This window comes from Streptomyces sp. NPDC051561 (assembly GCF_044454195.1).
Classification (GTDB): domain Bacteria; phylum Actinomycetota; class Actinomycetes; order Streptomycetales; family Streptomycetaceae; genus Streptomyces.
Genome location: NZ_JBITDM010000010.1, coordinates 1 through 115,343, shown reverse-complemented (window position 1 = coordinate 115,343; position 115,343 = coordinate 1). Strand labels below are relative to the sequence as shown.

General features: G+C 69.5%; 102 protein-coding genes, 1 tRNA gene and 1 riboswitch (1 of these 104 running past the window's edge). Of the genes, 69 read left to right on the top strand and 34 right to left on the bottom strand.

The annotated features are described in order from the left end of the window. The 18 genes from ACIA73_RS22800 to ACIA73_RS22715 all read left to right on the top strand — a co-directional run. On the top strand, positions 1-154 hold the 3' portion of the coding sequence (locus ACIA73_RS22800) for a DUF2637 domain-containing protein (protein ID WP_399440630.1). Its footprint begins 842 nt before the window's first position; the window shows 154 of its 996 coding nt (coding positions 843-996); its start codon lies beyond the left edge, outside the window; its stop codon occupies positions 152-154. After that, positions 154-534, top strand: a complete 381-nt coding sequence (locus ACIA73_RS22795; RefSeq protein WP_399440481.1) for an RRQRL motif-containing zinc-binding protein — start codon at positions 154-156, stop codon at positions 532-534. The genes ACIA73_RS22800 and ACIA73_RS22795 overlap by 1 nt, the downstream gene beginning before the upstream one ends. 23 nt (positions 535-557) lie before the next feature. Then, positions 558-878, top strand: a complete 321-nt coding sequence (locus ACIA73_RS22790) for a hypothetical protein (RefSeq protein WP_399440480.1) — start codon at positions 558-560, stop codon at positions 876-878. Positions 879-982: 104 nt separating this feature from the next. Next, entirely contained in the window at positions 983-1,606 is a 624-nt protein-coding gene (locus ACIA73_RS22785; RefSeq protein ID WP_399440479.1) for a hypothetical protein, read from the top strand. A gap of 1 nt (position 1,607) precedes the next feature. Next, entirely contained in the window at positions 1,608-1,823 is a 216-nt protein-coding gene (locus ACIA73_RS22780) for a hypothetical protein (protein WP_399440478.1), read from the top strand. Between the two features lie 137 nt (positions 1,824-1,960). Next, the gene (locus tag ACIA73_RS22775) at positions 1,961-2,986 is read left to right on the top strand and encodes a hypothetical protein (RefSeq protein ID WP_399440477.1); all 1,026 of its coding nucleotides are present in this window, start codon (positions 1,961-1,963) and stop codon (positions 2,984-2,986) included. Positions 2,987-2,998: 12 nt separating this feature from the next. Next, entirely contained in the window at positions 2,999-3,391 is a 393-nt protein-coding gene (locus tag ACIA73_RS22770) for a hypothetical protein (RefSeq protein ID WP_399440476.1), read from the top strand. A 10-nt stretch (positions 3,392-3,401) separates the two neighbouring features. Continuing rightward, a complete protein-coding gene (locus ACIA73_RS22765; protein ID WP_399440475.1) occupies positions 3,402-5,570 on the top strand; it encodes a hypothetical protein in 2,169 nt (722 codons plus the stop codon). Further along, positions 5,567-6,031 (top strand): hypothetical protein, encoded by a 465-nt coding sequence (locus tag ACIA73_RS22760; RefSeq protein ID WP_399440474.1) that lies wholly within the window; start codon positions 5,567-5,569, stop codon positions 6,029-6,031. The genes ACIA73_RS22765 and ACIA73_RS22760 overlap by 4 nt, the downstream gene beginning before the upstream one ends. A gap of 18 nt (positions 6,032-6,049) precedes the next feature. Beyond that, positions 6,050-6,211, top strand: a complete 162-nt coding sequence (locus ACIA73_RS22755) for a hypothetical protein (RefSeq protein WP_399440473.1) — start codon at positions 6,050-6,052, stop codon at positions 6,209-6,211. A gap of 105 nt (positions 6,212-6,316) precedes the next feature. Beyond that, the gene (locus tag ACIA73_RS22750; protein ID WP_399440472.1) at positions 6,317-6,652 is read left to right on the top strand and encodes a hypothetical protein; all 336 of its coding nucleotides are present in this window, start codon (positions 6,317-6,319) and stop codon (positions 6,650-6,652) included. Positions 6,653-6,723: 71 nt separating this feature from the next. Continuing rightward, positions 6,724-7,053 carry a MazG-like family protein gene (locus ACIA73_RS22745; protein ID WP_399440471.1) on the top strand — a complete coding sequence of 110 codons (330 nt, stop codon included), beginning with the start codon at positions 6,724-6,726 and terminating at the stop codon, positions 7,051-7,053. Next, on the top strand, positions 7,050-7,244 hold the full coding sequence (locus ACIA73_RS22740; RefSeq protein ID WP_399440470.1) for a hypothetical protein: 195 nt from the start codon (positions 7,050-7,052) through the stop codon (positions 7,242-7,244). Before ACIA73_RS22745 ends, ACIA73_RS22740 begins: the two co-directional genes overlap by 4 nt. Then, positions 7,241-7,633 carry an ASCH domain-containing protein gene (locus tag ACIA73_RS22735; protein WP_399440469.1) on the top strand — a complete coding sequence of 131 codons (393 nt, stop codon included), beginning with the start codon at positions 7,241-7,243 and terminating at the stop codon, positions 7,631-7,633. The genes ACIA73_RS22740 and ACIA73_RS22735 overlap by 4 nt, the downstream gene beginning before the upstream one ends. 2 nt (positions 7,634-7,635) lie before the next feature. Further along, a complete protein-coding gene (locus ACIA73_RS22730; protein ID WP_399440468.1) occupies positions 7,636-7,764 on the top strand; it encodes a hypothetical protein in 129 nt (42 codons plus the stop codon). A gap of 188 nt (positions 7,765-7,952) precedes the next feature. Continuing rightward, entirely contained in the window at positions 7,953-8,414 is a 462-nt protein-coding gene (gene ssb, locus ACIA73_RS22725) for a single-stranded DNA-binding protein (protein WP_399440467.1), read from the top strand. A 639-nt stretch (positions 8,415-9,053) separates the two neighbouring features. After that, entirely contained in the window at positions 9,054-10,502 is a 1,449-nt protein-coding gene (locus tag ACIA73_RS22720; RefSeq protein WP_399440466.1) for a DNA cytosine methyltransferase, read from the top strand. Between the two features lie 942 nt (positions 10,503-11,444). Beyond that, positions 11,445-12,314: a bifunctional DNA primase/polymerase gene (locus ACIA73_RS22715; RefSeq protein WP_399440629.1), complete on the top strand. Its 870-nt coding sequence runs from the start codon at positions 11,445-11,447 to the stop codon at positions 12,312-12,314. Between the two features lie 65 nt (positions 12,315-12,379). On the opposite strand, the gene ACIA73_RS22710 is transcribed toward ACIA73_RS22715, so the two are convergent. After that, positions 12,380-12,577 carry a hypothetical protein gene (locus tag ACIA73_RS22710; protein WP_399440465.1) on the bottom strand — a complete coding sequence of 66 codons (198 nt, stop codon included), beginning with the start codon at positions 12,575-12,577 and terminating at the stop codon, positions 12,380-12,382. Positions 12,578-12,711: 134 nt separating this feature from the next. Here ACIA73_RS22710 and ACIA73_RS22705 point away from each other — a divergent pair, with 134 nt between their 5' ends. From ACIA73_RS22705 to ACIA73_RS22695, 3 genes are all read left to right on the top strand, one after another. Then, a complete protein-coding gene (locus tag ACIA73_RS22705) occupies positions 12,712-14,427 on the top strand; it encodes a YfjI family protein (RefSeq protein ID WP_399440464.1) in 1,716 nt (571 codons plus the stop codon). A gap of 228 nt (positions 14,428-14,655) precedes the next feature. Further along, positions 14,656-14,844, top strand: coding sequence for a helix-turn-helix transcriptional regulator (locus tag ACIA73_RS22700; RefSeq protein ID WP_399440463.1), 189 nt, complete (start codon positions 14,656-14,658; stop codon positions 14,842-14,844). A 65-nt stretch (positions 14,845-14,909) separates the two neighbouring features. Beyond that, a complete protein-coding gene (locus ACIA73_RS22695) occupies positions 14,910-16,319 on the top strand; it encodes a tyrosine-type recombinase/integrase (protein WP_399440462.1) in 1,410 nt (469 codons plus the stop codon). Positions 16,320-16,450: 131 nt separating this feature from the next. Here ACIA73_RS22695 and ACIA73_RS22690 read toward each other — a convergent pair. Next, positions 16,451-16,540: transfer RNA gene (locus ACIA73_RS22690), tRNA-Ser, on the bottom strand. A gap of 111 nt (positions 16,541-16,651) precedes the next feature. Beyond that, complete coding sequence (locus ACIA73_RS22685) at positions 16,652-18,304, bottom strand: S1C family serine protease (RefSeq protein ID WP_399440461.1); 1,653 nt, start codon at positions 18,302-18,304, stop codon at positions 16,652-16,654. Positions 18,305-18,560: 256 nt separating this feature from the next. Between ACIA73_RS22685 and ACIA73_RS22680 the strand changes: the two genes are divergently transcribed. From ACIA73_RS22680 to ACIA73_RS22670, 3 genes are all read left to right on the top strand, one after another. Further along, positions 18,561-19,388, top strand: a complete 828-nt coding sequence (locus tag ACIA73_RS22680) for a glycerophosphodiester phosphodiesterase (protein WP_399440460.1) — start codon at positions 18,561-18,563, stop codon at positions 19,386-19,388. A gap of 53 nt (positions 19,389-19,441) precedes the next feature. Further along, the gene (locus tag ACIA73_RS22675; RefSeq protein WP_399440459.1) at positions 19,442-20,044 is read left to right on the top strand and encodes an ATP-binding protein; all 603 of its coding nucleotides are present in this window, start codon (positions 19,442-19,444) and stop codon (positions 20,042-20,044) included. 223 nt (positions 20,045-20,267) lie between these two features. Then, complete coding sequence (locus ACIA73_RS22670; protein WP_399440458.1) at positions 20,268-21,236, top strand: DUF5926 family protein; 969 nt, start codon at positions 20,268-20,270, stop codon at positions 21,234-21,236. 286 nt (positions 21,237-21,522) lie between these two features. Here the strand turns inward: ACIA73_RS22670 and ACIA73_RS22665 are convergent, their stop codons facing one another. Both ACIA73_RS22665 and ACIA73_RS22660 read right to left on the bottom strand, forming a co-directional pair. Further along, positions 21,523-22,113, bottom strand: a complete 591-nt coding sequence (locus ACIA73_RS22665; protein WP_399440457.1) for a hypothetical protein — start codon at positions 22,111-22,113, stop codon at positions 21,523-21,525. Positions 22,114-22,312: 199 nt separating this feature from the next. Continuing rightward, a complete protein-coding gene (locus ACIA73_RS22660) occupies positions 22,313-23,047 on the bottom strand; it encodes a bifunctional DNA primase/polymerase (RefSeq protein ID WP_399440456.1) in 735 nt (244 codons plus the stop codon). Between the two features lie 532 nt (positions 23,048-23,579). Between ACIA73_RS22660 and ACIA73_RS22655 the strand changes: the two genes are divergently transcribed. Continuing rightward, on the top strand, positions 23,580-25,040 hold the full coding sequence (locus ACIA73_RS22655) for a PP2C family protein-serine/threonine phosphatase (RefSeq protein ID WP_399440455.1): 1,461 nt from the start codon (positions 23,580-23,582) through the stop codon (positions 25,038-25,040). 154 nt (positions 25,041-25,194) lie between these two features. Continuing rightward, entirely contained in the window at positions 25,195-26,685 is a 1,491-nt protein-coding gene (locus tag ACIA73_RS22650; protein WP_399440454.1) for an aminopeptidase P family protein, read from the top strand. Positions 26,686-26,733: 48 nt separating this feature from the next. Here the strand turns inward: ACIA73_RS22650 and ACIA73_RS22645 are convergent, their stop codons facing one another. Beyond that, positions 26,734-27,186 carry an ATP-binding protein gene (locus tag ACIA73_RS22645; protein WP_399440453.1) on the bottom strand — a complete coding sequence of 151 codons (453 nt, stop codon included), beginning with the start codon at positions 27,184-27,186 and terminating at the stop codon, positions 26,734-26,736. Positions 27,187-27,467: 281 nt separating this feature from the next. On the opposite strand from ACIA73_RS22645, the gene ACIA73_RS22640 reads away from it, so the two are divergent. The 11 genes from ACIA73_RS22640 (at position 27,468) to ACIA73_RS22590 (ending at position 40,133) form a co-directional block, all read left to right on the top strand. Next, on the top strand, positions 27,468-28,361 hold the full coding sequence (locus tag ACIA73_RS22640; protein ID WP_399440452.1) for a hypothetical protein: 894 nt from the start codon (positions 27,468-27,470) through the stop codon (positions 28,359-28,361). Between the two features lie 122 nt (positions 28,362-28,483). Then, entirely contained in the window at positions 28,484-29,284 is an 801-nt protein-coding gene (locus ACIA73_RS22635; protein ID WP_399440451.1) for a YcnI family protein, read from the top strand. Between the two features lie 28 nt (positions 29,285-29,312). Next, positions 29,313-29,978, top strand: coding sequence for an SCO family protein (locus tag ACIA73_RS22630; RefSeq protein WP_399440450.1), 666 nt, complete (start codon positions 29,313-29,315; stop codon positions 29,976-29,978). Next, positions 29,975-30,496, top strand: a complete 522-nt coding sequence (locus tag ACIA73_RS22625) for a copper chaperone PCu(A)C (protein WP_399440449.1) — start codon at positions 29,975-29,977, stop codon at positions 30,494-30,496. The genes ACIA73_RS22630 and ACIA73_RS22625 overlap by 4 nt, the downstream gene beginning before the upstream one ends. 17 nt (positions 30,497-30,513) lie before the next feature. Beyond that, positions 30,514-32,556 carry a copper resistance CopC/CopD family protein gene (locus tag ACIA73_RS22620; protein ID WP_399440448.1) on the top strand — a complete coding sequence of 681 codons (2,043 nt, stop codon included), beginning with the start codon at positions 30,514-30,516 and terminating at the stop codon, positions 32,554-32,556. A 179-nt stretch (positions 32,557-32,735) separates the two neighbouring features. Then, positions 32,736-33,959 carry an iron uptake transporter deferrochelatase/peroxidase subunit gene (gene efeB / locus ACIA73_RS22615; RefSeq protein WP_399440628.1) on the top strand — a complete coding sequence of 408 codons (1,224 nt, stop codon included), beginning with the start codon at positions 32,736-32,738 and terminating at the stop codon, positions 33,957-33,959. 129 nt (positions 33,960-34,088) lie between these two features. Beyond that, on the top strand, positions 34,089-35,024 hold the full coding sequence (pheA, locus tag ACIA73_RS22610; protein ID WP_399440447.1) for a prephenate dehydratase: 936 nt from the start codon (positions 34,089-34,091) through the stop codon (positions 35,022-35,024). A gap of 594 nt (positions 35,025-35,618) precedes the next feature. Continuing rightward, complete coding sequence (gene serS / locus ACIA73_RS22605; protein WP_399440446.1) at positions 35,619-36,896, top strand: serine--tRNA ligase; 1,278 nt, start codon at positions 35,619-35,621, stop codon at positions 36,894-36,896. Then, positions 36,893-37,726, top strand: a complete 834-nt coding sequence (locus ACIA73_RS22600; protein ID WP_399440445.1) for an HAD family hydrolase — start codon at positions 36,893-36,895, stop codon at positions 37,724-37,726. Before serS ends, ACIA73_RS22600 begins: the two co-directional genes overlap by 4 nt. Before the next feature lie 332 nt (positions 37,727-38,058). Beyond that, entirely contained in the window at positions 38,059-38,733 is a 675-nt protein-coding gene (locus ACIA73_RS22595) for a FadR/GntR family transcriptional regulator (RefSeq protein WP_399440444.1), read from the top strand. A 119-nt stretch (positions 38,734-38,852) separates the two neighbouring features. Then, positions 38,853-40,133, top strand: coding sequence for a CynX/NimT family MFS transporter (locus tag ACIA73_RS22590; RefSeq protein WP_399440443.1), 1,281 nt, complete (start codon positions 38,853-38,855; stop codon positions 40,131-40,133). Positions 40,134-40,297: 164 nt separating this feature from the next. On the opposite strand, the gene ACIA73_RS22585 is transcribed toward ACIA73_RS22590, so the two are convergent. From ACIA73_RS22585 to ACIA73_RS22570, 4 genes are read right to left on the bottom strand one after another with little or no spacing between them, the layout of a single operon-like run. Next, positions 40,298-41,017 (bottom strand): ABC transporter permease, encoded by a 720-nt coding sequence (locus tag ACIA73_RS22585; protein WP_399440442.1) that lies wholly within the window; start codon positions 41,015-41,017, stop codon positions 40,298-40,300. Positions 41,018-41,032: 15 nt separating this feature from the next. Then, positions 41,033-41,944: an ABC transporter ATP-binding protein gene (locus tag ACIA73_RS22580; RefSeq protein ID WP_399440441.1), complete on the bottom strand. Its 912-nt coding sequence runs from the start codon at positions 41,942-41,944 to the stop codon at positions 41,033-41,035. After that, positions 41,941-42,843, bottom strand: coding sequence for an ABC transporter permease (locus ACIA73_RS22575; protein ID WP_399440440.1), 903 nt, complete (start codon positions 42,841-42,843; stop codon positions 41,941-41,943). Before ACIA73_RS22575 ends, ACIA73_RS22580 begins: the two co-directional genes overlap by 4 nt. Then, positions 42,833-43,924 (bottom strand): ABC transporter ATP-binding protein, encoded by a 1,092-nt coding sequence (locus ACIA73_RS22570; protein ID WP_399440627.1) that lies wholly within the window; start codon positions 43,922-43,924, stop codon positions 42,833-42,835. Before ACIA73_RS22570 ends, ACIA73_RS22575 begins: the two co-directional genes overlap by 11 nt. A gap of 316 nt (positions 43,925-44,240) precedes the next feature. On the opposite strand from ACIA73_RS22570, the gene ACIA73_RS22565 reads away from it, so the two are divergent. The 6 genes from ACIA73_RS22565 to ACIA73_RS22540 all read left to right on the top strand — a co-directional run bounded on the left by ACIA73_RS22565 (position 44,241) and on the right by ACIA73_RS22540 (position 50,569). Further along, entirely contained in the window at positions 44,241-45,077 is an 837-nt protein-coding gene (locus ACIA73_RS22565) for a M24 family metallopeptidase (RefSeq protein WP_399440626.1), read from the top strand. A 5-nt stretch (positions 45,078-45,082) separates the two neighbouring features. After that, positions 45,083-46,849 carry an SDR family oxidoreductase gene (locus ACIA73_RS22560; protein ID WP_399440625.1) on the top strand — a complete coding sequence of 589 codons (1,767 nt, stop codon included), beginning with the start codon at positions 45,083-45,085 and terminating at the stop codon, positions 46,847-46,849. Beyond that, positions 46,846-47,796, top strand: a complete 951-nt coding sequence (locus ACIA73_RS22555; protein ID WP_399440439.1) for a metal-dependent hydrolase — start codon at positions 46,846-46,848, stop codon at positions 47,794-47,796. Before ACIA73_RS22560 ends, ACIA73_RS22555 begins: the two co-directional genes overlap by 4 nt. Positions 47,797-47,816: 20 nt before the next feature. After that, positions 47,817-48,896 carry a MerR family transcriptional regulator gene (locus tag ACIA73_RS22550; RefSeq protein ID WP_399440438.1) on the top strand — a complete coding sequence of 360 codons (1,080 nt, stop codon included), beginning with the start codon at positions 47,817-47,819 and terminating at the stop codon, positions 48,894-48,896. 143 nt (positions 48,897-49,039) lie between these two features. Further along, positions 49,040-49,627: an RNA 2'-phosphotransferase gene (locus ACIA73_RS22545; RefSeq protein ID WP_399440437.1), complete on the top strand. Its 588-nt coding sequence runs from the start codon at positions 49,040-49,042 to the stop codon at positions 49,625-49,627. 36 nt (positions 49,628-49,663) lie between these two features. Then, positions 49,664-50,569: an LLM class flavin-dependent oxidoreductase gene (locus ACIA73_RS22540; RefSeq protein ID WP_399440436.1), complete on the top strand. Its 906-nt coding sequence runs from the start codon at positions 49,664-49,666 to the stop codon at positions 50,567-50,569. A 48-nt stretch (positions 50,570-50,617) separates the two neighbouring features. Here ACIA73_RS22540 and ACIA73_RS22535 read toward each other — a convergent pair whose 3' ends face one another. Then, on the bottom strand, positions 50,618-53,689 hold the full coding sequence (locus ACIA73_RS22535; RefSeq protein ID WP_399440435.1) for a tetratricopeptide repeat protein: 3,072 nt from the start codon (positions 53,687-53,689) through the stop codon (positions 50,618-50,620). Then, the gene (locus tag ACIA73_RS22530) at positions 53,686-55,575 is read right to left on the bottom strand and encodes an HSP90 family protein (protein WP_399440434.1); all 1,890 of its coding nucleotides are present in this window, start codon (positions 55,573-55,575) and stop codon (positions 53,686-53,688) included. Before ACIA73_RS22530 ends, ACIA73_RS22535 begins: the two co-directional genes overlap by 4 nt. A gap of 257 nt (positions 55,576-55,832) precedes the next feature. Between ACIA73_RS22530 and ACIA73_RS22525 the strand changes: the two genes are divergently transcribed. Beyond that, entirely contained in the window at positions 55,833-56,783 is a 951-nt protein-coding gene (locus ACIA73_RS22525) for an HAD family hydrolase (protein ID WP_399440433.1), read from the top strand. A 182-nt stretch (positions 56,784-56,965) separates the two neighbouring features. Here ACIA73_RS22525 and ACIA73_RS22520 read toward each other — a convergent pair whose 3' ends face one another. The 5 genes from ACIA73_RS22520 to hisC form a co-directional block, all read right to left on the bottom strand. Beyond that, on the bottom strand, positions 56,966-58,681 hold the full coding sequence (locus tag ACIA73_RS22520) for a GAF domain-containing protein (RefSeq protein ID WP_399440432.1): 1,716 nt from the start codon (positions 58,679-58,681) through the stop codon (positions 56,966-56,968). Positions 58,682-58,824: 143 nt separating this feature from the next. Further along, positions 58,825-62,343 carry a thiol reductant ABC exporter subunit CydD gene (gene cydD, locus ACIA73_RS22515; protein ID WP_399440431.1) on the bottom strand — a complete coding sequence of 1,173 codons (3,519 nt, stop codon included), beginning with the start codon at positions 62,341-62,343 and terminating at the stop codon, positions 58,825-58,827. A gap of 60 nt (positions 62,344-62,403) precedes the next feature. Further along, positions 62,404-63,408: a cytochrome d ubiquinol oxidase subunit II gene (gene cydB, locus ACIA73_RS22510; RefSeq protein WP_399440430.1), complete on the bottom strand. Its 1,005-nt coding sequence runs from the start codon at positions 63,406-63,408 to the stop codon at positions 62,404-62,406. Between the two features lie 16 nt (positions 63,409-63,424). Next, entirely contained in the window at positions 63,425-64,933 is a 1,509-nt protein-coding gene (locus tag ACIA73_RS22505) for a cytochrome ubiquinol oxidase subunit I (protein WP_399440429.1), read from the bottom strand. A gap of 282 nt (positions 64,934-65,215) precedes the next feature. Further along, positions 65,216-66,322: a histidinol-phosphate transaminase gene (hisC, locus tag ACIA73_RS22500; protein WP_399440428.1), complete on the bottom strand. Its 1,107-nt coding sequence runs from the start codon at positions 66,320-66,322 to the stop codon at positions 65,216-65,218. A 413-nt stretch (positions 66,323-66,735) separates the two neighbouring features. Between hisC and ACIA73_RS22495 the strand changes: the two genes are divergently transcribed. The 3 genes from ACIA73_RS22495 to ACIA73_RS22485 all read left to right on the top strand — a co-directional run bounded on the left by ACIA73_RS22495 (position 66,736) and on the right by ACIA73_RS22485 (position 70,475). Continuing rightward, positions 66,736-67,857 (top strand): LacI family DNA-binding transcriptional regulator, encoded by a 1,122-nt coding sequence (locus ACIA73_RS22495; protein ID WP_399440427.1) that lies wholly within the window; start codon positions 66,736-66,738, stop codon positions 67,855-67,857. Positions 67,858-68,073: 216 nt separating this feature from the next. Then, positions 68,074-69,471, top strand: coding sequence for a metallophosphoesterase (locus ACIA73_RS22490; RefSeq protein ID WP_399440624.1), 1,398 nt, complete (start codon positions 68,074-68,076; stop codon positions 69,469-69,471). A 176-nt stretch (positions 69,472-69,647) separates the two neighbouring features. Continuing rightward, positions 69,648-70,475 (top strand): hypothetical protein, encoded by an 828-nt coding sequence (locus ACIA73_RS22485; protein WP_399440426.1) that lies wholly within the window; start codon positions 69,648-69,650, stop codon positions 70,473-70,475. Positions 70,476-70,625: 150 nt separating this feature from the next. On the opposite strand, the gene thiC is transcribed toward ACIA73_RS22485, so the two are convergent. Beyond that, positions 70,626-72,416, bottom strand: coding sequence for a phosphomethylpyrimidine synthase ThiC (gene thiC / locus ACIA73_RS22480; protein ID WP_399440425.1), 1,791 nt, complete (start codon positions 72,414-72,416; stop codon positions 70,626-70,628). Further along, a riboswitch (TPP riboswitch) is annotated at positions 72,409-72,545 on the bottom strand. It overlaps the preceding gene by 8 nt. 73 nt (positions 72,546-72,618) lie before the next feature. Between thiC and ACIA73_RS22475 the strand changes: the two genes are divergently transcribed. Continuing rightward, positions 72,619-74,025, top strand: coding sequence for a YibE/F family protein (locus tag ACIA73_RS22475; RefSeq protein WP_399440424.1), 1,407 nt, complete (start codon positions 72,619-72,621; stop codon positions 74,023-74,025). 74 nt (positions 74,026-74,099) lie between these two features. Here the strand turns inward: ACIA73_RS22475 and ACIA73_RS22470 are convergent, their stop codons facing one another. The 4 genes from ACIA73_RS22470 to ACIA73_RS22455 all read right to left on the bottom strand — a co-directional run bounded on the left by ACIA73_RS22470 (position 74,100) and on the right by ACIA73_RS22455 (position 76,490). Further along, on the bottom strand, positions 74,100-74,534 hold the full coding sequence (locus ACIA73_RS22470; protein ID WP_399440423.1) for an SsgA family sporulation/cell division regulator: 435 nt from the start codon (positions 74,532-74,534) through the stop codon (positions 74,100-74,102). Between the two features lie 99 nt (positions 74,535-74,633). Then, a complete protein-coding gene (locus ACIA73_RS22465) occupies positions 74,634-75,506 on the bottom strand; it encodes an IclR family transcriptional regulator (RefSeq protein ID WP_399440422.1) in 873 nt (290 codons plus the stop codon). Between the two features lie 199 nt (positions 75,507-75,705). Beyond that, entirely contained in the window at positions 75,706-75,942 is a 237-nt protein-coding gene (locus tag ACIA73_RS22460) for a DUF5326 family protein (protein WP_399440421.1), read from the bottom strand. Between the two features lie 230 nt (positions 75,943-76,172). Next, complete coding sequence (locus ACIA73_RS22455; protein ID WP_399440420.1) at positions 76,173-76,490, bottom strand: cupin domain-containing protein; 318 nt, start codon at positions 76,488-76,490, stop codon at positions 76,173-76,175. Between the two features lie 70 nt (positions 76,491-76,560). On the opposite strand from ACIA73_RS22455, the gene ACIA73_RS22450 reads away from it, so the two are divergent. The 4 genes from ACIA73_RS22450 to ACIA73_RS22435 all read left to right on the top strand — a co-directional run bounded on the left by ACIA73_RS22450 (position 76,561) and on the right by ACIA73_RS22435 (position 79,859). Then, positions 76,561-76,941, top strand: coding sequence for a phage holin family protein (locus tag ACIA73_RS22450; protein ID WP_399440419.1), 381 nt, complete (start codon positions 76,561-76,563; stop codon positions 76,939-76,941). Positions 76,942-76,946: 5 nt separating this feature from the next. Further along, entirely contained in the window at positions 76,947-78,116 is a 1,170-nt protein-coding gene (locus ACIA73_RS22445) for a cystathionine gamma-lyase (protein ID WP_399440418.1), read from the top strand. A 284-nt stretch (positions 78,117-78,400) separates the two neighbouring features. Then, complete coding sequence (locus ACIA73_RS22440; protein ID WP_399440417.1) at positions 78,401-79,297, top strand: LysR family transcriptional regulator; 897 nt, start codon at positions 78,401-78,403, stop codon at positions 79,295-79,297. A gap of 70 nt (positions 79,298-79,367) precedes the next feature. After that, positions 79,368-79,859 carry an NUDIX domain-containing protein gene (locus ACIA73_RS22435; RefSeq protein ID WP_399440415.1) on the top strand — a complete coding sequence of 164 codons (492 nt, stop codon included), beginning with the start codon at positions 79,368-79,370 and terminating at the stop codon, positions 79,857-79,859. A 13-nt stretch (positions 79,860-79,872) separates the two neighbouring features. On the opposite strand, the gene ACIA73_RS22430 is transcribed toward ACIA73_RS22435, so the two are convergent. Continuing rightward, entirely contained in the window at positions 79,873-81,165 is a 1,293-nt protein-coding gene (locus tag ACIA73_RS22430; RefSeq protein ID WP_399440414.1) for a globin domain-containing protein, read from the bottom strand. 579 nt (positions 81,166-81,744) lie between these two features. Between ACIA73_RS22430 and ACIA73_RS22425 the strand changes: the two genes are divergently transcribed. Next, positions 81,745-82,626 carry a GNAT family N-acetyltransferase gene (locus ACIA73_RS22425; RefSeq protein WP_399440413.1) on the top strand — a complete coding sequence of 294 codons (882 nt, stop codon included), beginning with the start codon at positions 81,745-81,747 and terminating at the stop codon, positions 82,624-82,626. 55 nt (positions 82,627-82,681) lie between these two features. Here the strand turns inward: ACIA73_RS22425 and ACIA73_RS22420 are convergent, their stop codons facing one another. Continuing rightward, positions 82,682-83,890, bottom strand: coding sequence for an MFS transporter (locus ACIA73_RS22420; RefSeq protein WP_399440412.1), 1,209 nt, complete (start codon positions 83,888-83,890; stop codon positions 82,682-82,684). A gap of 202 nt (positions 83,891-84,092) precedes the next feature. Between ACIA73_RS22420 and ACIA73_RS22415 the strand changes: the two genes are divergently transcribed. Together ACIA73_RS22415 and ACIA73_RS22410 are read left to right on the top strand one after the other, a co-directional pair. Then, complete coding sequence (locus tag ACIA73_RS22415; protein WP_399440411.1) at positions 84,093-84,551, top strand: MarR family winged helix-turn-helix transcriptional regulator; 459 nt, start codon at positions 84,093-84,095, stop codon at positions 84,549-84,551. An 18-nt stretch (positions 84,552-84,569) separates the two neighbouring features. Then, positions 84,570-85,115 (top strand): GNAT family N-acetyltransferase, encoded by a 546-nt coding sequence (locus tag ACIA73_RS22410; RefSeq protein WP_399440410.1) that lies wholly within the window; start codon positions 84,570-84,572, stop codon positions 85,113-85,115. Between the two features lie 102 nt (positions 85,116-85,217). Here ACIA73_RS22410 and ACIA73_RS22405 read toward each other — a convergent pair whose 3' ends face one another. Together ACIA73_RS22405 and dnaB are read right to left on the bottom strand one after the other, a co-directional pair. Beyond that, complete coding sequence (locus ACIA73_RS22405) at positions 85,218-86,645, bottom strand: serine hydrolase domain-containing protein (RefSeq protein ID WP_399440409.1); 1,428 nt, start codon at positions 86,643-86,645, stop codon at positions 85,218-85,220. Between the two features lie 208 nt (positions 86,646-86,853). Continuing rightward, positions 86,854-88,332: a replicative DNA helicase gene (gene dnaB / locus ACIA73_RS22400; protein WP_399440408.1), complete on the bottom strand. Its 1,479-nt coding sequence runs from the start codon at positions 88,330-88,332 to the stop codon at positions 86,854-86,856. Positions 88,333-88,779: 447 nt separating this feature from the next. Here dnaB and ACIA73_RS22395 point away from each other — a divergent pair, with 447 nt between their 5' ends. Continuing rightward, positions 88,780-90,117 carry an MATE family efflux transporter gene (locus ACIA73_RS22395; protein ID WP_399440407.1) on the top strand — a complete coding sequence of 446 codons (1,338 nt, stop codon included), beginning with the start codon at positions 88,780-88,782 and terminating at the stop codon, positions 90,115-90,117. Between the two features lie 157 nt (positions 90,118-90,274). Here the strand turns inward: ACIA73_RS22395 and rplI are convergent, their stop codons facing one another. The 4 genes from rplI to rpsF all read right to left on the bottom strand — a co-directional run bounded on the left by rplI (position 90,275) and on the right by rpsF (position 91,990). After that, positions 90,275-90,721 (bottom strand): 50S ribosomal protein L9, encoded by a 447-nt coding sequence (rplI, locus tag ACIA73_RS22390; protein WP_399440406.1) that lies wholly within the window; start codon positions 90,719-90,721, stop codon positions 90,275-90,277. Between the two features lie 18 nt (positions 90,722-90,739). Further along, entirely contained in the window at positions 90,740-90,976 is a 237-nt protein-coding gene (gene rpsR, locus ACIA73_RS22385) for a 30S ribosomal protein S18 (protein ID WP_003967857.1), read from the bottom strand. Between the two features lie 43 nt (positions 90,977-91,019). Further along, positions 91,020-91,628 (bottom strand): single-stranded DNA-binding protein, encoded by a 609-nt coding sequence (locus ACIA73_RS22380; protein ID WP_399440405.1) that lies wholly within the window; start codon positions 91,626-91,628, stop codon positions 91,020-91,022. A gap of 71 nt (positions 91,629-91,699) precedes the next feature. Then, on the bottom strand, positions 91,700-91,990 hold the full coding sequence (rpsF, locus tag ACIA73_RS22375) for a 30S ribosomal protein S6 (protein ID WP_399440404.1): 291 nt from the start codon (positions 91,988-91,990) through the stop codon (positions 91,700-91,702). A 266-nt stretch (positions 91,991-92,256) separates the two neighbouring features. Between rpsF and ACIA73_RS22370 the strand changes: the two genes are divergently transcribed. The 3 genes from ACIA73_RS22370 to ACIA73_RS22360 all read left to right on the top strand — a co-directional run bounded on the left by ACIA73_RS22370 (position 92,257) and on the right by ACIA73_RS22360 (position 94,940). Further along, positions 92,257-92,571, top strand: a complete 315-nt coding sequence (locus tag ACIA73_RS22370) for a hypothetical protein (RefSeq protein ID WP_399440403.1) — start codon at positions 92,257-92,259, stop codon at positions 92,569-92,571. A 119-nt stretch (positions 92,572-92,690) separates the two neighbouring features. Further along, a complete protein-coding gene (locus ACIA73_RS22365) occupies positions 92,691-93,812 on the top strand; it encodes a lipid II:glycine glycyltransferase FemX (protein ID WP_399440402.1) in 1,122 nt (373 codons plus the stop codon). A gap of 96 nt (positions 93,813-93,908) precedes the next feature. Next, positions 93,909-94,940, top strand: coding sequence for an alanine racemase (locus ACIA73_RS22360; protein ID WP_399440401.1), 1,032 nt, complete (start codon positions 93,909-93,911; stop codon positions 94,938-94,940). A gap of 92 nt (positions 94,941-95,032) precedes the next feature. Here ACIA73_RS22360 and ACIA73_RS22355 read toward each other — a convergent pair whose 3' ends face one another. Together ACIA73_RS22355 and ACIA73_RS22350 are read right to left on the bottom strand one after the other, a co-directional pair. Further along, complete coding sequence (locus ACIA73_RS22355) at positions 95,033-96,520, bottom strand: glycosyltransferase family 87 protein (protein WP_399440400.1); 1,488 nt, start codon at positions 96,518-96,520, stop codon at positions 95,033-95,035. Between the two features lie 157 nt (positions 96,521-96,677). Continuing rightward, positions 96,678-99,392 carry a transglycosylase domain-containing protein gene (locus ACIA73_RS22350; RefSeq protein ID WP_399440399.1) on the bottom strand — a complete coding sequence of 905 codons (2,715 nt, stop codon included), beginning with the start codon at positions 99,390-99,392 and terminating at the stop codon, positions 96,678-96,680. A gap of 378 nt (positions 99,393-99,770) precedes the next feature. Here ACIA73_RS22350 and ACIA73_RS22345 point away from each other — a divergent pair, with 378 nt between their 5' ends. The 3 genes from ACIA73_RS22345 (at position 99,771) to ACIA73_RS22335 (ending at position 102,976) form a co-directional block, all read left to right on the top strand. Further along, positions 99,771-100,433 carry a helix-turn-helix transcriptional regulator gene (locus tag ACIA73_RS22345; RefSeq protein WP_399440398.1) on the top strand — a complete coding sequence of 221 codons (663 nt, stop codon included), beginning with the start codon at positions 99,771-99,773 and terminating at the stop codon, positions 100,431-100,433. A gap of 50 nt (positions 100,434-100,483) precedes the next feature. Further along, entirely contained in the window at positions 100,484-101,566 is a 1,083-nt protein-coding gene (locus tag ACIA73_RS22340; RefSeq protein ID WP_399440397.1) for an inositol-3-phosphate synthase, read from the top strand. 114 nt (positions 101,567-101,680) lie between these two features. After that, on the top strand, positions 101,681-102,976 hold the full coding sequence (locus ACIA73_RS22335) for an MFS transporter (protein ID WP_399440396.1): 1,296 nt from the start codon (positions 101,681-101,683) through the stop codon (positions 102,974-102,976). 77 nt (positions 102,977-103,053) lie between these two features. Here the strand turns inward: ACIA73_RS22335 and ACIA73_RS22330 are convergent, their stop codons facing one another. Further along, positions 103,054-104,520, bottom strand: coding sequence for a CCA tRNA nucleotidyltransferase (locus ACIA73_RS22330; protein ID WP_399440394.1), 1,467 nt, complete (start codon positions 104,518-104,520; stop codon positions 103,054-103,056). A gap of 182 nt (positions 104,521-104,702) precedes the next feature. On the opposite strand from ACIA73_RS22330, the gene ACIA73_RS22325 reads away from it, so the two are divergent. The 7 genes from ACIA73_RS22325 (at position 104,703) to trxA (ending at position 114,241) form a co-directional block, all read left to right on the top strand. Next, positions 104,703-107,021 carry a DUF6049 family protein gene (locus tag ACIA73_RS22325; RefSeq protein WP_399440623.1) on the top strand — a complete coding sequence of 773 codons (2,319 nt, stop codon included), beginning with the start codon at positions 104,703-104,705 and terminating at the stop codon, positions 107,019-107,021. A 72-nt stretch (positions 107,022-107,093) separates the two neighbouring features. Further along, positions 107,094-109,241, top strand: coding sequence for a murein biosynthesis integral membrane protein MurJ (gene murJ, locus ACIA73_RS22320; protein ID WP_399440393.1), 2,148 nt, complete (start codon positions 107,094-107,096; stop codon positions 109,239-109,241). Between the two features lie 120 nt (positions 109,242-109,361). Continuing rightward, positions 109,362-111,095, top strand: a complete 1,734-nt coding sequence (locus ACIA73_RS22315; protein WP_399440392.1) for a protein kinase family protein — start codon at positions 109,362-109,364, stop codon at positions 111,093-111,095. Positions 111,096-111,126: 31 nt separating this feature from the next. Next, a complete protein-coding gene (gene sigM, locus ACIA73_RS22310) occupies positions 111,127-111,831 on the top strand; it encodes an RNA polymerase sigma factor SigM (protein ID WP_399440391.1) in 705 nt (234 codons plus the stop codon). Continuing rightward, positions 111,828-112,760, top strand: coding sequence for a hypothetical protein (locus ACIA73_RS22305; protein WP_399440390.1), 933 nt, complete (start codon positions 111,828-111,830; stop codon positions 112,758-112,760). Before sigM ends, ACIA73_RS22305 begins: the two co-directional genes overlap by 4 nt. A 126-nt stretch (positions 112,761-112,886) precedes the next feature. Then, the gene (gene trxB / locus ACIA73_RS22300) at positions 112,887-113,861 is read left to right on the top strand and encodes a thioredoxin-disulfide reductase (RefSeq protein ID WP_399440389.1); all 975 of its coding nucleotides are present in this window, start codon (positions 112,887-112,889) and stop codon (positions 113,859-113,861) included. A 44-nt stretch (positions 113,862-113,905) separates the two neighbouring features. Further along, positions 113,906-114,241, top strand: coding sequence for a thioredoxin (gene trxA / locus ACIA73_RS22295; protein ID WP_399440388.1), 336 nt, complete (start codon positions 113,906-113,908; stop codon positions 114,239-114,241). A 137-nt stretch (positions 114,242-114,378) separates the two neighbouring features. Here trxA and ACIA73_RS22290 read toward each other — a convergent pair whose 3' ends face one another. Continuing rightward, positions 114,379-114,996 carry a GNAT family N-acetyltransferase gene (locus ACIA73_RS22290; RefSeq protein ID WP_399440387.1) on the bottom strand — a complete coding sequence of 206 codons (618 nt, stop codon included), beginning with the start codon at positions 114,994-114,996 and terminating at the stop codon, positions 114,379-114,381. Between the last annotated feature and the right edge of the window lie 347 nt (positions 114,997-115,343).

Here is a 115,343-nt window from a genome sequence, read left to right as displayed (position 1 = left end):
GGAGGACGAAGCCCGCGCCCTGGTGACCGAAGCGTTCGCCGCGAGTCTGCCGGTACGGGCGGCAGCGGAGCTGTGCGGCTGGTCGGTCGGCTGGGTCAGCTCCCGCTACTCCGAACAGCGCCCGAGTGCCTCGGGTGACTTGCGGAGCGCCTGATGGCCATCCGCTACGGCAAGTGCCTCGCCACCACCCCGCAGTCCGGGGCGATACCGCGGCTGCTGTGGAAGTGCGCTCCCGAGGGCTACGCCACCCTGCGCCAACTGGACGCTCAGGGCTTACGCCCCGGCGGGCAGGGCGTGCAGATCGAGGTTTTCCGGCCGCGCTACCGGCGCGGCCCGCTGGTCGCCTACCTCTACCGCATCGATCTCGCGAAGCCGAAGCGGCCGATGACGCCCGCGAAATGGGCCGCGCTCGCCAAGGCGAACGCGGCCCGCCGCATGTGCCCCTCCTGCCGACTGGACGCCGGGTACGTCATACCGGCCTCGCTCGGCATGTGCGTGCCCTGCGCCTACCCCGAAGAGCAGCGCGCCGCCTGAACCCCACTTTCCAGGGAGTGCACGTGAAGAAGTCCACGCTGTCCGCCTGCCTGCTGCCCGCCGCGACCTTCCTCCTCGCCGGAGCCGCCGCCTGGCGCACCGCGAGCACGCTGGCCGCCTACCAGGTGCCGTTGCCGATGACGCTGGTGTGCGCCTTCGGGGTCGCGGTCCTGTTCGCCTCCGTTGTCGTCGCCGTCAGCGAGGCGTCGCGGCCGGTGTTCCGCTGTCGGGCCGAGGGCTGCACCTACCGGGTGCGCGTCTCCCACGCGGATGCCGCAGAGGTCCGCCGCTGGCAGGAGTCCGCCGCCGCGCACCCCGACCACGAGGTCCCGGCCCGCTCCTGAGCGCCATCCCCGTTCGGGGCCCGCACCTGCCGTCGGCCGGCGGACGCGGGCCCCGCGCCATCTCTGCCGCACACCCGACACCTTCCGGAAGGAGGGCACCTGTCATGCCCGGTATCGACTGGGACGAGGAGTTCAGCCGCATGAACCCCAAGACCGAGACCCCCGAGAAGCCCAGCCCCTCGAAGTTCTCCGCCAAGCTCAGCGGCGTTCGCCGTAACACCGCTGCGCTGGCGGTGTGCGGCACGATCGCTGTTGTCGCGGTGTGCGGCACCGTCGTGACCGTCACCAGCATGCAGGGCCAGCAGGCTGCCCAGGACCGCGCCCGCGCCAAGGAAGACGCCGCGAACGCGCTCGTGGAAGTGGAGGCGGGCAAACGGCGGGCGCAGACCGAGGAAGCCGTGGCCAAGACGCTGTACGAGCGGGAGATGACCGTCTACCGCGAGTGCATGAAGGCACGGGCGGCGACGGTGGCCAAGGCCCCGCCCTGGGAGGTCTCCAAGATCCCCGCCTGTGACGCGCCGACGCTCGGTGGCACCCAGCAGCCCAAGGCCCAGGAGTCCGCCGCCGGCGGTGACTTCCTGTCCAGCCCCTGGCTGTGGGTCGCCCTGGTCGGCGGGGGCGGTCTGGTCGCCTACAAGAAGCTCTCCGCTCCTTCCGCTTCCGCCTCCGGGGCGGGTGCGCTCACGCACGCGAACAACAAGGGATTCACCTTCGAGAAGGGTGCATGACATGACGCTCCAGTTCTTCGCGCTGGCCCTGTTCGGCTGGGCCATGTTCTTCGTCTTCAAGAAGACGAAGGGGAAGCAGCTCGCGATCTGCGTCCTGCTGATCGTCTCGGGTGTCTTCCTCCCCTACACCCCGTTCGGCGACACGATCCGCAGCACCCTCGAATCGGTCTTCAACACCGCGAGTTCGACGGTCAACAACATCGGCTCCTCACGCTGAGTGCACGGTTACCGGTTACCGGTTACAGCCCAGGGGTACCGCCGGGCACTCCTGGGAGGGGTGAACCAGCTCTCCTGGGGGCTGTAACCGGTAACCGGTAACTCCCTTCAACTACACAGAGTGAAGGAAGGAGGGTGATGGAACTCCTCTTACTCCTCGCCATCAGTTACGTCTTCGGTGTCGAGAACACGCACACCAAGTACGGGCAGGCGGGAATCGAGAAGCCCCCGTCCCCACCGAAAGAGAAGTGGTCCCCGGGCAAAGCGCCGGAGACCTTCCGCACCGCCCCCTACAACGCTGCGGCGAAGGCCCATTACGGGCTTCTCGCGGGCGCCAACTGGGCCGGTGGCCTCCGCGACGGATGGCGCTCCGGCTACCTGAAGAAACCCGGCCCATCCGGTTCCGCTTCGGCGTCTGCCACACCCGGCGCGAAGCCGTCCGCGCACACGCCGGGGCCGACCGTACCGCCGAAACCCACCGGGTCCCCGACGCCGCCGCCCAAGGCGACGTCCGCTCCAACGCCGCCACCGAAGCCCGCCGACCCGCCGCCGATGCCGACCGATCCCCCGGACGCGCCTCCGCCTTCGGCCGACCCCACCGGGCCTGTGCCGGGCCCGGTCATTCCGCCGCCCGGCACGGTGCCCCCGCCGCCGCACGTCAGCCTGCCCGAGCAGCTCAGGAAGGACCCCGCGATGCAGCCCAACCCGCCCGTCCCGCATACCGCGTCTGTCGACGACAAGGGCGTCCACGTCACCACCGCCGCGGGGAAGTCCCGTACCTACAGCGGCGGTGAGGTCCTCACCCTGACTCAGGTCATCGACCTCGCCGAGGGCGCCGCCACCCTGTGCCAGACCAGCGCGGAGACCTGCCTGGAACTCGTGGACGAGTCCGCGCAGCTGGCCGCCGACTGCGATGCGCTGATCGCCGAGATCACGGAGAAGGACGTCGGTCTGAACCTCATCGGCAAGGGCGAGTTCCTCAAGGAGCAGCTCGATCTGCAGGCCGCCGCCGCCAGGAAGCTGCACGACCAGATCCAGGGCGGCGAGGAAGCGTGCCGCACCGCGTCGGCGAACGCCGAGGTCCGCCACGGCCAGATCTTCCGGGCGGTCGCCGACTCTCCGCTGACCAAGCCCGCCGAACGCGACTTCTACAACGCCCGATAAGGGGAGGCCCACATGAGTGTCAGTGAAACCCTCAAGGACGCCGTGACGTACGCGGCCCTGCGGGCCAAGCTCGCCTGGCTCACCCACCAGGTCCACGCCCACGCCGAGACCGTCACCACGCTCGCTGCGACTGTCGACGACACCGCGGAGCAGATGCAGGACGCCTCCGAGACGATGAAGGCGCTGGCCGTCGACGCCGCCACCACCGCTGAGTTCGCGGACGCGGCTTTGACCATGACTGGCGCCAAGGAAGCCGCCAGCGGCTACACCGCAGCGGCGGACAGTGCCTCGGCTGCCGCCGACGACGCGCGGACGACCGTCGAGAGCGACCACGGGGGCATCGCCGATGCCGTGGACACCTCGCCTGTCGAGATGGCGGAAGCCGCCTTCTACGCCCAGAGTTAAGGAGACGGCGATGGGGCCGACCCGTACACAGTTCATCCAGTGCGCGCCCGCCGCGCTCGCGGTGGCACCACTGATCACCGGCCCCTGGTCCGCTCTCGTTGCCGCGGCGGCCGGAGCGGGGGCGTGGGCGCTCAATACCTCCGCCCCCGTTCTGCGCTCGCTCATCGCCTGCGGGAGCACGGCCACCGGCTGCGGCATCGCCGCCCACGAGGTCCTCGCCAGCGGGATGGACCCGCTGTTCGCCCTCGGGCTCGCGGTCCCCGCCGGGGCCGCCGCCCTCGCCCACCACCGCAACACGGCCGGCGGGCCCCCTGCTCTGCCTGCCACGGTCACCCCCGCACCGGGCGGCCAGAGTTCACAGGAGCAGGTCATCACCGCCTGGTGGGCGGAGTTCATCTGCGGGCCCACCCAGACCGAGGGCCGCAAGCTCATCCAGGCCGGTGCCGTCCTCGCGCACCTCGCCCTCGACGTCGGGGACGACCACCTGTCGTTCACCGGGGTCATCACCGTGCCCCAGGGCCAGCAGGTGCGGGTGAAGGCCGCCGACATCGCCTCCGTCTACAACGTCCCCGTCTCCCAGGTCGAGATGGGAGACCCCAAGCACTACGCACCCAACGCCCTGCCCGTCACCGTCCACCTCAAGAAGGCCGCATCACAGCCGCAGATCGCGGTCGGCGCACCCACGACTCCCGAGGAAGTGTGGGCGGCGCACGTCGCCGTCCCGGAAGGCGCGATGCCCGGCACCACCCTGGCTCTCACCCGCTACGACGGGCCCCTGGACTGGGAGGGGATCGCCACTCGCGACCGCAAGGCAATCGGAACGGTCAACGTCCAGGACCTGGCGGGCAACCTCGACCTGGAGACGATCCAGATCGCTCTCGCCCCCACCGACAAGCCCTCGCAGATGGGGGTGCGCGTGATGGAGGAGCACGCGCTGATGCACGGCACGATGCTCTCCTCGGTCGTGGACGAGCTGACCATGGACTCGCGCGGATACGTCCGCCTAGGCACCTACACCGACGCACTCGCGGCCCTGGTTCCCCTGGCCCAGCCCGGTTCCGGCGCCCGCCACCTGTACCTCGTGGGCGGATCCCGCTCGGGGAAGTCCGGAATTCTGGAACAGATCCTGCTCTCCGCCCACCGCTCCCGCATCGCTGCGATCCTGGCCTCCCCGCAGGCCGGGACCATCGCCGGAGCCCACCTGTCCGCGCACTGCGGGGACGGCCTGGACGAAGCGATGGGCGCCCTTCGGCTGGCCTACGCGATGATGCTCGACCGCGAAGCCCGCTACCGCTCCCCGTCGTTCCCCTTCACCGACCCGCTGATCCTGACCGTCATCGACGAAGCGCACATGCTGCTGTCGGTCTCCTCGCCGTATCACGCGGAGGCCAAGACGATCGTGGAGCAGCTCACCCGCCGGTCCCTCAAACGCGGCATCGGCGTAGTCCTGGCCACCCAGACGCCGCTGGCCGAAGACCTCGGCAACTCCACGATCATCCGCTCCCAGCTCCTGATCGGCGGCGGCGCCGTGTTCCTGCGCTGCGCCAAAGGACAGGGCTCCCTGGTCGGAGTGAACGCGGTCGAGGGCGCGGAGGGCATCGACCTGTCGAGGATCCCGTCCTCGTGGCCCGGCCAGTACGCCAAGGTCGCCGACCGCGACATGAGCGGCCTCGACACCGAAGCCGCCGCCGGACCCGAGGACGCCACCTTCGGCCTCGGCTACCTCCTCACCCCCGGATCGCAGGCCGTCCAGTTCCGCTCCCTGCACCTGGACGTACCCCCCGCCTCCCTCGCCGGACACCTGCCGCCTGTCGCCGTCGAGGACTGCGACGCCTGGCAGCACCGGGAGGCCATCACCCGCACGCCGATGGTCGACCAGCGCGGCAAGAACCTCATCGGCAGCCTCGCCGACCTTCTCGCCGCAGCGCAGAAGCGACCGGCCACGCCCTCCCCCCAGCAGGCTCCGGCGGACCCCGCCGGTCCCGCCGCCCCGACCGACGGACAGGAGCTGATCAAGCCGCGCATCCTCGAACTCCTGAGGGAGCAGTCCATCCCCATGACCGCAGAAACCCTCGCCCGGAAGCTCGGCACCTCGGTGCAGAAGGTCAAACCACGCCTGTCCGAGCTGAAGAAGCGGGACGAGGTCACCAACGAGAACGGCCTGTGGAGGGCAGCATGACCACACAAACTCACACCCAGACCCAGTTCGCCGCCGTCGAACAGGACCTGTACGCCAAGGCGTTCCAGCTCCTGGACCCCACCCCGGAACCCGACACCGCCGCAGTTCCGGCCGCTCCGGCACCGGTCACCTTCGTCCCCGCCGCCCCGCCCGTGCACCAGCCGGGGCCGGTCGAGACGACCCTCACCGACGCCCTGAACATCCTCGACACCCACGGCTGGGCCAAGCACCACCTGGTCCACCCCGAGGGCGCCCGCTGCTCCATCGGCGCCCTGCGGGCCGCTGCAGGAGCCCGCAACGGCGCCTACTGCGACGCCGGGAACCTCCTCCTGGACGAGGCCCGCCGCCAGCACGGCAAGCAGTGGACCGCGATCCCCGCCTGGAACGACTCCCACACCGGATCCCAGATCCGCAGCGTGTGGGAGGCCGCCATCCAGCGCGCACACCACGCCAACATCTGACCCCTGCTGGAGACCCACGTGTCGTTCAAGTTCACCGACCGCAGACCCCGAGACGAGCGGTCGTTCACCTTCACCGCAACCAACCGCGAGGAACTCGAAGAGCAGCTCCAGACCATCGCCGACATGGCGACGGAGATCCTCCGTCTCGTCTCGGACGTCCGCAGACAGCTCAACCACTGAACACCCCGCCACACACCAGCGAGGGCGGCCCGACTCCACCGGAGTCCGGGCCGCCCTCGCTGGTTTCCCGGCCCCACATCCCCTGCCTTCAGGAGACACCGCCCCGTGCGCCGTTACGTCTACCGCTGCAGCGTCTGCCGCACCACCAGCCCGGTCCTCTTCGACCTGCCCGACCTGGCCGACGAGGGCCAGGCGCACCGCCTGGCCCTGCACGGCGGGCACATACCCGACGAGGAGATCGCCGGGCAGATCGACCGCCTCGGCCGCTGGTACGCCGCCCTGTCCCCGCTGGTCGCGCTCCACGCGCGCATCGCGGACGGGCTCAGCGACCTCCACAACGAGAAGACGATGGGCCACTACTGGTGGGCCAGCATCGGCGCGGTCCTCATCCTCGCCGCCTCCGCCGCCCTCGTCGTGGCCGTCTTCGCCCTCGCCCTCTGACCCCAGCGCCCTGCGCTGGAGTCGGGGTGGCTTGCCCCGCCCTCCACGCGACACCCACCTGAGGAGACCCTGTGAGCGCTGTTCTGTGGCCGCTGACCGGCCGCATCGCCGCCGTCCTCGACACCGCCAACGGCACCGACGGCACCGAGACCGCCCTGCGGCTGCTGAAAGTCGTCGAGGAGGCCGGGGAGGCGTCCGCCGCGTACATCGGCGTGACCGGCCAGAACCCCCGCAAGGGCGTCACCCACAACCGCCACGACGTCGCCCAGGAGCTGTGCGACGTCATCATCGCCGCCGCCGTGGCCCTGCACTCCTTCACCACCGCGCCGGCCGCCGTCCTCGACGCCAAGCTCTACGCCGCCGCCCGCCGCCTCAACGCCCAGGAAGGAAACCCCCAATGACCTGCAAGCCCTGCACCGGAAAACACACCGTCCGCCTGCGGTCCTTCCCTGCCGGAGACACCCGCGCCTCCCTCAAGGCCGCCCACGCCGCGACCGAGGCCCGCGCCGCCGACCCCCACCCCGTGCACGTCCACTACGACGCCGTCGACGACACCTTCGTCGTCCTGCGTACGGCAGGAGAGGACCAGTGAAGACCCTCACCCTCAAGCAGCCGTGGGCGGACGCCGTCGCCCACGGCACCAAGCGCACCGAGAACCGGACCTGGACCACGGCCTACCGCGGGCGCCTCGCGATCCACTCCGGAGCCGGATACGACCCGATGGGCCGCTTCCTCATCACCGACCGGGACGCCCTGAACTCCTGGCCGGACACCCGCGGCGCGGTCGTCGCCGTCGCCGACCTGGTCGACGTCCACTTCGCGACGGACGGCTGCTGCTCCCCGTGGGGCGAGCTGCACACCTACCACTGGGTCCTCGACCGCGTGACCGCACTCGCCACCCCGCTCCCCGTCAAGGGCCGCCAGCGGCTGTGGAACCTGCCCGACCTGCTCAACGACCCGCTGCTCACCGAGGGGAACTGACCTTGAACGACGACGACATCGACTGCGACCTGTGCCACCCCATCGACGGGGACGAGCCGTACGACTACCCGCACTGCTGCGGGTGCGGGGCCGACGGCTCCAGCGAGCGCCCCGACTGCAACTGCCAGTAGCCCCGGACGAGAAGAGCGATCCGTGTACCTGGATGACGACGAGATGCGGTGCGGTGAGGGCATGTGCCGGTGCTCCTGCACCGGCCCCGCCGGTCACCCGTGCGGCTGTGACTGCCCGCACGACGACGACTGCGATTGCGACTTCTGCACCGCCCACGAGCTGTACTGACCACACCGAGGAGATCAGCATGTCGTTCGGAGAGACCCCGATCACGATCGTCGGCAACCTGACCGGCGACCCCGAGCTGAAGTTCACCGAGGGCGGCGCCGCCCTCGCGAAGTTCACGATCGCTTCCACCCCGCGCTCCTTCGACAAGGACTCCGGGCAGTGGAAGGACGGGACCACCACGTTCTTCCGCTGCGCGGCCTGGCGCACCCTCGCTGAGCACGTCGCCGACTCCCTGGCCAAGGGCACACGGGTCGTGGCGACGGGTCGCATCCGCCAGCACGACTGGCAGACCCCCGAGGGCGAGAACCGATCCATGCTCGCCGTCGAGGTCGACGAGATCGGCGCGTCCCTGCGCTTCGTGAACCTCACCATCCGCAAGGACGACGGCAACCGCAGCACCTCCGCCCCCGGCCCGGACGCATGGGCGTCCGCCGGCCCCGCCTCCCAGGGCAGCCCGGAGGCCCCTGAAGCGCCGTTCTAGCTGCGCCCGGGGTCGGCGCCCTCTCGCCAAAAGATCGCGCCCACCCCGGCTCTCCCGAGTCCCTTCGGGCAGGGGGCACGGACCATACGGTCCGCCCCCTGTCTCGTCCCCGGCCGCCCTCGGCCGGGGACCCCACGAAGAGTGACTTCGCGGATAACTTGCTCGGCTTCGGCCGGGCGCCGCGAAGAGTAGCTTCGCCGATAACTTGCTCGCCACCAGGTCGACTTCGGTCCGCCCCACGGTCCGGTCCGTCCGACGGTCCGGTCCGTCGGCAACTTCGGTCCGTCCAACGGTCCGCAGACCGGACCGGTCTGCGGACCATCACCGGACCGGTCCGTCGGTCCGGCCAGGCGGGCCGCGCGCGGGAGCGTCAGCGGCGCGCGTTCACTCACTGAACGGCTTCGACCGGTCCGCCCGGACCCCAAGGGGCGGGCACAGTACACCCGGTTTCCTGACTTCGGAAGTCAGGGATTCTCCGGATCCTTGTTCACAGACCTCGCCGACGAAACGCCTGGTGGCAGACCGTCGCCGGGCTCTGTGGTGCCCGCAGTCGTGGGCACCAGGGGTGGACGCCCTCTCGCCAAATGATCGCGTCCGCTCCGGCTCTGCCCGTCCCTTCGAGAACACACGGGAGTTGCTGTGCTGACACTGACCGACCTGTTTTGCGGTGCCGGTGGCTCGTCCACCGGGGCCATCAACGTGCCCGGTGTGCGGGTGCGGATGGCCGCCAACCACACCCGGCACGCCATCGACACCCACCAGGCCAACCACCCCGACACCGACCACGACTGCGCCGATCTCTCCCAGGTCGAGCCCCGCCGCTATCCGACCACGGACATCCTGTGGGCCTCCCCGGAGTGCACCAACCACTCCAACGCCAAGGGCGTTGCGAGGGACCACGGTGAGTGGGACAACGGGCTGTTCGCCGCCGACGGCACCAACGAGACCGCCATCCGCTCACGGGCAACAATGTGGGACGTACCCCGGTTCGCGGAAGTCCACCAGTACCGGGCGATCATCGTGGAGAACGTCGTGGAGTCCCGCTGGTGGGGACCGAAGTCCAACCGCGGGGCGGTCCATGACGCGTGGCTGGCCACCATGAAGGCGTGGAACTACGCCCACCAGTCGGTCTACCTCAACTCCATGCACGCCGCCGCCTACGGGCAAGGCGCGGCACAGAGCAGGGACCGCAAGTACGACATCTTCTGGCGTCCCGGCGACCAGGCCCCCGACTTCGATAAGTGGCTGCGCCCCGTCGCCGACTGCCCGACCCATGGCAGGGTGCGGGCGATCCAGGGGTGGAAGACCACCAAGCTCTGCAACCCGCTCAAGCCGTGGGGGAAGTTCGGGGCCCGTAACCAGTACGTATGGCGCTGCCCGCAGACCTCGTGCCGCAACCAGGTTGTCGAGCCGGCCGTACGCGCGGCAGCGGAGATCGTGGACTGGTCCCTGCCCGCCACGGTCATCAGCGAGCGGGCGGAGCGCCGTATGAAGGCGCTGGAGCCTGCGACGATGCGGCGCATCAGGGCCGGGTTCGAGCAGTTCCACCGCCCCTACCTGGTCCCCGTCGAGGGCCGTGACGGCAAGCAGCCCTTCCCCGTCGACCACCCAATGCGGACCTGCTCGACCCGCAACGAGACCGGTCTCGCGCTGCCCCCGTACATGGTCGAACTTCGGGGCGGATCGTCCTCGCACCGGGCGGTCACCGAGCCGCTGGCGACCGTCTGCGCGGGCGGCAACCACCACGGCGTCGTCACGGCCCCGGACATGATCCTGCCGTACTACTCGTCCACAACCGCCGCGCAGGAAGCCCACCACCCGCTGCCCACCGTCACCACCGTGGAGCGGTGCGCCGCCCTGTACGGCGGGAGCGTCACCAGGGCGGAGGACATGCGGTTCAGGATGCTCGAACCGGAGGAGTACCAGGCGGCCATGGAGTTCCCGGCCGACTACATCCTCACGCCGAACGACAAGCGCACGAAGGTCGAGATGCTCGGCAACGCGGTCACCCCGAACGCTGCCCGGGACCTGGTCGCCATGGTCACCGAAGCCCTCACCGGACAAGACCTCGAACCCGCCGCACGCTGACACGGGGTGCTCGCCGGTCCCCTTCCGCCACCCGGTCCCCGCAGTGCCGATCCGCACGGTCCCCGAGCGTCTGAGGACTGGAGAGGTGCCCGATGGGGACCGGTCCCCGCGGTCGTCGGGTCTTGCCTTCGCCACCCCTGGGGCGAAGGCGTTCGGACACTCCCTCGGCGGGGGAGTGTCCGAACCTCCATCTTGCTCGCTCAGGGACGAGTCCCGACTCGGGACACGAGCCCTGTCCCGACTCGGGACAGGCGACTTGTCCCGAGTCGGGACAAGCGCGGTCCCCACCAGGCGGTTCCGGGGACCGGTCCCCGATCGATGCGGGGACCGGTCCCCAGGAAATCGGGGACCGGTCCCCGTGACAGTCCGTCAGGGGGACCGGTCCCCGATTACACGGTCCCCGTGAAGTTACTGGTCCCCGACGGGGGCCGATCCCCTGGGACGCGTACTGCCCGCCTTAGCCACCCCCAGGGCGAAGGCCACGACGCGGACGCCCGCCCCACCGGGGTGGAGTGTCCAAGCCGATAACTTGCTCCGCCAGCGGCAGCCCGCTCTCTGGCGGGGAGCCGACCATGGTCGGCGCAAACGGTGCTGTTCCCCGGGGGAACAGGGCCCGCGTCCCCTCGGGGAACAGTCTCTGCGTTCCTCCGGGGAACAGCCCATTACGAACGATCCGGACGTAAGGGCGGGGCAATGTACACCCGGATCGCCGGTTTGCCGAACCGGTGATTCTCCGGAACCTCATGAACACACCGCAGCGACGGGACGCCTCACGGCGTGCTGTCGCCGTACCCCGTCATGCCCGCAACCAGGTGGGCATGCCCGAGGCGGACGCCCTCTCGCCAAAGATCGCGCCCGCCTCGGTTCTCCCCGTCCCTTCGAGAACACAGGAGAACTTCCAGAATGCCTCAACTCACCAGCTCTGCCCAGCTTCGCGCTGCGCTGGCCGCTGCCGACCGCGGCTGGCACGTCTTCCCGCTCCGCCCGGACGCCAAGGTCCCTGCCCTGCACGGCGAAGCCCGCTGCCCCGGCACCGGGGACTGTACGGCCGGCCACCTGAAGTGGGAGCAGCGCGCCACCACCGACCCCGACCGCATCCGCGCGGCATGGGCCAGGGCCCCGTTCAACGTCGCGATCGCCACCGGGCCCTCCGGCCTGGTCGTCGTCGACCTGGACGTGTCCAAGGAGGAAGGACTGGAAGGAGCGCCTGACGGCGCCACTTCGTTGGCGGCGCTCTGCGAGCGCGCCGGAGAGCCGTACCCGGTGACGTACACGGTGCGGACTGCCAGCGGTGGCCACCACCTGTACTTCACCGCCCCCGACGGCGTACGGCTCACCAACTCCGCGGGCAAGCTCGGCAAGTCGGTCGACACCCGCGCGTACGGCGGGTACGTGGTCGGCGCCGACAGCATCGTCGACGGACGCCCCTACGAGGTCGAGCACCCCCTCCCGCCGGTCCTGCTGCCCGGCTGGCTGCAGGACCTGTGCAGCACCGGGCCGCTTCCCGCGCAGCGCCCGGCACGCGTCCGGCTGCACACCGGTACCCGGATGAGCCGCTACCTGGCCGCCGCGGTCAAGGGCGAGCTGGACCGGGTGGCCCGCTCTGCCCCAGGCGGTCGCAACATCGCGCTGTACCGGGCGGCTGTCGCACTGGGGCAGCTCGTAGCGGGCGGGCAGCTCAGCGAGGACGACGTCACGCGCTGGCTCACCGAGGAGGGCGCGCACGTGGGGCAGGGGCCGCGCGAAACCCTGGCCACCGTCTCCAGCGGCATGCGCGCCGGAGCAGCCCGCCCGCGCACGCTGGCCCGGTGACTGGGTTGGCTTCGCCAACCGGCTGCAACATTTCAGGAGCGGGTGGGACCGCATCCCCCAATGTTTCAGCCGTCTTTGCGCCCGGCAGCCCCGCACAAAAGCAGCCTTCCGGTCTCCGCCCCGGCATCCACGTCCGGGACCTCGACCGTGATGAACGGCCCGTCGCCGACTGGCTGTGCGTCTGCGGACACCACGAGCGCGCCACGGGCCGCCGCGAGGTGACCGTGCTCCTGCAGCGCGTCCAGGTCGGCCACTGCCCGCACGCCGCCGACGCGACTGCAGAACCCACCGGCGAAGGCGCTGAAGACGTCGCCCGTCAGGGCGTCCTTTCAGTCCTTCCCCTCACACCGTCCTCGGAGCAGCCCACCGGCCGGGCCCCGGAAAGGAGGAACGCCTCATGACACCCCCCGAAGAGTTCGACCCGTGGGCCGGACTGACCGACCCCGCCGACACCGTGGCCGTGGAGCCGGTGTGGGAGACCCCCATCCCGCTCACCGCCCAGCGGGCCCTCCCCGACTTCCCCGACGACGTCTTCCCTGCCTGGCTGGGCAAGTTCGTCGCTGCGGTCGCCGAGGAGACCCAGACCCCGGCCGACCTTCCCGGCACCCTCGCCCTGTCCGTCCTCGCGGCAGCGGCCGGCGGGCGCGCGGTCGTCCACGTGCGGGGCAACTGGCGCGAGCCCACCAACCTCTACGTGGTGTGCGCCCTGCCCCCCGCCAACCGCAAGTCCGCCGTCTTCGCCCTGCTCACCGACCCGCTGTACGAGGCGGAGAAGCAGCTCAAAGCGAAGGTGGCCCCCGCCATCGTCGAGGCCAACCTGACCGCACGCCTCGCCAAGGAAGCCGCCGACAACGCAGCGTCCAAGGCAGCGAAGGCGGAAGGCGGCGAGCGGGAGGAACTCGTCTCGCAGGCCGTCGGGCTGGCGCAGACCGCCGAATCGGTGGCCGTGCCGGTCGAACCGCTCCTGCTGGCCGACGACTCCACCTCGGAGACGGTCACCTCCCTGATCGCGGAGCAGGGCGGACGGCTCGCGGTGATGTCGGCCGAGGGCGGCATCTTCGACATCATCGCCGGACGCTACTCCGGCGCCCCGAACATGGAGGTCTTCCTCAAAGGGCATGCCGGGGACCGGCTGCGGGTCAACCGGCAGACCCGCCGCGAGTACGTCGACCACCCCGCCCTCACCATCGGCCTGGCCGTCCAGCCCGCCGTGCTGCAGGACATCGCCAAGGTCAAGGGATTCGACGGACGCGGCCTCCTGGCCCGCTTCCTGTACTCCCTGCCCATCTCCAAGGTCGGCGAGCGCGCGGTCATCACCGACCCCATCCCCGAAGAGACCACCGCCCTCTACGCCTCCAACGTCGTCGCGCTCACCCTCGCCCTGGCGGAGTGGACCGACCCGGCGGTCATCCAGCTCAGCCCCGAAGCGGACCAGGCCCTGATCGCCTACCAGCAGCGCGTCGAACCCAAGCTCGCCGCCCGCGGCGGCTCCCTGGGACACATCGCGAACTGGGCAGGCAAGCTCGCCGGAGCCGTCGCCCGCATGGCCGCCCTGCTGCACCTGGCGGAACACCTCGACACCGGCCACACCAAGCCCGTCACCGAGCACACCATGCAGGCCGCGATCCGCCTCGGGGACTACTTCACCGCGCACGCCCTGTCGGTCTTCGACGTCATGGGCGCCGACCCCACCCTCTCCCGGGCCCGCGCCGTCCTCGACACCCTGCAGTCCAACGGATGGGTCGACGTCAGCCGCAGAGACCTCTTCAGCAAGCTCTCCCGCAGCGAATTCCCCAACGTCGCCGACCTCGAACCGGCCGCCACCCTCCTGGAAGAGCACGGCTACCTCCGCACCTACCAGCCCGAGCGCACCGGAGGACGCGGCCGGCCACCCGCACCCCGCTACCGGGCCCACCCATCCCTCAGAGCCCCGACCCCCGCCGCACAAACCGCACAAACGCAAAAACAACTCGCCACCGTGTCTGACCTGAGGAAACACCCCACCACCGCACCCGGCACGGTCCCGCCGCACAAACACCCGGTAATTCCGCAAAAACCGATCACCCCTTACACCCCCGGCGGTCCCAGCGGGCCCGCCCGGCGCGGCCACTGATTTTTGCGGAATTTCCGAACTTTCTGCGGGAGCCCCCGCCGCAAAAACACCCCGCACAAACCCGCAGGTCAGACCACCCCAACCGGCTTTCTGCGGATTCTGCGATTTGTGCGGCGGTCTCCACCCCTGAGGCGTACCTGGGAGCTCTCGGCCACCTGCCCAGGACCCGACGAATCCACTGCCCCACCCCCGCCACTCAAGACAGCTACTCGCCCAAGGAGTTGCTCCATGCCTCGTCCCAAGATGCTCAGGCTCTCCGAAGTGCTCGCCGAGATCGACATGAGCCGCGCCGCCTTCTATCGGATGCGAGCACGCGGGCAGGCGCCCCGCCTCCGCAAGCTCCCCAACGGCCAACTGCGCGTAAGCCGGGCCGACCTCGACGCCTGGTGGGAGCGCTGCGAGGAATCCGCCGCCTGACACAGCCTCGCTCTTGAGTCCGCCCCCGCTACGGCGGGGGCGGACTCCCCCTGCCCTGGAGAGACATGCTCACGTACGAAGTCATCATCTGGTCCATCCGTCGTCGCCCCGGACGCCCGAAGCCGTGGGAGCTGCGGTGGAAGGTCGGTTCGCAGCCGCATTCCAAGAGCTACCAGGTGAAGCCGCAGGCCGACGGGCGACGGTCCCAGCTCATGGCCGCACAGCGGGACGGTCAGCAGTTCGATGAGGAGACTGGCCTCCCCGCAAAGGAGTTGGCCGCGCTCGCTATGCCGACCTGGTTCGAGCACGCCAAGGCATACGCCCTGATGAAGTGGCCGGGTGCCGCCGCGAAGCACCGCGCGAGCATCGCCGAATCCCTCGCCGTCGTCACCCCGATCTTCGCAACCAGCCCCGAAGGGGGGCCAGAACCCGAAGTTCTGCGTGCCGCGCTCTACCAGTGGGCCTTCCGGGCAGTGGAACCCAAACCTGGTGAGCTCGTGCCGCGTTGCGACGCGGAGGACGCTCCCGACGAGATCCGGGAGGCGCTCGACTGGATTGCGGCCCATTCTCTGAAGGTCGACGACGCCGCGAAGCCGGAGCGCGTCCGCGCGGCATTCACCGCCTTGTCCAAGCTCCTGGACGGGAAGCCCGCCGCGAAGAACACCGCCAACCGCAAGCGGATGGTCCTCAGCAACGCGTTCCGCTACGCAGTCGAGGAGCGCGCTCTGCTATCCCGTCACCCGTTCCTCGCGGTCGACTGGGCCGCACCCACCACGTCGGACGAAGTCGACTTCCGCTACGTCCCCGGCCCTCGCCTCGCCCGCGACCTGCTTGCCACCATGGCCAAACAGGGAAGCCGGGGTGAGCACCTGGAAGCGTTCTACGGCGCGATCTACTACGTCGCGACACGCCCCGCCGAAGCGGCGGCCCTGCGTGAGGAGGACTTCGTCCTCCCGCCCGAGAATCAGCCCGACGCATGGGGAGAGGCGCTGATCTCGGAGAGCCATCCGGAGGTTGGAGCGGGCTGGACGGACAGCGGCAAGTCGCACGACGCCCGCGGGCTGAAGCACCGCGCGAGCAACGCCGTGCGCTCTGTGCCGATTCCACCGGTGTACGTACGGATGGTGCGCTCCCACATCGCGCGCTTCGGCACGGCTCCCGACGGCCGGCTGTTCCGGGCAAAGAACGGCGGGCGCGTCAGGTCGACGGAGTACTGCGAGGTCTGGGGCAAGGTCCGCGAGGCGGTCCTCACTCCGCAGGAAGCCAAGTCCAAGCTGGCTGACGTGCCGTACTGCCTCCGCCACGCGGCAATCTCGCTGTGGATCAAACAGGGCGTCGACCCGGTCGAGGTCGCGTACCGGGCGGGCCACAGCGTCGCCGTGCTCTTCCGCTTCTACGCCAAGATCCTCAAAGGCACGTCGACGCATGCCAACCAGCTCATTCAGGCGGGGCTGGATGCCGAGGACGGAGGCTGATCCTGGCCCACGTATGGCCCACACGCACTGGTCAGAGGCGGTACACCCCCGAAACGGGGTGAGACAGGGTCAGTAGAAAGGGCGCGATCCCGAACCGGGATCGCGCCCTCTGACCTGCATGTTCTCTGACCTGGCGGTGGGTGTGGGATTTGAACCCACGGTGACATCGCTGCCACGACGGTTTTCAAGACCGTTCCCTTAGGCCGCTCGGGCAACCCACCTCAGCCCCGCCGACCTGCGACGGAGCGGCTACAGCCTAGCGGTTGCGGCGGTGGGGGCGGGCCGTTGGGCCAACCCGGGGCCTCAAGCGGGGAAAATCGTGGGCCGCGGACCTACTCGCCGTCGCCCTCACGCGCCTGCAAGGTGACGTCCGCGGTGGCTTCCTTGCCGCCGCGGGTGTAGGTCAGCTTGACCTTGTCGCCGGGCTTGTGGGTCCAGATTTCACTGATCAGGGTGGGGCCGCTGTCGATGACACGGTCGTCGAGCTTGGTGATGACGTCGCCGGGCTTGAGGCCCGCGGTGGCCGCGGGGCCGCCGGGGGAGACGGCGGCGGAGTTGCCCGCGCCGCTTTCGGCGATCTTTGCGCCGTCGCCCTTCTGCTCCATGGAGACGGTGGCACCGATCATCGGGTAGACCGGCTTGCCGGTCTTGATGAGTTGCTGGGCGACGGTCTTGGCCTGGTTGATGGGGATGGCGAAGCCGAGGCCGATGGAACCGGACTGGCCGCCTCCGCCGCCGCCGAGGCCGCCGCTGGGGACGGACTGGATCGCGGAGTTGATGCCGATGACCGCGCCTCGGGAGTCGAGCAGCGGGCCGCCGGAGTTGCCGGGGTTGATCGAGGCGTCGGTCTGCAGGGCGCTCATGTACGAGGCCTTGCTGCCCTGGCCGTCGCCCGAGGCGACCGGGCGGTCCTTGGCGCTGATGATGCCGGTGGTGACGGTGTTGGAGAGGCCGAAGGGGGCGCCGATGGCGATCGTGGCGTCGCCGACGACGACCTTGTCGGAGTCGCCGAGAGGGAGCGGGTTGAGGTCGCCGGCGTTCTTCAGCTTGATGACCGCGACGTCGTAGCCCTGGGCGCGGCCGACGACCTCGGCGGCGTACTTCTTGCCGTTGGAGAAGGTGACCGAGAGGTCGCCGCCGCTCGCCGCCGAGGCGACCACGTGGTTGTTGGTGAGGATGTGCCCCTGCTTGTCGTAGACGAAGCCGGTGCCGGTGCCGCCCTCGCCGTTGCCGCCCTGGGCGTCGATGGTGACGACGGAGGGCAGTGCCTTGCCCGCCACGCCCGCGACGCTGCCGGGCTCACGCTTGAAGTCCTGCGGGTTGCCCGCTGCCGAGATGGTGGTGGAACCGCCGGGTCCGTTGTCGCTGCGGTTCGCCGCCCAGTAGCCGACGCCGCTGCCGACACCGCCCGCGACCAGGGCCGCGACCAGCACGGCGGCGATCAGTCCGCCGCGTCCCTTGCGCTTGCGCGAGGACGGCTCGGGGGATTCGGCGGTCAGGGGTACGCCCCAGGGGTCGCCGCCGTTGCCGCCATGCCCGCCCTGCCCGCCGCCGGTGCTGCCGCCGTGGTCACTGCCGCCCGGGTGGCCGCCGGTGGCGTGCGCGCCGGTGGCGTACGAGGGGTACGCCGGCGGAGGCGGAGGCGGCCAGGCCGCACCGTGGGCGGTGGGGGGCGGCGGCGTGGTGTGGGTCGGCGGGGTGGCGGGCGCGGGGCCGCCGTAGGCGGGTGCGTCGTGGGACGCGGGCGGCAGCGGTCCCGGGGTGGGCGCCGGCGGGGTGACCGGAAGCTCGGCCGTGGGGGCCGCAGGGGTGACGGGAAGCTCGGCCGTGGGGGCTGCGGGCTCCGTGGAGTGGATGGCTCCGGAACCCGTCTGCGGGACACCCGTCTCCGGAGCATCCTGATTCCCCGACGCGGCCGGGGCAGGAGGCGGCGGCGGTGTCGACGGGGCGGCCGGTACCGCAGTGCCCTCGTTCTCGGTGCTCACAGCTCTCTCCTCGGTTCCACGTCGGCCTGGTCTGTCTGTTCCCACTGTGCAAGTCTGTGCCGTCAGCTTTTCCCACAGCACGTCAGAGCACTGTAAGCGGGAGCTGTGCGTCCGCTGGTCATCCTTTACAACGGACGAACAGGACGCATCCGCTGACCCTCGCGAGGCCACCGAACGGACCCGGAACGACCTCCTCCAAGGTCCTTCCCACCGCACTTCGCGTACACCTGCCCCGCGTCGGTGACACCATGTCGCGGTGACCCACGCACGACAGCAGCGCATCCAGGTAGTCGCCCACCGAGGAGCCTCCGAGGACGCTCCCGAGCACACCCTCGCCGCGTATCAAAAGGCGATCGAGGACGGGGCTGACGCCCTGGAGTGCGATGTACGGCTGACCGCAGACGGCCACCTCGTCTGTGTGCATGACCGTCGGGTGAACCGTACGTCCAACGGCCGCGGAGCCGTCTCGGCCCTCGAACTGGCCGATCTCGCCGCCCTCGACTTCGGTTCCTGGAAGGGCCGCGAGGAGAGCAGCGAGAGCCCCGACTGGGACCCCGACAAGGCGCCCGGCGAGCTCACCTCCGTACTGACGCTTGAGCGGCTCCTGGGACTGGTCGCGGATGCGGGCCGTCCGCTTCAGCTGGCGATCGAGACCAAGCACCCCACCCGGTGGGCCGGACAGGTCGAGGAGAAGCTCCTCGACATGCTGCGGCGGTTCGGGCTCGACGGGCCGCCGAGGGATGCGGACGCGCCCCCGCCGGTGCGGATCATGAGCTTCTCGGCCCGCTCGCTGCACCGTGTCAGCCTCGCCGCGCCCACCATTCCGACGGTCTATCTGATGCAGTTCGTGACGCCTCGGCTGCGCGACGGACGGCTCCCGGCTGGCGCCCGGATCGCGGGTCCCGGCATGCGCATCGTGCGCAACCACCCCGGTTACATCGCCCGGCTGCACCGCGCGGGCCATCGCGTCCACGTCTGGACGGTGAACGAACCGGAGGACGTGGAGATGTGCGTACGCCTCGGAGTGGAGGCAATCATCACCAACCGCCCCAAACGGGTACTCGCTCAACTCGGGCGCAGCTAAAGTCCGTTACAGGGAGTGCACCGGCGCATCCGTACCGTATTCGATCGTTACGAGTGCACCACTGGCCCTGGCTTGGCCGGTTTCCGGTCCAGGCCATTGGGGAATTCACACCTCGCGTGGGGGCGAAGGAGGTCTCGGGGGTGGCGTTGATGGAGGCACAGGAGGTGCCCACGTCGTCGTGCATGGCCATTCCACATGGCCCTGCAGGCGTGCGGGCGGCCAGACACCAAATGCGTGCGGAGTTGTGCACAAAAGGGGTGTCCGAATCGGTCGTTGATGATGCGGTTCTGATCCTTTCCGAACTACTCAGCAATGCCTGCCGTCATGGCAGGCCACTGGGCACCGCAGAGGTCGGCGACGGGAACATCCGCGCCGCATGGGGGGTCGGTCCGGCAGGACGGCTGATCGTGGAAGTGACGGACGGTGGCGGTCCGACCCGCCCGGTTCCGGCCACTCCCTCGGTCACCGCACGGGGCGGTCGCGGGCTGAACATCATCAGCGCGCTCGCCAAGAACTGGGGCGTACGGGACGACAGGACCACGGGCGAGGTGACGGTGTGGGTGGTGCTCGAAGGCAGCCACAGGCACAGCGACTTCGCTACGCGCGTCGCCCCACCGGCGCTGGACTTCGCGGTCCCGTTCGACGAACTGGGCTGAGGGCCGCCGGGCCGCCAGGGGCCACGGCTGGGACGTACGAGCCAAGGGCCACGACAGGAACGTCAGAGAGGTACAAGCCCGTAGCGGCCGGGGCTGTTTCACGTGAAACATCTCCGGCCAGCACCCCACCCAGGCTCCCGACGCGACCGTGCCCGGAAAGCCCCGGCCCCCATTGCGACTAGGCTCGCGCCGACACCGCACTGCCGCAATGGGAGAAGCACGCATGGCCAAGAAGCGCCCGCAGACCAAGTCCGCCAAGCCGCAGACCGCCAGCAACGAACCCGTGCCGGTGGTCGGGGCGCGCGAGCCCTGCCCGTGCGGTTCCGGCCGCCGCTACAAGGCCTGCCACGGCCGTGCCGCCTCGCACGCCGTGACCGAGCTGGTCCAGCGCCCCTTCGAGGGCCTGGCCGGCGAGTGCGACTGGGTCGCCCTGCGCGAGCTCGTCCCCGCCGCGACCGTCCAGCTCACCCTCAAGGACGGACTGCCCGAGGGGGTTCCCTCGGTGACCCTCGCCACCGTGCTGCCGATGGCCTGGCCCGCGCTGCGCCGCGAGGACGGCTCCGTACTCCTGGGCCTGCAGAACGACACCCCGTCCGGCGACCTGAGCCGCGACATGGCCGACACCCTCCAGCGCGCGCTGGTCGCCGAGCCCGGCAACCCGGTCCCGGCCGCCAAGGTCGCCGCCGAAGGCCCGCGCCTCCAGGACCTGCTGGACGCGGACGCGCCCTTCGCCCCCGAGGTGCACACCGGCTTCGAGTTCTGGGTACCGGACAGCGAGAACGCCAACGCCGAGGTCACTGCCTCGCTGGAGCGCGCCAACGCCGCCGCCATCCCGACCGTGCGCCTGACCGGCGTGGACGCCGCCTACTGGTGCGAGACGCCGGAGAAGAACCACCTGCGCTGGGCCATGCCGCACCCCGAGGAGAAGCTCCTCGACGCGCTCGCCCGGCTGCACGCGGCCGGCGAGGCCTCGCTCGGCGAGAGCACCCGCCTGGTCGGCTCGTTCCGCGCCCACGGAATCGTCGTCCCGGTCTGGGACCTGCCGACCTCGATGACGGCCGAGCAGTGCGAGAAGCCCGCCGCCGAGTTCGCCGAGCGGCTCGCCGGGGCACTCGCCTCGGACGCCCCGCTGACCGCGGAGGAGCGTCGCTCGCGCGGTGGTCTCACCAACCGCCAGGTGACCCTCAGCTGATCGCGGCCCACCCCGGGCCGGCCTTCGGCCCGCCGCCACGGACGGCCGCCCGAGCCCCCTTCGGGCGGCCCCCGTTGCACGGTGCACAACGGGACGGACGGGACATGGTGACTCCGGTCACAACTCCCCGTACTGGCTGGTAAATCGCTGTCTGAATAGCCGAGATCGAATTTGCGAACAGCAGATCTCTTGTTACCGTTCTAGGAGCCCGGTCGCTGGTGCATCCCCCGTCGCCAGCGATCGGGTCTTTCATTTTTCCCGCCCCGTACGGCTGAGAACACGCCGCTCAACGGGCAGCAGGGTCAACCGAGTTACTGCCGGACCGCAACAGCAGCGGCCCCTCCGCCGCACCCGCGAATTCCGTGATCGCCGTGTACCCCTCCGGCAGCCCGCCCGCACTCTGCCGCGCCACGACCGCCTTCTCGTGCGGGGTCTCGCACGCCCCCGGCTCGTCGTCCGCGCGCACCGCACAGTGCATCCGCACCGTGCGGCCGGCCGGGCCCATGAGGGTCAGCACGGCATGCAGTTCCGCGCCCGTCACGTTCCGGTAGTACGTGCGCGCCCAGGTCTCGCGCCGCTCGGTGAGTACACAGGTCTGGGCCTCCACGCCCTCGGGGGAGACCACTTCGGGCCCGCACCGCGCATGTGCGCGCTCCGCACCGCGTACCTTCGCATCCACCTCGGCGGCCCCGGCCCTCGCGTCGGCCGCCCCACCGGGCGTCACCTCGTCCGCGGCGTCCTTCGGTACGTCGGCGACGGAGACGGGCAGACCCTCCGCCGGGCCGCCGGCCGAGTCCTCCGAATCGGCGGGTCCTGCCGATGCTCCCGCGAACGGCAGCAGAACGGTGAACACCACGACGGCGGAAAGCCCGATCATGCGGATATTCAAGGGTGAGTCCCCCTGTCAACTGCCCGGAAATTAGTGACGGTGGGCCGAAGATATCGACGGATGGCGCGCGCCTTGTCGGCCGCGCGCCCAATTCCGCTGAACCAGCGCCGTCTCACACCCTTACGAGTGAGACTCGCACGCGCGCACTCACCGCCCCGGGAGTCCCGCACCCGGGGCGCACGCACCCTCAGTACGCCAGCCTGCTCCCGCCGCCCGGCGCACCACTGCTCGCCACCACCAGCGCGTCCAGCACCGTCTCCACGTCCGGCAGCCACGGCCGCCCGGCCGCACCGGCACCCGGACCCGAGGCCAGGCCCGCACCGGGACCCCCGCCCGGTGCCACCACCGGCTCCCGCTCCCAACGCACCTTCCCCGCACCCGTCGTCGAGGTCGGCAGCACCAGATAGCCGCCCTCCCCGTGGAACCGCAGCGAGGAGGGCACCCGGTCCTGGGCGTACAGCAGCTCACCCAGCCGCTCCAGGGAATAGGGGGCCACCAGCAGCGACCAGCGGGTGGGCGTCGCCACGACCGGGCCGAGCCGCACCCCCATCCGGTCGAGGGCGATCAGGGCGCGCGCGCCCGCCAGCGCGGGGAGGCTGAGCGCGCAGGGGGCGCGTCCGCCGGTGGCAAGCAGTACCGGAGCCGCCGGGCGCGTCTCCCACCACCAGCGCACCATGCGCGGGTCGGTGGAGGCCGCGAGCAGCCCGGGATCGAAGGGGTGCGCGCCGGGCACCGCGCACTCGGGGTCTGGGCAGGCGCAGCCCGGGCCGGGGCCCACGCTGCCGTTGGCCGTTGCCAGGCCCACACCGGGAAGCACCGGCCACTGCCACGCGGTGGCGCAGTTCAGCGCCGTACCGGGTGGGGCGGGCCGTTCACTTCGCCGGAATCGGAGCCTGCGTCGCCTTCCGAGGATCTCGCGCATGAGCGCTCGTTCCTTTCCGTTGAACGCCGAGGTCCACATCGCACCATGTGCATCACTTCACTACGCGTACAAAAGCCGTACCGGGCCGAACACCGAGCAGGACGAACCGAACAAGAGGAACCGTGCAGGACGGACACTGAACAGACTGCGGTACGGCAGCCCCTCAGGGCCGGGCGTGGAACGTGGCGGGGGGTGGCGCGCACGGGGCGCTTTGCCCTTCCCGCAGGATGTCGCCGGAGCTCTGGGTGGTGCTTGGACTTGTGCCGTGCACTTCCCTGGTGCTTCCCCGCCGAATCGGGGAACGTGCCGGGCCCACAGCGGATAGGACGCCTGCGCCCGCCGCCGGGTTCCGAGGTGACGGCAGTACGGCCGCAGTCCCCGGACATCACCTGAGTCAGATACCCAGCACGGCTTGATATGACGCGCTGTCGATCCCCCTCAGTCGACCGCAAAAGCCTGTCGGCGACTGCATTTTTACGCCAAGTTGGTATTCCTCGGTTTCCCCAAGGACACCATGAATCCCTCTAGGGCAATGCTGGACATCCACTTACATGTGCGTGTAGATGTGGATCCATTGAGAGCGGCGCAGAATCACATGGGGGTTTGCGATGCTATCGAGCGAATCGCACCAGGCGGAAAGCCGGCTGACATGAGCGCCCCGAACGTGCCGAAAGTGGCTGGAATCGATCCACTGGTTCCGCCCCCCGCGCAGACTCCCGCGCCTGCGGGAGCAGTGATCCAGGACCGGTTGGCCGGCTGGGTCTCCGACCTCACCACCCTTCACGAGCTCACCGAACGCCTGGTGGGCACAAGTGCACTCGACGAGGCGCTGGACGCCGTGGTACGCGCCGGGGCCACCCTGGTCGGTGCCCGCCGCGGCCTCGTCGCACTGGAGCCCGCCGACGGCCTCGGCCCCACCGGCACCGTCGGGCTGGGTCTGGCACACGCCGAACTCGGCCACATGGAGACGGTGCCGCGCAGACCCGCCGAGGGCGCGCCGGAGGCCGGCGATCCGGGTCCCGGTCTGTTCGGTTCCAGTCCCGACCTGTTCCACGAGGAGGGGCTGGACCCGCTGCACCGCGAGGTCGCCGCCCGCCTCGGGTACGCCGCCAGCTACGCCCTCCCGCTGAACGGCCCCTCGGGCCTGCTCGGTTCGGTCGTCTGGCTGTACGACGAACCCGCCGAGCCTGTCGAACGTCAGCGCCATCTGGTCGGTCTCTACGTCCGGTACGCCGCCGAGCACCTGGCCCGCCTGGTCGAGCTGGAACGGGCGCGCGCCCGGGTGGCGCAGCTGACCGAGGAGCTGCTGCCGAGCCGGCTGCCCCGGGTCTCCGGTGTGCAGATGGCGGTACGCCACCGGACCGGACCCCGTGGTGGCGGCGACTGGTACGACGCGCTGCCGCTGCCCGAGGGGGCGCTCGGCCTGGCCGTCGGCTCGGTGACCGGGACCGGTCCCGGCGCGACAGCCGCGATGGGACGGCTACGGGCGAGCCTTCGGGCGTACGCCGTCATAGAGGGCGAGGACCCGGTCGCCGTACTGTCCGATCTGGAACTGCTGATGCGGCTGACCGAGCCCGCACGGTCGGCGACGGCACTGCTGGCCTACTGCGAACCGGGCAAGCGGAAGATCGTCCTCGCCGGTGCGGGGCACAGCCCGCCGCTGATCGTCGGGGAGCGCAGGACCGAGTACGCGGAGACCTCGCTGTCGGCGCCGCTGGGGATGCTGTCGTGCTGGGAGGCGCCCAGCGTGGAGATCAGCCCGAATCCGGGCGAGACCGTGCTGCTGTACACGGAAGGGCTGCTGCGACGCACCGGGGATGCGATGGACCGGGCCTTCGCGCGGCTGCACGCGGCGGCGGCGAGTGTGCCCAGGGCGATCCGGGACGACCCCGGGGCGATCGCCGATCATGTGCTGCGGACACTGCTGCCGGAGGGGCTCGACGAGGTGGACTCGGCTTCGGACATCGTGCTGCTCGCGGCACGTTTCGACTGATCAGAGGGCTCGTGGGGGGTGCGGGACGGTCGCCTGGTTGCGACTGATTCCTCACAGTTATCCACAGGCTGGGGAGCCTTTGTCCGCACGGACATACGATGGAGGACCAGGAGGCGGGAAACCCCTGGCCCTGTGTCGTATGAGGAGACGTGTCGTGTCTGAGGAGCTCAAGCCGGAGAACCCGGAAGCCGTGGATGCCGAGTCCGCAGAGGGTGCTGAGGAGGAGGCTCCGAAGCAGCGCAAGAACGGTCTGTACGGCGGTGTGTCCGACGAGCTCGCCGAGAACATGAAGTCCGGCTGGGCCGACACCGAGCTGCGCGACCTGAAGCCGATCGCCCAGGCGTCCTACGCCGCGGCCCGCCGTGCCGCGCTCTCCGCGCGCTTCCCCGGCGAGCGACTGGTGATCCCGGCGGGCAACCTCAAGACCCGCTCCAACGACACCGAGTACTCCTTCCGCGCCTCCACCGAGTACGCGTACCTGACCGGCAACCAGACCGAGGACGGCGTCCTGGTCCTGGAGCCGACCGAGACCGGCCACGACGCGACGGTCTACCTGCTGCCGCGCTCCAATCGGGAGAACGGCGAGTTCTGGCTGAGCGGCCAGGGCGAGCTGTGGGTCGGCCGCCGCAACTCCCTCACCGAGGCCGAGCAGCTGCTCGGGATGCCCGCCAAGGACGTCCGCGAGCTGCCCGAGGCGCTCCGCGGGGCCACCGGCCGGGTGCGCAATGTGCGCGGTCACGACGCCGGTATCGAGGCGGCCCTGGCCGACAAGGCGACCGCCGAGACCGACGAGGAGCTGCGCGTCTACCTCTCCGAGGCGCGCGCGGTGAAGGACGAGTTCGAGATCGGTGAGCTGCAGAAGGCCGTCGACTCGACGGTGCGCGGCTTCGAGGACGTCGTGAAGATCCTCGACAAGGCCGAGGCCACCAGCGAGCGCTACATCGAGGGCACCTTCTTCCTGCGCGCCCGTGTCGAGGGCAACGACCTGGGCTACGGCTCGATCTGCGCCGCCGGCCCGCACGCCACCACCCTGCACTGGGTGCGCAACGACGGCGACGTGAAGTCCGGCGACCTGCTGCTGCTCGACGCCGGCGTGGAGACCCACACCCTCTACACCGCCGACGTCACCCGCACGCTGCCGATCAACGGCACCTTCTCGCCGCTCCAGAAGAAGATCTACGACGCGGTGTACGAGGCCCAGGAGGCCGGCATCGCCGCGGTCAAGCCGGGCGCCGCGTACCGCGACTTCCACGACGCCTCGCAGCGGGTGCTCGCCGAGAAGCTGGTCGAATGGGGCCTCGTCGAGGGCCCGGTCGACCGCGTCCTGGAGCTGGGCCTCCAGCGCCGCTGGACCCTGCACGGCACCGGCCACATGCTCGGCCTGGACGTCCACGACTGCGCCGCCGCCCGCACCGAGGCGTACGTCAACGGCACGCTGGAGCCGGGCGTCTGCCTGACCGTCGAGCCGGGTCTGTACTTCCAGGCCGACGACCTCACCGTGCCGGAGGAGTACCGGGGCATCGGCGTCCGGATCGAGGACGACATCCTGGTCACCGCCGACGGCAACCTCAACATGTCGGCCGCGCTGCCGCGCCGCTCCGACGAGGTCGAGGCATGGATGGCGGCGACGAAGGCCGCCAAGTAGGGGTTTTCAGCTGATTGTCGCGTCGAGGGTGCGTTGCCCCGGGTTCCGTCAGGATGCCTGGAGCAGCGCGCCCTCGCGCCATTTCAGGATCTTGTCGAAGGTCACCACGGCGCCCCGGCCCGGCCGGTTGCGGAACTGGACATGGTCGGCGAGCTGCTCGATCAAGCCCAGCCCCCGGCCGTTCTCCCGGGTGTGCGCCACTGGCTGCGGCACACCCCGGTCGCGTACCGAAGGAAAGCCAGGACCGGAGTCGGTGACCTCTATGCGGCACTTCTCGCCGTCCAGGTACGCGGTCACCTTGTACTCCTCGGAGTGCGGCCCCTCGGCCTCGCTCCCGCCGTGCTCGACCGCGTTCGCGCAGGCCTCGCTGAGCGCGACCGACAGGTCGTAACAGATGTCCGGATCGACCCCTGCCGTCTGCATGGCGCCGAGCAGCAGGCGGCGGGCGAGCGGAACGCTCGCGGCTTCCCGCCGCAAGTGGAGAGACCACCAGATGCTCATGCTCCAGCCTCCAGGCTGCGGCTCGACATACGTCTACGTATTGCCGCTCGGGGTGGTCGGTAAGCCAACAATCGGTGTGCGAGCGCTCGTTCAGCGGCTGTGCATGCCCAGTACGCCGGTGTACGCGGCGGGGGTTTCGGTCTCGCCGGCGGGGTGTTCCGGTCGGTACGGCGGTTGCCGCATGTGGCGGTTACGGCCCGGTTTCGTGACGTACCGGACGATCGGGAGCTTGCGGACCTGCCGGGTCCGGATGGGGGTCGCAGTGCGATGATGTCTCCGCCATGTCCCAGTCAGCCCTGCCGCTCGCCGCGCGCGACGCACGCACCGGAGTCGCTTCGCGACTTCTGAGGGCCGCGGTTTTCGCCGCGGTCTGCGTGGTGCTGTCCGCGTCCGGGCATGTGCTGGGCTCGACCGCGACGGTGCCGCTGTGGACCCTCGCGGTGGCCTTCGCCGCAGTGTTCGCGCTGGCCGCACCGCTGGCCGGGCGCACCCGTTCACTGCCCGGGATCACCTTCGCGCTGACCGCGGGACAGCTCGGACTGCACGCCCTGTTCGGCCTCGGCCAGCAGCACGCGGGTGCCGGGTCCGGGTCCGGTTCCGCGAACAGCCCCCTGGGCCCGCTCGCCGCCCAGTTGATGTGCGGCGGCGGTGCGGGGATGGACGCGGCCGAGGCCCGGGACGTACTGGCCACGGCGGGACTCGGTCCGGCAGCCGGCGGCCATGCCGGGCACCTGCCCTCGGAAACCTCCTCCGCCGGGACTTCGTCGTACGGCGCCTACGGCGGATTCGGTACGGGCGGTGGACAGGACGGGGCCTCCTCGGCGGCCGACTGTCTGCACTCACTGGTGCCCAGCCTCCCCATGCTGCTCGGTCACCTGCTGGCGGCGCTCGCCACCGGATGGCTGCTGCGGCGCGGCGATCTGGCGCTGCGCCGGCTCGTGGTGCTCTCGGCGTACCGCGCGGAGCAGGTTGCGGCGGGGGCGCTCGTACGCTCCCTGCGCGCCGCATTCGCGCTGGTGTGCGCCCTGCTGGCGGGGCTGCCCGGGGCTCCGGAGTGCGGCCCCCGGACGGTGCCCGCGCCCTTCCTCGTGCCGGGGCGCACCGGCGGGGAGGCACTCCAGCACTCGGTGACCAGGCGCGGGCCGCCCTCGTCGGCGTACTCCCTCATCGCCTGACGCGGCCCCACCACCCACGTACCCCTGTACGTGGCCGGAGCGGGCCGTGGATCCGGTGCGCCTCGTCCTGCGCGGGCGCGCCCCTCACCCGATTCGCTTCTGCCTCTGTGGGGTTCACTGTCATGAACGCTTCTTCCCGTACGTCGCTGTCTTCCCGTACGTCGCTGTCTTCCCGTACGTCGCTGTCTTCCCGTACGTCCCGTCTGGCCGCCGTCGGTGTGGCCTCGGCCGCCTCCGTACTGCTGCTCGCCGGACCGGCTTTCGCGCACGTCAGCGTGCAGCCCGTCGGCCAGGCCGCCAAGGGCGGCTACGCCACCGTCAACATCAAGGTCCCCAACGAGCGCGACAACGCCTCTACGGTGAAGCTCGAAGTGAACTTCCCGGTCGACAAGCACCCGCTCACCTCCGTGATGCCCGAGGCCGTGCCCGGCTGGACCGTGAAGGTCGAGAAGGCCGATCTGGACAAGCCGCTGAAGGTGCACGGCAAGGAGATCAAGCAGGCCGTCTCCAAGATCACCTGGACCGGCGGGAAGATCGAGTCCGGCCAGTTCCAGCAGTTCCCGCTCTCGCTCGGCCAGCTTCCCGAGGACGCCGACCAGCTCGTGCTGAAGGCCATCCAGACGTACGACAACAACGAGGTCGTGCGCTGGATCGAGGAGCCCAAGGAGGGCGCGCCCGAGCCGCAGTCCCCGGCTCCCGTCCTCAAGCTCACCGCCCCGGCGGGCGACGACCACGGTGCGGCCAAGAGCACCCCGGCCGGTGACAAGAACGCCACGGCCGACGACAAGTCCGCGTCCGGAAAGACGACCGCGGCGGCCGACAGCAGCGACACCACTGCCCGGGTGCTCGGCGTCGTAGGCATCATCGTTGGTGTCGCGGGTGTGGCGTTCGGCGTTCTCGCCGGCCGCCGCCGCGCCGCCTGACCCACCCCCTCAAAGCATCAGGATTTCCATGCGTAAGAAGAACGTGCTGGTCGCGGCGGCCCTCGTCGCCGCGGCCACGCTCACCCTGTCCGCGTGCGGCGGCGGCGACACCGCCAAGGAGGGCGGCCAGTCGGTCGCCGAGGTCTCCCAGCCCACCAAGGCCAAGGCCGCGACCGTCCTCGACCGGCCGTACAAGAAGCCGGACTTCGTCCTCACCGACACCCAAGGCAAGAAGTTCGACTTCCGTGAGGCCACCAAGGGCAAGGCGACGCTGATCTATTTCGGCTACACCCACTGCCCCGACGTGTGCCCGCTGACCATGAGCAATCTGGCGCAGGCGTACAAGAAGCTGCCGAAGGCCGACCAGGAGAACCTCCGGATCGTCTTCATCACCACCGACCCGGAGCGGGACACTCCGAAGGAACTCGGCAAGTGGCTCAAGGGCGCGGGCAACCCGGACTTCGTCGGGCTGACCGGCGACTTCGCGACCATCCAGGCCGGCGCACGCCAGATCGGCGTCAGCATCGAGCCGTCCACCAAGGACAAGAACGGCAACGTCACGTCCATGCACACCAAGCAGGTCATCGCGTTCTCGCCGAAGACGGACGCGGGCTATCTGCTGTACACCGACGAAGCCACCCCCGAGGACTACACGGCCGATCTCCCGAAGATCGTCAAGGGAGAAAACCCGTGAACCGCCGCACGACCCGCACGAGCCGCACGACCCGCACCGCCGGCCTGGCCGCCATAGCCCTCGCGGGGGCGCTCGCCCTCACCGGCTGCGACGGCGACAAGCCCGCCGCCTCGGACGCGGGAGCCAAGACGGCCGACGGCAAGCCGCAGCTCGCGGTCACCGGCGCCTTCATGCCGGAGCCCGCGATGGCGGACATGGCCGGTGGCTTCCTCACCGTGAAGAACAGCGGTTCCGTCGCCGACAGGCTGACCTCCGTCACCGCCGCCGGCTTCGCCGGCAAGGCGGAGATCCACGAGACGAAGGACGGGAAGATGCAGCAGGTGAAGTCCTTCGACGTCCCTGCGAACGGCGATCTCGATCTTGAGCGCGGCGGCAACCACATCATGTTCCTCGACGTGAAGGAGAAGCCGAAGAAGGGCGACAAGGTCGCTATCGAGCTGCACTTCGAGAAGTCCGGCACGGTCAAGGTCGAGATGCCGGTCGAGGCCGCCACCCACAACCCGCAGTCGCACCACTGAGGGGCTGACAGCACACCATGACGGACACCGCCCCGCGCCTTCGGACACCGGCCTCACGGCCATTCGCGCGCACCTCGGCCGTACCGGTTTCGGCCGTACGCGGCCCGGTCGCGCGCACCCTGGTCGCCGCCGCCGCGCTGCTCGGCGCATTGCTCGCCCTGCTCGCGGGGGCCACCCCCGCGAGCGCGCACGCCGCGCTCACCGACAGCAACCCGAAGGACGGGGCGGTGGTCGCCACCGCCCCCAAGCAGATCACCCTCAACTTCTCCGAGCAGATCACGCTCGGCGACGACGCCATCCGGGTCCTGGACCCCACCGGTAAGCGCGCCGACACCGGCGAGACCCTCGACCTGTGCAGTGGCAGCGTCGTCCAGTACGGCATCGCACTGCACGGCGGACTGCCCGACGGCACCTACACCGTCGCCTACCAGGCCGTCTCCGCCGACAGCCACCCCATCTCCGGGGCCCTCACCTTCTCCATCGGCGCACCCTCGAAGAGCAGCGTGGCGCTGCCCTCCCAGGAGGCGGGCGGCGGTGCGGTCGGCGTGCTCTACGGCATCTCGCGGTACGCCGCGTACGCCGGGTTCGTCGTGCTGGTCGGCGGCGCCGCCTTCGTGCTGGCGTGCTGGCGGCGGGGCGCGGCCGAGCGTCCGCTGCAGCGACTGGTGGTGCGCGGCTGGCTGGTGCTGGCCGGGGCCACCCTGCTGATGCTGCTGCTCAGGGCGCCGTACACCGGCTCCGGAGAGCTGTCGGACATCTTCGATCTGGCCGCGCTCAAGGCCGTACTGACCACCAAGACCGGCGCGGCGCTGGTGTCCCGGTTGCTGCTGCTCGGTGCGGCGGCGCTCTTCGTGGCAGTGCTCTTCGGGGCGTACGCGAGGAAGAGCGCGGAAGCTTCGGAGGCCACGGAAGCCACCTCGGGGGACGCCGAACCCCGGGACGACACCGACGACGAGGACTCCTCGCACAAGGACCTCACTTTCGGGCTCGTCCTCGGTGGCGGCGTCGTCGCGGCGGGCATCGCCGCCACCTGGGCCATGTCCGAGCACGCGTCGACCGGGTTGCAGCCGGGGATCGCGATGCCCGTCGACGTGCTCCACATGCTGGCGGCGGCCGGCTGGCTGGGCGGTCTCGCCGCACTGCTGGTCGCGCTCCACCGCTCGCCCTCGCTGGAACGGACAGCGGTACGCAACTTCTCCCGCTTCGCCTTCGTCTGCGTCGCCGTGCTCGCCGCGACCGGGATCTACCAGTCCTGGCGGCAGGTCGGCTCCTGGAACGCGCTCTTCGGCACGACGTACGGACAACTGCTGCTGGCGAAGATCGCGCTGGTCGCCATGATGGTCGGCGGTGCCTGGTACTCGCGCAGGTGGACCGGGCGGATGGCCGAGGGCGCATCCCCCGAGGCCGAAGCCACCGCCTCCGTCGAGGCGCGGTCCGCCTCAAAGGCGGAGACCGAGCCGGAGCCGGTGACCGTGCCGGACGACCCGAAGCGGGCAGCGCAGCTCGCCCGGCAGCAGAGCGCCAAGGAAACCGCGCGCGCCAAGCGGGTCCGAGACGCCGACCCCGAGCGGTCGGGGCTCCGCCGCTCCGTCCTCGTGGAAGCTGCGGTCGCCGTCGTCCTGCTGGCCGTTACCACCGTCCTGACCAGCACCGAACCGGGCCGTACCGAACTCAAGGAGGCGGGCCGCACCACCTCGACCGCACCCGCGGTCCCCGACCGGCCCGTCGATCTCAGCATCCCCTTCGACACCGGCGGTCAGGGCGGACAGGGCACCCTCCGGGTGCAGGTCACACCCGGACGCACCGGCAGCAACGCCCTCCATGTGTGGGCGGAGTCGACCGCGCGCAAGCCGGTGGACGCGCCCGAGCTGAAGGTCGCGCTCACCAACGAGGAGAAGCAGATCGGTCCGCTGCCGGTCGTGCCGGACAAGCTGGCTCCAGGACACTGGAGTGCGAGCGGAGTGCAGATCCCGATCCCCGGGACCTGGAAGCTCGAAGTGACGATCCGTACCTCCGACATCGACCAAGTGACCGTCAACAAGAACGTGAAGATCGGCTGACCCGCGTGTCCGAGACCCCTTCCTCCCCGCCTTCCGCCGAGTCCTCCGCCAAGGCCAAGCCGTCCGCCGAAGCCGACTCCGCTTCCCGGGCCAAGCCGTCCGCCAAGGGCAAGGCCGACGCCCAGGCGGGGCAGCCACAGCCTGCCGACGAGTCGTCCGGTGCCGCCCGGCCCGCCGAGATCTCGCGACGGCGGCTGCTCGGGACGGCGGGTGGGGCCGGAGCCGCCGGGCTGGTCCTCGGTGCGGCGGGTGGCGCGGGCGTCTCGGCCGCGGTCCGCTCGGGCGACGACGCGCCCGCCCTGCTGACCTCGCTGGGATCGACCGCGGCACCGTTTCACGTGAAACATCAGGCCGGAATCACCACCCCCCTCCAGGCGCGCGGCCACCTCGTCGCCTTCGACCTGGCACCCGGCTCCGGCCGCAAGGAGGCCATGGCCCTGCTCCGCCGCTGGTCGAAGCTGGCCGAGGAGCTGATGGCGGGCAGGCCGACGGCCGGGGCGGACACCGGGGTCGCCTACGACGCCGGCCCCTCCTCCCTCACCCTCACCTTTGGTTTCGGCCGGACCTTCTTCGACCGGACAGGCCTGGTCTCCAAGCGCCCCGAAGCACTCGAACCGCTGCCGGACTTCTCCTCCGACCAGCTCGACGCCCGCCGCAGCAACGGTGATCTCTGGGTGCAGATCGGCGCCGACGACGCACTGGTCGCCTTCCACGCGCTGCGCGCCGTACAGAAGGAGGCCGGCGAAGCTGCCCGAGTGCGCTGGCAGATGAACGGCTTCAACCGCTCGCCCGGCGCCACCGCCTCCCCCATGACCACCCGCAACCTGATGGGCCAGGTCGACGGCACGGGCAACCCCAAGCCCTCGGAACCCGACTTCGACCAGCGGATCTTCGTGCCGGAGAGCGGCGCCCCGGCGTGGATGGCGGGCGGTTCCTACGCGGTCGTACGTCGCATCCGGATGCTCCTCGACGACTGGGAACGACTCCCCAGGGACGCCCAGGAGCAGGTCATCGGCCGCCACAAGAAGGACGGCTCCCCACTCACCGGTGGCGACGAGAACACCGAGCCGGATCTCGACAAGCTCGGCCCCAACGGGAAGACGGTCATCGCCTCCGACGCCCACTCCCGGATCTCGGCACCCGAGCAGAACAACGGGGCGGCGATGCTGCGCCGCCCGTTCTCGTACCACGACGGCATGTCGGCGGACGGGGTCCCGGACGCCGGGCTCCTCTTCATCTGCTGGCAGGCGGACCCCCTGCGCGGCTTCGTCCCCGTCCAGCGCAAGCTCGACCGCGGAGATGCCCTGTCGAAGTTCATCCGGCACGAGTCGAGCGGCCTGTTCGCGGTCCCGGGCGGGCCGGAAGAGGGCGAGTACGTGGGCCAGCGGTTGCTGGAGGCGTAGGCCGGACCCCGGAGACGGACGGATGCAGGATGCCGCTCGTGCCCTCCGGGACGACCGGGGCACGTGGGGCTGGTGACGGCTTCTGAGACGGTCGGGCGAGCCGCTCGTACGGGCTACTAGGGTGACCGTATGTCAGCGACGCGCTACGCCTATCTCGGCCCCGAGGGCACCTTCACCGAGGTCGCCCTCCGCACCCTCCCCGAAGCCGCCACCCGCGAACTCGCCCCGATGGTCTCGGTGCCGGCCGCGCTGGACGCCGTGCGCAGCGGGGAAGCAGCCGCCGCCCTCGTCCCGATCGAGAACTCCGTCGAGGGCGGCATCACCGCCACGCTCGACGCGCTGACCTCGGGCGAGCCGCTGATGATCTACCGCGAGGTGCTGCTGTCGATCCGCTTCGCCCTCCTGGTGCGACCCGGCACCAAGCTCACCGACATCAAGACGGTGACCGCCCACCCGGCCGCCCAGCCGCAGGTCCGCAACTGGATCAAGACGAACCTGCCGGACGTGGTGTGGGAGTCCTCCGCATCGAACGCGGACGGGGCACGGCTGGTGCAGGAGGGCCGGTACGACGCGGCCTTCGCGGGCGAGTTCGCAGCAGCGACCTACGGCCTGGAGCCGCTGGTCACCGACATCCACGACGCGGTGAACGCCCAGACCCGTTTCGTGCTGGTCGGCCGCCCGGCCCGGCCGGCGGCGCCGACGGGTGCGGACAAGACCTCGGTGGTGATCTGGCTGGGCCCCGACCGCCCCGGAGCGCTGCTCGAACTGCTCCAGGAGTTCGCGGTGCGCGGGGTGAACCTGATGCTCATCCAGTCCCGGCCGACCGGCGCGGGCATCGGCAACTACTGCTTCGCGGTGGACGCGGAGGGACACATCGCGGACCGGCGGGTGGGCGAGGCCCTGATGGGACTGAAGCGGATCGCGCCGAAGGTGCGGTTCCTCGGGTCGTACCCGAGGGCCGGGGTGACGGTCGAGGACGTGGCAGACCTGCGTCACGGGACATCGGACCGGGAGTTCACCGAGGCCTCGGACTGGCTGACCCGGTGCCAGGACGGGCGGAGCTGAGGGGGCTCGCGACGGGCGAGCGAAGGGCCGGACAGAGGGGCCTGGTCCCCCTGCGGAAGTTCCCCACAGAGTTATCCACAGGGGAGAGCTTCAAGCTGGGGACAAGTCGACAACGTAACGCGACATGGTCGACAAATCGGCCTAGTGACCCCTCATCCCTCCACAGGCCGACAGGTCCTGTCGTGTCACCCCAATCACCCTGATCAACTCTTTGGGGTGAGCAATTCCCACTCGAACGAGCGCGTGGAGCGAGTTTGGCATGAGAATCCTTCGCCCTACATGCACCTTTCGGAATGATCCATTCCGGCATCCACAGTTCTTTCGCACACCCTGTGGATAACTTTCCCGAACCCCCGAACCCTGTGGAAAAGGAGACCCAACTCCCGCCTCACGCAAGGGAGAAGAGTCAAGGCGCCGCCACCGCACTGCCCCGTTCCGGGGTATTAAGCCCGTTTCCTTGACGACGCGAAGGGCTCCGCCGAACCCCTCGGCCCACCCTTCGCCCCGTATTCCCAATTCCGGCAATAGGCCCAAAATGGAGTGGCCAGCAATATCAGGTCGAACGCTGGAAGCGCCGCCCGGTAGCCTGGTGGGGTGATTGACCTTCGCCTGCTCCGTGAGGACCCCGACCGTGTTCGCGCCTCCCAGCGCGCCCGTGGAGAGGACGTCGCCCTCGTCGACGCCCTGCTCTCCGCCGACGAGCGGCGCAGGTCGTCCGCCGTCAGCTTCGACGAGCTCCGCAACGAGCAGAAGACGCTCGGCAAGCTCATCCCCAAGGCCTCCGGTGACGAGAAGGCCGAGCTGCTGAAGCGCACCGGCGAGCTCTCCGCCGCCGTGAAGGCCGCGGACGCCCAGCAGAACGAGGCGGCCGAAGAGGCCCAGCGCCTGCTCCTCCAGATCGGCAACATCGTCCATGCGGACGTGCCGGTCGGTGGCGAGGAGGACTTCGTCGTCCGCGAGACGCTCGGCACCATCCGCGACTTCGCCGCCGAGGGCTTCGAGCCCAAGGACCACCTGGAGCTCGGCGAGGCGCTCGGCGCCATCGACGTCGAACGCGGCGCCAAGGTCTCGGGCTCGCGCTTCTACTACCTGACCGGCATCGGCGCGCTCCTGGAGCTGGCCCTGGTCAACGCGGCGATCGCCCAGGCCACCGAGGCCGGCTTCATCCCGATGCTCACCCCCGCGCTGGTCCGCCCGCGCGCGATGGAGGGCACCGGCTTCCTCGGCCAGGCCGCGGAGAACGTGTACCACCTGGAGAAGGACGACTACTACCTGGTCGGCACCTCCGAGGTCCCGCTCGCCGCGTACCACATGGACGAGATCATCGACGCGGACAAGCTGCCGCTGCGGTACGCCGGCTTCTCGCCGTGCTTCCGCCGCGAGGCCGGGACGTACGGCAAGGACACCCGCGGCATCTTCCGGGTGCACCAGTTCGACAAGGTCGAGATGTTCTCCTACGTGAACCCGGAGGACACCGAGGCCGAGCTGCTGCGCCTGCTGGAGTGGGAGAAGCAGTGGCTGACCGCGCTGGAGCTGCCGTTCCAGGTGATCGACGTGGCGACCGGTGACCTCGGGGCCTCTGCCACCCGGAAGTTCGACTGCGAGGCGTGGATCCCCACCCAGGGCAAGTACCGCGAGCTGACCTCGGCGTCCAACTGCGAGGGCTTCCAGGCCCGGCGGCTGTCGATCCGGATGCGCGACGGCAAGAAGGTCCAGCCGCTCGCCACCCTGAACGGCACGCTGTGCGCGGTGCCGCGCACCATCGTGGCGATCCTGGAGAACCACCAGCTGCCCGACGGTTCGGTGCGGGTGCCCGAGATGCTCCGTCCGTACCTGGGCGGTCGCGAGGTCCTGGAGCCGATCGCCAAGTGAGCACGCTCCTCCCGGACGGCGCCCCGGCTCCGTTCCCGTACAAGCTGGTCGCGACCGATCTCGACGGCACGCTGCTGCGCGCCGACGAGACGGTCTCGCAGCGCACCCGCGACGCGCTCGTCGCGGCCACCGAGGCGGGCGCGGCCCACATCGTGGTGACCGGCCGGTCCGTGGCCTGGACGAAGCACATCTTCGAGGACCTCGGGTACGAGGGCCTCGCGGTGTGCGGACAGGGCGCGCAGGTCTACCACGCGGGCGAACAGCGACTGCTGACCTCGGTCACGCTGGACCGGCAGCTCGCCGGGCTCGCACTGGCCAAGATCGAGGCGGAGATCGGCCCGCTGGCGCTGGCCGCCAGCCGCGACGGGATAGACGGTGCGGTGCTGATCGGGCCCGGCTACCGGGTGCAGGAAGGCCCGCTGCCGTACGTCCCGTTCACCGACCCCGCCGAGGTGTGGGCGGAGCCGCTGACCAAGATGTACATCCAGCACCCGGGGCTCTCCGACGACGACCTCGCCAAGGTCGCCCGGCAGACGGTCGGGAACCTGGTGGACGTGGTGATGGCCGGCGAGGGCGTGGTGGAACTCCTTCCGCTGGGCCTGAGCAAGGCCACCGGCCTGTCGCTCGCGGCCCGGCGGCTGAAGGTGAAGGCCGCGGAGACGATCGCCTTCGGTGACATGCCGAACGACATCCCGATGTTCGGCTGGGCCGGCCACGGCGTCGCGATGGCCAACGCGCACGACGCCCTGAAGGCCGTCGCGAACGAGATCACCGCCTCCAACGAGGACGACGGCATCGCCGTGGTCCTGGAGAACCTGCTCAAGCGCTGAGGCCCCGCACCGTGGGCCAGCTCAGGCCCCGGACCGTGGGCCAGGTGGGGGGGGGGGGGGGGGGGGGGGGGGGGGGGGGGGGGGGGGCGGCGCGCGGCGGGGGGGGGGGCCGGGGCGGGGGGACCACGACCCCACCGCCCACCCCCCCCCCCCCCCCCCCACACCCCAACCCCCACACCGCGGGCGCCCCCGCGCGGGGGCCGCCCGCCGCCCCCCCCCCCCCCCCCCCCCCCCCCCCCCCACCTCTCATTTAGGGGGCGGTTACATTCATCTTCATTTCAGTTGTAGGATGACTGGGCAACCGGGCGAATAAGGAAACGGGGCCGACGGAGATGGCACTTCAGGCAGCAGGGCGGAAGTCCCTCGTGGACACCGTCGTGGAGCAACTCCGCGACCAGCTCACCGGCGGCGAGTGGTCCGTGGGCGACCGCATCCCCACCGAGCACGTCCTGGCCGAACAGCTCGGCGTCGGCCGCAACACCGTGCGCGAGGCGGTACGGGTTTTGGTGCACGCCGGGCTCCTGGAGTCCCGCCAGGGGAACGGCACCTTCGTCCGCTCGACCGCCGACCCCTCCGCCGTACTGCGCGGCATGCAGCACGCCGACACCCTGGACGTACTGGAGCTGCGAGTGGCCCTGGAGGCGGAGGCCGCCCGGCTGGCCGCCGTACGCCGGGACGAGGACGATCTGCGGGCGCTGCGGGCGGCGCTCGACGCACTGCACGAGCAGGGCGACCGGGCTGCCGACGCCGACATCGTCTTCCACCGCGGCATCGTGGAGGCCACCCACAACACGGCGTACACCGAGGTCTACCGGTTCTTCTCCGCCCAGGTGCACGAGTCCCTGGTGACCTCGCTCGGCGACCACGAGATGCCGCCCATCGACCTGGTCGCGCACTGCGCCCTGGTCGACGCCGTCGAGAGCGGCGATCCGGATGCGGCGGAACAGGCCGCCCGGGCTCTCCTCCAGGTTCCGATCGACGTGATCCGCGCCCTCGTCGGCCGCTGATCCCGGCGCCCCCTCGGCCGCCCCCTCAACTTCCCACCCGTACGACCCGGTTCACACCCCACTCACCACCCGGTTTACATCCCCTGCACTCTCCCCCCTCACTTCGAAAGGTGCCTGCCTTGTCACGCCCGGAAGCCGACCAACTCCTGCTGGACGCCGAAGCCGACGTCCGCCCCACCCCCCAAGGGGTCGCCGCCCGGCGGGCGTTGTTGGCGCATCCGGTGCTGCTGATGGTCGGCATCGTGCTGGCCTCCCTCAACATGCGGGCCGCACTGGCCAGCGTGTCCCCGCTGGTCGGTGAGATCAGCGACAGCTTCGGCCTGTCGTCGACGGCGACCAGCCTGGTGACGTCCGTGCCGGTGCTCTTCCTCGGTGTCGGCGCGATGGTCGCCCCGTGGCTCGGCCGCCGCTTCGGTACCGAACGGGTTTTGTTCGCCGCCCTGTTGCTGCTCGGGGCGGGCATCCTGGTGCGGGTCGCGCCCGCCACCCTCGCGCTGTACGGCGGCGGTGTGCTGATCGGTGTCGCGATATCCCTCCTCAATGTGCTGATGCCGGGTCTGATCAAGCGGGACTTCCCTGACCGGGCCGCGTCGATGACCTCGGTCTACACCGGCTCGATGATCGCGGGAGCCACCATCGTGGCCGCCACCTCCGTGCCGTTGGAGAAGGCGTTCGGCGACAGCTGGGAAGCGTCGATGGCGTTCTGGTCGCTGCTGGCGGCCGTGGCGGCGCTGGCCTGGCTGCCGCAGGTGCTGATCGCCCGTGGGCGTACCGGACACGAGCACCGCATCGTGCCGGCCGCGACCGCCCAGGCCGCCCAGGCCGCCCCCAAGAGCGTTTGGCGCTCCAAGCTGGCCTGGCAGGTCACCCTCTTCATGGGCCTGCAATCGCTGTGGTCGTACGTCCTGATCGCCTGGATGCCGACGATCTTCACGGATCACGGGATGAGCCGCTCCACGGCCGGCGTGATCTTCGCCTTCAACAACCTGATCCAGGTCGCGGGCGCGTTCGCGGTGCCGCTGCTGGCAGGGCGGATGCGCAGTCAGCGTCCGCTGATCGTTCTGGTCACCTCTCTGGTCGCGGCCGGCTATGTCGGCCTGATGGTCGCCCCGGCGTCCGGAGCCTGGCTGTGGTCGGGGATTCTCGGCATCGGACAGGGCGGTGCCGTGGGCCTTGCGCTGACACTGATCGTGCTGCGATCCGGCGATGCGGTGACGGCAGCCCGGCTCTCCGGGATGGCGCAGACGATCGGCTATCTGCTGGCCGCGGTGGGCCCGTTGGCAGCGGGGGCCGTGTACCAGACGACCGGCAGCTGGACGGTGCCGATCGCCCTGATGCTGGGCGTGTGCGCGGCAGCGCTGGTGGTGGGCCTCTTCGCGGCCCGGGACCGGAAGGTCTGACGGAGAAACTGCTGCTCCAAGTGGCCGACCTGGGCGGTCTGTTCCACTGTGCAGGTGTCAAGGTCCGTGGACTCGGAGTCCGTTGGTCGAACCGAGGGCGCCCCCGGTTCGTACAGGAAATACGAACCGGGGGCGCCCCTTGTTCCCGCGAAAGCCGCGAACGGCTATTCATCACCCGCAAGAGTGAGCGATCGCAGCTTCTGCCCCGCATACCAGGTCGCCAGACCCGTCACCGCGACCAGCAGGATCGCCGCCATCGGCAGCCCCACCTCCGCGTTGATGGCCCCCGGCGCCCCGATCTTCTCGGCCAGCGCGAGCGACCACTGCTGGACGCTCAGGTTCCGCGCTCCCGGCACCAGGCTGCCGAAGAGGGTCTCCCACACCAGCGCGTACACCAGCCCGAAGACCACCGCGTGCCGGGAGATCGTGCCGAGGAGCAGGAACAGTGCGCTGTACGCGATCGAGGCGACCAGCGCCGCGACCGTGTACGCCACGGCGATCTGGCCGCCGTTGCCGTTCAGGATGAGTCCCGCGATCAGCGTCGGAATCGCGGAGAAGGCCATGGTCACGCCGATGGCGACGATCAGCTTGGTGAAGATGATCGTGGGCCGCTTCACCGGCTTGGCCAGCAGATAGACGATCGAGCCGTCGTCGATCTCCGGTCCGATCGCGCCCGTACCGGCGATGACGCCGATCAGCGGCACCATTGTGGCCAGCGCGAATCCGCCGAGCACACCGTTGGCGACGCTGTCGTCGACTCCCGCCAGCAGCCGTACCGCGATCGCGATGACGATGAGCAGGGCGGGCAGTACGAAGAGGATGGCGGCGCGGCGGCGGCCGAGGAGGGCCCGGTAGGTGAGCCGGGCGACTGTGGGTTCGTACATCGCAGCAAGCTCCTTTCAGGCCGTGACGAGGTAGGAGAAGACCGATTCGAGGGACTCGTCGGAGGGCTGCACCGTGAGCAGGCGGATGCCGTGCTCGCGGGCGACCTTCGGGAGCAGCTCGGTGAAGCGGCCGAAGTCGATGGCCTGGATCCGCAACGCGCGCTCCGTGTAGTCCAGTTCGATACCGGCGGTGGAGGCGTCGGCGATCAGCGCGGCGGCCAGCGCCCGGTCGTCGCTGGAGCGTACGAGATAGCGGTGCGGGCGGTCCGTCATCAGCCGGCGGATCTTGCGGAAGTCGCCGGAGGCCGCGTGCCTGCCCGCGACGATCACCTCGATGTGCGAGGCGAGCTGCTCGACCTCCTCCAGGATGTGCGAGGAGAAGAGCACAGTGCGTCCCTCTGATCCCATCCGTCGCAGCAGGTCCATCAGTTGCATGCGCTGGCGCGGGTCCATGCCGTTGAACGGCTCGTCGAGCAGCAGTACCGACGGGTTGTGGACCAGCGCGGAGGCCATCTTCACGCGCTGGCGCATGCCCTTGCTGTACGTCGCGATCTTGCGGTCCTGTGCGTACTCCATCTCGACCGTGGCCAGCGCGACCTGCGCCGACTTGGCGTCGAGTCCGTGCAACTCGGCGTTGGCGACGACGAACTCGCGGCCGGTGAGGAAGTCGTACATCGCCTCCCGCTCGGGGACGACGCCGACCTCCTTGTAGATGCTCTCGTTGCGCCAGATCGGCTTGCCGTCGAGGGTGACGGTGCCGTTGGAAGGGGCGAGGAAGCCGCCCATCATGTTGATCAGGGTGGACTTTCCGGCGCCGTTGGGGCCGAGCAGGCCGGTCACGCCGGGGCCGATGGACATGGTGACGTCGTTGACGGCGACCACGTTCCCGAACCAGCGGGAGGCCTTGGTGATGTCGATCGTGGTCACAGCCCGACCTTCCGGTAGCGGCGCATCAGTACGGCGTACGAACCGGCGATCAGCGCGAGGACGACCAGCAGATAGACCACTCCCGCGCCGGCGGAAGGACCGAACTCGCCCGGGAAGGCGGAGGTCGCGCCGAGGAACGCGGTCTGTACGCCGTCGATGAGGGTGATCGGCGAGAAGAGGCCCAGCCAGGAGATCACGCCGGTGGAGCCCTGGTCCCAGGCGATCGCCTGGACGGTGGAGACCGCACCGTAGGAAATGGTCAGTACGGCGATTACGGCGGCGACTCCGAAGCCGCGGCGGGGTGTCAGTGCGGCCATCACCAGGCCGATGCCGGCGAACAGGACGGAAAGCAGCGCCACGGACACCATCCCCTGCGCGAAGCCCTTGGTCTGGGTCGCGAAGTCGAGTTCCGCAAGCAGCGAACCGACGTACAGGATCACCACCGGTACGGCGGTCAGGATGAAGAGCGCGGAAGCCATGGCGGCGTACTTCGCGAGCACGTAGTCGGCGCGCTCGATGGGGCGCGAGAAGTACAGCGGAACGGTCTTGAAGCGCAGGTCGCGGGAGACGGACTGAGGGGCCTGCGCGGCGAGGAACAGCCCGATGATCGCCTGGGTGACGATCGCGTACCGGGTGTATTCGAGCGGGAGGTCCTTCATCTTGGTAGCGACGGCGACCGCGACGATGATGCCCGCGGGCAGGCACATCACCGCGAAGAGGATCATCGGCAGGACCTTGGACTTGGCGCTGCGGCCGAGGCCGAACGCGCCGCGCAGGGACTGCGAGAAGAGGGAGCGGCGGGCGTAGGACCGACCGAGCCGGGGGCCGTCGTATCCGCGGTACCCGATGTTGTGAATGCGGGTCGGGTCGGCGCCCGGCGGGGTGAGATCAGTTGCCATCGTGGCCGCCTCCCTTCTGCTGCGCCAATTCGGTCGGCTGGGGCTGCTGTCGCTTCTCGGACTGCTGTTGCATCTCAGACTGCTGTTGCTTCTCGGACGACTGGTGCGGCTGCGTTTCCTGGTGCGTCTGCTGCTCCCGTTGCGCCTGCTGGTCCGTGTGGAAGACCTCGGCGATGTGGTGGCGCCGCTGTTCCATCCGGACGAGGCCGAGACCCAGGTCCGCGACGGTGTCCCTGACCAGGTCGTACGTCGCTTCACCCTCGCCCTCGACGAGCAGCACGTGGCCCGCGCCGGGCAGACCCTGCTCCTCCGCCGCGTGCAGTTTCACTCCGGCCGTGGTGAGCGCCTCGCGCAGCGCCTGCGTGCCGTCGGGGTAGGTGTCGGTGTCGGTGACCTCGACCGCGAGGGTCGTGGTGGTCTGGGTGAAGTCACTGGTCGAACTGGACCGCAGCAGCGCGCCACCGTCGATGACGACGACGTGGTCGCAGGTGCGCTCCAGCTCGCCCAGGAGGTGCGAGGTGACCAGGACGGAGATCCCGAAGTCGGTGTAGACGCGGCGGATCAGGCTCAGCATCTCGTCGCGGCCGACCGGGTCGAGGCCGTTGGTCGGCTCGTCGAGGAGGACCAGCTTCGGGTCGTGGACCAGCGCCTGGGCCAGCTTCACGCGCTGCTTCATACCGGTCGAGTAGCCGCCGATGGGGCGGTAGCGCTCCTCGTACAGGCCCACGTGGCGCAGCGTGTCGGCGGTCCGCTCGCGGGCGGCCGTGGCGGGAAGTCCGGACATCCGCGCCATGTGGACGACGAACTCGGTGGCCGAGACGTCCGGCGGCAGGCAGTCGTGCTCGGGCATGTATCCGACGCGCTCACGGATCTCGCCGCCGCTGGTGGCGACGTCGAGGCCGAGCACCGCGGCCCTGCCTTCCGTGGCGGGGGACAGACCGAGCAGGATTTTGATCAAGGTGGACTTGCCGGCTCCGTTGGCACCCACCAGGCCGGTTACGCCGGGCCCGATGTCCAGGGAGAGCCGGTCAAGCGCGGTCACCCGGGGGAACCGCTTGCTGAGGCTTTCGGTAGCGATCACAGTCACACCTCGACGGTAGTGGCGCAGCCCACATTTGACCTCAACCCAGACGGTGGTTCCGGCCTCCCCCTCTGGTTGTACGAGCCCGTAGGGGAGAGCCGTACTTGGGGTTGACCAACGATCTTCTTCTGGACCCGTGGGCGGAGACTCGGGTGGATTAAGCGGGGTTATCCACAGGGTCTTATGCACACCCCTTGACGCAGCCGCCGAGCATTGTCACATTCATCAGTGTCAAGTTACGGACGCGTACCGCTACACGGGACGGACGGGTGGCATGGCCTCAGCAGTGATGGGCTCAGCAGCGTCGGCCTCAGCAATGAGGCCCGAACTCTCCGCGGAACTGCGGGGGTTCAGAGAGGTGCAGCGACTGGCGTACGAGTGCGCCGAGGCGGTCGCCGCCCAGCTCAAGCCGGGGGTGACCGAGCGCGAGGCGGCCCGGATGCAGCGGGTGTGGCTGCGGGAGCGCGGGGTGCGCGACTGGTTCCATCTGCCCTTCGCGTGGTTCGGGGACCGTACGGCCTTCACCAACTTCCGGATACCTCTGCAGTTCTTCCCGACGAACCGGCGGCTTGAGGCGGGGATGCCGTTCGTCCTCGACATGGCACCCGTCTACAAGGGCTTCACGGCGGACATCGGCTACTCGGGCTGCCTGGGGCTCAACCCGGTGCACGACAGGCTGCTGGCCGATCTGGAGGCGCACCGCTCGCTGATCCTCACCGAGGTACGCGAGCGGCGGGCGCTCAGGGACATCTACGAGAGCGTGGAGCGGCTCATGGCGCGCCAGGGGTACGCCAACCGGCACCGCGCCTATCCCTTCGGCGTGATCGCCCACAAGATCGACAGGGTGAAGGAACGGGCCTGGTCACCGCAGGTGTTCGGGTTCGGGACGCAGTCCTTGAAAGGGCTGGCCTCGGATGCCCTGCACGGCCACCGGGACGGGTGGTCGCCACTGTGGAGCCCGTACCGGTTCTCCGACCATCCGCCGCAGCCGGGCCTGTGGGCGGTGGAACCGCACCTCGGATTCAGGGGTACGGGCGCGAAGTTCGAGGAGATCCTGGTGGTCACCGACTCCAAGGACCCCGAGCAGAGCGCGTTCTGGCTGGACGACGACCTGCCGCACGTGCGGCGCTGGGCCGAGGAGAAGGCGGCATGAGGGTGATGATCGAGGGCGCGCGCGAGCGCAGGGTGCGGACCGGCGGGATCGAGCTGTGTATCGCCGAGCTGGGTGATGCTGAGCAGCCGACCGTACTGCTGGTGCACGGCTATCCGGACAGCAAGGAGGTCTGGTCCGAGGTCGCGGCACGGCTGGCCGAGCGCTTCCACGTCGTGCTGTACGACGTCCGCGGGCACGGCAGGTCGTCCGCGCCCAAACCGTTGCGCGGCGGGTTCACGCTGGAGAAGCTGACCGACGACTTCCTGGCGGTGGCGGACGCGGTCAGTCCGGACCGGCCGGTGCACCTGGTGGGGCACGACTGGGGTTCGGTGCAGGGCTGGGAGTTCGCCACGGTGGAGCGCACCGAGGGGCGGATCGCCTCGTTCACCTCGATGTCGGGGCCCTCCCTCGACCACTTCGGCCACTGGATCAAGAAGCGGATGTCCCGGCCGACCCCGCGGCGTACGGCCCAACTGCTCGGTCAGGGCGCCAAGTCCTGGTACGTGTACATGCTGCACACCCCCGTGCTGCCGGAGCTGGCCTGGCGCGGACCGCTCGGCAAGCGGTGGCCCAAGGTCCTGGAGCGGATGGAGAAGATCCCGGCCGGCGGCTACCCGACCGCTTCCCTTCCGCAGGACGCCGCACGCGGTGCCTGGCTCTACCGCGACAACGTCCGGGCCAGGCTGCGCAGGCCGCGCGCCGACGCCTATGCCCACGTGCCCGTGCAGCTGATCACTCCGACCGGGGACATCTTCCTTTCGGAGCGGCTGTACGACGATCTGGAGCACTGGGCTCCCCAGTTGGTACGTCGCTCCCTCCCCGCAAAGCACTGGGTGCCCCGCACCCGGCCGGACCAACTGGCCGCCTGGATCACCGAGTTCGTGAGGGCGAACGAGGACAGCGCTGCCGGGGTGGCGCCGCGCGCCTCGGCGGCCAAGGGCAAGTACGCGGACCGGTTCGGTGGGCAGCTGGTACTGGTGACCGGGGCGGCCAGTGGGATCGGGCGGGCCACCGCCTTCGCGTTCGCCGAGGCGGGGGCGCGGGTCGTGGCCGTGGACCGGGACGCGGAGGGGGCCTCGCGGACCGCCGAACTGGCGCGGTTGATCGGGGCGCCGGACGCCTGGGCCGAGGTCGTCGACGTCAGTGACGCGCAGGCGATGGAGAAGCTGGCGGAGAAGGTCGCCGCCGACTACGGCATCGTGGATGTGCTGGTCAACAACGCCGGGATAGGCATGGCCGGTTCCTTCATGAACACCTCGGTGGAGGACTGGAAGAAGGTCCTCGACGTCAATCTGTGGGGCGTCGTCCACGGCTGTCGCACCTTCGGCAGGCAAATGGCCGAGCGTGGGCAGGGCGGGCACATCGTCAACACCGCTTCGGCCGCCGCGTTCCAGCCGTCGCGGGCTCTGTCGGCATACAGCACCACCAAGGCCGCGGTGCTGATGCTCAGTGAGTGCCTGCGCGCCGAACTGGCCGGTCAAGGCATTGGTGTCAGCGCCATCTGCCCCGGTCTGGTCAACACCAACATCACCGCCACCTCGCGCTTCACCGGGGTGACCGAGGAGGAGGAGAAGCGGCGGCAGAAGCGGTCCTCGCGGCTGTACGGGCTGCGAAACTACCCGCCGGAGAAGGTCGCCGACGCGATCCTGCGCGCCGTGGTGAAGAACCAGGCGGTGGTGCCGGTGACGCCGGAGGCACGCGGCGCCCACCTGATGTCCCGGTTCACGCCGAAGGCGCTGCGGGCGCTCGCACGGATGGAGCCGCCGTTGTGAGCGGGACGGAGGACGAGGTGAGCGAAGCGGGCGGGGCGGAGTACGAGCAGGGGTACGTCATCGCGCCCCGTCGGGTCTCCTTCGACTGGCACGAAACGCCGCTGCACTGGATACCCGGCGAGCCGACCGCGACCCATGTGATCAATGTGCTGCACCTGCTGCTGCCGGCCGGTGAGCGGTGGTTCGTACGGGTCTTCAAGGAGGCCCTGCCGCTGGTCGATGACCCAGAACTGCTCAAGCAGGTGAAGGGGTTCATGGGGCAGGAGGCCACACACAGCGTCCAGCACAGCTACGTCCTGGACCACCTGTCGGACCAGGACCTGGACACCGCGGCGTACACCCGCCACGTCGACTTCCTCTTCGAGAAGCTCCTCGGTGAGGTCCCGCCGTTCGGTTTGCCGCTGCCGGACCAGGAGTGGCTGCGTTTCCGGCTGGCCGTGGTCGCCGCGATCGAGCAGTTCACGGCGGTGCTGGGCGACTGGGTACTGCGCGCGGAGGGGTTGGACCGGGCGGACCCGGATGCGGTGATGCTGGATCTGCTGCGCTGGCACGGGGCGGAGGAGGTCGAACACCGGGCGGTTGCCTTCGACATGTACCAGCACTGCGGCGGCGAGGGTCTGCCCCGGTACGCCCGCAGGGTCGAGGGCATGGTCGTCGTCGCGCCGGTGATGCTCTGGCTGTGGGGCTGGGGCGCCTCGTACCTGATACGGCACGATCCACAGCTCGCGGGCCGGCTCCGCTACTCACTTCGCGAGCACAACAAGGCGGTCACGAAGGGGCTGTTGCCCACCTGGCGCGAGCTGGGTGCGGCGATACCCCGCTACTTCAAGCGGTCGTACCATCCCTCGCAGGAAGGCTCGCTGCGCAGGGCGGTGGAGTACCTGGCGACCTCGCCCGCGGCGCGTACCGCGGCGGGGGCGGTGGGGCGGGCGGCGCTACGGCCCTGAGCCGGTGAGAGGGAGTGGTCATGTCCGGTGGACACGGGGACGCCCGGCAGGTGGTCTCGCGGCAGAGGGACACACAGCCGTCGGATTCACGGCCGTTGGACTCGCGGCAAGCGGTCTCGCGGCAAGCGGATCCGGAGTACCGGATCGAGGATCTGGCGCATCTCAGTGGAGCCACGGTCCGTACGATCCGCGCTTACCAGGACCGCGGGCTGCTCCCCAAGCCGGAGCGACGCGGCCGGGCCAACGTGTACGGCGATGCGCACCTGGCCCGGCTGCGCCAGATCGCCGACCTGCTGGAACGCGGCTACACACTGGCCAGCATCAAGGAGTTGCTGGAGGCGTGGGACGCCGGCCGGGGGCTCGGCGGGGTGCTCGGCCTGGTGGCCGAAGTGGGCGGGCCGTGGACGGACGAGGAGGCCGGACGGATCTCGCGGGCCGAGCTGGACGAGCGCTTCGGGGGGCGGCCGGACGACTCGGCGGTGGCGGACGCCGTCGAACTTGGCGTACTGGAAAGAGTTCCGGGCCGGGACGACGAGTTCCTGGTGCCGTCGCCGCAGGAGCTGGCGGTGGCCGCCGAACTGTATGCGGCCGGGGTGCCGCTGAGGGCGATCTCTGGACATCTGTGGGAACTGCGGGGCCAGGTCGAGCACATCGCGGCCAGATTTCTGGAGTTCACCACCGAGCATGTCTTCGCCCGCTATCTGGAGCACCGGCCACCGACGGACGCGGACGCGGCAGAGGCGGCTGCGCTGGTACGGCGACTGCGGCCGCTTGCCCAGCAGAGTGTGGACGCGGAATTGGCGCGAGCCATGCGACTGTTCGCAACCCGGCACCTACAGGAGCATCTGGGGGCAGTCGGTGGACAAGGCCCCGTGAAGGCTGTCCCCCCGGAGCCGCAGGAGCGGACACGGACTTCGGCAGCTTCGGCGTCCGACGTTGAGTTGCTCGCGTTGCCACAAGGAACGATCGCCGCCGTTCAGGCGCTGGTTGGGGCAGAGAACGTGTCGGCGTTCGTAACGGCGGCCACCGAACGAGAGGTGCAGGCACGTGCCTTGGATGCCCTGACCCCAACACAACCTAATCGTAATAAAGTTGACTAACTAGCCTAAATCAGGCGCGAGTTATCCACAGATCCTTCATTTACGCTGTGGAAAAGGGTCCTTGGCTGTGGATGACGGTGAACTGCCTTGCCGTGCAGAAGAATTCGGATGCGCGCAACGTCCGATTTCGGGACCCTGCGGAGATGAATGAACACCGCGTAGTGAAGGTGTCGAAATACCTCTCGAAGCACCTGCGACATCAACCCGAGCGCATTGGCCTCACCCTCGACGAGAACGGCTGGGTGGCTGTCGACGCCCTGATCCGGGCCGCCGGGGAGCACGGCTTCCGCTTCACCCGTGAGGAGCTCGACCACGTCGTCGCCACCAACGACAAGAAACGCTTCGCGATACGGGACGACGGCCCCCGACAGAGCGCCCTGATCCGCGCCAGTCAGGGTCACTCGGTCGACGTCGACCTCGCGCTGCCGCCGGCCGAGCCACCGGCGTACCTCTTCCACGGAACCCACCCCCGCGCCATGACCGCGATCCGCGCCGAGGGGCTGCGCCCGATGAACCGGCACGACGTCCACCTGTCGCCCGACCGTGAGACCGCCACCCGGGTCGGGGCCAGGCGGGGCCGCCCGGTGATCCTCTCCGTGGACTCCGGGGCGATGCACCGCGCCGGGCACGTCTTCCGGGTCAGCGCCAACGGGGTCTGGCTCACGGCACATGTGCCGGTGGCGTTCCTGCGCTTCCCGAACGGGTCCGGAGAGGGCATGACCGGCGGGTGAGCACGTCCGTTAGACCGGCCCCGTAGAGTCGGCCCCATGCGTCTGAGCACTGTGATTCTGCCGATCCGCCGTTGGCACGAGGGCGGCAAGGAGGTGTGGCAGCGCGCCGAGGAGCTGGGCTTCCACACCGCGTACACCTACGACCACCTGTCCTGGCGGGTGCCGTTCCGCGAGGGTCCCTGGTTCGGGGCGCTCCCGACCCTGACGGCCGCCGCGTCCGCCACCGAGAGCCTCCGGCTGGGCACCCTGGTCACCTCACCGAACTTCCGCCACCCGGTGACCCTCGCCAAGGAACTGATCTCGCTCGACGACATCAGCGGCGGGCGCGTCACGCTGGGCATCGGTGCCGGTAGCGCGGGCGGTTTCGACGCCACGGCCCTGGTGCCGGAGGGCTCGGAGCCGTGGACACCGCGCGAGCGGGCGGACCGGTTCGCCGAGTTCCTGCCCCTCCTCGACCGGCTGCTGAGCGAGGACGCCGTGTCGTACGAGGGCTCGTTCTGGTCGGCGGGCGATGTGCGGAACATTCCCGGGTGCGTGCAGCGACCGCGCCTGCCCTTCGCGGTGGCGGCGACCGGCCCGCGCGGTCTGAAGCTGGCCGCGCGACACGGGCAGGCCTGGGTCACCACCGGCGACCCCAAGCTGTTCGCCGACGGCACCCCCGACCAGTCCCTGGAAGCGATCCGGGGGCAGATCGGCAAGCTCGGTACGGCCTGCGAGGCGATCGGCCGGGACCCCCAGGAACTGGGCAAGACCCTGCTGACGGGCTTCACCCCGGACCGCCCGCTGGAGTCCCTCGACGCGTTCGTGGACTTCGCGGGCCGCCATGCGGAGCTGGGCGTCGACGAACTCGTCCTGCACTGGCCCATCGCGGACACTCAGTTCGCGGCGGACGAGAAGGTCTTCGAGGCGATCGCCCGGGAAGGGCTCGCGCAGCTGAAGTGAGCGCCGGCGGGGGGACTGCCGTGTCCCCCCGCCCTCGTTCCCACCCCCTCAGCTGAACTGCTCCAGCCGCTCCTCCATCTGGACCAGCACCCCCGCAGCCTCCTCCGACTCCGCCGCCAAGCCCTTCAGCTCCACCACGAAGCCGGCGAGCACCGCCCGCCCCTCGTCCGACCGGCCCAGACCCTGCTCGGTCCAAGCGGCCCGCAGCACACAGCCCGCCCGCTCGTTCAGTTCCGCGATGCCGAACTCGCGCAGTGCCTCGGACGCTCGCAGGTTCAGGGCGACCGCCTCCGCCGCATGTGTGTCCTCGTCCGAGGAAGCGTTGTAGAAGATCTGCGCCTGCTGCGACCAGGTGCGGGCCCGCTCCAGTCGGTGCTCGGGGCCGTCCCCGTCGAGTACGGCAAGGGCCTGCTGCATCAACTCACGCGCCCGGTCGATGTCCTGGCCGCTCGGCTCGCCCTCGTCGTCGTACTCCTCCTCGGCCGCCAGCCAGGCCAGCGCCCGCAACGCGCGCACCCTCCCGAAGGCGTCGCCCGCCTGCTGCCACAACTCGGCCGCCCGTGCGTACGCCTGCTCGGCCTGGGCCGCCAGGCTCTCCTGCTCGGCCAGGCACTCGCCCGCCAACATCGCCAGCCGCGCCTGCGCCGAGGGGTTCGGCCACTCCTTGGTCAGCTCGGCGGCCAGCAGATACTGCTCCGCCGCCGCGCGGCCGTCGCCGACCTGCCGCAGCAGATGCCCGAGTACGTCGCGGGCCCGGACCGCGTGCTCCTCGCCGTGCTCCAGCAGGTCGGGCAGCGCCGACTCCAGGATCTCGGCCGCCTCCGCCTCGCGGCCGCTCTCGCCGTACGCCTGCGCCAGGATCAGCCGCGCATAGGCACCAGCCCCCGCGCCCTCGCCCGCCGCATCGAACCAGTGCGCCGCCTCCAGCGCATACGTCGCCGCCTCGGGCTCCTTGCCGTCCTGCCGGTAGAGCGCCTCCGCCAATGTCAGCCGTACTCCGCCCAGCTCATCGGCATCGGTGACCTCCGCCGCGCAGTCGAGCGCGGTACGAGCCGTCTCCTCCGCCTCGGGCAGCCGGCCGAGCATCATGCGCAGCCTGGCCAGCCGGTTCAGGGTCTCCACCGCGTTCCACGGCCGGCCCGCGTCCTGATTCCGCCGAGCGGCCGAGTCCAGCAGGGCCTCGGCCCGGTCCCAGTCCTGAGCCTGCAACGCCGCCTGCGCGAGCGCCTCCTCGGCCTCGGCGAGCAGGTCGGACACCGCGCCGGCCAGGGCACCTGCCGCACCCGCCCCGGCCAGGGCAACCTCTCCACCCTCCCCGGCCAGGGCATCTCCACCCGCCCCGTATCGCGAGACAAAGTCCGCCATCGCGGCCAGGAAGCCCGCCTCGGCCTCCACGTCATGACCGGGCCCGTGCTCCGTCCCGTCGCCGGACCCGTCCCTCGGTCCATGCGCGTAGGCCCGCTGCGCAGCGAACGCCTCCAGCTTGATCCGGGTCAGCTCCAGCGTCGCCACCCGCCGCCCCTTCAGCGGGTCGCCATCGGGTATCTCTTCCGCCAGCACCGCCGCCGCGTCGAGCGCCGCCCGTATCTCCTCGTCCGGCGCCCCCTCCTGCGCGGCGGCGACGGCGACCCGGGTCCCGTTCAACGCGGCTCTGCCCCGCTCACCCGCACCACCGAACGCGGCCACCACCGCCCCGAACAGCTCCCGTGCGGTCCCGTTCGCCACCAGCTCCCCGCCGGCCCGCCCGATCCCGATCGCCCGGTGCTCCAACAGCTCGGCACTCAGCAGCGGATCCGTCTCCTCTCCGCCCTCCGCGACCAGCACCTCGATCCGGTCCCACAGCGCATCGCCCGCCGGATGCCCGACCGACCTCAATTCCCGTGCCTTATCCACCAGTTCCGCCACCCCACCTGACTCCGCAACCACCGGGTCCGAAGCCGGAACAGAGGTCGAACCAGCACCCGCCACCCGGACCGAGGTTTCACGTGAAACATCGCCCAGTACCGCCGCCCGAACCCCCAGCGGCAGCCCTTCCACCAGCGGACGCTGCCCGAGCCTGGTGGCCAGCCGCTCCGAGCAGACCCCGCTCCCGTTACGCACATCGAAGCGGGCGGTCAGTGCCATCGCCTCGGCCAGCAGCATCCCGTGCAGCTCGCCGACCGTACGCGAGACCCCCTGGTACGGGGCCGCAGGAAGCCCTCCGTGCCCCAGTTCCATGAGCCGCCCCAGCAGCACCAGAGCGCCACCACCGAAACCGAGCTGCGCATCCGAGTCATTCAGCGGCCCGAGGTGCCCCGCGTGCTCGGCCAGAACCTCCAGCCCCCGCGCCTCGTTCCCGGTCAGCGCGCAGAACTCCATGTGATGGCCGACGCTGCGCAGCAGGCTCTCGTTCCCCTTGGCCATCCGGTATCCGCGCAGGTGATAAGTCCGCGCCTCGTCGTACCGTCCCAGCCGAACCAGCGGTACCAGCGCCTCCGCGAGCACCCGGTGCGGCTCCTCCGCGCAGGTGTGCTCGCCCTCAAGCACCGGTGCCCAGGCCGCCAAGGCCTTCTCGTCCGCACCTTGCCGGGCCCAGTAACCGCCCTGCTCGTTCAGCTCACAGGCATGGCAGTCACTCATCTGGTCGCGCTCGGCCGAGGTCCAGGCCGCCAGCGCACGGTCGGCCGCCGCCTCGTCGCCGATCTCGTACGCCAGGTAGTACTCGGACTGGCGCACCGCCCGCACGCTGTACCCGGCGACGGCGTACCGGCGCCCCATCTCCTCCAGCCACTGCCGGATCGACGCCAGGGGTATGTCCGGCAGATCGAGCATCCCGGTGCTGACCCACTTGAACCGCCAGTGCAGGCTCTGCACGTCCCACTGCTCGAAGCCGGACGGGTCGCGGTCCCACTCCTGGAGCAGCCGGGCGAAGGGCACGATCAGCTTGCCGCGCTCGGTGCTGAACTCGTATGCGTCGATGAGGTTGAACAGCGAGAGCCGTACCAGGTCGGCCTCCCCCAACTGCTCGGCGGCGGCGAGCAGTTCCTCGGCGCGGGCGTTACGGGCGAGTCCGTTGGGGGACTGGCGGTTCTCCCAGAGCGCCTGCCGGATCTCCTGGGACGTGGTCGCGGGGGTGCTCACTTGCCGTCCTCCTTGGTGTCCTTCTTCTGCTGGCCGGTGCTGACCGGGTGCGTCGCCCACTCCAGGAGCCCGAGGAAGGCCCGGTTGAGCAGCGAGGTGTCCACCGGCCGCAGCGGGCGCTGCGACATCAGCAGCGCCTGCCCGTACAGCGACTCGACCGCTGTGCCCGCCAGTTCGGCGTCAGGTATCGCCGAGATCTTCCTGACCAGGGGGTTGTTGTGGTTGAGCACCAGCCGGGCACGCGGCACGGAGCCGCGCAGCGCTCCGAGGATGCCTGCCCACAGGTCGTCCGCGCCCGCCTCCGCGTCCGCCCGGTCGCGCTCGTGCCGGGCCTGCCGGTCGTCGAGGAAGAGCCCGGGCAGGGTCACCGGCTGGAATCCGCGCAGTACGACGTCGCAGCCGAGCGGGTCGAGCCGGGCCCTGGCGGTGGCCAGGAAGGAGGCGAGCGCCAGCTCCTGCTGGGGTGCGACCGGGTCGAGGTGCGCGGTGACCGCCCCGGCGTCCAGCTCGCTGACCTGCACCCCTTCCCGTATTCGCGGCAGCATCTCGACCAGTTCCGCGTCGTAGGTATAGCCGCCGTTGACCACTCCGAGCCCGTGCGCGGCAGCGATCGGCGCGACCTGTCTGAACTCCTCGACGGTGCGTGTGAGGTGCACCTCCCGGTGGCTGCGGACGAACTCGTCCAGCGTGAGCCGCCCGTCGCTGGTCTCGAACGGAAGCCAGGGCAGCATCAGTTCCAGCAGTTCGGCGTCGTGCCGGGCCAGGGACTTCACACCCAGGTGGTGCACCGCGAGGAACCCGGCGAGCCGCTCCGGGTCCCCCGCCGCCAGCTCCGCCAGCCACTCCCGTACCCGCACACCCAGGGCCTCCCGTACGGCGGCGAGCGTCTCGTCGTCGTAGAGGTTCTCCCGGGACGCGGTCGGCCGCAGGGTGTCGGTGTCGAGGACGGCACGAACGAAGAACGCCCAGTCGGGGAGGAGGTTGTCCGCCTTGCCGGTGAGCAGCATGCCCTTGAGGTAGACCCGGTGGGCGGCGTGGTGGGCCGGGCTGGTGGCGGTCGGCAGGACATACGCCACCCCTCGTACCCCGGCCACCGGCAGGTCCAGGTCGATGCTGTCGAGCGGGGTGAAGCCGAAGGTCTGGGCGCAGTGCCCGGCCAGCGCGACCCGACGGGCGGTCGGCGTCGGGTAGTCGCGGTCCCAGACTGCCGGCCGGTCGGTGACCGGACGCTCGGCGCCGTCCGGGCCGACGAAGGTGACGTCGTACGGCAGCAACGAGCCGAAGTCCCGTGCCAGCTCCTCGACGCGGCCGGCCTCCGTCCATTCCTCGGCGCCGGGGCGCGGCTCCAGGTGGACGGTGGTACCGGGCTCGCGGCGGGCGTCGTCGGGCAGCGTACGTACGGTGTACGACCCGTCGTCGGTGGCCAGCCACTCCACGGGCGGCGCGTCCGGGGTGCGCGCCGAGCGGGATATGACGCGGATCTGCCTGGCCACCACGAAGCAGGCGAGCAGCCCGATGCCGAACTGGCCCAGGAACTCGCGGCGGGCGCCCTCCAGGCCGTCCCGCTTGGAGCTGCGGCCGATGGTGGCGAGCAGGGTGTGCACCTCGTCGGAGGTGAGGCCGATGCCGCTGTCCTCGATGGTGACGGCGCCTTCGGAGGTGGCGGTCAGCCGGATGCGGACGGGAGCTTCGGGGGTGATGCCGCGCCGGGCGGTGGAAGCGTCCACCGCATTCTGGAGGAGCTCTCGGACGTACACCCGAGGGCTGGAGTAGAGGTGGTGGGAGAGCAGGTCGACGAGGCCCCGGAGGTCGACCTGGAAGGTGTTGACCGTGGGGTCGGGGCCTTCGGTTTCCGGCTGGGTACGGGACTGCGAATTCGGGTTCACCAAGAATCACCTCGCGTGGGAGTGGCTGCGTGGGCTCGGACGAATCGCTGGGTCCCCCCTGACGAATCGCGACGGCCGTCCGGCCCATGCCGCCGGCCGCAACACGCGGGGCAGGACCCGGAATTGGTTCACATCGTAGGTGGGGGTACTGACAATGCCCCAGGTAATTCCGTCCGCCCCGGCCTGCCACGGGGACTCCCGGTACCCGGAACACCCCGCTCCACAGATGTGCACCCTTTCGCACGTCCGTGCGTTTGATGCGGGAAGATGAGGCAGTGACCTCAGCTACCGCCCCTCGCCCCCGCCCGGCCGCAACATCCGGCACCGTCCCCGCCGAGGCCCCCGGCGCGGTCCCCGGTGCAGCCGTCGCGCCCCGTCTGATCGCCACCGACCTGGACGGCACCCTGCTCCGCGACGACAAATCCGTCTCCGATCGGACCGTCGCCGCCCTGGCCGCCGCCGAGGATGCCGGGATCGAGGTCTTCTTCGTGACCGGCCGCCCGGCCCGCTGGATGGACGTGGTCAGCGCCCATGTGCACGGCCACGGCCTCGCCATCTGCGCGAACGGCGCCGCTGTCGTCGACCTGCACGCGAACGGCAAGCTGATCGGGGTGCACGCCCTGGAGCGCGCCGACGCCCTCTCCGTGGTGTCCGCACTGCGCGCCGCCGCCCCCGGCACCTCCTTCGCCGTGGAACTCACCTCGGGCATCCACTACGAGCCGGCGTACCCGCCCTTCCAGTTCGATCCGGCCGCGAGCATCGGAACCGCCGAGGACCTGCTGCACGAGGAGACCCCGGGCAGCGCCGATCCGGTGATCAAGCTGCTCGCCCACCACACCACGCTCACCCCGGACGACTTCCTGGACCTGGCGCGGGCCACCGTCGGCGACTTCGGTTCGGTCACCCGCTCCAGCCCGACCGCCCTCCTGGAGATCAGTGCGCTGGGCGTCTCCAAGGCGAGCACCCTGGCCCGCTGCTGCGCCGAGCGCGGCATCGCCCCCGAAGAGGTCGTGGCCTTCGGGGACATGCCCAACGACATCGAGATGCTGGCCTGGGCAGGCCGCTCGTTCGCCATGGGCAACGCCCACCCGGCGGTGGTGGCCGCGGCTTCCGGCCGTACCGTCGCGAACAACGAGGACGGCGTGGCGGTCGTCATCGAGCGCATCCTGGCGGGGGAGTACGGGGGAGCAGGGGACGTACGGGAGTAGCCGGGTCGTGGGGACGTAAACAGGGCCCGTGGTGACGTCACCACGGGTCGTGGGAACGTGAACATGCGCCGTGGGAGCGCAAACACGAACCATGGGAACGCAAACACGCAAGAAGCGGCACCCCTTGGACCCCGCCCAGCCCCCGTGGACCCAGCCCAGCCCAGCCCAGCCCAGCCCAGCCCCTAAAGCGGCGCCTCCCACACCACCGTCGTCCCCCCACCGCCCTCGCCCAGCCCCGCCCCGTACGAACTGGATCCACCCAGCGCCTCCGCCCTGCGCCCCAGATTCCGCAGGCCACTGCGTCTGCCGCCCTCCGGGATGCCCACCCCGTCGTCCGCGACGGTGAGCCGGACCGCGCGCTGCCCGTCCGCCAGGGTCACCGTGGCGTCCACCACGACCTCGATCCGTGAGGCACAAGCGTGCCGGAAGGCGTTCGACAGCGCCTCCCGCAGCGCCGCGATCAGGTTCTTGCCGGTCAGCTCGCCGACCAGCGCGTCCACCGGGCCCAGGAAGTGGTGCGCGGGCTTGAAGCCCAGCGGTACCGCCGCCATGTTGATCTCCCGCAGCACCCGGGTACGCAGCCCGGACGGTGCCTCCGCGGGCCCCTGCTGAAGCGCGAAGATCGCCGTGCGGATTTCCTGAATGGTGACGTCCAGCTCGTCGACCGCCTTGCCGACGCCCGATTGCACCTCCGGCACCACCGACCGGCGCTGCGCGCTCTCCAGCATCATCCCGGTCGCGAACAGCCGCTGAATGACGAGATCGTGCAGGTCACGGGCGATCCGGTCACGGTCTTCGTAGACCGCGAGACGCTCCCGGTCGCGCTGCGACTCGGCCATCATCAGCGCCAGCGCCGCCTGCGAGGCGAACTGGGTGGCCAGCGTCCGTTCGGCCTCGGTGAACGGTTTGCCGCCCCGCGCCCGGGGGGTGGCCAGCGCACCCATCACCCGGCCGCCGCTGTGCAGCGGCAGCAGCATGCTCGGCCCGTACTGCTGGGACATGTTAGTGATCATGCGCGGGTCGGTGGCGGAGTCGTTCACGAACACCGATTCACCGCTCAGCAACAGCCCCACGATCGGACTCTCCGCCGGTACGACCTTGCCCAGCGACTCGCCGGAGTGGTCCGCGGAGACCGCCGCGATCTCCAGACCACCCTCCTCGGCGGGCAGCAGCACCATCCCCGCCACCGCGTCCGCGAGCCTCCTGGCTTGCTCGGCGACCACCGAGAGCGCGTCGTCCACATCGCCGCCGGACAGCAGTGCGGTGGTCACCGCCACCGACCCGTCGATCCACCGCTCCCGCTGGCGGGCGGCCTCGTACAGCCGGGCGTTGCCGATGGCGATACCGGCCTCGGTGGCCAGCACCCGCAGCATGTGCAGGTCGTAGTCGTTGAACTCGCCGCCACCCCGCTTCTCCGCGAGATAGAGATTGCCGAAGATCTCACCCTGCACCCTTATCGGTACGCCCAGGAAGGTCCGCATCGGGGGATGGTTCGGCGGAAAGCCCACAAAGCGGGAGTCCGCCGTGAGATCCGCGAGCCGCACCGGCTCCGGGTTCTCGATCAGCGCCCCGAGCAGCCCCTTGTGCCCGGCCGGCAGCCGCCCGATGGCTGCCGCCTCCTCCACGGTCACGCCGTACGTCACGAAGTCGGAGAGCCCGTCGCCCTCCTCGTCGACCACACCGATCGCCGCGTACCGGGCACCGGCCAGCTCGGCGGCGGTCTCGCAGATCCGGTCCAGGGTGGTGTGCAGTTCGAGGCCGGTGCCCACGGACCGCATGGCTTCGAGGAGCTGCGGGACGCGCGCGGTGAGCTCGGTCGAGAGGCCCTGAAGGCTACGGGTGGCCTCGGTAGCGGCATCGAGGGAGTCGTGGGGAGCCGGGTCCTGCTGCGCTGACATGCCCTTGAGACTAGTAAGTCCTATTTAAAGGGGAAAGTCGACCAGCGGGCGTTTGCCCCATTTACGAGGTCGGTTCGGCCCTCGTTCACCATCTCCCGCCACGGGGCTACGGCACCGGCTCCGCCCTCACCTTTTGTCCGGGCTCACGCCACCGGCTCCGCCGCCCTCTCCCGCTCCAGCATCCGCCGCAGCGCCCCGTCCTCACTGGCCAGCACCGCGAACCCCCCGCGCTGGACGATGCGCCCCTCGTCCAGCACGACCACCTCGTCAACCGCCTCCAGCCCCTGCAGCCGGTGCGTGATCATCACCGTCGTCCGGCCCTCGGTGGCGGCGAGGAGATCGGCCGTCAGAGCGTCTGCCGTCGCCAGGTCAAGGTGCTCGGCCGGTTCGTCCAGTACGAGTACGGGGAAGTCGGCCAGCAGCGCCCTGGCCAGCGCGAGCCGCTGCCGCTGCCCGCCGGAGAGTCGCGCCCCGTGCTCACCGACCAGGGTGTCCAGCCCCTCCGACAGCGCCTCGACCCACTCCCGCAGCCGCGCCCGGCCCAGCGCCTCCAGCAGCGCCGCATCGTCCGCACCGGTCCTGGCCAGCTTGAGGTTCTCCCGTACGGAGCTGTCGAAGAGGTGCGCGTCCTGCGCACACAGGCCCACGACCCGCCGCACATCGTCCCCGTCGAGCGACTCGGCGGGGATCCCGCCGAGGGTGTACGTCCCGTCCCTGGCATCCAGGAATCGCAGCAGCACCTGCGCGAGGGTGGTCTTACCCGCTCCGCTCGCCCCCACAACGGCGATCCGCTTCCCGGCCTCCAGGGTCAGATCCACCCCAGCCAGCGCGTCCCGCTCCTGCCCGGCGTAGCGCGCCCAGAGCCCGCGTACCTCCACCGGGAACACCACCTCGGGCAGCCGCCCGGGCGTCTCCGGTTCCTGAACGGGAACGGGCGCGTCCAGCACCTCGTACACCCGCTCCGCACTCCGCCGCACCCGCTGCCGGTACTGCACCGCCAGCGGCAGACCGGTCACCGCCTCGAACGCGGCCAGCGGTGTCAGCACCACCACCGCCAGCTGCACCCCGGCCAGCCGCCCGTCCGCCACCGCCTGCACCCCGACCCACGCGGCCCCGACCACCGTCAGCCCGCACACCAGCGCCGAGAGTCCGCCCCCGAGCGCGGTCGCCGAAGCACCCCGCGAAGCGATCCCGGTAAGCACCGCATCCGCCTCCCGCACGGCAGCGATACGCCGCCGAAGCGCCCCGGCCACCGTCAACTCACCCACTCCACCGAGCAGATCGGCCACCCGAACCGCCAGCTCGCCCCGCGCCGGAGCCAACTGCCGCTCCGCACGCCGAGCGGCCGCACCACTCACCAGCGGCACCCCCACCCCGGCCAGCAGCAGCCCCACAGCCAGCACCGCCCCGGCCTCCGGCAGCATCCAACCGGTGAACCCAACGGCACCCACACCCACCACCACAGCCGCCCCCACCGGAAGCGCCCACCGCAGCCAGTAGTCCTGCAAGGCATCCACATCGGCCACCAGCCGGGACAACAGATCCCCCCGCCGGGTCCTCCGCAGCCCGGCAGGTGCGATCCGCTCCAGCCGGCGGTAGACGGCCACCCGCATATCGGCGAGCATCCGCAGCACCGCATCGTGCGAGACCAGCCGCTCCGCGTACCGGAACACCGCCCGCCCGATACCGAAGGCCCTGGTCGCGGTGACCGCCATCATCAGATAGAGCACCGGCGGCTGCTCGGAGGCCCGGGAGATCAGCCACCCGGACACCGCCATCAGCCCCACGGCCGACCCCAGCGCCAGACTCCCGAGCAGCAGCGCCAGAGCGAGCCGCCCACGCTGCTCACCCGCGTCCCGCCGCACGCGGCGCAGCACCCCGTCGGATGTTTCACGTGAAACAGGGGCCGGCGTTTCACCTGAAACAGGCGCCGGTGTTTCACGTGAAACATCGGCCTCGCGCGCAGCGGACTGCGCCGCGCCCTCAACTCGGGGCGCAGGCATGGAAGTTCCCGAACCCGTCCCCGGCGCGACCTCCCCCAACCGCACCACGCGGTCCGCCACCGCCAGCAACGCCGGCCTGTGCACCACCAGCACCACGGTCCGGCCCACCGCGAGCCGCCGTACCGCCTCGACGATTCCCGCCTCGGTCTCCCCGTCCAGCGAGGCCGTCGGCTCATCGAGCAACAGCACCGGGCGGTCAGCGAGGAACGCCCTTGCCAGCGCCAGCCGCTGACGTTGCCCGGCAGAGATCCCGGCCCCGTCCTCCCCGAGCGCCGTCTCGACGCCCTGCGGCAGCGCGGCCACGAAGTCGTATGCTCCGGCGTCCCCAAGCGCCTCCAGCACCGCCGCGTCGTCAGCGTCCGGCCGCGCCAGCCGTACGTTCTCCGCGACCGACCCGGCGAACAGATGCGGTCGCTGCGGCACCCAGGCCACCTGCTCCCGCCACTTCTCCATCGAGACGCCCGCCAGATCGACCCCACCGACCAGCACCCGCCCCTCGGCCAGCGGCACGAAGCCAAGCAGTGCGTTCAGCAGCGTCGACTTCCCGACCCCGCTCGGCCCGACGACCGCAACCGTCTCGCTCTCCGCGACCTCCAGCGACGCCGACTGCAACGAGGCCGCCGTACGCCCCTGGTGCCGTACGGTCACGCCCTCCATCCGCAGCCCACCGGCTGCCGGTACCTCTCCGGAACCGCCCTCCGGCAGTCCGGTCTCCAGAACCTGGAAGATCTCCTCGGCGGCCGAAAGCCCCTCGGCCGCCGCGTGATACTGCGCCCCCACCTGCCGCAGCGGCAGATACGCCTCCGGAGCCAGGATCAGAATCACCAGCCCGGTGTACAGATCGAGGTCACCGTGCACGAGCCGCATACCGATGGTGACCGCGACCAGCGCCACCGAGAGCGTTGCCAGCAGTTCCAGCGCGAACGAGGACAGGAAGGCGATCCGCAGCGTCTTCATGGTGGCCTGCCGGTACTCGCCGGTGATGGCCCGGATCGACTCGGCCTGCGCCTTGGCCCGGCCGAACACCTTCAGCGTCGGCAGCCCGGCGACCACATCCAGGAAGTGCCCGGAGAGCCGCGACAGCAGCTTCCACTGTTTGTCCATCCTGGTCTGGGTGGCCCACCCGATCAGAATCATGAAGAGCGGGATCAGCGGCAGCGTCACCACGATGATCGCCGCGGACACCCAGTCCTCGGTGACGATCCGCGCCAGTACCGCCACGGGGACGACGATCGCGAGCCCCAACTGCGGGAGATAGCGCGAGAAGTAGTCGTCCAGGGCGTCGACTCCCCGGGTGGCCAGCGCGATCAGCGAACCGGTCCGCTGCCCGTCGAGCCATCCGGGCCCCAGATCGGCCGCCCGCTCAAGCAGCCGGCCCCGCAGCTCCGACTTGACCGCCGCACTCGCCCGGTGGGCGGCGAGCTCGGTCAGCCAGGCCACCAGCGCCCGGCCGACCGAGACCGCCACCAGCAGGAGCAACGGCGTGCGCAGCTCTCCGGAGTCCAGCCCGTCCTTGAAGGCCCCGACCACCACCTCGGCGATGAACATCGCCTGGGCGACGACCAGACCCGCGCCTGCGAGTCCGAGCACCACCACCGCTCCGAGGAAGAAGCGGGTGGCCCGGGCGTACCGGAGCAGACGCGGGTCGATCGGTTTCACGTGAAACATCCCCCACTACAGGACGGTCGGGACCTCGGCGCACCGCTTCAGCGGGCGGGTTCAGTGTGCGTCGGCGGCGATGTGCTGCGTACCGATGCGCTTCCTGAATACCCAGTACGTCCACCCCTGGTAGAGCAGCACCACGGGAGTCGCGATCCCCGCGCACCAGGTCATGATCTTCAGTGTGTACGGGCTGGACGAGGCGTTGGTGACCGTGAGGTTCCAGGCCTCGTTCAGCGAGGACGGCATGACGTTCGGGAAGAGCGTCAGGAAGAGCATGGCGACCGCGGCCGCGATGGTCACGCCCGACAGGGCGAACGACCAGCCTTCGCGTCCGGCCGCGATCAGGGCGATGGCCGCGACCAGCGCGAGCGCCGCCACGATCATCGCGACCAGGCTCGTACCGTCGCCGCTTTCGATCTGGGTCCAGATCAGGAAGACCAGCGCCAGTACGGCGGTCACGGCGCCCAGCACCAGGGCCAGCTTCCGTGCCCGTACCCGGATGTCGCCGACCGTCTTGAGCGCGGTGAAGACCGTGCCGTGGAAAGTGAACAGAGTGAGGGTGACCAGGCCGCCGAGCAGGGCGTACGGGTTGAGCAGGTCGAAGAAGTTCCCGACGTACTCCATGTCCGCATCGATCTTCACGCCGCGCACGATGTTGGCGAAGGCCACACCCCACAGGAAGGCCGGCAGCAGGGAGCTCCAGAAGAGGACGTGCTCCCAGTTGGTCTGCCAGCGTTCACCGGAGCGCTTGTGCCGGTACTCGAAGGCGACCACCCGCACGATCAGGCAGAGCAGGATGATCAGCAGCGGCAGGTAGAAGCCGCTGAACAGGGTGGCGTACCAGTCGGGGAAGGCGGCGAAGGTCGCACCGCCGGCCGTGAGCAGCCAGACCTCGTTGCCGTCCCAGACCGGGCCGATGGTGTTGATGAGGACCCGGCGCTCCTTGCGGTCGCGCGCGAGCAGCTTGGTGAGAACGCCGACCCCGAAGTCGAAGCCTTCGAGGAAGAAGTAGCCGATCCACAGAACGGCGATCAGTACGAACCAGACGTCGTGGAGTTGCATGGTGATGTCTCCTCCCTCAGTACGAGAAGGCCATGGGGCGGTCGGCGTCCTTGCCGTCCCCGCCGATCTTGGTGGGCGGGTTGAGGTCGTTCTCGTCGAGATCCGGCGGACCGGCCTTGACGTACTTCACGAGCAGCCTGACCTCGACCACGGCGAGGATCGCGTACAGCGAGGTGAAGGCGATCATCGAGGTGAGGACCTCGCCCTGCGAGACGCCGGGGGAGACGGCGGCGGAGGTCTTGAGAACGCCGTAGACGACCCAGGGCTGTCGGCCCATCTCGGTGAAGATCCAGCCCCACGAGTTGGCGATCAGCGGGAAGAGCATGGTCCACAGCGCGACGATCCAGTACAGGGACGCGAGACGTGGGCTCAGTGCCTTCTTGCGGAACAGCACCAGGTTCGGCACTTCGTCCTCACCGGTCCTGAGGCCCGGCGGCAGCAGGAACTTCTTCCTGGTCAGCCAGAGCCCGAGGATGCCGAGTGCGAAGGACGCCATCCCGAAGCCGATCATCCACCGGAAGCTCCAGTAGGCGACGGGGATGTTGGGCCGGTAGTCGCCGGGCCCGAACTTCTCCTGCTCGGCCTTGTTGATCTCGTTGATGCCGGGGACGTACTCGGTGAAGTTGTTGTGGGCGAGGAAGGACAGTATTCCGGGGATCTCGATGGCGACCTTGTTGTGCCCCTTGTCGACGTCGCCGATCGCGAACACCGAGAACGGTGCGGGCGCCTCGCCCTCCCAGAGGGCTTCGGCCGCCGACATCTTCATCGGCTGCTGCTTGTACATCACCTTGCCGAGGGTGTCGCCGCTGATCGCGGTCATCAGACCGGCGATCACCACGGTGACCAGGCCCAACCGCAGCGAGGTGCGCATCACCGGGATGTGCTTCTTGCGGGCCAGGTGGAAGGCGGCGATCCCGACCAGGAAAGCGCCGCCCACCAGGAAGGCGGCGGTGATGGTGTGGAAGAACTGGGTGAGCGCGGTGTCCTGGGTGAGCACCTTCCAGAAGTCGGTGAGCTCCGCCCGGCCGCGCTCCTGGTTGATCCGGTAGCCGGTCGGGTGCTGCATCCAGGAGTTGGCCGCCAGGATGAAGTACGCGGAGAGGATCGTGCCGATCGACACCAACCACATGCAGGCGCAGTGGATCTTCTTGGGCAGCTTGTCCCAGCCGAAGATCCACAGCCCGATGAAGGTGGACTCGAAGAAGAACGCGATCAGGGCCTCGAAGGCCAGCGGGGCGCCGAAGATGTCGCCGACGAAGCGCGAGTAGTCGGACCAGTTCATGCCGAACTGGAACTCCTGCACGATGCCCGTCGCGACGCCCATCGCGATGTTGATCAGGAAGAGCTTGCCCCAGAACTTGGTCGCCTTGAGGTACTTCTCCTTGCCCGTCCGCACCCACGCGGTCTCCAGCCCGGCCACCAGGGCCGCGAGCGAGATCGTCAGGGGCACGAAGAGGAAGTGATAGACGGTGGTGATACCGAACTGCCACCGCGCCAGGGTTTCCGGCGCCAGAGCCAGGTCCACGTCGTCCTCTCCTTACGTCGCCGTTGTCACCGGCAGTTTGCCCCTTTAATCCCACAGCTCCTGGGACGAAAGGGGACACGCTTGTGAACGCGTTCACATTCACAAGCATTATGTCGCACGTCCATTCGGAACCTCCAGGGGGGTGCCCCCTAAAAACGCGCGGTGCCCCCGCAAGCCGTCACACGACTCACAGGGGCACCGTCCACCACACAGGCACCGCCGGCCAGGTACACCGACGTACAAAAAAGCCTTACAGCCCTTCGATCTTGCGGGCCTCCAGCCCTACAGCTCCTTGCGGAAGGCCTCCGCCGCGTTCAGGAACAGGTCGTTCGCCTCGACCTCGCCGATGGTGACGCGGACACCCTCACCGGCGAACGGCCGCACCACCACACCGGCCCTGTCGCAGGCAGCGGCGAAGTCCATGGTCCGCTCCCCCAGCCGCAGCCACACGAAGTTCGCCTGTGTCCCGGGCACCGTCCAGCCCTGGGCGCGCAACCCCTCGAAGACCCGCGTGCGCTCGACGATCAGCGCGTCCACCCGCTCCAGCAGCGCGTCCTCGGCACGCAGCGAGGCGACCGCCGCCTCCTGCGCGATCTGGCTCACACCGAAGGGGACGGCGGTCTTGCGCAGCGCGGCCGCCACCGGCTCGTGCGCCACCGCGAAGCCGACCCGCAGACCGGCCAGCCCGTACGCCTTGGAGAAGGTCCGCAGTACGGCCACGTTCGGCCGGTCCCGGTAGAGCTCGATGCCGTCCGGGACCTCTTCGTCGCGGATGAACTCGCGGTACGCCTCGTCCAGTACGACCAGGACGTCAGCCGGCACCCGGTCCAGGAAGCGCTCCAGCTCGGCCTTGCGCACCACGGTGCCCGTGGGGTTGTTGGGGTTGCAGACGAAAATCAGCCTGGTCCGCTCGGTGATCGCGTCCGCCATCGCGTCGAGGTCGTGCACCTCATCGCCGGTCAGCGGCACCGGCACCGCCGTCGCACCGCTGATCTGCGTGATGATCGGGTACGCCTCGAACGACCGCCAGGCGTAGATGACTTCGTCGCCGGGACCCGAGGTGGCGTGCAGCAGCGACTGCGCGACGCCGACCGAGCCGGTGCCGGTCGCCAGGTGCGAGACCGGCACGCCGAAACGCTTCGCCAGCTCCTCCATCAGCCCGGTGCAGGCCATGTCGGGGTAGCGGTTGAAGCTGCCGACCGCCTCGATCGCGCGCTCCATGACGCCCGGCAGCGGGGGGTAGGGGTTCTCGTTGGAGGACAGCTTGAACGCCGCCGGGCCATCGGCGTCCGCGGTCGCGGCCGGCTTCCCGGGCTTGTACGCGGGGATGCCGTCCAGCCCCGCGCGCAGCTTGGGGCTCGTCGCGCTCGTACCGCTCGTCTCGCTCACTTAAGGTCCTCCTCGACCGTACGTACCACCAATACTCCTCACCCTATGAGGATTGGGCGGCGCTGCGAAGGGGCTGCCGAGCTCCCGCGAAGAGACCGTCGCGCCCGTACGAAGCGTCCGCCGACCCTCCTCGGAGAGGGCGCGACCGGCAGGGGGCGCGCCCCCACCGCCCGTGTGCGCCGGTGGCCCACGCCGTGGCGCGCGTCCCCCGAAGTGGTGAGTTGAGACCTCTTCGAAACTTCGGGCAGGTGCCGGACGCACACCGCCAGCTGCGCACCTCGACAGCGCCACAACCCCCAACCCCCTTGCGTTCCATGGTCATTGGGCGTGTAGACCCATGCAGAAACGTGCCTGTCAATCGGCGCATATGCGCGGAGCCTCATCGGTCCCCGGCGCCCTACTATCGGCTCGCCATGACAGCAGCAGGGAAGCATCAGGTGAGCCGGACCGAGACACCCCGGCGAGGCAGTCGGCCAGGACGGGCGGGCATCCGGGATGTCGCCGCCGCGGCCGGGGTCTCCATCACGACTGTCTCCGACGCCCTCAACGGCAAGGGCCGGCTCCCGGACGCCACCCGCCGCCACGTCCGCGAGGTCGCCGACCGACTGGGTTACCGCCCGTCGGCCGCGGCCCGAACCCTCCGTACCGGAAAGTCCGGCCTCATCGGCCTGACCGTCACCACGTACGGGGATGAACCTTTCACCTTCACCGAATTCGCGTACTTCGCGGAAATGGCCAGAGCCGCCACCTCGGCGGCGCTCGCCCGCGGCTACGCCCTGGTCATCCTCCCGGCGTCGTCCCGGCACAGCCCCTTCGACGTGTGGCAGAACGTCGCACTCGACGGGACCGTCGTCATCGACCCCTCGGACGACGACCAGGTCGTCACCGAGCTCATGCGTCAGGGCTTACCCGTCGTCTCCGACGGCCGTCCGTCCGGGGCCCTCCCGGTCACCGCCTGGGTCGACAACGACCACGAGGCCGCCGTACTCGAACTCCTCGACCATCTCGCCGACGCCGGCGCGCGCCGCATCGGCCTCCTCACCGGCACCACCACCGACACCTACACCCGGCTCTCCACCACCGCGTATCTGCGCTGGTGCGAGCGTGTGGGACAGGATCCGGTCTACGAGTCCTACCCGGCGCACGACCCCTGCGCAGGCGCCGTCGCAGCCGACCGGCTGCTCGCCCGCCCGGACCGTCCGGACGCCGTCTACGGACTCTTCGACCCCAACGGCACCGATCTGCTGGCCGCCGCCCGGCGCTACGGACTGCGGGTCCCCGAGGACCTGCTGCTCGTCTGCTGCTCCGAGTCGACGGTGTACGCGACCACCGAGCCACCCATCACCACGCTCTCGCTCAAGCCGCGACGGATCGGCACCGCCGTCGTCCAACTCCTCATCGATGCCATCGAAGGACTCGATACCGGGCACCCCATCGAGCAGGTGATACCGACCGAACTCATCATCCGTACGTCCTCCCAGCGACGCCCGCCGCGCACCACGGTGAGCGCTCCGCGCTCACCCTCGGGGGACTGATCCGGCAGGTTCCGGGGGCGGTGGCGGAGGCCGCCCTCGGACCGGCACCGGTACCGATCTCCGCAATCCGGACGAAACAACCGGTGAACTGGGGGTGTACCCGGATTCACCACCCCTGGTGCCTCACACAGCGCGGGCCACATTCCTATGATGGGCGCACGACACGACGGACCACCCGAGACCAGGTGGGTTTCCAAGGTGTACGGCGGCGCGACGGTGGTGGAGGGGTCAATGACTCAGGGGGCCGGTCAGGGACCCGCAGTGCGAACGGCGACGTTGCGGGATTTCCGGGTGCCTCCTTACGCCCAGGCTCCCGTCGCGACGTACGACAGCACGCAGGTGTACGACCAGGAGCAGGTGTACGACCAGGAGCAGGCGTACGGGAAGCCGGCTCAGTCGTACGGCACGGCGCAGGGGCTGGTGCCCGAGCAGGGGCGCGGGGCCGGGCAGGAGAACGGGCCGGATGCGGAGCACCCGGTTTCCGAGGTCGCCCTTCCCGGGGCTCCGGAGCACGCGGCACCGGAATTCGGGGACTCCGAACACCAGGCCTCGCAGCAGGTTCCGGATCACGCAGCTGCGGACCACGCAGCTCCGGATCACGCAGCTGCGGACCACGCCGATCCGGATCACGCAGCTCCGGATTTCGACGAGGAGCCCGAGGGCTACACCCCCACCCAGCGCGACCTCCCGGTGATCAGCCGCGAGGACCGAGTCGGTGGTCCCGGTGACACCCAGCGCATCCCACAGCCCGACTTCGCCGCCGAGCAGGACGGAGAGGGCCTCGGCCCGCTGTTCGTGGTCGGCGATGTGCACGGCTATCTCGTGGAGCTGCTCGACGCCCTGCACGAGCAGGGCCTCATCGACGACGAGGGCCACTGGGCCGCGGGCAACGCCCGGCTCTGGTTCCTCGGCGACTTCACCGACCGTGGCCCGGACGGCATCGGTGTCATCGATCTGGTGATGCGGCTCTCCGCGGAAGCTGCGGCGGCCGGCGGTTACTGCAAGGCGCTGATGGGCAACCACGAACTGCTGCTGCTCGGCGCCCGCCGGTTCGGCGACACCCCGGTCAACTCCGGCGCGGGCACCGCCACCTTCCAGGCCGCCTGGCTGCTCAACGGCGGCCAGAAGCACGACATGGAGCGCCTCCAGGACGTACACCTCCAGTGGATGGCACGGCTGGACGCGGTGGCCCTGGAGGACGGGCATCTCCTGACCCACTCGGACACCACCGCCTACCTGGACTACGGCGACACCATCGAAGACGTCAACGACATGGTGCACGAAATCCTCACGCGCAACGATCCGGACGAGTGCTGGGACGTTTTCCGCAAATTCACCAAGCGTTTCGCTTTCCGTGACGAAGGCGGGTCCGACGCCGTACGGGAACTGCTCGGCGCATATGGCGGCGAGCGCATCGTCCACGGTCACAGCCCGATTCCGTACCTCCTCGGGGAGGTCGGCGGTGAGGACTCCGGCGACGGAGAGGGCAGCTCGGGGCCGGTGGTCGAGGGTCCGCACGTGTACGCCGACGGCCTGGCGATCGCGATGGACGGCGGAGTGACCATGGCCGGAAAGCTGCTGGTCGTCCAACTCCCCCTGAATGACGGAGCGTGACGGGGGAAGAGGTACAGCCTACGAACACGCTCCCAGCGCCGGACCAATTTCCGGAAACCCCCTGTCACCCCGTGCCGTAGGCGCTCTACCATCGGGTTATCCGTAGCAGGCTCTCCTCCGTTTCCGCCCAACTGCCCCACCGAAGCGGGCAACCCGGCCCTACGGAGCATCGGGGGATGCACATGAACAGCGCTCCGCACCTGCTGGCCGAGGACCGCCCGGAGTTCGAGCGGACCCTCAACGCCGCACTGCGCACCGCGCACGAACGCCCGGATCTCGCCGACCTGGAACAGCGCCTGACCACCGAGCAGTTGCGCACCGCAGCGCTCAACGCGCGGGAGATCATCGCCGGTCACGCCTCGGCCGAGTACGACCACTACGTGAAGGTGCGCGGCGAGCTGCGCGGCCCCGCACTGCCCATACCGGGCGCACTGCTCCCGCCCGGCATGGGCGAGAACGCGGAGGCGACCGGGGCGGGAGCGGTGGCCGTGGTCGCCGTCATGACACCGGTGCTGGCCGGTATCGCCGCGGTGACGCTGCTCCTCGTCGGCTACCTCCTGAGGATGATCAAGCCCGGAAACGCCGTCGCCGAGGCGTTGTTGACGGCTGGCTGGGTCTTCGGCGCGCTCACCGCGGCGGGTCTGTTCGCCGCGGCGATCGGCCTGCTCTTCACCGCACTGCGCAACGGCTCGACCGCTCTCGCCGTCGGCCACCAGGACAACGGAACCCAGGAGGTCGACCGCGCCAGGGAAGCCTGGACGCATGCGTTGCTGGAGCGGGGCATCGTCCCGTTCCTGCGCGACGCCCTCTCCGAACCGCCCAAGCCCTCCGTCACCGAACCGCCGAGGCAGCCCGGCCGCATCCCCGGTCTCGGTTACTCACGCCCGGACTTCTCCAGCCCCAGCGAGAACAACCACCACAACGGCCAGAAGACCCGTCCCAGCTACTCCAGCCCCGACTTCTCCAGCCCGGACTACGGCGGCCCGGACCACAAGCCGGAGTAACCACTCCGACCGGCGATCGCGGGCCGCCGACGCGCATACGTGAAACGTCAGTTCTCGCACGGGAAAGGTCAGTTCTCGCACGAAAGCATCGACTCTCGCACCGGAAGCGTCAGTTCTCGCACGAGAGCAGCCCGTTCCTGTACGGGAGAACTAGTCGGCGATCGGCAGATAGACCCGGTTGCCCGCCGCCGCGAACTCCTTGGACTTCTCCGCCATGCCCGCCTCGATCTCCTCGGGCGTACCGCCGTGCTGCCGCCGGATGTCCTGCGAGATCTTCATCGAGCAGAACTTCGGACCGCACATCGAGCAGAAGTGCGCGGTCTTGGCCGGCTCGGCCGGAAGCGTCTCGTCGTGGAACTCCCGCGCCGTGTCCGGGTCGAGGGCCAGGTTGAACTGGTCCTCCCAGCGGAACTCGAAGCGGGCGTCGCTCAGCGCGTCGTCCCACTCCTGCGCGCCCGGGTGCCCCTTGGCCAGGTCGGCGGCGTGCGCGGCGATCTTGTAGGTGATCACGCCGGTCTTCACGTCGTCCCGGTTGGGCAGCCCGAGGTGCTCCTTGGGGGTGACGTAGCAGAGCATCGCGGTGCCCCACCAGGCGATCATCGCGGCGCCGATGCCGGAGGTGATGTGGTCGTAGGCGGGTGCCACATCGGTGGTCAGCGGGCCGAGCGTGTAGAACGGCGCCTCCTCGCAGATCTCCTGCTGAAGGTCGATGTTCTCCTTGATCTTGTGCATCGGGACGTGCCCCGGGCCCTCGATCATGGTCTGTACGTTGAAACGCTTGGCGATCGTGTTGAGTTCCCCGAGCGTCTTCAACTCGGCGAACTGGGCCTCGTCGTTGGCGTCCGCAATCGAGCCCGGGCGCAGTCCGTCGCCGAGGGAGTACGTCACGTCGTACGCCGCGAGGATCTCGCAGAGCTCCTCGAAGTTCTCGTACAGGAACGACTCCTTGTGGTGCGCCAGGCACCAGGCTGCCATGATCGAACCGCCGCGCGAGACGATGCCGGTCTTGCGGCGCGCGGTCATCGGGACGTAGGCGAGACGCACGCCCGCGTGGACCGTCATGTAGTCCACGCCCTGCTCGGCCTGCTCGATGATGGTGTCCTTGTAGATCTCCCAGGTCAGGTCCTCGGCGCGGCCGTCGACCTTTTCGAGTGCCTGGTAGAGCGGGACGGTGCCGATCGGGACCGGCGCGTTGCGCAGGATCCACTCGCGGGTGGTGTGGATGTTGCGGCCGGTGGAGAGGTCCATGACCGTGTCGGCGCCCCACTTGGTCGCCCAGGTCATCTTGTCCACCTCCTCCTCGATGGAGGAGGTGACCGCGGAATTGCCGATGTTTGCGTTGACTTTCACCAGGAACCGCTTGCCGATGATCATCGGCTCGATCTCCGGGTGGTTCACGTTCGCGGGCAACACCGCGCGCCCGGCGGCGATTTCCTCCCGTACGACCTCGGGCGCAACATTCTCCCGGATGGCCACGTACTCCATCTCCGGGGTGATCTCACCGCGCCGTGCGTACGCGAGCTGGGTCACCGCGCGGCCGTCGCGGCCCCGGCGGGGCTGGCGGGGGCGGCCGGGGAAGACCGCGTCCAGGTTCTTGAGTCCGCCGCGCGGCGAGGTGTGCTTGATGCCGTCGTCCTCGGGGCGGGCCGGCCTGCCCGCGTACTCCTCGGTGTCGCCCCGGCTGATGATCCAGTTCTCGCGCAGCGGTGCGAGTCCGCGGCGCACGTCCGTCTCGATCGACGGGTCGGTGTACGGGCCGGACGTGTCGTACAGCGTCACGTCCTTGCCGTTGGTCAGGTGCACCTGACGGACCGGCACCCGGAGGTCGGGGCGCGAGCCGTCGACGTATCCCTTGTGCCAGCCGGGCTTCCGCTCACCCTCGGCGGCGTTGTCGCGGCGGTTCTCGCCGTGGGCAGGCGTGCGTGCATCCATCGTGGTCATGAGACCTACTCCCTACGCCGGCATTACCCGGTAACAGGTTCGGCGGTCGACGCAGCCGTTGTCCGTACGCATGTGTACGGAGGTCAGCGCCCTCTCAGCCCGGTGCTCCGAGCTCCCGCGTGTGCAAAGGTTTTGCCCCACGCTAACGCCATCCCGGCCACGCTGAACAGAGGGCCCCTGCCGTTCTTGCGATGATCGGTCGGTGACCCCACCGCAGCCACCCCCACACGACCCGTCCCCGCAGACGCCCCCTCAGCCCCCCGTCCCACCTGTTCCCTCGCATAGCCACAGCCACAGTCACGGCCCTGCGGCGCCCGTCTCCAAGCACCTGCGCAAGGTGATCGCGGCGGTGCTGATCCCCTTCGCCACGGCGGTTCTGGTCGGGCTCACGATGCTCTGGCCGGGAGGGGCGCCCGCCCACGAGCGCACCGGGGTCGGCTTCGACCGGCAGACCGAGAAGGGGCAGGTCGTCCAGGTCCAGAACATCGACTGCAAGGACGCCAATGTCGCCCCGCAGTCCCCCCAGACCCCCGGCACCGGAACCGCTGACCCGGGCGGAGGCGGCCCCTCCGCCGCGCCCGACAAGGGAACCTGCAAGAAGGCGACGATCGAGGTCGAATCGGGTGCGGACAAGGGCCGCACCTTCACCGAGATCGTCCAGCCCGGCGCCCCACGGCAGTTGAAACAGGGTCAGGGAGTCGTCGTCGCGTACGCGCCCGACGCGCCCAAGGATCTGCAGTACTCCGTCATCGACGTGAACCGGAAGCTTCCGCTCACCCTGCTCGCCGGGATCTTCGCCGTGGCGGTGGTGCTGGTCGGCCGGATGAAGGGGCTGATGGCGCTGGTCGCGCTGGTCGCTTCCTTCGCGGTGCTGACGCTGTTCATCCTCCCGGCCATCCTTCAGGGGTCGAATCCGCTGGTGGTGGCGGTGGTCGGGGCCAGCGCCATCATGCTGATCGCGCTGTACGCCTGCCACGGGTTCACCGCCCGCACCTCCGTGGCCGTCATCGGCACGCTGATCTCGCTGCTGCTGATCGGGCTGCTCGGCTCGCTCTTCATCGGCTGGGCGTTCCTGTCGGGCAACATCGACGACAACACCGGGCTGATCCACAGCCTCTACCCGTCGATCGACATGAGCGGCCTGCTCCTCGCCGGCGTCATCATCGGCTCGCTCGGTGTCCTCGACGACGTCACGGTCACCCAGACCTCCGCGGTGTGGGAACTCCACCAGGCCGACCCGAGGATGGGCCCGCGAGCCCTCTACCGGGCGGGCATCCGGATCGGCCGCGACCACATCGCTTCGGTGGTGAACACCCTGGTCCTGGCCTATGCGGGCGCCGCTCTGCCGCTGCTGCTGCTCTTCTCGATCGCCCAGAGCAGTGTGGGAACGGTCGCCAACAGCGAGCTGGTCGCGGAGGAGATCGTGCGCACCCTGGTCGGCTCGATCGGACTGGTCGCCTCGGTGCCGGTGACGACGGCGCTGGCCGCGCTGGTGGTCTCGGCGGACAAGTCGGGGGCGGGGGCCGGCCGGAGTGCGAGCGCCGGTGAGGGCTCCGGTGCTACGGCGGTTTCGGTACGGAGCGGGCGCGGGCGACGCCGTAAGGCCTGAGGCGGCGGCCGGATCGCTCCCGGCCGCCGCCTCTGTCGTGAAACCCCATGAACTACCCGATCTCGGGCGTTGCTTCAGCCCGCGTTCTCCTCGGCGAGAATCCGGCCCAACTCGTCCTCCAGGCACCCGGCATAGTCACTCTGCGTGTGCTCCTGGCCGAGTGGCACGAGTTTGTCGGTGCGGTCGAGGAAGGCCACCAGCGGCGCCGCACTCGCCCTGAACAGCGCCCGATCGCTGCCGACCTGAAGGCGGATGTGCACATCGGCCAACTCGTCGGGGTCGGTCGGCCCGATGTGCACATCACCTTCGCCGCAGGGCTCGTTGATTCCGTCGACCAGCAGCTCGCGACCGAAAGCCCAGGTCACAGGGGCATCTCCGGGCAGGTGGAAGGTCAGGCGGATCGCGTAGGGGTCCTTCGCCTCGTACATGAGCTCCACCGGAATACGAAAGGAGAGCTCCTCCGAGACGAGGAAGCTCATCATCACCTCTGCCTGAACCGACTCGCGCATCGCCAACCCTGCCGTAGATGGAAGTGGTCGGAACGATCGCTTCCGGCCCTCTTGACGCCATCGTGCTTCACGCAGTAACAGATCACAAGGAGTGAGTTTTCAGATACTGATAGAGAACATGAGCGAACGGACCACCTCATTGATTTCGCCGCGCAGCCGTTCGATTGCGGGATCCAGGCGGGCCTCACGTGCGACGGGTACGGAGATCGCCATCACGGCGGCCGTCTGACCGATCGTGAGGGGAATCCCGGCGCAGATCGTGCCGAGCGAGTACTCCTGGCGCTCGACCATCGTCTGCATGCGCTCGACCGCTGCCAGCCTGGTCAGCAGGGACGTACCACCACGCACCGTGTACGGGGTGATCGGCTCGACGGGGTGGCGGTCGAGGTGGTCGAGGCGGGAGCGGGCGTCCAACTGGGAGAGCAGGCACTGGCCGATCACATGGGCGTGCGCCGTCTCGCGGAAGTCGGCCCACTCCTCGACGGCGGGATTCGCGGTGCTCTCGGCGAGGGCCGTGACCTCCACCTCGCCCTCGCGGTATACGGCGAAGTACACGGCGACGCCCAGCGTGTCGCGCCAGCGTTCCATCGTCTCGACCACGACCTCGCGGCGAAGCTGACCCGATCCGCCGTGCCCCAGCCGGTTGGCTGCCGGGCCGAGCACGAAAACACCCTGCTCACGACGGAGATATCCCTCGTGGGTCAGGGTGCGCAGCAGGTGGTACGCGGTCGGCAGCGGCAGCCCGGCCTCCCGGGCGAGCTGCTTGGCGGGCGCTCCGTCGGGGTGGTCGCTGACCGCCTCCATCAGGCGCAGCGCGCGCTGCACCGAACCGATCAGGGTGGGGGCCGGGGCGTCGGACGGGGGTGCCGCGGGCGTGGGTACGGAGGCGGAACGCGGCTGAACGGCGGAGCGGGGCTCGGCCGCGGAGCGCGGCTGAACGGCAGAACGAGCGGCGGACTGGGCCGTGGCCATGGGGCACTCCCGGGGTCCCGAAGGGCAATGCGGTCGCCGGGGAGCGGGAGTCCCGGGTGACGGCAGCGGTTTTTCACCCTAACTGCCTTGCCCGGGGCCTCAGTTGCTTTCACGTGTCAGATTCCCCCCGGCGGGCTAACGCCCGTACGGACGGGCTGCCCGCGCCGGGGCCTCGCTGCTCTCCCGTCGCCGGGCCGTCTTACCAGTCGCTCTTGCCCGACGAGCCCGACGAGCCCGAGGAGGACGACATGAACCGTCGTACGACGTAGATCAGACCGCCCACCAGTGCGACCAGCAGCAGCAGCTTGAACAACAGACCGATCAGCGTGCCGATCGCTGAGAGGATCGCACCGCCGAACACCAGCAGGACCAGGGCCGGAATCGCGACCCACTTCACCCAGCCCGGCAGACCCGCGAATACTTCCTTTGCAGCCATTGTCCTTGCCTTTCCCTCGGTCGGTAGGGGACCGGCCCGGTGCCGTGGTGTCCCTTGGATTTCCTGCTTCCGATGCTAGGCGGACGACCACCCCGAGCAGGGGGCCCGCAGCCCTTGAAAGCCCCTGATCCGACCCTGAGGGAATCTCGGGGTGTTTCACGTGAAACACCCCGACGGGCCCTCGCGCGACGCCCCGCCGGGCCCCGCCGTGAAACGCCCCGACTGCCCGCTCAGCTCTCCGGCGGGGAGAACACCACCAGGACCCGCAGGTCCTCCGCGATGTGGTGGAACTTGTGGGCCACCCCGGCCGGTACGTAGACCACGCTGCCCCGTGCGACCTGCGTCGTCTCCATGCCGACGGTGATCGCGGCCCGCCCGCTCACCACGAAGTAGATCTCGTCCTCGTTGTGCGGCTGCTGCGAATCGCTCTCGCCCGCGTCCAGGGCGTACAGGCCGGCGGACATGTTCCGCTCCTTGAGGAACTGCAGATACGCACCGTCGTTGGCGGCACGTTCCGCCTCCAGCTCGTCCAGTCGGAATGCCTTCATGCCTGCTGCTCCTCGCGTGCGCCCGCGCCGTGTCTGTCTGACGCCGATCATCTCTGCCACGATCAGACACATGATGAATTTTGTAGTCAAGACGATCGCCAACGCGGTGGCGCTTTGGGTCGCCTACCTGCTGATCGACGACATCACACTCACCGGGACCAGCACCGGTGGCAAGGTCGGCACGCTTCTCGTCGTCGCGCTGCTCTTCGGCCTGGTGAACGTCCTGGTCAAGCCGGTGGTGAGGCTGCTGTCCTTCCCGCTGTTCGTGCTCACGCTCGGCCTGTTCACCCTGGTCGTCAACGCCCTGATGCTGCTGCTGACCTCCTGGCTGGCCGACAAGTTCGACCTGCCCTTCCACGTCGAGGGCCTCTGGACCGCCATCGTCGGCGCACTGATCATCAGCATCGTGTCCTGGGCGCTGAACGTGATCCTCCCCGACGGAAGGGACTGACCCCGATGCCGATATCCGACGAGGACGGCGACGGCACCCGGTCCGTGAGGGCCGGGCTTCCCGATCCGGTGGCGTACGAGCCCGCCCTCCCGGGGCCGGTGTTCGCCGCCCACTTCCACCTGCCGGGCGAGCCCAAGGGGCCGTACACCTACGGCCGCGACGAGAACCCCACCTGGACCCATCTGGAGCGGGCGATCGGCGAACTGGAGGCACCTCCCTCCGAGAACGGGGGCGCAGCCGCGCACACCGTGGTCTTCGCCTCCGGCATGGCCGCGGTCTCGGCGGTACTGCTCTCCCAGGCAAAGGCCGGCGACACCGTCGTCCTGCCCGACGACGGTTACCAGGCACTGCCCCTGGTGCGTGAACAGTTGGAGGCGTACGGCGTCCAGGTGCGCACCGCGCCCACCGCGGGCGAGGCACAGATCGCCGAGCTCACCGGGGCGCGGCTGCTGTGGATCGAGTCGCCCTCCAACCCCGGACTCGACGTCTGCGACATCCGGGTCCTGGTCGACGCCGCGCACGAGGCGGGCGCCTTGGTCGCCGTCGACAACACCCTCGCCACCCCGCTCGGGCAGCGCCCGCTCGACCTGGGCGCTGACTTCTCGGTGGCCAGCGGCACCAAGGGCCTCACCGGTCACGGCGATCTGCTGCTCGGATACGTGACCTGCCGGGATGCCGAACTGGCGGCGAAGGTACGCCGCTGGCGCAAGGTTGTCGGCGCCATTCCGGGACCGATGGAGGCCTGGCTCGCGCACCGCTCGCTGGCCACCCTCCAGCTGCGGGCCGACCGGCAGGGATCCAGTGCGCTGGCGGTGGCAACCGCGCTGCAGGGCCACCCGTACGTCGACGGTCTTCGCTATCCCGGCCTGCCGGACGACCCGGCACACTCCGTCGCGGTGCGGCAGATGCGGCGCTTCGGATGCGTCGTGTCGTTCACGCTGCCGGACAAGGAGTTCGCGGAACGGTTCCTGGGTGCGCTGCGGCTGGTCGACGACGCGACGAGCTTCGGCGGCGTACGGTCCACGGCCGAGCGGCGCGGGCGGTGGGGCGGGGATGCCGTACCCGAAGGGTTCATCCGTCTCTCGGTGGGCGCGGAGGACGTGGAGGACCTGATCGTCGACATCATCCGGGCGCTCGAAGAGGCGGGCGGACCGCTGGATGCTGCGGCCATGTAAGTAGCCTTGAGTAGCCGCGATACGCAGGACGGACGGTCCGAACCTCCCCCCTCATGGCTCGGACCGTCCCGGTTCTGCGCGCTAAGAACCGCCTGCACAAGGCTAGTTGACTCTGCGTCAGTGTCCAATCACAGTAGCGACAGCGGCCTATCGACATATTTATACTGCGTCTTCGGGCACACCGGCGGGGACCGGACCACGGTGCCTGGACGGCGGGACGAGACGGACGGCCATCCACCCTCGCCACCCGCCGGCCGAGCACCGCGCAACGCGGAAGGCAACACATGGACCTGGCCCTGCTGCGCACCTTCGTCACGGTCCACCGGGCCGGCTCCTTCACCCGGGCCGCCGCCCTCCTCGGGCTGTCCCAGCCCGCCGTCACCGGCCAGATACGCACCCTGGAGCGGCAGCTGGGCCGCCCCCTGTTCCTGCGCCGGGCCCGCGGCGTCACCCCCACCGCCATCGGCGACGAACTCGCCCACCGGGCAGCACCACATCTGGACGCCCTCGTGGAGATCACCGAGCGCGGCCTCGACGACAACTCCGGCGTCCGCACACTGCACCTGGCCGGGCCGCCGGAGTTCACCTCGCTGCGCGTCCTGCCCGCGCTGTCCCCGCTCACCGCACAGGGCCTGGCACTTCGGGTCTCCTTCGGCAGCTCCGAGGAAACCCTGGAAGGCCTGGCCGGCGGCCATCACGACCTCGCCCTCACCACCGACCGGCCGCGCGGCGGACTGCTGACGGCCACCGCCCTCTGCGACGAGGAGCACGTCCTGGTCGCCGCCCCTCGCTGGGCCAGACATCTCACCCCCGAACTCCTCGCCGACAAGGGGGCCGTGGTCCTCGAACAGCTCCCGGTGGTCGAGGTGCACGAGAGCCTGCCGCTGGTCACCCGCTACTGGGCCGCCGTCTTCGACACCCCGCCCGCCGCCGCCGGAACCGTCATCGCACCCGATCTGCGCGCCGTCCTGGAAGCCACCGTGGCGGGCGCGGGGCTGGCCGTACTGCCCCGCTATCTCTGCGAGGAAGAGCTCACCGCCGGGAGGGTGGTGGCGCTGTACGACCCGGCGGTGCCCCCGCTGCGCACCTACTTCCTCGCGGTGCGCACCGGCACGCTCTCCCATCCGCACATCGCGCGGGCGCACGAATGGCTGCTGCGCGCGGCGGGGGACTGGTGCTGAGCACCGGCGCGCCGGGGGACAACTGGGGCGCGGGAGTTTCGAAGGGGCCCCGGCGGGCCACGTTATTGCCATGACCGAACGTCCCGTGGTCAAGCGCACCGCACGCGCCGTCCTTCTCGACGGCGACCACCTCGTCCTCATCAAACGCACCAAGCCCGGCGTCGACCCGTACTGGGTGACCCCCGGCGGGGGAGTCGAGCCGGAGGACGCCACTGTCGTCGACGCCCTGCACCGCGAGGTCGACGAAGAACTCGGCGCGAAGGTCACCGATGTGGTGCCCTGCTTCGTCGACACCGTCGAACAGATCGCGGGCGACGCGGGAAGGGGGGCCGTCGCCGGCGTGAAGGTCCAGCACTTCTTCGTCTGTCGCCTGGAGTCCATGGACCCCTCCCTGCGGCACGGTCCGGAGGTGGACGACCCACTCGGTGACTACGAGATCGTCCGCGTCCCCTTCAGCCGGGTCGGCATCGCGGCCGTGCACCTGGTGCCGCTGTCGCTGCGCCACTACCTCGACGGGAACATCGAGGGCGTGCGGGCGCTGCTGGCACCGGACCTGGGATAGCCGCGGGGCACTTCTAGTCCCCCGCGGCGACCAGCTCCTCCACCGAGTCGTGCCGTATCCGGTTGCCCGGAACACCGGCCGTCCTGAGTGCGTCGAGTCCGCTGCGGATCATGCCGGGCGGGCCCGACAGATAGGCGTCGTACGCCGTCCAGGGCCCGAACTTCCTTACCGCATCCGGGAATTGCGCACGGTCGTCGACCACCGGGCGCACCGAGAGCCAGGAGTGCGACTTCGCCAGCCGCAGCATGGTGTCGATGTCGTACAGGTCGAAGTCCGTGCGAGCCCCGTAGAACACCTCGACCGGGCGCCGCGCCCCGTGCTCGGCCACGTCCTCCACCAGCGCCTTGATGGGCGCGATGCCGGTACCACCGCCGAGACACAGCAGCCCGCTGTCCGTGGTGTGGTCCACCGTCATCGAACCGGCCGGCGGCCCCAGCCGCAGCACGTCCCCGGGCCTGGCCCGGTGCACCAGTGCATTCGACACCCAGCCCGCCGGAACCGCCTTCACATGCAGGGTGAGCAGACCGTCCGCACGCGGAGCTGCGGCGAAGGAGTAGTGCCGCCATATTCGCGGCCACCACGGCGTCTCCAGGCTGGTGTACTGCCCGGCCAGGAAGGGGTACGGCTGATCCGGGCGCAGGGTCACCACGGCTATGTCGGGGGTACGCAGATCGTGCGCGACGACCTCCGCGTGCCACCAGGCCGGGGCACGCAGCTCGCTCTCCGCAGCCGCGTCGATCATGACCTGCGAGATCTTCCGGTACGTCCGCACCCAGGCGTCCTCGGCCCCCTGGTCCCAGGTGGCCGGCGCGTACTTGGCGAGCGCGCCGATCAGGGCCTCACCTACGGCCGGGTAGTGAGCGGGCTGGGTGCCGTACTTGCGGTGTCCGGAACCGAGGTGTCTGAGGTAGTCCGTCAGCACCTGGGGATTGTCCATGTGCTCGGCCGCGGTGAGCAACGCCCTGAACAGCCGGTCCCGCTGGGTGTCCATCGCGGGCGGGAACAGCTCCCGCAGCGCCGGGTAGCGGACGAACAGCAGCGCATAGAAGTAGGAGGTCGCCCGGTCCGCGACCGGCTCGATCTCGGCCAGTGTGCGGCGCACCTTCAGTGCGTCGGGGGAAGGTTCAGGGGCCAACGGGGGAAGAGGTGCGAACCAGCCCGTTCCCGTGGAGGCGCTGTCGTCGCTCCCGCCGCCCGGCTGTACCGCGTTGCCGGGGCGGATGCTCTCCGTCGTACCGCCACGGTCTCCGTGCGCCACCGTGCTGCCGTGGCCGGCCGGTGCGGTGGTGGTATTCGGAGCGTCCATTCTGTGCCTCGCCTCGAACGTCATGTGGTCGCGCTTCTCCCTCATTGAGAACAAGGCGGAAAGGCTGCGCGTCGACCCCGCGGACACTGCCTTGCCCTGGGACCGGCTGCCGGGGACGGACTGCCTGCCCTGACTGCTGACCCTTGGACACTGCCTTGCCTTGAACTGCTTGGTCGGCCGCAGTTCCCGTCGTCGCAGCGTGCCAGTCCGTGCCTCGAAATGGCCGAAGACCGGGAAGTCCGGGTTTCTGATCTCTCCTTCCCTCTAGGCTGCTTTCGCCCCATGCCTGTGTCCCGCCTTTGGCCCTTCGGCCCGGGGTCGCATTCCCAGGAACGCCGACACCATTCCTGCCACGCCCGTACACAGGCCGGGCTGCGATGTTTCACGTGAAACACCCCGCATGGACCGGTTGCACCGAAATACTGCGATGTCGGATGCCCCCCGTGGCTGCTCCCTCGGCGGCGCCCGGGCGCCTCCGCCGGCGGTGTTTCACGTGAAACACCGATCCCTGTTCCACGTGAAACATCAATCTCGTAAAGCGGTGGACGAATGATCGCCGGGTCCGACAGCCTGGCCCTCATGCCGACGCCGCTCACCGAACTTCCCGTCCGACGCCTCACCCTGCGGGATCTGCCCCTCTGCGGGGACCTCGGAGAGGATCGTGACTGGCCACGCAGCGACCACAAATGGGGCCTGCTGCTCACCGCCGGCACCGGCTACGGCATCGACGACCCCGACTCCCCCGACGGCAAGGGCCTGATCGCCGCCTGCACCCTCACCTCGTACGGCACCGGCGCTCCGCAGGACCCCTCGTACGCGGTGGTGGGCATGGTCCTGGTCGCAGCCCGCCACGAACGCAAGGGCCTCGGGCGCCGCCTCATCCGGCACGCCCTGGCCGAGGCGGGCAATGCCCAGGTCTCGCTGTACGCCACCGAGTCCGGCGAGGGCCTCTACAAGCAGCTCGGCTTCACGGTCACGGGCCGCGCCGAGATGCTCCGCGGGCACTTCCGCCCCACCGGCCCGCCGCCCCAGGTCGCCACCCGCCCGGCCACCCCCGAGGACCTCTCCGCGGTCATCCGCCTGGACAACGAGGTCTTCGGCCACGACCGCACCGCCATGATCGCCAGGCTGCCCGCCTTCTCCGACCAGCTCAGGGTGGCCGAGGACCGGGGCGGACTGCTGGGTTACGCGGCAGCCTGGCCCGACCGGGACACCCACACGGTCGGCCCGCTGATCGCCCGCGACACCGAGACCGCCAAGGCGCTGGTCGCCTCCCTCGCCGCCGGCACCGACCGCCCCCTGCGTATCGACGTCGACACCCGGCACTCGGAACTCTGCGACTGGCTGCGCACCCGGGGGCTGACCACCGTCACCTTCAACTCCTCCATGTCGTACGGCGCCCCCACCCTGCCCGGGGACTCCCGCCGCCACTTCGCCCCACTGGCGACGGCCTCGGGCTGAACATGCGGCGGTCACCGAACCCCGCCTGGGGGTTCGGCGACCGGAAAACCAGGACTCAGCGGCCTGCGGTGACCCGCACCGGCTCGGGCACCGAGCCCGCGACGACCCGTCCGCTCCTGGCCGTACGACGGTCCAGCGCACCCGAGACGAAGGCCAGCACCAGGGCCGACCCGGCGAGCGCGGCACCCACCCAGTTCGGGGCGGTGAGCCCGAACCCTGCGGCGATGACAAGCCCACCGAGCCAGGCAGCCAGCGAGTTGCCCAGATTGAAGGCGCCGATGTTCAGGGCGGAGGCGAGGGTGGGGGCAGCCGAGGCCTGGTCCAGGACCCTCTTCTGCAACGGCGGCACGGTCGCGAAGCCGAGCGCGCCGATCAGGACGAGGGTGACCGCGGCGGTGATCTTGTTGTGCGCGGTGACGGTGAACAGGGCGAGCACCAGGGAGAGCGACCCCAGGGACACGTACAGCAGTGGCATCAGGGCCCGGTCCGCGTAACGGCCGCCGATCAGGTTCCCGCCGACCATGCCCAGGCCGAAGAGGACCAGCAGCCAGGTGACCGAGCTCGCCGAGTAACCGGCCACCTCGGTGAGCATCGGCGTGATGTAGGTGATCGCGGCAAAGACACCGCCGAAGCCGAGCACCGTCATCGCCATGGCCAGCACCACCTGCACATTGCGGAAGGCGGCTACCTCGTCGCGCAGCCGTACCCCTGCGGGCTTCGGCATGTCCGGCACCAGCTTGGCAACGCCCACGAGGCCGATCACGCCGAGCGCGGCGACGACGAAGAAGGTGATCCGCCAGCCCGCGTTCTGCCCGATGTAGGTACCGAGCGGCACTCCGACGACATTGGCGAGGGTCAGCCCGGTGAACATCATCGCGATGGCCCCAGCCTTCTTCTCGGGGGCGACGAGGTTGGCCGCGACGATCGAGCCGATGCCGAAGAACGCACCGTGGGCGAAGGCGGCGACCACCCGGCCGGCCAGCATCACCTCGAAGGCGGGGGCGACGGCGGAGAGCACATTGCCCGCGATGAACAGGCCCATCAGCAGCATCAGCATCCGCTTGCGGGAAATGCGGGTGCCCAGCGCGGTCATCAGCGGGGCGCCCAGGACGACGCCGAGGCCGTACCCCGTGACGAGGTAACCGGCGGTGGGGATCGAGACCTGGTACTCGGCGGCGACCTCGGGGAGCAGCCCCATGATCACGAATTCGGTGGTGCCGATACCGAAGGCGCCGATGGCGAGCGCGAGGAGCGCGAGCGGCATGGGGTTTCCTTCCGGGAGAGGTGCGGACGCCTGCGGGATTGGTTGCAGGAGTGCCTTACGAGCGTCGACAATAATTGCAGACGCTGGCTAAATGCAAGCGCGGGCTATTGCGTACGTCGCCTATCCTGGAGACCGGCACAGGCACACTGGCCGCTCCGCACGCCGGAGAACCCGGACCGGAGAAGGGAAGAGGAGAGACCCGATGACCGCGACCGACCCCGCACTCACCGCCCTCGCACAGAGCTGGTGCGCCCTCTCCCTCCTGCACAGCCGCATAGAGACCCATATCGAGAAGGCCCTCCAGGCCCACCACGACCTCAGCGTCCGCGAGTACTCCCTCCTCGACGTCCTCAGCCGCCAGCACAGCGGGCCCGGTGGCCATCTCCAGATGCGCCAGGTCGCCGAAGCCGTACTCCTCAGCCAGAGCGCCACCACCCGCCTGGTCACCCGTCTCGAAGACCGCGGCCTGCTCACCCGCTACCTCTGCGACACCGACCGCCGCGGCATCTACACCGACGTCACCGGCGCGGGCCAGGCCCTCCTCGTCCAGGCCCGCCCCAGCCACGACACCGCCCTGCGCGAAGCGCTCGCGGCAGCTGCGGAAAACCCCGAACTCGCGCCCCTGGTACGCACCGTGGAAGAGCTGCGCACACCCGCCTGAACTGCGTAATCTTCGGGGATGACCACCACGGACACCTCGGACAGCACCCCCACGCACACCGCACCGACCGGGCCCACGACCGGCCCGGCGGGCGGCTCGGCACACACCCCGCAGGACAGCCTCGTCATACGCCCGACGACCGAGGCCGACCTGCCCGCAGTCGTCGCGATGCTCGCCGACGACTCACTCGGCGCCCAGCGCGAGTCCCCCGACGACCTCACCCCCTACCGCGAAGCCCTCAAGCGGCTCGACGCCGACCCCAACCAGCGCCTGGTCGTCGCCGAGCGTGCCGGCCGCGTCGTCGGCACCCTCCAGCTGACCTTCGTCCCCGGCCTCTCCCGCAAGGGCGCCACCCGCTCGATCATCGAAGCGGTACGGGTCCACGCCGACGAGCGCGGCAGTGGCCTCGGCACTCTGTTCATCCAGTGGGCCGTCGATGAATCACGCGCCGGGGGCTGCCAGTTGGTCCAGCTGACCTCCGACGCCACCCGCAAGGACGCCCACCGCTTCTACGAGCGCCTCGGGTTCACCCCCTCCCACGTGGGCTTCAAACTCCAGCTCTGACCAGCCGGAGCGGCGGGCGGGGAAGAGAGAGGGCGGTACTGCCGAGCGCACGTTGAGCCCGACGCCGCAAGAGAAAGTTGCGGCGTCGGGCGCTTCGCGTATTCACCCGATCCCCCGCCAGCCCTCGTCCACGCCTCCCGGAACCGGAGCCCCCGCCTCGTACACCTGTCGCGTGAAGACGAAGGAGCCCAGGTCCAGATGGCTCACCGCCCCGTCCTCGGGCCGACGCACCACCCGCAGCGTCTCCCCCGCGTAGTACCCGTCGAGCCCGACCCATGTCCCGTCCGGCTTCGCCCGGAAGCGTGAGGCCCGGCCCCCGCCGCCCAGCCGCTCCAGCGCCAGCCCACGTCCGGGCAGCAACCGCAGCACATGACCGGTCGTCCCCCAGTACCAGGCCCCGGTCAGCCCCAGCAGCTGCTGGTCCAACTCCCCCTCCGGCAGCGGACGCCACACCTCCGGAATGCGCGGTTCAGCCTCCGCGACGATTCCCACCAGTTCCGCGGCGAGCCCTCCCGCGAACACCCCGGACGTCGCATTGGCCAACGCGGCCCCCACCACCCCGCCCGCCACATCGACCCACAACCCGGCCACGAACCCGGGCAACGAGCCGCCATGACCGACCAGTTCACGGCCGCCCGCATGCACCACCTGCACACCGAGCCCGTACGTCCCACCCCAGTCGCCCACCCCCAGCGGCGCTGCCGGCGCCCTCATCTCCCGTACCGAATCCGCACCCAGCACCCGCTCGTCACCGTCCGCCAGGAAGGCCCCGAACCGGCACAGGTCACCGGCCGTCGACCACAGCTGTCCCGCAGGCGCCATCAGCCCCAGATCCACCACCGGTTCCGGAAGCAGCGCATCCGCCCACGGGTGCACCGCCCAGCCCTCCGCATACGGCGCCTCGGGCCGCGCACTCGTCCGCGTCATCCCCAGCGGCTCGGTGATCTCCCGCCGCACCGCCTCCGCCCACGGCACCCCACGCAGCGCCTCAACGAGCGAACCGAGCAGCGTGTAACCGGGGTTGGAGTAGTGATGCACCCGACCGGGCTCATGCGGACGAGAGGATTCCGTCTTTACGTCACCCAAGACGTCGGCCAGCTCGGGACGCAGGTCACCAGGGGTACGCTCCCACCACGGCCCGGGCGTCTCGGCCGCCAGACCAGCCGTATGCCCCAGCAGTTGGAAGATCGTCACCTCGCCCACACCCGTGCCCGGCACATGCTTCTCCAGCGGATCCGAGAGCTCCAGCAGGCCCTCGTCCCGCAGCCGCATCACCAGCACCGCGGTGAACGGCTTGGTGATCGACCCGATCCGGTACTGGGTCTCCGGGCCGGCCTCCTGCCCCTCGGCCGCCGCCCCACGTGCCCCGTTCCACACCACCTGACCCTCCCGTCGCACCGCCGCAGTGAGCGACGGGGCACGGCCCTCGGCCTGAGCCGTGGCCACCCGGTGCAGCAGCGCACGCCGGGTGGCGGGAAGGAGTTCGGGTACGTCGGGTCGGTCGGCGGAGGTATCCACAGAAATAGCCATCCGCCACAACTACCTCTTCGGACACACCTGGTCGAGCCGATTCGGAGCGCCCCACACGGGTTTCCGAGTCACCGCGCGCACATCAGCCCTCGTCGTACCAGCCCGCCCAAGCTGGTCGACAAGGTGATCACCCGGTTCGACAGCAAGGCGGGGAACGTCGAGCGGACGGTACTTCCCAACGCCGCCGACGCCCCCCTGACCTGAGGAATCAGGTCTGAGCCATGTCCACGAACCGCGAGTAGTGGCCCTGGAAAGCCACCGTGATCGTCGCCGTCGGACCATTACGGTGCTTGCCGACGATGATGTCCGCCTCGCCGGCGCGCGGCGACTCCTTCTCGTACGCATCCTCACGGTGCAACAGGATGACCATGTCCGCGTCCTGCTCGATCGAGCCGGATTCACGCAGGTCGGAGACCATCGGCTTTTTGTCGGTGCGCTGCTCGGGACCACGGTTCAGCTGGGACAGCGCGATCACCGGCACCTCCAGCTCCTTCGCCAGCAGCTTCAGGTTCCGCGACATGTCCGAAACCTCCTGCTGGCGGCTCTCGCTCCGCTTGGAGCCACCGGCCTGCATCAGCTGGAGGTAGTCGATGATCACCAGCTTGATGTCCTGCCGCTGCTTGAGCCGACGGCACTTGGCACGGATCTCCATCATCGACAGGTTCGGGGAGTCGTCGATGAACAGCGGAGCCGCGGACACATCGGGCATACGCCGGGCCAGCCGCGTCCAGTCGTCATCGGTCATCGAGCCGGAACGCATGTGGTGCAGCGCCACCCGCGCCTCCGCCGACAGCAGACGCATCGCGATCTCGTTGCGGCCCATTTCGAGCGAGAAGATCACGCTGGCCATGTTGTTCTGGATCGAACAGGCCCGCGCGAAGTCCAGCGCCAGCGTCGACTTACCCATGGCGGGACGGGCCGCGATGACGATCATCTGGCCCGGGTGCAGGCCGTTGGTCAGTGAATCCAGGTCGGTGAACCCGGTCGGCACACCGGACATCTGGCCGCTGCGCGAGCCGATCGCCTCGATCTCGTCGAGCGCGCCCTCCATGATGTCGCCGAGCGGGGCGTAGTCCTCGGAGGTGCGCTGCTCGGTGACGGCGTAGATCTCCGCCTGCGCGGAGTTGACGATCTCGTCGACGTCGCCGTCGCCCGCGTATCCCATCTGCGTGATCTTGGTACCGGCCTCGACCAGCCTGCGCAGCACCGCCCGCTCATGGACGATCTCCGCGTAGTACTCGGCGTTGGCCGCCGTGGGCACCGACTGCACCAGGGTGTGCAGATACGGGGCGCCACCGACCTTGGTGATCTCACCGCGCTTGGTCAGCTCGGCGCTGACGGTGATCGGGTCTGCGGGCTCGCCCTTGGCGTACAGGTCGAGGATCGCCTGGAAGACGGTCTCGTGCGCGGGCTTGTAGAAGTCGTGGCCCTTGAGGACCTCGACCACGTCCGCGATGGCGTCCTTGGAGAGCAGCATGCCGCCGAGCACCGACTGCTCCGCGTCCAGGTCCTGCGGAGGTACGCGCTCGAAACCGCTGCCGCCCCCGCCGTCCCAGCCACCGTCGGAGCCGCGATCGTGCCGGTCGTCACGGCTCCTGCCGCCGTCCGCCTTGCGATTGCGGGCGGGCAGACGGTCACCCGGACCGCTGTCGGCCCAGGGGTCGTCCAAGGGCTCGGAAATCGTCACCGGGCCCACCTCCTCCCGTCCGCTCCGCGGACCTCGCTGTGCCACTCTTTCTTACGGCACGGCACCGACAAATGAGACGCCCGACTTCCGCTTCCGGCACATCAAGTAGGACGGGAAGACAGGGCGGGCGCCGGTCCACGGTAGGCCCGTGGGCACCGTCAGCCAATCTGGTTATCCACAGGGCCTGTGAGCAACTCTGAACTTGCTGTGGGTAACTCACCAGAACCTGTGCACGGACCGGGGGACAGCGCTGTGGACAAGTTCACAGCACTCCCCCAACCAACCCCCTGACCTGGGAAAACCCCATCCACTGGCTGTGGGGGAGAAAAACTTTTCCCCCTTGGGCAAGATCACTTCAAACGGCGCAGGCCCTGACCTCGGCAGCAGCCAAAGGTAAGGGTCATAACACCATTGCATCTCTTACCTGTGGAAGATTAGATTGAGCTCATGACCAAGGCTCCCGCGGCAACGAGAACAGGCCGCCGACGGCACGACCGCGAGATCGTCGCCCTCGCCCTTCCCGCCTTCGGCGCACTCGTCGCCGAGCCCCTCTTCCTGATGGCCGACAGCGCGATCGTCGGCCACCTCGGCACACCACAGCTCGCCGGCCTCGGCATCGCCTCCGCGCTTCTCACCACCGCCGTCAGCGTCTTCGTCTTCCTCGCGTACGCCACCACCGCCGCCGTCTCCCGCCGCGTCGGCGCGGGGGACATGGCCGCCGCCATCCGCCAGGGCATGGACGGCATCTGGCTGGCCCTGCTGCTCGGCGCACTGGTCATCGCGGCGACCCTGCCCAGCGCCCCCGCGCTGATCGACCTCTTCGGCGCCTCGGACACGGCCGCCCCCTTCGCCATCACGTATCTGCGTATCTCCAGCCTCGGCATCCCCGCCATGCTCGTCGTACTGGCCGCCACCGGTGTACTGCGCGGCCTCCAGGACACGAAGACTCCGCTGTACGTCGCCATCGGCGGCTTCGTCGCCAACGGAATCCTCAATGTCCTCCTGGTGTACGGCTTCGGCCTCGGCATCGCGGGTTCCGCCTGGGGCACCGTGGCAGCCCAGTGGGCCATGGCCGCCGTGTACCTCGTGGTGGTCGTACGGGGAGCCCGCCGCCACGGCGCGTCGCTGCGCCCGGACGCTGCCGGGATACGGGCCTCGGCCCGGGCCGGCGCACCACTTCTCGTCCGTACGCTGTCGCTGCGCGCGGTACTGATGATCGCCACCGCGGTCGCCGCCCGCCTCGGGGACGCGGACGTTGCCGCCCACCAGATCATTCTGACGATGTGGAGCCTGCTGGCGTTCGCCCTGGATGCCATCGCGATCGCCGGGCAATCGATCATCGGCCGCTATCTGGGCGCCGGGGACAAGGAGGGCGCCAGGGCCGCCTGCCGTCGCATGGTCGAGTGGGGGGTCGCCGCCGGAGTGGTGCTGGGCATCCTGGTCGCCCTGTCCCGCCCCCTCTTCGCGCAGCTCTTCACCAACGATCAAGCGGTACTGGACGCTCTGCAGCCCGCGCTCCTGGTGGTGGCCGTCAGCCAGCCGATCTCCGGGGTCGTCTTCGTGCTCGACGGGGTACTCATGGGCGCGGGCGACGGCCCATACCTGGCGTGGGCCATGCTCGCGACGCTCGCGGTCTTCGCCCCGGTGGCCCTGCTGTTGCCACAGCTGGGCGGCGGACTGACCGCGCTGTGGTGGGCGATGGTGCTGATGATGGCGGTGCGGATGGCCACCCTGTGGTGGAGAACCCGGTCAGGCCGTTGGATCGTGACGGGCGCGACCCGCTGACGCACTGGTGGTGTTTCACGTGAAACATGCCGTTTCACGTGAAACATCGCCGGCCCACGGCGCCCGGCAACGCCGCTCACGCAAGAAGGGCCGCACCCCGAGGGGTGCGGCCCTTCTTTCTGCTCAGACCTGCTCAAGCAGAGGTGGTGTGCTGCACTCAGGCAGCGACGACCTCGACGCCGAGCTTCGCGGCCACGTCGGCGTGCAGACGCACGGAGACCTGGTGCGAACCGAGGGTCTTGATCGGGGAGCCCAGCTCAACGCTGCGCTTGTCGACCTTGGGACCACCGGCGGCGACGATCGCGGAAGCGACGTCGGCCGGGGTCACAGAGCCGAAGAGACGGCCGGCGTCGCCGGAGCGAACAGCCAGAACGACCTTCGTGCCCTCAAGCTTGGCCTTGACCTCACTGGCCTGCTCGATGGTCGCGATCTCGTGGATCTTGCGGGCGCGGCGGATCTGCGCCACGTCCTTCTCGCCGCCCTTGGTCCAACGCAGCGCGAAGCCGCGGGGAACCAGGTAGTTGCGGGCGTAGCCGTCCTTGACGTCGACGACGTCGCCGGCGGTGCCGAGGCCAGAGACCTCGTGGGTCAGGATGATCTTCATTTTTCGGTCACCCTTTCCTTATCGCGCGGTGGACGTGTAGGGCAGCAGCGCCATCTCACGGCTGTTCTTGACGGCCGTGGCGACGTCACGCTGGTGCTGCGTGCAGTTGCCGGTAACGCGGCGGGCACGGATCTTGCCGCGGTCGGAAATGAACTTCCGCAGCATGTTCGTGTCCTTGTAGTCCACGTACTGGGTCTTGTCCTTGCAGAAAGCGCAGACCTTCTTCTTAGGCTTGCGCACAGGCGGCTTCGCCATGGTGTTTCTCCTGTGTGATCAAGAAGTGGGGGATCGAACTTCCCTAGAAGGGAGGCTCGTCCGAGTAGCCACCGCCGCCGCCGGAGCCGGAGTTGCCGGAGTTTCCGCCCCAGCCACCCCCGCCCTGCTGCGGCTGCTGTCCACCGGCCGGCGCGTTGGAGGCCCAGGGATCGTCGGAGGGTGCTCCGCCGCCCTGCTGGCCGCCACCGGAGCCGCCGCCCCAGTTGCCGCCGCCACCCTGCTGCTGACCGCCACCGCCGCCGAACCCGCCACCCTGGCCACCGCGACCGGAGGTCTTGGTGACCTTGGCCGTGGCGGTCTTGAGGCTGGGGCCGACTTCCTCGACGTCCAATTCGTAGACCGTGCGCTTGATGCCCTCACGGTCTTCGTAGGACCGCTGCTTCAGCCGGCCCTGCACGATGACGCGCATGCCTCGCTGAAGCGACTCCGCGACGTTCTCCGCCGCCTGACGCCAGACCGAGCAGGTGAGGAACAGGCCTTCGCCGTCCTTCCACTCATTGGTCTGCTTGTCAAAGATGCGGGGAGTGGACGCGACACGGAACTTCGCGACCGCCGCACCGGACGGGGTGAAGCGCAGCTCGGGGTCGTCGACGAGATTGCCGACGACCGTGATGACGGTCTCGCCTGCCATGGGTGAACCTCTCGGCGGGGATTGCTGGCTGCTGTGGTGCTACTCGGACCCGATTAACGCTGAACCGAGGTTCAGTGCATTTCGGGGCGGAGGACCTTGGTCCGGAGGATCGACTCGTTCAGGTTCATCTGTCGGTCGAGCTCCTTGACGACTGCGGGCTCGGCCTGCAGGTCGATGACCGAGTAGATGCCCTCGGGCTTCTTCTTGATCTCGTAGGACAGACGACGACGGCCCCAGGTGTCGACCTTCTCGACCTTTCCATTGCCCTCACGGACGACGGAAAGGAAGTTCTCGATCAGGGGGGCGACTGCGCGCTCCTCAAGATCGGGGTCGAGGATGACCATCACTTCGTAGTGACGCATGTGGAACCCACCTCCTTTGGACTCAGCGGCCACGGTCGTTCCGTGGCAGGAGGGTCGTGATGCGTACGCAACGGTATCGACTGCCACTGACAATCCCGCGAGAAAAGACCCACGGAGACGTTTAGGGCAGGGGTGACACCGGTGCAGACCGTCCAGAGTACCCGTAGAGAGGCTTCCGGTTGAAATCGGGCCCCGGAAGGCCGCAATCTGTACACATCGGGTGTGAGCGGCGCTACAGTGCGCCGCCTTCTGCCAGGAGGTGCCCCGTGGCACAGGCAATGCGACACGACACGTCCATCTCGCTCTTCGCGACCGACGGGAAGTCCCATCCGCTCCAGGACACGCTGATGGCGGTGACGCTGGTACTGGGTGTGCTGGCGCTGGTGACGGCGATGTTCCACAACCTCCACCTGCTGAGTTCCTGGGCGGGTCTGGTCGGAATCATCACCGGCGGCTACTCGATGTTCGTCTCCGCGACGACCCGCGAGAGGTTTGTGACCATCCTCGGTCTGGGTGCCTCGGCGCTCGGCTTCTTCCTGGGGATGGCGCACGGCGGACTGTTCGGTGGCCTCCTGGGCTGACTGCGGCGCAGGCCCGGCCGCACAGGGCCAGACGGGGCGCTCCTTTGGCGCAGTAGGCTTCGGCGCGAGAGCCGGAGCCCCTGACCCCATGGGGACACAGCTGCCGAGGAGTGCCCCGCATGACGAGCCTGACCCTGAGGACCATCAGCCGAGAGCAGCATCTGGCTTATATCCAGAGCCTGCCCGCGGCGAGCCACATGCAGGTCCCGGCATGGGCCGACGTGAAGGCGGAGTGGCGCTCGGAGAGCCTGGGCTGGTTCGACAGGACCGGTGAACTGGTCGGCGCCGGCCTGGTGCTGTACCGCCAACTCCCGAAGATCAAGCGTTACTTGGCATATCTGCCCGAGGGCCCGGTGATCAACTGGTACGCGCCCAATCTGGACGACTGGCTGCAGCCGATGCTGGCGCACCTGAAGCAGCAGGGTGCGTTCTCGGTGAAGATGGGCCCGCCCGTGGTGATCCGTCGTTGGAACGCGGCGGCCATCAAGTCCGGTATCCAGGACCCGGATGTGAAGCGTCTGCGTGATGTGGAGGCGTCGCACATCGAGCCGCGTGCCTTCGAGGTGGCGGACCGGCTGCGGAAGATGGGCTGGCAGCAGGGCGAGGACGGTGGCGCCGGTTTCGGCGACGTACAGCCGCGTTATGTCTTCCAGGTGCCGCTGGCCAACCGTTCGCTGGAGGAAGTCCACAAGGGCTTCAACCAGCTGTGGCGGCGCAACATCAAGAAGGCCGAGAAGGCCGGTGTCGAGGTCGTCCAGGGCGGTTACGGCGATCTGGCGGAGTGGCAGCGGCTGTACGAGATCACTGCGACGCGCGACCACTTCCGTCCGCGCCCGCTGGCTTACTTCGAGCGCATGTGGTCAGCGCTCAACTCCGAGGACCCCAACCGGATGCGGCTGTACTTCGCCCGGCACAACGGGGTGAACCTGTCCGCCGCGACGATGCTCGTGGTCGGTGGCCATGTCTGGTACTCCTACGGCGCCTCGGACAACATCGGTCGTGAGGTCCGTCCGTCGAACGCGATGCAGTGGCGGATGCTCCGCGACTCGTACGCGATGGGCGCTTCGGTCTACGACCTGCGTGGCATTTCCGACTCGCTGGACGAGACGGACCACCTCTTCGGTCTGATCCAGTTCAAGGTGGGTACGGGTGGCGAGGCCGCCGAGTACCTGGGCGAGTGGGACTTCCCCCTCAACAAGCTGCTCCACAAGGCGCTCGACATCTATATGTCGCGTCGCTGACCTCGGCGTACCGCTGAGCTCTCGTATCTCCACGCATATTCGCAGCAGCAAGTCGCATCACTCACGGCAGCAACGGGAAAGGTTCCGGACCGGCTCATGGCGCTCACTCTCTACGTCGACACCGCGCGCTGGCGGGCGCACCAGAAGTCCGTGATCGAGCAGTTCCCGGGCCTGGTTCCGGTCTGCAAGGGCAATGGTTACGGCTTCGGCCACGAGCGCCTGGCCGAGGAGGTCACCCGCTTCGGCTCGGACATCCTCGCGGTGGGGACCACCTACGAGGCGGCTCGCATCAAGGACTGGTTCAGCGGGGATCTGCTGGTGCTGACCCCGTTCCGGCGGGGCGAGGAGCCGGTGCCGCTGCCGGACCGGGTGATCCGCTCGGTGTCGTCCGTGGACGGGGTGCATGCCCTGGTGGGTGCCCGTGTGGTCATCGAGTGCATGAGCTCGATGAAGCGCCACGGGGTGAAGGAGTCGGAGCTCGCGCAGTTGCATGCGGCGATCGAGGACGTACGTCTGGAGGGGTTCGCGCTGCATCTGCCGCTGGACCGCACCGACGGTTCGGACGCGGTCGAGGAGGTCATCGCGTGGATGGACCGGCTGCGGTCGGCCCGTCTGCCGTTGCACACCATGTTCGTCAGTCACCTCAAGTCCGAGGAACTGGCGCGACTGCAGCAGCAGTTCCCGCAGACCCGGTTCCGGGCACGGATCGGTACCCGGCTGTGGCTGGGAGACCATGACGCGACGGAGTACCGCGGTGCGGTGCTCGACGTGACGCCGGTGTCCAAGGGCGACCGGTTCGGTTACCGGCAGCAGAAAGCGGCTTCGGACGGCTGGTTGGTCGTCGTGGCGGGCGGTACGTCGCACGGGGTGGGCCTGGAGGCGCCGAAGGCGTTGCACGGGATGATGCCGCGGGCGAAGGGTGTGGCGCGGGCGGGTCTGGCGACGGTGAACCGGAACCTGGCGCCGTTCGTGTGGTCGGGCAAGCAGCGGTGGTTCGCGGAGCCGCCGCACATGCAGGTGTCGATTCTTTTCGTTCCGTCGGATGCGCAGGAGCCGAAGGTGGGCGAGGAGCTGGTGGCCCATCTGCGGCATACGACCACGCAGTTCGATCGGCTGGTGGACCGCTAGGGCGTCATGTTTCACGTGAAACGTCGTCGCTGCATTGCGCGAAGGGCCGCCCGCACGGGGAGTGCGGGCGGCCCTTCGCGCGTTCCGGACGGTCAGTCGAGTGCGGCGCTGCCACGCTGCTGGTGGGTGCCCCATTGCACTCGTGGCCCTTGGACCTGCTGTGCGGCATGTCGTGGTGGCCTGGCTGCGGCTCCCAGCGCGAAGACGTCGCGGGTCCTGTCGAGTACGCCGCCGGAGGGGTCGTCGGAGCCGTCGCGTCGTACGACGTCGCGTTCCGGCATGAGGATGTCGCGGACGATGACGGCACAGAGGTAGAGGGTGCCCAGCAGGTGCAGGGCGATGGCCAGGTGGTAACCGTCGGTGGGCAGGCCCTGGCGCTTGTCCCCGCTGGTGGTGAAGGCGAGGTACTGCCAGATCCCGAGGTAGTACATGACCTCGCAGGCCTGCCAGACCAGCAGGTGGCGCCAGCGCGGCAGGGCGAGGGCGGCGAGCGGGACGAGCCACAGGACGTACTGCGGCGAGTAGACCTTGTTGGTCAGGATGAACGCGGCGACGACCAGGAAGGCGAGCTGCGCGAAGCGCGGCCTGCGCGGGGCGGCGAGGGTGAGCCAGCCGATACCGGCGCACAGCAGGAGCATCAACAGGGTGGCGTAGGTGTTGACGTTCTCGACCTGGAAGGAGTGGCCGGTGCGCTGGGTGATGATCAGCCAGAAGGAGCCGAAGTCGACCTGCCGCTCCTGGCTGAAGGTGTAGAACTTCTTCCAGCCTTCGGGTGCGAGCAGCATGACGGGCAGGTTCACCAAGAGCCACGCACCTGCGGTGCCCAGTGCGGCGGCGCCGAACTCCCGCCATTTCCCGGCCCGCCAGCAGAGCAGGAACAGCGGCCCGAGGAGCAGTACCGGGTACAGCTTGGCGGCGGTGGCGAGCCCGATGAGGATGCCGAAGGCGAGAGCCCGGCCGCGTGACCACATCAGCATGCCGGCGGCGGCCAGGGCGATGGCGAGCAGGTCCCAGTTGATGGTGGCGGTGAGCACGAAGGCCGGCGCGAGGGCGACGAGCAGCCCGTCCCAGGGTCGGCGGCGGTGGGTGCGGGCGACGGAGACGGCCATGACGACGGCGCAGATCATCAGCATGCCGCAGTTGACGAGCCAGTAGATCTGTTCGCGGTACTGGATGGTGCCGCCGGTGGGGGTCAGCCAGGAGGCGACTTCCATGAACAGGCCGGTCAGGACCGGGTATTCGAGGAAGTTCATGTCACCGGTGAGCCGGTCGAAGTAGGGCAGCAGATTCTCGGCGAAGCCTCGTCCGACGAACAGGTGCGGGATGTCGGAGTAGCAGGCGTGGGTGTACTGGGAGCTGGCGCCCTGGAACCAGGCCCAGTTGTAGCAGGGCAGCTTCTGCACCATGCCGAGGGCGAACATGCCGATCGTCACGAGCGCGACGACACGGACAGGGGTCAGTCGGCTGCCGCCGAGCCGGGCCCACCGGCCGATGGGCCCGCCGATCAACTCACTGCCGGCGGCGGCCACCTCGTCCTGCCGCGTGGGGGGTACGGGCCGGTCCTCGTGCACGCTCGTCATGCGGGACATCCTGCCGTACCGGCCTGTGCGCGGTGGGGCTGCCGCTGCCATCGGGCACGGGTGGGTGCATGGTGCGGGCATACGGGGAGGGCCGCCGCACCGATATCGGTGCGGCGGCCCTCGGGGTTACCGCGTTTCCTGCTGTGGTGCTGGGCGGCTACTCGCCGTTGCCTCCCAGGAGGCCGCCTCCGGCGCCGTTCTCGCCGCCGTCCTGGCCGCCGTTCTGCCCACCGTTCTGGCCTCCGCCCGGTGGGGCGGGTGTGTCGGTCGGGCCTCCGATGGCACCTCCCGCGCCGTCAGCGCCACCGTTCGCGTCACCCGGGTCCTGCTGATGGCAGTCCCAGTCGAACGGGCCGCACTCCTCACCGCCGCCGTTGCCGTGCGTCTCGCCCGGGGAGGGCGCCGGCGGGGTGGTCGGGGACGGGGTGTCCTCGGGGGTCTCCGTCGGAGTGGGCGTCGGGGTGGGCGTCGGGGTGGGCGTCGGGCTCTTGGCGCCACCGCCGTAGACAGGCTCACCGATGGGCTCGGGCACGGGGAAGTCCGTGGCGGGCTTGCCCTTGAGCGCATCGACCATGTAGTCGTGCCAGATTTGCGACGGGAACGAAGCGCCGTGGATCTTCTTCTCGCCACCCGTGCCGAACATCTCCAGGAACGCGCGGTTCTTGTTCTCCGCGTTGTCGTCCAGGCGGTACATGTCGATGGCCGTGGACAGCTGCGGGGTGTACCCCACGAACCAGGCCGACTTGTTGCCGTCGGTGGTACCGGTCTTGCCGGCCACCTCGCGCCCGGGGATCTGAGCGTTGGAACCGGTGCCCTTATCGACGACGTTCTTCAGCACTTCGGTCACGTTGTCGGCGACGTTGGCGGGAATCCTGGCCTGCGGCGCCACTTCGTGCTTCCAGATCACAGCGCCGCTCTTCTTGACCTCCTTGACCGAGTACGGCTCGTTCTGCTTGCCGCTGGCCGCGAAGGTGGCGTATGCGCCCGCCATCCGGATCGCGCTCGGGTCGGAGATGCCGATGGAGAACGAGGGGTTGTCGCCCTTGGCGAGGCTGGTGTCCAGGAGACCGGCGTCGATCGCGGACTTACGGACCTTGTCGATGCCCACGTCCATGCCCAACTGGACATAGGGGGAGTTGGCGGAAACCTCCATCGCCTTACGAAGGTTGATGTTGCCGTAGTCCTCGTGTCCGTCGTTGGTCTGGAGCCATTCCTTGCCCTCTTCGTTCTGCCAGACCTCGCCGTTGTACTCCTTGATCTTCAGCTTGTCGTCGCCGTTGTAGATGCTCTTCGGGGAGACGATGGTCCGCTGGGAACCGTCCTGGTCCTTCGGCCCCTCGGGGTCCCGCTTGCCGTACTGCATGGCTGCGGCCAGCACAAACGGCTTGAAGGTCGAGCCGACCTGAGCACCTGTCTGGTCAGCGTTGTTGGTGAAGTGCTTGGTGGCGTCTGCACCGCCGTAGATGGCGACGATTCTGCCGTCCTTGGGGTCGACCGAGGCACCACCGAACTGGACGTGGGGGTCCGTCTTCGGCCGCTTCTTCGGGTCGATCTTCTTGTCGTAGACGCTCTTCACGGCCTTCTCAAGCCGATCCACCTTGTCCTTCTCGAAGGTGGTGTAGATGTGATACCCGCCCTTGGACAGGTCCTCCGCGTCGATGCCCTGGTCATTCTTGTTGATGAAGTTGGCCTTGGCCAGGTCGACCAGGTAACCGATCTGCCCGCCCAGCTGGGCGTTCTTCTTCGGCTTGATGACATTGGGGAAGTTCGGGTACTTGTCCCGCTCAGCCTGGGACAGGCGCTTGTCCTTCACCTGCTCGTCGAGGATCCAGCCCCACCGTTCCTCGGCCCGCTTGCGGTTCTTCTCCGGGGTGGCTTCGGGATCGATGGCTTCCGCGCCGGCCGGGTCGAAGTACGTCGCCCCCTTGAGGACTGCTGCCAGGAAGGCACAGTCGCTGGGGGTGAGCGCGCTGGCTTCCTTGTCGAAGTACGCACGGGACGCGGCCTGGAGACCGTACGCTCCCCGCCCGTAGTACGAGACGTTGAGGTAGCCAGCCATGATCTTGTTCTTGTCCCAGGTGTCGCCGACCTTGATGGAGATCATGAGTTCGGCGAACTTACGGCTGAGGGTCTGCTCCTGGCCGAGCATCGAGTTCTTGACGAACTGCTGGGTGATCGTCGAGCCGCCCTGGGTGTTGCCACCCATGGCCATCCGTCCGACGGCCCGCAGGATGCCCATCGGGTCGACACCGGGGTCGTCGTCGAACGACTTGTTCTCCGCCGACTTCACCGCGTTCTGCATCGCCGGTGGGATGTCGTCGAAGTCCAGCAGCTGGCGGTTGAACTCACCGCCGGTCGCCACCATCTGCTTGCCGTCGGCCCAGTAGTAGACGTTGTTCTGCGCCGTGGCCGTGTCGTGCACCTTGGGTACGTCCACCCAGGCGTACGCGATGCTTCCCGCAGCCAGCAGGGCGCCGACGAAGCCGATGCACAGCCCCGTCACCTGCTTCCACGACGGGACGAACCGCTTCCACCCGTACTTCATGGAGCGCGGGTAGTCGATCAGCCTCTTCTTCTGGGGACGGCCACCTCGCCCTCGGCCGCGCCCCGGGCCCTCGAAATCGTCCCGGCCGCCGCCTCCACGACGGCCACCTCCACCACCGCCCCCGCCGCCCCGCTGAGCGGCGCGGCGGGCCTCGGCCCTCCCTCCGTACGGCCGCTCCTGGCCGTACGAACCTGACGCCGACCCGGCGGCGCCGGCTCCGGACGACGGGGCCGCTCGGCGGCCTGAAGAAGACTGCTGGGCGGCTTTCCTGGCCGCGGCACGTCCGCCACCTTGCGGCTGCGGTTGCTTGCGACGGTGCTCGCTCATCGAACGATTACTCCTCGGGCAGGCGAGTTCGCCTGGAAGCGGCAGCTGAGTTCCGGTCCCCCCGAAATACGGACGGGCCCTCCCACGGGCTCATCCGAACTGCAGCCGGGAACACGACGCCCCCTTGCGTCACGCGGCTCCCGGTGTTGTGCATGCCGCACAGACTACGCACGCTCAAAACCCTCTCAGTGCCGATGTTCACCCCAAATCAGGCAAGTTGCTTCCCACAAATTGATGATGTGACGCCGTTCACCATGACTGGCCTTGTCGCGGGCGTGCGGCCGTTCTATCGTCTGGATGTATCGAGTCGATACATCAGCTCGGCATAAGTGCCGGACTGTTAAACGGAACTCACGGACAGCAGCGGAAGGGCGAAGGATGAGCAGACGCTCCGGCATCCTCGAATTCGCCGTGCTCGGCCTGCTCCGTGAGTCCCCGATGCACGGCTACGAGCTGCGCAAGCGGCTCAACACCTCGCTGGGCGTCTTCCGTGCCTTCAGTTACGGCACGCTCTATCCGTGCCTCAAATCACTCGTCGCCAGCGGCTGGTTGATCGAGGAACCGGGTAGCGCCCCCGAGGACGCGCTCGCTGCCTCACTGGCAGGGCGCCGCGCCAAGATCGTCTACCGACTGACGGCAGAAGGTAAGGAGCGCTTCGAGGAGCTGCTCTCGCACACCGGACCCGACAGCTGGGAGGACGAGCACTTCGCCGCCCGTTTCGCCTTCTTCGGGCAGACGGAGCGCGAGGTGCGGATGCGCGTCCTGGAAGGACGTCGCAGCCGGCTGGAGGAGCGCCTGGAGAAGATGCGGGCCTCGTTCGCCCGTACCCGCGAGCGCTTGGACGACTACACCCTCGAACTTCAGCGGCACGGCATGGAATCCGTGGAGCGCGAAGTGCGCTGGCTGAACGAGCTCATCGAGAGCGAGCGGGCGGGACGGGATCAACACCGTTCCGAGGACAAGACATCAGGTGACCCGGACGGTCTGACCCGGCACGGGGACGACACCCCGCCGGATCCGTCCGAGGACACCGCCAACTGAGGTCCTGCACTCCGCAGGCCTCGTCGAGAACACACAGGGAGCAACCGTCAATGGGTTCGGTTCGCGTAGCCATCGTCGGCGTGGGCAACTGCTCTGCGTCGCTGGTCCAGGGCGTCGAGTACTACAAGGACGCTGACCCGGCCAGTCGCGTGCCCGGTCTGATGCACGTGCAGTTCGGTGAGTACCACGTCAAGGACGTGGAGTTCGTTGCCGCGTTCGACGTCGACGCCAAGAAGGTCGGCCTCGACCTCGCGGACGCCATCGGCGCCAGCGAGAACAACACCATCAAGATCTGCGACGTGCCGCAGACCGGTGTGACCGTCCAGCGCGGCCACACCCTGGACGGCCTGGGCAAGTACTACCGCCAGACCATCGAGGAGTCGGACGCGGCCCCGGTCGACATCGTCCAGGCCCTGAAGGACGCTCAGGTCGACGTCCTGGTCTGCTACCTGCCGGTCGGTTCCGAGGACGCGGCGAAGTTCTACGCCCAGTGCGCCATCGACGCCAAGGTCGCCTTCGTCAACGCTCTCCCGGTCTTCATCGCCGGCACCAAGGAGTGGGCTGACAAGTTCACCGAGGCGGGCGTCCCGATCGTCGGCGACGACATCAAGTCGCAGGTCGGCGCCACCATCACGCACCGCGTCATGGCCAAGCTCTTCGAAGACCGCGGTGTGCGCCTGGAGCGCACCATGCAGCTGAACGTCGGCGGCAACATGGACTTCAAGAACATGCTGGAGCGCGACCGCCTGGAGTCCAAGAAGGTCTCCAAGACGCAGGCTGTCACCTCGCAGATCCGCGACCGCGAGCTGGGCGAGAACAACGTCCACATCGGTCCCTCGGACTACGTGGCCTGGCTGGACGACCGCAAGTGGGCGTACGTCCGCCTTGAGGGCCGTGCGTTCGGTGACGTTCCGCTGAACCTGGAGTACAAGCTTGAGGTGTGGGACTCCCCGAACTCCGCGGGCGTCATCATCGACGCGGTGCGCGCCGCGAAGATCGCCAAGGACCGCGGCATCGGCGGCCCGATCCTCTCCGCGTCCTCTTACTTCATGAAGTCCCCGCCGGTGCAGTACTTCGACGACGAGGCCTACGCGAACGTCGAGAAGTTCATCAAGGGCGAGGTCGAGCGCTAAGCTCCGCCAGCTTTCCCACGGAGGAGCAACCGACTCCGTCGTATTTCCACGAGGAGGGGCCCCGGGCAGTCGCCCGGGGCCCCTCCTCGTGGTGCGTGTGTGACCCTTGCACGCATGTCCGTCGTGCGTGATCTGCGTGTGCTGCTGCGCCTTCCCGACTTCCGGCGTCTGCTGACGGTGCGGCTGCTCTCGCAGTCCGCGGACGGCGTCTATCAGGTGGCCCTCGCGGCGTACGTCGTCTTCTCCCCGGAGAAGCAGACCTCACCGGCCGCGATCGCCTCCGCGATGGCGGTACTGCTGCTGCCGTACTCCGTCATCGGGCCCTTCGCGGGAGTCCTCCTCGACCGCTGGCGACGCCGACAGGTCTTCCTGTACGGCAATGTGCTGCGCGCCGTCCTTGCCGCGAGCACCGCCCTGCTGATCGTCGCCTCGGCCCCGGACTGGATCTTCTACGCGTCCGCGCTCTCGGTCACGGCGGTCAACAGGTTCGTTCTCGCCGGGCTCTCCGCCGCCCTGCCCCGCGTCGTGGACGGCGAACGCCTGGTCGTCGCCAACTCGCTCTCCCCAACGGCCGGCACACTCGCGGCCACTCTGGGTGGCGGTCTCGCCTTCGCCGTGCGGCTGCTGGGGTGGGACTCGGACGCGGCGGTCGTCCTGCTCGGGGCGGTCCTCTATCTCTGTGCCGCACTGGCCTCCCTGCGCATGGACCGGGAACTGCTGGGACCCGACCGTGAGGTGCTCCAGCCCCGGATCGGCGCGGCCCTCGCCTCCACCGCACACGGGCTCCTCGACGGTCTGCGCCACCTGGCCGGGCAACGCCCTGCGGCTCGCGCGCTGGCCGCGATGACGGTGCTGCGTTTCTGCTACGGCGCGCTGACCGTCACCCTGTTGATGCTGTGCCGGTACGCCTGGGCCGATGAGCCCCACGCCGCCAACGGCACGGACGGGCTCGCTCTGCTCGGCCTCGCCCTCGGCGTCTCCGGGGCCGGCTTCTTCGTCGCCGCGCTGATCACCCCCTGGGCGGTGGGGCGGCTGGGAGCGTACGGCTGGATGGTGGCGTGCTCGGCCTCGGCAGCCGTTCTCGTTCCGGCGCTGTGGCTGTCCTTCGCGCCCGTGCCGGTACTGATCGCCGCCTTCGCGCTCGGTCTCGTCAGCCAGGGCACGAAAATCGCCACCGACACCGTGGTGCAGTCCTCGGTGGACGACGCCTTCCGCGGCCGGATCTTCTCCCTTTACGACGTGCTGTTCAACGTCGCCTTCGTGAGTGCCGCAGCCGTCGCCGCCCTGGTGCTGCCGCCCGACGGGCGCTCGGTCGCCCTGGTCCTCGGTGTGGCCGTGCTCTACGCGGTGGTGGCGCTGACCCTGTCCCATTGGCGCCGGAGGACGAAGAGTGGGCGATGTTTCACGTGAAACACCGCCCACCGTCCTGGTCGTGTTTCACGTGAAACACGACCCCGTGTTTCACGTGAAACACCGCCCTGCCGCGCTCAGCTCTGCCCGGCCCACCACTCCTTGAGCGCCGCGACGGCCGCCTCGTGCTCCATCGGGCCGTTCTCCAGGCGCAGTTCGAGCAGGAACGTGTACGCCTGGCCGATCTCAGGACCGGGCTTGATTCCCAGGATCTCCATGATCTGGTTGCCGTCGAGGTCGGGCCGGATCGAGTCCAGTTCCTCCTGCTCCTGAAGCTGTGCGATGCGCTCCTCCAGGCCGTCGTACGCCCGGGACAGCGCGGTGGCTTTGCGCTTGTTGCGGGTGGTGCAGTCCGAGCGGGTCAGCTTGTGCAGCCGATCCACCAGTGGGCCCGCGTCGCGCACATAGCGGCGTACGGCCGAATCGGTCCACTCGCCGGTGCCATAGCCGTGGAAGCGCAAGTGCAGCTCCACCAGCTTCGACACGTCCTTGATCATGTCGTTGGAGTACTTCAGCTCCGTCATGCGCTTCTTGGTCATCTTCGCGCCCACCACCTCGTGGTGGTGGAAGGAGACCCGGCCGTCCTTCTCGAAACGCCGGGTGCGCGGCTTACCGATGTCGTGCAGCAGGGCTGCCAGCCGCAGCACCAGGTCGGGACCGTTCTCCTCCAGGTCCATGGCCTGCTGGAGGACGATCAGCGAGTGCTCGTAGACGTCCTTGTGACGGTGGTGCTCGTCACTCTCCAGCCGCAGCGCGGGCAGCTCCGGCAGCACGTGCTCGGCGAGCCCGGTGTCGACGAGCAGCGAGAGGCCCTTCGCCGGGTGGGCGGAGAGCAGGAGTTTGTTGAGCTCGTCACGTACCCGCTCGGCGGAGACGATCTCGATCCGGTCGGACATGGCCGTCATCGCCGCGATGACCTCGGGGGCGACCTCGAAGTCGAGCTGCGCGGCGAAACGGGCGGCCCGCAGCATCCGCAGCGGGTCGTCGGAGAAGGAGTCCTCCGGGGTCCCGGGGGTGCGCAGCACCTTGGCCGACAGGTCTTCCAGACCGCCGTACGGGTCGATGAAATCCTTCTCCGGAAGCGCGACCGCCATCGCGTTGACGGTGAAGTCGCGGCGTACCAGGTCCTCCTCGATGGAGTCGCCGTAGGACACCTCGGGCTTGCGGGAGGTGCGGTCGTACGCCTCGGAGCGGTACGTCGTCACCTCGACCTGGAAGCTCATATCGACGCCTCCGACACGGGCGTCCTTCTGCGACCCCACCGTCCCGAACGCGATCCCTACCTCCCACACCGCGTCCGCCCACGGCCTGACGATCTTCAGCACGTCCTCGGGGCGGGCATCGGTGGTGAAGTCCAGGTCGTTGCCGAGCCGGCCCAGGAGCGCGTCCCGGACCGAGCCGCCGACCAGGGCGAGGCGGAAGCCCGCCTCCTGGAATCGGCGGGCGAGGTCGTCGGCGACAGGGGAGACCCGCAGCAGTTCGCTGACTGCGCGGTGCTGCACCTGGCTCAGGGCGCTGAGGTTGTCTTCGTTGGCGTTCGGCACAACAGAAAAGGGTACGTGCCCGTGCCGGGCGCAGTGTCATCGTTTTCGTCCGGCCCTGAGAGACTCTTCCGATCATGTGGCGCAGTCCGCGGCACTTCGCCGCCATACGCATCGTTACCATGCGTGGACGCAGCAACCGGGCAACCATCAACGGCAGCCAACGACGAGGGACGGGCGAGCGCGTGGCCGAGGCGGCAGACTTTCAGGGGATGAACCCTTCTCCTGCCCGCCGATGGACCCGGCGCGCGGCCTCCTTCATGGTCGGTGCCCCGCTCCTGATCGGCCTGACCCAGCTACCGGTCGCGCCTGCGTCTTACGCCTCGGAGGACGCCACCGGGGCCGCCACTGTCGATGTCGCACTGGACTCCCTGACTCCCAACGCCCCCGTGAAGGGCGACACGATCACCGTGTCCGGCACGGTCACCAACAGGAGCAAGCAGGACGTCACAGAGGCCCGGGTCGGTCTGCGGGTGGGCCACCGGCTCTCAGGGCGGACCGAGATCGACTCCGCGGCGGCCGACTCCGACTACGCGGAGGGCGGCGAGCCCGAGGAGCTGGAGACGTACGTCGTCAAGATCCCCCGGCTGCGGCCGGGAATCAGCACGGACTTCTCACTCAACGTGCCCGTGGACAAGCTGGGACTCGGCGAAACGGGTGTCTACCAGCTCGGCGTCTCGCTCTCCGGGAAGACGGCGGGCCGCAGCACCGAGCGGGTCCTGGGCATCGAGCGGACATTCCTCCCCTGGGCTCCCGAGGGGACGCAGAAGAAGACTCAGCTCACCTACCTGTGGCCGCTGATCACCACCACTCGGCTGTCCGCCGAGACGGGATCGGACGAGCAGCAGACCCCGGTCTTCGACAACGACGACCTCGCCAAGGAGCTCGCACCGGGCGGTCGGCTGGAGCAGATGGTCTCGCTGGGCAACGAACTGCCCGTGACCTGGGTCATCGACCCTGACCTGCTCGCCACCGTCGACGCGATGGCGAAGGGCTACACGGTCAAGGACAGGACGACCGGCGCCGAGGTGACGGGCAAGAGCCAGGCCGTCGCCAAGGAATGGCTGAACTCGGTGGAGAAGGCGGTTCAGGGCAAGAAGGTGGTGGCGCTGCCGTTCGCGGACCCGGACCTGGCCTCGCTCGCCCACCGGGGCAAGAACGTCCCCGGCTCCCTGAACCAGCTGCAGCGGGCCACCGAAGTCGCCAGGATCACGGTGGATTCGGTCCTGCACGTCAAGCCGTCCACGGACTTCGCCTGGCCCGTCGAGGGCGCCATCGACCCCTCGATCGTCAACACCGCCACCTCGGCCGGCGCCCACAATGTGATCGCGCGCAGCGACAGCCTCCGGGACTCGCTCGGCTATACGCCGACCGCCGCCCGGCCGATCGGTACGGGCCGCACCGCCGTGGTCGCCGACACGCGGCTCTCCACCTCTTTCCAGGGCGACATGGCCAGCGCGGAGAACTCGACGCTGGCGGTCCAGGAGTTCCTCGCCCAGACACTCGCGGTGACCCTCCAGGACGAGGAGAAGCAGCGCAGCGTCGTGGTGGCCCCGCAGCGGATCCCCTCGGTCGCCCAGGCGCAGTCGATGGCGACCGCGCTGCGGACGCTGGAACTCCCGCGCTGGACCCAGCCACTCGATCTGGTGGCGGCGGCGAAGGCCAAGCCGGACCCCGACGCCACGACACAGATCCCCGCCTCGTCCTCGTACCCGGCCACCCTGCGCGACCAGGAACTGCCCACCACGGCCTTCGAGAACATCAAGGCGACGCAGTACACCCTGGACCGCTTCAAGGTGATCCTCACTCGGCCGGAGCGGGTCGTCACCCCGTTCGGCAACGCCATAAACCGTGAGATGTCGACGTCCTGGCGCAAGAAGGAGACCTCGGCGGCGATCTACCGCGATGACGTCCAGCGCTATCTGGACGACCTCACCAACGAGGTCAACCTGATCGAGAAGTCGACCGCGACCCTTTCGGGGCGCAGCGCGACCATCCCCGTAACGGTCCAGAACAAGCTGGTGCAGGACGTCGACCACCTGGTACTGCGGCTTGAGTCGACCATGCCGGCCCGCCTCAAGCTGGGCGAGGGCGAGGGCAGCGCGGTCACCGAGCAGCCCATCAAGGTCGGCGGCGGCCACAGCCAGTCGGTCAAGATCGCCACGACGGCCAACGCCAACGGCAAGGTCCCGGTGATCGCCCGGCTCTACACCGACGACGGCACGCCGTACGGGCCCGAGATGCGGTTCATGGTGAGCGTCAACGAGGTCACCCCCACGATCATGCTGGTGATTGCCGGCGGCGTGCTGCTGCTGGTGTTCGCCGGAATCAAGATGTACTCGCAGCGCAAGCGGACAGCGGCCCGCACCGACCTGCCCGACGATTCCGCACCCGACGGCGACGTCCCGGACGGTGAAGCACCCGAGCAGCCGAGTGACCCGAGCACGGACACCGGTCCGGAAAGCGGGGACCCTTCGGCCACGGGTGAGAAAGTGGACCGTTGAGCTATGCCGTGTGAGCGATAAACGTTGAGCTGTGTCGTGGCCGTCGGCCGGGGACGATGAGGTGGGGTTGCAATGAACGCGCCGTACGACGGTGACCGCGGCCAGCGCGCGGGCGGCGATGCGGCGGGCTCCGCGCCCCCGCCCCAGCAGTCCGACGCGCCGGAGGACCCGTATTTCCGGTCCGCCTACGACCACGATCCTTACCGGTCGCAGGACCTCTCCGCGCAGGACCCTGTGACCGAGGCGCTCTACGACCGCGCCTCGCACCCGCCGCCGCCCCCGGGCACCTACCAGGAGACGTCGCCGCTGTATCAGCAGCCGGCCGCACCCCCGCACGCTCCGAACCCGCAGATCTGGGCGCAGACACCGCCGCCCGAGCCCGATGGGCCGTCCCGACATCTGCCGTACGGCGACGACGCCCGCACCGTGCAGTTCACCGGCGTCGACGACCTGGTCACCCGGGCGAGCCAGGACGAGCAGCCCGAGAAGGACGCGTTCGCCCACCTCTACCGTGACCAGCAGACGCCGGGGGTGCCCGCCCAGACCGCTCCGGAGCCGGCCGCCGCTCCGGCGGCCGCACCGAAGAAGCCCGCGGGCCGTGCGGCAGGCCTGATGAAGTCCAGTGCGGTGATGGCCGCGGGCACGATGGTCTCCCGCCTCACCGGCTTCATCCGTTCGGCGCTGATCATCGCGGCGCTCGGCGCGGGCATGCTCGGCGACACCTTCCAGGTCGCCTACCAGCTTCCGACGATGATCTACATCCTGACCATCGGCGGCGGCCTCAACTCCGTCTTCGTACCCCAGCTGGTACGCGCGATGAAGAACGACGAGGACGGCGGCGAGGCCTTCGCGAACCGCCTGCTGACCCTGGTCACGGTCGCCCTCGGCGCGCTCACCGCTCTCGGAATGCTCGCCGCACCGCTGCTGGTCCGGTTCATCTCGGTGCCGATCTCCAACAATCCCGAAGCCAACGACGTAGCGGTGACCCTGCTCCGCTACTTCCTCCCCACGATCTTCTTCATGGGTGTCCATGTGGTGATGGGGCAGATCCTCAACACGCGCGGGAAGTTCGGCGCGATGATGTGGACCCCGGTCCTCAACAACATCGTCATCATCGCCACCCTGGGGCTGTTCATCTGGGTGTACGGCACCTCGGCGAACTCCGACATGACGGTCAGCACCATCCCGCCCGAGGGCGAGCGGCTGCTCGGCGTCGGCATTCTGCTCGGCCTCGTCGTTCAGGCCCTGGCGATGATCCCGTACCTGCGCGAGACCGGCTTCAGGCTGCGCCCGCGCTTCGACTGGAAGGGCCAGGGCCTCGGCAAGGCGGCCAAGCTGGCCAAGTGGACGGTGCTGTTCGTCCTCGCCAACCAGGCCGGCGCGATCGTCGTCATCCAGCTCGCCACCGCTGCCGTCGGCAAGGCGGGGGAGGGTACGGGTTACACCGCCTACGCGAACGCACAGCTCATCTGGGCCCTTCCGCAGGCCATCATCACCGTCTCCCTGATGGCTGCCCTGCTGCCCCGACTGGCCCGCTCGGCCAACGAGAACGACTCGGGCGCCGTCCGCGACGACGTCTCGCAGGGGCTGCGCACCACGGCTGTCGCCATCGTGCCGATCGCCTTCACCTTCCTCGCCCTCGGCGTCCCGATCTGCACCCTGATCTTCGGCTCCTCCGGCACCTCCAGCGCCACCAACATGGGCTACATGCTGATGGCGTTCGGCCTCGGCCTGATCCCGTACTCGGTGCAGTACGTCGTGCTGCGTGCCTTCTACGCATACGAGGACACCCGGACGCCCTTCTACAACACGGTCATCGTCGCCGCCGTCAACGCGGCTGCCTCCGCACTCTGCTACCTGGTGCTGCCGCCCCGCTGGGCCGTCACCGGTATGGCCGCCTCGTACGGAATCGCCTACGCCATCGGCGTGGGCATCGCCTGGAAGCGGCTGCGCAACCGGCTCGGCGGGGACCTGGACGGAGCGAACGTGCTGCGTACGTACGCACGCCTGGCGATTGCCTCGGTTCCGGCAGCCATGGTCGCGGGCGCAGTGGGGTATGCGCTCTCGCAGGCCCTCGGCCAGGGAGTTCTCGGCTCACTCGTAGCACTGATCGTCGGTGGCGTCGTACTCCTCGGAGTCTTCTTCGTCGCGGCGAAGAAGATGCGCATCGCGGAACTGAACGCCCTGGTGGGCATGGTCCGCGGGCGTCTCGGCCGCTGAGAAACCACAGCGGCAGCACAACCGTCGCCCGCGACCGTGTGTCGTGCAGAGCGGCGGACTGTGGGCACAATTGGCAGGGCTGCTCAGCAGCGCGCAACGGATGGGGAGGCAGGAACGACGGTGGCGGAACGTAGCACGGCTGCCGTCGACGTGGCCGACAACAGCGGTGACGGCCCTTCTCCCGCCCCTGGCGGGAAGGCGTCGTCTGCCGCTGATGCGGACAGGGCCACGGCCGACGGGGTGGCGAAAGGCCAGGACACACCGGAGATGAGCACGCAGGACGAGGCCAAGAAGGGCACCGAGTCCCCGATCGTCGCGCCGGAACTGCACAGCGGCCACAAGCTGGCCCGGCGCTACCGACTTGAGGAGTGCGTCACCCGCCTCGACGGATTCAGCAGCTGGCGCGCGGTCGACGAGAAGCTGCGCCGTGCCGTCGGCGTTCATCTGCTGCCCGCAGACCACGCCCGCGCCCGTTCCGTGCTCGCCGCGGCCCGCTCCTCCGCGCTGCTGGGCGATCCCCGCTTCGTGCAGGTCCTGGACGCCGTCGAGGAGAACGACCTCGTCTACGTCGTCCACGAGTGGCTGCCCGACGCCACCGAGCTGACCGCCCTGCTGGCCTCCGGTCCGCTGGAGCCGCACGACGCGTACCAGCTGGTCAGCCAGGTCTCGCAGGCCATGGCCGCCGCTCACCGGGAGGGCCTGGCCCACCTGCGGCTCACACCCAGCGCGGTCCTGCGCACCTCCACCGGGCAGTACCGGATCCGCGGCCTCGCGGTGAACGCCGCCCTGCGCGGCATCACCACGGAGCGCCCCCAGCTCACCGACACCGAGGCGATCGGCGCCCTGCTGTACGCCTCGCTGACCCAGCGCTGGCCGTACGAGAGCGACGCCTACGGCCTGACCGGGCTGCCCAAGGGCATCGGGCTGATCGCGCCCGACCAGGTGCGGGCCGGCGTCCACCGGGGCCTTTCGGAACTTGCCATGCGGGCACTGGCCAACGATGGCGCGACCGCCTCACGGCAGGAGCCGCCCTGCACCACCCCGGACGAGCTGGCCAAGGCCGTCGCAGCGATGCCCCGCATCCGCCCGCCGGAGCCCGCGTTCACCCCGCGCCCGGACTACCAGCGCACCAGTTATCAGCAGGGGTCGTACGGCCGCCCACAGCCCCACACCGCCCCACAGCCGATGGCACCCGTGCCCCCGCCGCCGCTCCAGAGCCGCACCGGCAAGGCACTCAAGTGGAGTGTGGCGGCGTTGCTCATCGCTGCGCTCGGCCTGGGCAGCTGGCAGATCGCCGACACTCTGCTCGACCGACGCGACAAGAACGACAACCAGACGCAGACCGAGCCCAAGAACAACCAGAGCCCCCGCCCCATCGCCTCCAAGCCGCTCACCATCGAGGACGCGGCCGAGTTCTCTCCGGACGGTTTGCCCCAGGCACCCGGCGCCGTCGCGGACACCTACGACGGAGACCGCGCCACCTTCTGGCGCACCAAGAGCTTCGAGGACGGCCCGAAGCTGGCGCCCTCCATCAAAAAGGGCGTGGGCATCGTTTACGACCTCGGCGCGGAGCAGGACGTGTCCGCGTCGTCGATAGCGCTCAAGTACGCGGGGGACCACACCACGATCACGCTGTACGCGGCGGACTCGCTGTCCTCGCCCGGGGATGTCGACTCGATGAAGAAAATCGCCACCGCAACCACCAGTGGTTCGAAAGCCTCTCTCAAGGCAACGAAGCCGGTGAAGACTCGCTATGTGCTGCTGTGGATGACAGCCATGCCCCACGCGGGGAAGGACGAATACAGCCGTCCGGGCTACAAACAGGCCATAACCGATGTGAAGTTCACCGGCTGACCAAGCCATCAGGGGAGAGGGGGGCTCACCGTTGGACGACGTCACACTGCGCGATGCCGACGACCAGGAACTCCTGGCTCGGCACGTCAAGGGGGACCCCGAGGCCTTCGGCGAGCTCGTACGCCGCCATCGCGACCGCCTCTGGGCCGTCGCCCTGCGCACGCTCGGCGACCGGGAGGAGGCCGCTGACGCGGTCCAGGACGCCCTGGTGTCCGCCTACCGGGCCGCCCACACCTTCCGCGGCCAGTCCGCCGTCACGACCTGGCTGCACCGCATCACCGTGAACGCCTGCCTCGACCGGGTCCGCAAGGCGGCGTCCCGCAGGACCTCACCGATGGACGACACGGAGCGCTTGGAGCAACTGCTGGAGCCGCACGAGTCGGCCGAGGCTCCTGCCGAACGTCAGGAACTGCACCATGAACTGGTGGCGGCACTGCGTACTCTGCCCGCCGAGCAACGGGCGGCCCTGGTCCTCGTCGACATGCAGGGATACCCGGTGGCAGAGGCAGCCCGCGTCCTCGACGTGCCGACCGGAACGGTGAAGAGCCGCTGCGCACGCGGTCGGGCAAGACTCCTGCCACTCCTCACTCATCTGCGCGGCGGCAGTGGGAGTAGCGAGGACTCCGGGAGGGGAAGGAACCGAGGGCCGGGGACATCCGTCCCACCGGCATCGGAACAACGGGACGCAGGGCCGAACGGCCCTACTGCTGTGAAGGGCGGAGGTGGGCGCGCGTGACATCTACGGCCGGCACGACTCAGCACCCTGATGTCGCGGAGATCTCCGACCTCGCCGAGGGGCTGCTGTCGGCATCCCGCACCGAGGCCGTACGCCGTCACCTCGACGGCTGCGCGCTCTGCGCCGACGTCGAACTGTGCCTGGAGGAGATCCGTGGGCTGCTGGGCACTCTGCCCGGGCCCCCGCGGATGCCCGCCGACATCGCCGGCCGGATCGACGCGGCACTGGCGGCCGAGGCACTACTGAACTCCACGGCACCCGACCTGACCCCTGCCGCACCCGACGACATCGATGCACCCCACCCCGTACGGGAAGCCACGCAGGATGTTTCACGTGAAACATCGGCCGGTGTGCCTCGGCAGGTCTCTCCGGCCGTGGACCGTCCGGCGGGGCATGCGCGGGCGGCCACCGGGCCGGGCCGCGCCTCTCCTGTCCGGCGGCAGCGCCGCCGGGCAGTGTGGGGCGCGGTTCTCGGCGTTGCCGCGCTCGGCATGGGCGTCCTCCTGCTACAGCCCTCCGCTCCCTCGAAGGACGGCGCCAGCAAGAGCGATGCCGCTTCGGTGAAGAGCCAGACGTTCTCCGGCTCCCCGATCAAGGGCCAGGTAGAGACACTTCTCGCAGCGCAGCCGGAGGGGCTGAAAACCCCCAGGGAGAAGAACGCGCCGTCCCTCGATATCCAGGAGACACCTCCCTCGCCGAAGCAGAGCTTCGACGTGCCCCCTTGCGTCCAGCTGGGCACCGGCCGCGAGGAAGCTCCCCTCGGCAGCGAGTCGGGCACCTACGACGGAAAGCCGGCGTTTCTCCTCGTCCTGCCGCATGCCTCCGACACCTCCAGCGTCCAGGCCTACGTCGTCGACGCGGCCTGCACCACCAAGGCACCCGGGGGCAAGGGAGAACTGCTGCTGACCCAGGCCTACCCGCGACGCTGAGTACACACCTCGATCTGCTCGGCAGTCCCGGGAATGCCAGCCCCGTAGTATCCGTTGGGTGGGGTGGAAGGTTCAGACCGGGCCCCGGTTGGCAGTAAGCAGTCTGCAGAGACGAGGAAGAAACCCGTGAGCGACGTCCGTAACGTGATCATCATTGGCTCCGGGCCGGCCGGTTACACCGCCGCGCTGTACACCGCGCGCGCGTCGCTGAAGCCGCTGGTGTTCGAAGGTGCCGTCACCGCAGGTGGTGCGCTGATGAACACCACCGAGGTCGAGAACTTCCCCGGCTTCCGTGACGGCATCATGGGCCCCGACCTGATGGACAGCATGCGCGCCCAGGCCGAGCGCTTCGGTGCCGAGCTCGTACCCGACGACATCGTGTCCGTCGACCTCACCGGTGACATCAAGACCGTCACCGACACCGCAGGTACCGTGCACCGCGCCAAGGCCGTGATCATCTCCACCGGCTCCCAGCACCGCAAGCTGGGCCTGCCCCAGGAGGACGCGCTCTCCGGGCGCGGCGTCTCCTGGTGCGCCACCTGCGACGGCTTCTTCTTCAAGGACCACGACATCGCCGTGGTCGGCGGCGGCGACACCGCGATGGAAGAGGCCACATTCCTCTCCCGCTTCGCCAAGTCCGTCACCATCGTCCACCGCCGTGACACCCTGCGTGCCTCCAAGGCCATGCAGGAGCGCGCCTTCGCCGACCCGAAAATCAAGTTTGCCTGGGACAGCGAGACCGAGTCCCTCCAGGGCGACCAGAAGCTCTCCGGGATCACCCTGCGCAGCACCAAGACCGGCGAAAGCGCCCCGCTCGACGTGACCGGCCTGTTCATCGCAGTCGGCCACGACCCCCGCAGCGAGCTCTTCAAGGGTCAGGTCGAGCTGGACGACGAGGGCTACGTGAAGGTGGAAGCTCCGTCCACCCGCACCAACCTGTCCGGTGTCTTCGCTGCGGGCGATGTCGTCGACCACACCTACCGACAGGCCATCACGGCCGCCGGTACCGGTTGCTCCGCCGCGCTCGACGCGGAGCGCTACCTCGCTGCGCTCGCCGACAGCGAGAAGGTGGCCGAGCCTGAGAAGACCCCTGCCGTCTAACTCTTCCCCCACCCCACACCCCTGAAGAAGTGAAGGAGGCCGCCGTGGCCGGCGACCTGAAGAACGTGACCGACGACTCCTTCGACGAGATCGTCCTCAAGAGCGACAAGCCCGTCCTGGTCGACTTCTGGGCCGCCTGGTGCGGTCCGTGCCGTCAGATCGCGCCGTCCCTCGAAGCCATCGCGGCCGAGCACGGCGACAAGATCGAGGTCGTCAAGCTGAACATCGACGAGAACCCGGCCACCGCGGCCAAGTACGGCGTCATGTCGATCCCGACGCTGAACGTCTACCTGGGTGGCGAGGTGGCGAAGACGATCGTCGGCGCCAAGCCGAAGGCCGCGATCGTCCGCGACCTGGACCCCTTCATCGGCGAGAAGTAGATCCCCCGCTGTTTCACGTGAAACAGCGACGATGTTTCACGTGAAACATTGAGGGCCCACCCCGGACCGGGGTGGGCCCTCAGCGTTTTCCGGATCCTCGCTGTTTTCGCTTCGGTGTTCTCGCTTCGGTGTTCTCGCTAGAGAGGCCGGAGTACCGGCTCCTTCTGGACCACTCCCAGCAGCTTGTCCAGCGCCAGCTCGACGTCTTCCTTCCAGGAAAGCGCCGTACGCAGCTCAAGCCGCAACCGCGGGTGCTTGGGGTGCGGGCGCACTGTCTTGAATCCGACCGCCAGCAGGTGCTCGGCCGGAAGCAGACAGGCCGGTTCCTTCCACCGCGCGTCACCGAATGCCTCGATCGCCTTGAAGCCCCGGCCGAGCAAGTCCTTGGCCACGGTCTGCACCATCACCCGCCCCAGCCCTTGGCCCTGGTATCCGGGCACGATCGCAGCGGTCATCAGCTGCACCGCATCGGGTGAGACCGGACTCGTGGGGAACGCCGTCGCCCGTGCCACATACGCCGGTGGCGCGTACATCACGAAGCCGACAGGGACGTCGTCCACATAGACAACCCTCCCGCAGGACCCCCACTCCAGCAGGACCGCCGAGATCCAGGCCTCCTTCTCCCCCTCCGCCCGGCCGGCCTTTACCGCGACCTCTCCACGGACGGGGTCGAGTTCCCAGAAGACACAGCTGCGGCAGCGGAGGGGAAGGTCCGCAAGGTTGTCCAGCGTGAGCGGTACGAGCCGACGCCCCATGAAGGCTGTTCCCCACTTTCGTCGCCTGCCGCGCCACGAGCAGCGCTGAGCGCGCTCCATTCGTGGATCAGACTGCCGACGAATCCGCCGACCGCCCCGATTCCCAGTCCCGCAGTCACCCATTGGCCTCGGCTCACCGATCGCATGGCTCCCCCTCCGAGGTGGATCACAGTGGATGCGCCGTACCACAAGGCATCGTATCCACCGCGCAATCGGACGGGTACCGGCGACAAGCAAAGGGCGGGGGGGGGGGGGGGGGGGGGGGGGGGGGGGGGGCGGCCGCGCCCGCGGGGCCCCCCGGGGGGGGCGGTCGTCGTGGGGAGGTCTGGGGCGAGGGGGGAGGGCCT

Excerpts from the sequence above, each read along its gene's own strand:
- ACIA73_RS22795 (WP_399440481.1), top strand. The coding sequence starts at position 154 with ATGGCCATCCGCTACGGCAAGTGCCTCGCCACCACCCCGCAGTCCGGG.
- ACIA73_RS22785 (WP_399440479.1), top strand. The coding sequence starts at position 983 with ATGCCCGGTATCGACTGGGACGAGGAGTTCAGCCGCATGAACCCCAAG.
- ACIA73_RS22780 (WP_399440478.1), top strand. The coding sequence starts at position 1,608 with ATGACGCTCCAGTTCTTCGCGCTGGCCCTGTTCGGCTGGGCCATGTTC.
- ACIA73_RS22775 (WP_399440477.1), top strand. The coding sequence starts at position 1,961 with ATGGAACTCCTCTTACTCCTCGCCATCAGTTACGTCTTCGGTGTCGAG.
- ACIA73_RS22770 (WP_399440476.1), top strand. The coding sequence starts at position 2,999 with ATGAGTGTCAGTGAAACCCTCAAGGACGCCGTGACGTACGCGGCCCTG.
- ACIA73_RS22765 (WP_399440475.1), top strand. The coding sequence starts at position 3,402 with ATGGGGCCGACCCGTACACAGTTCATCCAGTGCGCGCCCGCCGCGCTC.
- ACIA73_RS22760 (WP_399440474.1), top strand. The coding sequence starts at position 5,567 with ATGACCACACAAACTCACACCCAGACCCAGTTCGCCGCCGTCGAACAG.
- ACIA73_RS22740 (WP_399440470.1), top strand. The coding sequence starts at position 7,050 with ATGACCTGCAAGCCCTGCACCGGAAAACACACCGTCCGCCTGCGGTCC.
- ssb (WP_399440467.1), top strand. The coding sequence starts at position 7,953 with ATGTCGTTCGGAGAGACCCCGATCACGATCGTCGGCAACCTGACCGGC.
- ACIA73_RS22705 (WP_399440464.1), top strand. The coding sequence starts at position 12,712 with ATGACACCCCCCGAAGAGTTCGACCCGTGGGCCGGACTGACCGACCCC.
- ACIA73_RS22700 (WP_399440463.1), top strand. The coding sequence starts at position 14,656 with ATGCCTCGTCCCAAGATGCTCAGGCTCTCCGAAGTGCTCGCCGAGATC.
- ACIA73_RS22695 (WP_399440462.1), top strand. The coding sequence starts at position 14,910 with ATGCTCACGTACGAAGTCATCATCTGGTCCATCCGTCGTCGCCCCGGA.
- ACIA73_RS22670 (WP_399440458.1), top strand. The coding sequence starts at position 20,268 with ATGGCCAAGAAGCGCCCGCAGACCAAGTCCGCCAAGCCGCAGACCGCC.
- ACIA73_RS22665 (WP_399440457.1), bottom strand. The coding sequence starts at position 22,113 with ATGATCGGGCTTTCCGCCGTCGTGGTGTTCACCGTTCTGCTGCCGTTC.
- ACIA73_RS22660 (WP_399440456.1), bottom strand. The coding sequence starts at position 23,047 with ATGCGCGAGATCCTCGGAAGGCGACGCAGGCTCCGATTCCGGCGAAGT.
- ACIA73_RS22655 (WP_399440455.1), top strand. The coding sequence starts at position 23,580 with ATGCTGGACATCCACTTACATGTGCGTGTAGATGTGGATCCATTGAGA.
- ACIA73_RS22645 (WP_399440453.1), bottom strand. The coding sequence starts at position 27,186 with ATGAGCATCTGGTGGTCTCTCCACTTGCGGCGGGAAGCCGCGAGCGTT.
- ACIA73_RS22640 (WP_399440452.1), top strand. The coding sequence starts at position 27,468 with ATGTCCCAGTCAGCCCTGCCGCTCGCCGCGCGCGACGCACGCACCGGA.
- ACIA73_RS22635 (WP_399440451.1), top strand. The coding sequence starts at position 28,484 with ATGAACGCTTCTTCCCGTACGTCGCTGTCTTCCCGTACGTCGCTGTCT.
- ACIA73_RS22630 (WP_399440450.1), top strand. The coding sequence starts at position 29,313 with ATGCGTAAGAAGAACGTGCTGGTCGCGGCGGCCCTCGTCGCCGCGGCC.
- ACIA73_RS22620 (WP_399440448.1), top strand. The coding sequence starts at position 30,514 with ATGACGGACACCGCCCCGCGCCTTCGGACACCGGCCTCACGGCCATTC.
- pheA (WP_399440447.1), top strand. The coding sequence starts at position 34,089 with ATGTCAGCGACGCGCTACGCCTATCTCGGCCCCGAGGGCACCTTCACC.
- ACIA73_RS22595 (WP_399440444.1), top strand. The coding sequence starts at position 38,059 with ATGGCACTTCAGGCAGCAGGGCGGAAGTCCCTCGTGGACACCGTCGTG.
- ACIA73_RS22585 (WP_399440442.1), bottom strand. The coding sequence starts at position 41,017 with ATGTACGAACCCACAGTCGCCCGGCTCACCTACCGGGCCCTCCTCGGC.
- ACIA73_RS22575 (WP_399440440.1), bottom strand. The coding sequence starts at position 42,843 with ATGGCAACTGATCTCACCCCGCCGGGCGCCGACCCGACCCGCATTCAC.
- ACIA73_RS22565 (WP_399440626.1), top strand. The coding sequence starts at position 44,241 with ATGAGGCCCGAACTCTCCGCGGAACTGCGGGGGTTCAGAGAGGTGCAG.
- ACIA73_RS22560 (WP_399440625.1), top strand. The coding sequence starts at position 45,083 with ATGATCGAGGGCGCGCGCGAGCGCAGGGTGCGGACCGGCGGGATCGAG.
- ACIA73_RS22550 (WP_399440438.1), top strand. The coding sequence starts at position 47,817 with ATGTCCGGTGGACACGGGGACGCCCGGCAGGTGGTCTCGCGGCAGAGG.
- ACIA73_RS22545 (WP_399440437.1), top strand. The coding sequence starts at position 49,040 with ATGAATGAACACCGCGTAGTGAAGGTGTCGAAATACCTCTCGAAGCAC.
- ACIA73_RS22540 (WP_399440436.1), top strand. The coding sequence starts at position 49,664 with ATGCGTCTGAGCACTGTGATTCTGCCGATCCGCCGTTGGCACGAGGGC.
- ACIA73_RS22525 (WP_399440433.1), top strand. The coding sequence starts at position 55,833 with ATGCGGGAAGATGAGGCAGTGACCTCAGCTACCGCCCCTCGCCCCCGC.
- ACIA73_RS22520 (WP_399440432.1), bottom strand. The coding sequence starts at position 58,681 with ATGTCAGCGCAGCAGGACCCGGCTCCCCACGACTCCCTCGATGCCGCT.
- cydB (WP_399440430.1), bottom strand. The coding sequence starts at position 63,408 with ATGCAACTCCACGACGTCTGGTTCGTACTGATCGCCGTTCTGTGGATC.
- ACIA73_RS22495 (WP_399440427.1), top strand. The coding sequence starts at position 66,736 with ATGACAGCAGCAGGGAAGCATCAGGTGAGCCGGACCGAGACACCCCGG.
- ACIA73_RS22485 (WP_399440426.1), top strand. The coding sequence starts at position 69,648 with ATGCACATGAACAGCGCTCCGCACCTGCTGGCCGAGGACCGCCCGGAG.
- thiC (WP_399440425.1), bottom strand. The coding sequence starts at position 72,416 with ATGACCACGATGGATGCACGCACGCCTGCCCACGGCGAGAACCGCCGC.
- ACIA73_RS22470 (WP_399440423.1), bottom strand. The coding sequence starts at position 74,534 with ATGCGCGAGTCGGTTCAGGCAGAGGTGATGATGAGCTTCCTCGTCTCG.
- ACIA73_RS22465 (WP_399440422.1), bottom strand. The coding sequence starts at position 75,506 with ATGGCCACGGCCCAGTCCGCCGCTCGTTCTGCCGTTCAGCCGCGCTCC.
- ACIA73_RS22460 (WP_399440421.1), bottom strand. The coding sequence starts at position 75,942 with ATGGCTGCAAAGGAAGTATTCGCGGGTCTGCCGGGCTGGGTGAAGTGG.
- ACIA73_RS22455 (WP_399440420.1), bottom strand. The coding sequence starts at position 76,490 with ATGAAGGCATTCCGACTGGACGAGCTGGAGGCGGAACGTGCCGCCAAC.
- ACIA73_RS22450 (WP_399440419.1), top strand. The coding sequence starts at position 76,561 with ATGATGAATTTTGTAGTCAAGACGATCGCCAACGCGGTGGCGCTTTGG.
- ACIA73_RS22445 (WP_399440418.1), top strand. The coding sequence starts at position 76,947 with ATGCCGATATCCGACGAGGACGGCGACGGCACCCGGTCCGTGAGGGCC.
- ACIA73_RS22440 (WP_399440417.1), top strand. The coding sequence starts at position 78,401 with ATGGACCTGGCCCTGCTGCGCACCTTCGTCACGGTCCACCGGGCCGGC.
- ACIA73_RS22435 (WP_399440415.1), top strand. The coding sequence starts at position 79,368 with ATGACCGAACGTCCCGTGGTCAAGCGCACCGCACGCGCCGTCCTTCTC.
- ACIA73_RS22430 (WP_399440414.1), bottom strand. The coding sequence starts at position 81,165 with ATGGACGCTCCGAATACCACCACCGCACCGGCCGGCCACGGCAGCACG.
- ACIA73_RS22425 (WP_399440413.1), top strand. The coding sequence starts at position 81,745 with ATGCCGACGCCGCTCACCGAACTTCCCGTCCGACGCCTCACCCTGCGG.
- ACIA73_RS22420 (WP_399440412.1), bottom strand. The coding sequence starts at position 83,890 with ATGCCGCTCGCGCTCCTCGCGCTCGCCATCGGCGCCTTCGGTATCGGC.
- ACIA73_RS22415 (WP_399440411.1), top strand. The coding sequence starts at position 84,093 with ATGACCGCGACCGACCCCGCACTCACCGCCCTCGCACAGAGCTGGTGC.
- ACIA73_RS22410 (WP_399440410.1), top strand. The coding sequence starts at position 84,570 with ATGACCACCACGGACACCTCGGACAGCACCCCCACGCACACCGCACCG.
- ACIA73_RS22405 (WP_399440409.1), bottom strand. The coding sequence starts at position 86,645 with ATGGCTATTTCTGTGGATACCTCCGCCGACCGACCCGACGTACCCGAA.
- ACIA73_RS22395 (WP_399440407.1), top strand. The coding sequence starts at position 88,780 with ATGACCAAGGCTCCCGCGGCAACGAGAACAGGCCGCCGACGGCACGAC.
- rplI (WP_399440406.1), bottom strand. The coding sequence starts at position 90,721 with ATGAAGATCATCCTGACCCACGAGGTCTCTGGCCTCGGCACCGCCGGC.
- rpsR (WP_003967857.1), bottom strand. The coding sequence starts at position 90,976 with ATGGCGAAGCCGCCTGTGCGCAAGCCTAAGAAGAAGGTCTGCGCTTTC.
- ACIA73_RS22380 (WP_399440405.1), bottom strand. The coding sequence starts at position 91,628 with ATGGCAGGCGAGACCGTCATCACGGTCGTCGGCAATCTCGTCGACGAC.
- rpsF (WP_399440404.1), bottom strand. The coding sequence starts at position 91,990 with ATGCGTCACTACGAAGTGATGGTCATCCTCGACCCCGATCTTGAGGAG.
- ACIA73_RS22365 (WP_399440402.1), top strand. The coding sequence starts at position 92,691 with ATGACGAGCCTGACCCTGAGGACCATCAGCCGAGAGCAGCATCTGGCT.
- ACIA73_RS22360 (WP_399440401.1), top strand. The coding sequence starts at position 93,909 with ATGGCGCTCACTCTCTACGTCGACACCGCGCGCTGGCGGGCGCACCAG.
- ACIA73_RS22355 (WP_399440400.1), bottom strand. The coding sequence starts at position 96,520 with ATGACGAGCGTGCACGAGGACCGGCCCGTACCCCCCACGCGGCAGGAC.
- ACIA73_RS22350 (WP_399440399.1), bottom strand. The coding sequence starts at position 99,392 with ATGAGCGAGCACCGTCGCAAGCAACCGCAGCCGCAAGGTGGCGGACGT.
- ACIA73_RS22345 (WP_399440398.1), top strand. The coding sequence starts at position 99,771 with ATGAGCAGACGCTCCGGCATCCTCGAATTCGCCGTGCTCGGCCTGCTC.
- ACIA73_RS22340 (WP_399440397.1), top strand. The coding sequence starts at position 100,484 with ATGGGTTCGGTTCGCGTAGCCATCGTCGGCGTGGGCAACTGCTCTGCG.
- ACIA73_RS22335 (WP_399440396.1), top strand. The coding sequence starts at position 101,681 with ATGTCCGTCGTGCGTGATCTGCGTGTGCTGCTGCGCCTTCCCGACTTC.
- murJ (WP_399440393.1), top strand. The coding sequence starts at position 107,094 with ATGAACGCGCCGTACGACGGTGACCGCGGCCAGCGCGCGGGCGGCGAT.
- ACIA73_RS22290 (WP_399440387.1), bottom strand. The coding sequence starts at position 114,996 with ATGGGGCGTCGGCTCGTACCGCTCACGCTGGACAACCTTGCGGACCTT.